Below are 98,373 nucleotides of genomic sequence, written 5' to 3' on the forward strand. Positions count from 1 at the left end.
GGTATTTCTTTAAATAAATTATTTACTTCTTCTACTTCAACTTGAATAGTAATATCATCCTCAAAAAAGAGCCCATATTCTTTGCCACTTTGCTGTGCTATTTCCCATGCTTTAAAATGAGAAAACAAACAACCAATACTGCCCTTTGTCAAAAATTTTTTAGACCTAGGGGAAATTAAGCTTTCTGAAAAATAATCATTATGCAAAGACTTGCCATGTACTGCATCAACAAATATAAAATTTACTTTATTCTGCAATATGTTTATGATTCTCCTCCTTCTGTCATTCCTAAAATTTAATGAGATAACATAACAAGGTAATTCATGTAACCTAATCTGGATACTTTCAACTTCTACGCCACTAACCTTCCTTTTAGTATTATAAAATCCATAAATTATTCTCAGCAAATTCTTTAAAGTATAATTGAGAGCTAACCCATTTAATATTCTCCTTTTAAATTTATACATTAGTCTCATTCATAATTTAATTTCATTATAATTATACACAAGCGGGACGCTCTCAAAAGCAAGAAAGACAATAAATATTAAAATATATAACAGAAAAGGAGTCTGGATTTAATATTCCAGGCTCCTTTTCAGTGAGAAGTAAAAATACTATTTTAAACTACTGCTGTTGGTGGCTGAGGTAGTTTCTTTTGCAATGGTCTGGATGGTACTCACCAGCCTATCTAAATCTTTTAAAGGGGTATACACGTGCGGGGTAACGCGAACGCCGGCAATATTTTCCCAAACCGTGGCCGAGGTATGAATGCGGGCTCTTTTAAATAATTCGGAGGCTAAATCGCCGGGGGCAATTCCTTTCAGGGCAAAGGTGGAAATGGCCCCGGATAATTCCGGTTTAAGCGAGGTAATGGCCTGTGTATAAGGCCAGTTACTTTAAAAAGAATTTGTTAAGAATAGTTCTTCTATCCATCTTGAGAAACTAAATTCGGAATTTCGCAAATTTATCCTTTCAATCTTAAATCCTCCCCCTACCCCCTCAAAAGGGGAACCTTTAAATAACTTTGCGAAAATCCTGTTTATATTAAACCTACTTAACCTGTACCCGCGCGGACTTGGTAAAAGCCTGACCTTTGTGGCTGCCCGAAAACTCTATGTTCACGGTATTACCTGCTTTTGGCGCGGCCAACCCTAATTCAGACCAGGTTTTGAAAAGAATTATTTTGCCCGCCTGGTCGGTGGTAAGGTCAGCTAAAGTGGTTGCGTTTAACTTTACCTTAATGGCTAAATTAGAAAGCGGAATAGAATCGATGCCTACTTCGTGGTTCAGGAGGCCGCTTTTATTTAATTCGTAAATAGTAGCGGATAAATTTACCGGTTCGGCAGCCGTAAAGGAAGAGCCTGCTACGGTTACCAGCACCGGCGATACCACCCTATCTACCACCATGGCGTCTTCTTTTTCACAACTCATCAGCAAAAAGGCTGACCCTACCAGGCTTAAAAATAATTTAGAGATATATTTTGATTTCATGTTGCTTACATATTTGGTTCTGAAAATTGAATTTTACTTTTCTATCCACCACATTTTGGTCTTCTTGTCGTCGGCGCCGCCCATAAGGGTAATGCCTTCTTCTAATTTTGCCTTGTTCAAAGAATATTCTGAAGAAGGATATTGCAAACGGGTTGGCAGCACGCCATCGTTCAGGAAAATAGCCCGGGCATCAGGGGTTGGCAGAATTGGGTACCCGGTCCGGCGATATTCGGTCCAGGACTCAATACCCTGGCCAAACAAAGCGATCCACTTCTGGGTTAGAATATTTTCTTTCGTAGCGGGTCCAGCATTCGTTAAATAATCAGCCGGCATGGTTAAACCGTACTGCCCGAAAGAAGCGGCAATCCCTTTCTCATAATATTCCTGCGCTTTAGTGGTGCCGCCTTCAATATCACCGTCCAGGGCGGCTTCGGCCAAAATAAAGAGCAATTCGGAATAAGTCATAACCACACTGGGGGTAGTAGGTGCGGTAAAGTAAGTACCAATTTTAGCGCTATTCGCCAGGTAGGTAGTGGCAATCGCATCCGGCAAACCGTTGGGCACGCCTTCGTATTTACCGTTTACCGCTTGTCCGAAAACCGTTAAGCGGGTATCATTCAACGATTGTAATTTATCTACCAGGGTTTTGCTCAGGTTCCAGTCGGTGCGGCCGCCCTGAATCATTACTTCGTGCCATTCGTTGTTGCTCGGCCTTACGGTAGAATGCGTCAGCACGGCATAATCGGTGTTGCTGGTAAAGATGGGGTACTTTGCGGCATCGCTTAATATTTCCTGCATAATGGCTTTGGATTCGGCGGGCTTTTTGGCCGCCTGCCGGTTGGCCAGTTTCAGGCGCAACGAATTGGCAAATTTTTTCCAGCGCAAAATATTGCCGTTAAACAAAATATCACCCGTTACGGCCGGACCACCTACTACCAGCTTTTCGTTAGCCAAGGCCAGATCGTTCAGCAAGCCGGCATAAACTTCTTCCTGCGAATCGTACTTAGGCGTGTAAATTGGCGCTGAGCCGGTTCCTTGCAAGGCTTCGGTATAAGGCACAGCCCCGTAAATATCGGTCAGCAGCGAGAATACCCACGAACGCATCACTAGCCCGATACCTTCGTAATTGGTGTTAGGTGCCGTTCCTTCCGGCCCAGATTGCACCACAATCCGCTGAAAATTCAGGAGGGCATCGTTGTAAAAACCTTTCCAGTTGTTGGTGTAGTAGGCCGGGCTCATGTTGTAGTTGTCACCTTCGTCGGAATAAATATTCCGGGCTAAATATTGCACCCACAACATACCGCCATCCAGGTTAATCCGCTCAAAACGTTCGCGGTGGCCCCAATAACGGTCAATGCTGGTTTCGATGCCGGTGGGCAAGAGCACCGCTGAACTTACCGCGGTGGGCTTGTTCGGACTGGTGTTCATTTCGGCGAAGTCTTTGGTACAGGCTGTAGCCAGCAAAACCCCGGTGGCTAAAAAAATGGATTGCTTTACTTTTATATTTGCTTTCATAAAGATAAATCTGATGTTAAAAATCTATAATCCTCTGGCTGAATCCGTTTAGAACTTAATATCTAAGCTCACGCCCATACTGCGGCTGTTTGGCAACTGGCCGTAGGTAAAGCCCTGGGCATTACCGCCCTGTGAGTCTACTTCGGGGTCGATGTGCGGATTATTTCGGAACAGGATAGCCAAGTTACGGCCAACTAACGATACCCTTGCCGATTGCGCCTTGATGCGGTTAGTCAGGAACGCTGGCAGTTGATAGCCTAAGCTTACTTCCCTCAGTTTCACGTAGCTGGCATCAATAATAGCGGCTTCGTGGTAAGTGCGCGGGTTGTTGTAGCTGTAAAATAATTTGGCATCGGCAATTACATCGTTTGGCACATATTCGGGCGCATCGGCGGTGCCAATATTTTTAACGCCTTTGCCAATTACCCCTTCTTCGCGGCCTACCGCGGTTTCTTCGTACTGGCCGGTCCAGCGGGCAGTTCCGGTTCCTTCGTCGTAAATATCACCGCCTTTGCGAATATCAATCAGAGCACTCAGCGTAATTCCTTTGTAGGTGAAGGAGTTGGAAAAACCGCCAATCCAGTCGGGTTGAATATTACCCAGAACGGCTTGACCAGGGGCTAAACTAGGCGTACCCAAAACTTTGTCGTAAATAATCTGGCCATCGGGTGAGCGCATGAAAGCATTGCCGTAGAATGTACCGTAAGCCTGACCTACGCGTGCTTCCGACGAAAGGCCGCGAGTGGTATATAAAGTGTAAGTAGTTAAACCTTCGGCCAATTCTACTACCATGCTGCGGTTGCGCGCGTAGTTCAACGATACTTCCCACTGGAAACCGTTAGGTAATTGTAAAGGTGTACCGCTCAGCATTAACTCTACCCCTTTGTTGGTTACTTCCCCGGCATTTAGGAACCGGCGGTTATAACCGGTGGCTTTCGATATTTCCACGCCCAGAATCTGATCTTTCGTGCTCTTAGTATAATAGGTAGCATCTAAACCAATCCGGCCACCCAGGAAACGCACATCCGCGCCAAACTCGGTACCGGTAGTTATTTCGGGTTTTAAAGCCGCGTTGTTGATATCGGTGCTTTCACCGAAGGCCGGCAAGGAGCCGTTCCAGGGCGTTTTGGATTCATACAACTGATACAACTGGTAAGGATCAGCATCGTTACCTACCTGCGCCCAGCTGGCTCTTAATTTCGCAAACGACAAGGTATTGCTGTTCATGCCCATTAAATCCGTTACCACCGCACTTAAGGAAACCGACGGGTAGAAGAATGAATTATTGTTAGCCGGCAGCGTACTGGACCAGTCGTTTCGGCCGGTTACATCCAAAAACAAGGCGTTGCGGAAACCAAACTGTGCTGCGCCAAACAAGCTTTGCACATTAAATTCTTCGATTGAACTTTCGTTGGTATTTGGCACGGCGTTATTGTTCAGGGTATAAAGCCCGTCAATTACCAATTGAGCTACCGAAGCATAATTGCGCTTGTAATAGTTGTTGCGGTAAATACCACCGGCCTGGCCGTTGATGGAGAAATTTTCACCAAAATCCTTTTTATAAGTCAGCATTAAATCGTGGTTGGTTTCCTGGTTCCGGAGCACCTCTTCGTTGTAAGCCCCAAACAAGCGGTTGCCGTTCGAAACCCGCTCCCAGTTAGTCACATTTATCCGGGTATCCGACCACATATCGGTTCCGCTCCGCAACATTAAACTAAAGTTGCTGTTAATCTCGTAGCTAAGCGACATATTACCCCGCAGCCGGTCTTTATCGTTGCTGTTAGGCAAATAATCCTGCTGGTAAAAAGGGTTGCTAAAAAAAGTATGTTGCCAGTTAGGTGGCAGGTTATCGCCGGGCCGCTGAATATGCACTCCGGTGTAATCGCGCCAATTTTTCAGTTGATCCCAGGAAACAGACCGGTGTGACCAGATAAACTGCTGGCCGGATTGGAAAGACCGGTTGTCGGAACCAGATTTAATATATTCGCCGCTGACGGTGGCTTTTAACTTGGGTGTCAGGTTATAAGCCGAGCTCAGGTTGATGTTATTCCGCCGGAAATCGTTGTTGTACATAATACCAGTTTGGTCGAGGCGACCTAAGGATAGGCGGAAGCTGCCTTTGTCGTTGCCACCTGTAAGGGCCACCGAGTTCACAAAAGTCTGGCCGGTTTCCCAATATTCTTCCCAGTTGTCGGGCTGCGGCGTTAAGGGTGCCACCCCGGTTCCGGTCCACCATTGGCGTACCAAACGGCCGTCCATTGGGGCACCCCAGCTTTCGTCGGTACCTTCCGTACCCGATAAAGGCGCATTTGGCCCGTAAGCGGCGCGGTATTGCTCAATTTCCAGCGGGTCGGTTATAGATCCGCTCCGGCCGTTGTTGTACCAGGTGCGGTAGCCGTTACCGCCGCCGTAAATATCCTGAAAATCAGGCTCTACCAAAGGCCGCTCGGCCGTTACACTCGAACTAATTTCGACCCCAATTCCTTTAGTGCCAGCACCGTTTTTAGTTGTAATTAATATTACTCCGTTGGCTGCCCGCGAACCGTATAAAGCTGCTGCATTTGGTCCTTTCAATACCGACATAGAGGCAATATTTTCGGGGTTTACTTCCGAAATACCGCCGCCATACCGGTTATTGTTTGATTGCTGAATCGGAACACCATCTATTACCACCAGCGGCTGGTTATTCCGGCTTACAGAGCCCATACCGCGGATTACAATATTAGAGCTGCTGCCCGGACCACCGTTGGAGCTTACCTGCACCCCGGCTACCCGGCCGGACAAGCTATTTACCACGTTGGAGGATTTTACCTGGGCTAATTTCTCGCCGCTCACTTCCTGGATGGTATAGCCCAGCGCTTTTTTCTCTCTTTCAATACCAAAGGCGGTAATTACCACTTCGCCGAGTTGTTTGGCATCCATGGCCATTTCCACGTTCAGGGTTGTTTTGTTACCTAATGCTACTTCCTGGGTAGCGTAGCCAATAAAAGAAAATACCAGGGTACTGTTGGCGGGAGCTTCTAAGGCAAAGGAACCTTCCAAATCGGAAGCGGTACCGGTATTGGTGCCTTTCACTAATACGGTTACCCCAGGCAAAGCACCGCCGCCGGCTTCGGTAACCTTGCCGGTAATTTTTGAATTTTGCGCCATTGCCTGCGATATGCATAACATGACAAGGAACAGGGATAGAATTCTTTTCATAAAGTCACTTTTTAGTCCTGAAACTGTTTAAAGATGATAAGGCGTAAGGGCAATAGATTTTACTACCCCACTAAATAATAGGTTTGTTTGCTTGTAAGAGGAACAGATTTTTTTTTGAAAATTTGTTAAATATATATCTACATAGTTAAATTATTTTAACTATAAAGGCAATACAATTTAAAAATTTACAATACAGTTAAATAGTAGAAAAATCTGTAAGGTCAGACTGACAGGGAGGCAGATATCCAGGAGCATATATTAAAATTTTTTAATGATATATATACCATCTGAATATTCATAATTTTTAAAACACCCTAAGATTTATATCGGATATTATAAAATATTGTAAACAAATGAATAATTAACCTTATGAATAAGGTCATTTAATTTAAAATACAGACGAAAAGTCATAACCCACCTGTATTTTCATACAACATCTAAATTCTATCAACCTACTCGAAACTATATTATTTTTTGATTGACATGTTTATACCTTAAAAACTTACTTAGTTTGTTTCGCCTTAACTGAAAAACAGAAAGGCCATTACTTCCGGGGCGGTGATTCCAAGGAAAGTAATGGCCTGCTAATATTTAAGGCGTTCTGTAAACGTGAGTCTTTTACAACTCGGAGGTGCTTACTGCAAGGGCAACTTTAGCGCGGGCGCACCTTTTAAATAATTTCTCAATTTCAACGGCAAAGAAAACAATACTGGAAACGGCAAGCACCAGACCTAATTCTTCTAAACTTAAAGGTTTGGTCCGGAAAATGGGATTTAAAACCGGCACGTAAATAGTAAGTAATTGCAGCACTACGGTGAGGAGCAGCGCCCCGAGTAAAGGTTTATTGCTGAATAAGCCTTGCCGGAAGAGAGATTGGTCATCGGAGCGAATGGCGAGCAAGTGGCCCATCTGGCTAAAACATAACACCGAAAAAACCATGGTTTGCCAGTTCTCCGGATCGTGTTTTATGGCCCATGCCTGCGTACCAATACATAGTAATCCGAGCAAAAGACCTACCCATAATATATGTATAGCCAAACCACCAGCAAATATATTTTTGGTAGGATTGCGGGGCGGCCGGTTCATAATATTGGTCTCGGCCGGCTCCGATGCCAATGCCAAACCAGGCAAGCCATCGGTTACCAGGTTAACCCACAAAATATGGATGGGCAGCAGCGGCACGGGCAAGCCAAAAAACGGTGCTAAAAAAATAGTCCAGATTTCGCCGGAGTTACCGGTTAAAACATATTTAATAAAGCGTAGAATATTATCGAATATCTTGCGTCCGCTCCGCACCGCCTTCACTATGGTGGTAAAATTATCGTCGAGCAATATCATGTGGGCGGCTTCTTTCGAAACTTCGGTTCCGTTGATGCCCATGGCAACGCCAATATCGGCATTCTTTAAAGCCGGGGCGTCGTTTACGCCGTCGCCGGTCATGGCTACAAACTGGTCTTTATCCTGTAGGCCTTTTATTATTTTTAATTTTTGTTCGGGACTTACCCGCGCATACACTTTTACTTTAAGCACTATTTTTTCAAAATCCTCCTGGCTCAGCGCAGCCAGTTCGGTGCCGGTTAAAATCAGGTCGTCTTCCGACTGAATAATGCCAATGGTGCGGGCAATGGCGCTGGCTGTAAGCGGATGGTCGCCGGTAATCATTACCGGAATAATGCCGGCATGGCGGCATTGGGCTACGGCATCTTTGGCTTCTTCGCGGGCCGGATCGATTAAGCCGGCAAAGCCCACAAAACGGATATCGTTTTCTACCTGACCGGCGGTGATTTTTTCCGGCAGGGTATCCATTAATTTAACACCGTACCCGAGCACCCGCAAGCCTTCGGAGGCCAACTTATCAGCCGCTTCCTGCCACACCCCAATTTTAGGCTCATCTTCGGGGGCCAGTTTATTAAAAAGTACATCGGTGGCGCCTTTGGTAATAACTAAATATCCGTTTTGAAAAGCATGCACCGTCGTCATCAGTTTCCGCTGCGAATCGAAAGGCAATTCGGTATAACGAGGCAGTTTTACTTCCCAATCGGGCCGCAGAAAGTTCTTGGCCGCCGCATATTCGTAAAGCGCCGTTTCGGTCGATTCGCCCAAAATATTACCTTCTTCGTTGCGGGTAACATCGTTGTTCAGGGCCATACAAATTAATAGCAGTTCTTCTTTGGCGTAAGGAACCTCCGGCAGGTTTACCGCTACGGCTACGGCAGCTTGCACCGTCATTTTATTAATCGTAAGCGTACCCGTTTTGTCGGAGCAGATATAAGTAACCGAACCCAGCGTTTCTACAGCCGGCAGTTTCCGGATGAGGGCATTTTGGATAACCATGCGTTTAGCGCCCAAAGCCAGCGAAATGGTTACCACTGCCGGCAAGGCCTCCGGAATAGCCGCTACCGCCAGCGAAATGGCCGTCATGAGCATAACCAGTACAGCTTCGCCCCGCAATACCCCCATCACAAAAACAATGATGCATATAAATATGATCACAATGGTCAGGCGCTTACCAAAGGCCGCCAGTCTTTTTTGCAGCGGCGTGGTGGTATCTTCGCCCTGAATCATTTTGGCAATATTGCCCAGTTCGGTGCCCATACCCGTACCCGTAACGTACCCTACACCGCGGCCGCTCGTAATATTAGTACCCTTATATGCCAGGTTTATCCGGTCGCCGAGTGGGTATTCGCCGGGCGGCAAAGCTTTAACATCTTTATCTATGTTATGCGATTCGCCGGTCAAAGCCGATTCGTCTACTTTTAACTGGTGCGTTATTATAAGCCGTAAATCAGCCGGCACAATATCACCTCCTTCGAGTAAAACTTTGTCGCCGGGTACCAATTCTGCCGAAGGAATGGTAACAGTCTGGCCGTTCCGGATTACTTTGGAAGCCGGCGAGGTCATTTTTTTCAGGGCTTCCATCGCTTTTTCGGCCCGGTATTCCTGCACAAAACCCATGATGGTATTCAGCAGAACTATAGCCAGAATAATAAAGGTATCGGTCCATTCGCCGAGTAAACCCGAAATAATAGAAGCTACAATCAGCACCAAAATCATAAAATCGGCCAACTGATCCAGCACCATGCGCCACCAGGGTTTCCGTTTTTGTTCCTCCATCTGGTTATAGCCATGTTGCTCCAGGCGGCGGGCAATTTCAGCGGTCGTTAAACCATTAGGGTTGGTTTTAAGAGCTGCAATGGTATCGTCGGGGGTTAACAGGTGCCAGTCTTTCATCCGGATTAAGGTTATGGTAAAACGATGATCGTAAAGAGAGTCTTTATTACGAATTATATACTTATAGGCTGATACCTGCTTCTAAGCCCGGGAAATAATGGTAATGAAGGATAATAATGCTTAGGGTTTATTTATTTGCTTTTAATCCGGATAAAGCCGCGGTCGTAAATTCGTTTGCCGCTAACCGCATCAAAAACATACCAGATATCTGCAACGTGGGTGGGAGTTGTATAGGAGGTTACAAATTCTTCGCTACCGTTTATAGTTTTATAATCCGTTACCATTTCGTAACCGTCGGCCAGAGCCTGTTGATGGGCTTCTTCCTCATCGTCAGATTGGTCGAGGTAATTGTTGTAAACCTGGTGGTAAGCGTCGGTTACTGTTTCGTATAAGCGCTGCAAAGCCGATGAGTCGAATTCCATAAAACCTTCCGCATCTCTCGTCCATTTACCTTGTGTTTCCATAGGTGGTAAAATAACAGAACAATTTTTGCATTTTCGGCTATTGCTACCATTAAGTTTTATTTCCGAAAAACATTTTGGCCACTTATTTGCTTTTGGCTTAGCTTTTATAACTATGTCAAAAACAACCGGCGGCTGCAATAAAATTTATTTCTCCCGTATAGGTTGTATTCCTCCGTAAAAGGCCCGAATAGCTTTGCCGGAAAGCGTATTTTGTAAATTCCGGTACCATCTCTGATAAAACTGGTCTGGGAGTGTTTAGGCTGGATTTTCAGGCAAAGGAAAGGATGAGATTAAACTTAAATTATAAATATTATTTACCTTTGGGCATATAAGTTTAGTGAATGGATAAGCTATTGCATAATATTTTGTTGGTAGATGATAACCTGACTACGATAAGTCTGAACAAGTTATTGATTGCCAAAGTTGAAAATGCGGTTGAATTGCATACTGCCCCCGATGGCAAAGCTGCCCTGGAGCTTTTACAGAAACTCGCCCAGGAAGGCACCCGGTTTCCGGATATTATTCTGGTTGATCTTAAAATGCCGGTGATGGATGGGATAGAATTTTACCGGCACTACAAGCAGGTTTTTACCCCGGAACAAGTTTCGAACACCAAAGTCGTGATGCTTACCACGTCTTTGGCTCCCTCCGATTTTAAACAGGCAAAAGACGAAGGCATTGAATATTTCCTAAACAAGCCGTTAACCACTACCAAACTGAAAGAAATTTTAGTTTAATATTTCGCTGCACTTAGGTGTACCCGGTTTTTAGCTGCCGGGCAAAACCCGTTATGAGCTAATTTATTTAACTAAGTACCAGCAGCCAACGTAAATCAGGCCCAGGTAATGGAGGCCGTTTTATTCATATTAAATTTCAGGAGTGTTGCTCTAATATTAAAGCGCAAATGAAAGTTAGGCAGCTAAATAATTTCGTTTACGGGCTAAACAAAATAACCGGTTCTTTATTTATAGTTTTCTGCCCCATTGCCCATGCGGCTAAACCTGTTTTAACCAGATGAGAAATCCGAACAGCAACCCAATAAATATTACCATAGAAAAAAATTACGATTCTGATTTTTGCGGTTCCATTCCGTTGCATTTGGTTAATTTAATTCAGCCGCACGGCCTGTTGCTGGTGCTCGACAAAACTGATTTGCGGGTTGTGCAAGCGAGCGAAAATGTAAGCCGGCAATTTGCCGTACCCATCGAAGACATTTTAGAGATACCTTTTGCGGCGTTTCTGCCGGCCGCACAGTTCGAGGATTTCCAGCTTAAAATTCATCGCCAAAGCAGCCAGGAGAAAATACCCTTTAGCCTTGACTTTACGGCAAACGGCCGGTCCACGGCCTTTACCGCCCTGGTGCACCCCAAAGAAGAATATATTTTAATTGAACTGGAGGAACACGCGCCTACTACCCCGGAAAATTCATTTATCGGACTTTACCAGCAAATTAAATATATTACCTCACTGCTGAAACAAACCACCGATACGGCCGAAACCGCTCACCTAACGGCCACCGAATTAAAACGCCTGACCAATTTCGACCGGGTTTTGGTTTACCAGTTCGATCCGCAGTGGAACGGCATTGTCATTGGCCAGGCCAAAGAACCGGATATGGACGATTACATGGATTTGCGTTTTCCGGCCTCCGACGTTCCCAAGCAGGCCCGCGATTTATATTTTCGCAACCCTTACCGGTTAATTCCCAGCCGGTCGTACCAACCTGTTGGCTTAATTCCGGTTATTAATCCGTTAACCATGCGGTTTACCGATTTATCGGATTGCAATTTACGCAGCGTAGCCACCGTTCATTTAGAGTACTTGCGCAACCTGAATGTAATGACTTCCATGTCTTTGCCCCTTATTATCGATGACAAGCTTTGGGGGTTAATTTCGTGTCATAACAAAACCCCGCTGAATCCGAGTTATGAATTAAGATCGGCACTGGAACTGCTGTCAGGTATTATTTCGGCGCAGCTGGCCGCCAAAGAAAAAGAAGCCGCCATGACGTTGCGGGTACACCTGCAGCGCATTTACGCCAATTTGCTGGAGCAAATGTATAACCAGCCAAGTTTTACCGAAGGGTTACTTTCCGGCGAAACCAGTCTGCTGGAGTTACTCCATTTATCGGGGGCAGCGGTTGTATACGATGGCGGCATTACGGTTATTGGCGACACACCCAACGAGCAGGAAATAAAAGAACTTACTTACTGGCTGCGCCGGCACGAGTCTAATAAATTATACATCACCAATACCTTGCCCTCGGTTTATGCCCGCAGCCAGGAATACAAAGCCATCGCCAGCGGTTTAATCGCTTTGTCTATCAACCCCGACCAGGGCGAATATATCCTGGGCTTCCGGCCCGAGGTGCTGCAAACCATTGCCTGGGGCGGCAACCCGAACCAGGCCATACAAATGGAGCCCGACGGCAAAGCTTACCACCCGCGTAATTCTTTTGCTACTTACCAGGAAATTGTAAAGGATACCTCTTTGCCCTGGATACCTCAGGAAGTAGAAGCCGCTGAAGCCTTGCGCAGTGCCGTGCTGGAGAAAATTATTAAAGAAAATTACTAAGAGCCCGCAGGTTTTTGAAATAAAAATGTCGTTACCCAGTAAAGATACAACATCCTCCTTGCCCGATTTTAAGCAGCCCAAAGCAAAAACCGACCATTATTTAATTGGGATTGGGGCTTCGGCCGGTGGCCTGGAAGCTATTCATAACCTTTTCGATCATTTTCCGAGCAACTCCAGCTTCTCTTTTGTGATTGTACAGCATTTATCGCCGGATCACAAAAGTTTAATGGCCGAGCTTTTATCGAAGCACACCCGCATGCAGGTACAGGAAGCAGAAGACGACATGCGCACCCGGCCCAACTGCATATATGTATTGCCCAGCGGCAAGCAACTTACTTTAAAAAAGGGCCGGTTACGGCTTACCGAAAAACTGCGCAGCCGCGAACCCAATTTTGCCATCGATGTATTTTTCGAATCGCTGGCCAAAGACCGGGGCCGTTACGCCATTGGCATTATTTTATCGGGCACGGGCACCGATGGCACCAAAGGCAGCCAGGCCATAAAAGCAGCCGGCGGCATGGTGGTGGTACAAGACCCCAGCACCGCCCGGTTCGATGGCATGCCCCGCAGCGCCATCGAAGCCGGCGCCGCTGATTACGTGCTGGGACCGGATTTAATGGCCCATGAAATTCTGGAATACGTCAGGCAGATTCCGTTGGTAAAAGCGTTGGTAGAAACCCCGGAAGAAGACAGAAGACACCAGTTGTTGCACGAAATACTGGATTTGATATGCAGCCATACCAAAACCGATTTTAAAGATTACAAAGAAGCTACCCTTTACCGCCGCATTACTAAACGCATGAACGAGGTAAAGGTAGACTCCCTGGAAGATTACCTGCATTACCTGCATAACCATCCGGCCGAAATTAAGCGTTTATGCCAGGAAATTTTAATTGGCGTAACCCGGTTTTTCCGCGACCCGGAGGCGTTTGAGCTGCTGAAACACGAGATTCTACCTAAAATAATAGCCGCCAAAACCAACGACGAAACCACCAAGGTTTGGGTAACGGCCTGCAGCACCGGCGAAGAAGCTTATTCTATCGCTATGCTGTTTCAGGAATGTTGCGCCGAAGCCAGCCACGAAGCCAAGGTTAAAATATTCGCCACCGACATCGACCAGCGGGCCCTGGACCGGGCCTCCAAAGGCATCTACCCGGCTTCTATTGCCAACGATGTATCAGCCGAGCGGCTGGAACGCTTTTTTTACACCAAAGGCAATAAATACATTATTAATGCCGAGGTCCGCAAAATGGTGGTTTTTGCGAAGCACGATCTGCAGAAAGACCCACCCTACAGTAAACTGGATATTATTTCGTGCCGGAACATGCTGATTTATTTAAATCCGGGCTTGCAGAAGAAAGTGATGGCCACTTTTCCGTACGCCCTGAATATGAACGGCTACTTGTTTTTAGGTCCCAGTGAACAACTCGGCGACATAAAGCCGTTTTTTAACGAAGAAAACCGCAAATGGAAAGTCTACCGGAAAATAAAAGAAAGTACCCGGCCACAATCCAGCTACGGTTTTAATCATTTGGTCCCGACTTTAGGCAGTAACAGCCATTTTCAGGTTAAAACCAGCCAGATTTCGCAATTTAACGAATCCTTTATGGATGCCGTAGGCGAAACCTTTAAAATAACGGCTTTGTACGTAGATGAAAATTACCAGTTGCTTCACGGCATTGGCGATATAAACCAATATTTAAAATTCCCGAACAAGCGCCTGCAGTTTAACCTGCTAAAGGTAGTCCCCAAAGAGCTGGCTGTAATCCTAAGTGTCGATATCCGGAAAGTGCTGCGACACAACCAGGAGCCGGAAACCCGTCAGGTAGTTTTAAAACTGGGTCAGAAAAACCAGTTAATGCAAATTAATGTCCGGGCCCTCGAACTAGATAAAAACCAGCCCCGGGTAATCCTGGTGTTGTTGCAGGAAATCGGGCAAAGCGATATTACCCAGAAGCCCATTGAAACCTTGCAAATACCCGAGTCGGATTTTTACCGGCAGCTAACGGCCCTGGAACTGGAATTAAAAGATGCCCACGAAAGCCTGCACCTGACCGTACAGGATTTAAGTACGGCCAACGAAGAACTGCAATCGTCTAACGAAGAGCTTATGTCTTCGAACGAGGAGTTGCAAAGCTCCAACGAAGAAATGCAATCGTTAAACGAAGAGCTGCACACCGTAAATTCCGAGCATCAGTTAAAAATAAAGGAGCTGCAAGAACTGAACGAAGACCTGGATAATTATATCCGGAGCTCCAATATTGCCCAGCTTTACCTCGATCACCAACTCGTCATCCGCCGTTTTACCCCCTCAGTAAAAACCCTGATTAACATTATCCAGAGCGATGTGGGACGGCCGATTCACCATTTGTCGCATAACCTGCGCAACAATACCCTTCTGGAAAATATTAAAGCGGTTAATAATTCATCGGGGGAAGTAGAACAGGAAGTAGAAACCACCACCGGCCAATATTTTTTGATGCGGATAATCCCGTACCTGAAACAAGACGGCAACAAAGACGGCGTGGTGCTGAGCTTTGTGGATGTTACCGCCCTTACCACTTTAAGCAACGTAGTGCAGGGCGTACTAAACAGCTCCTTTAATAATATTATGGCTTTTGGCGCCATCCGCGACGAACACCATAAAATTACCGACTTCAGCTGGAATTTATTAAACCGGAAAGCGGAAGAATTAATCCGTAAACCACAGGCCCAACTGCAGCATAGCAGCGTGCTCACTGAACTACCCATTTTAAAGAAAACCGGGCTTTTCCGGAAGTTTGCCGACGTAGTAGAAACCGGCAAACCCTTACATACCGAACACAACCTGGAAATAAACGGCCGGAAAGAATGGTACGAAATATCGGGGGCCAAGGTAGGCGATGGTTTAACCATTACCATGGCCGAAATAACTCAGAAAAAAGCCAGTGAAGAAAAAATATTACTAGCCTACGAAGAGCTGAAAAAAGCCGAGGGTGAATTAAAAAAATTAAACAACAAACTGGAAGAACGGGTAGCCGAGCGTACCCAGCAGCTAACCGCCAGCGAAGAACGCTTCCGGCTGGTGTCTATGGCTACCAACGATGTGGTGTGGGACTGGGATCTGGTATCGAATGAGATTTGGTGGAGCGAAACCATTGAAGCCATGCTGGGCTACCCGGCCGGCCACATGGAAAAAGGGGTAGACGGCTGGTTTAATAAAGTGCATCCGGAGGATAGGGCTAAAATTAAAAAAGGCATTAACCAGGCCATAAACCTGGGCCGCGACCAGTGGATGGACGAATACCGGATTGCCAAAGCCGACGGCTCGTACGTGTATGTGTTTAACCGGGCCTATATTTTACACAACGAATACAAAATTCCGTACCGCGTTTTAGGTTCTTTTATTGATTTAACCGATTTAAAACAGGCGCAGCAAAAGCTGCAAAACACCAACGAACACCTGGTCCGGGTTATCGAAGATCTCGATATGTTTGTGTACACAGCTTCGCACGATTTAAAAGCGCCGGTAGCCAACGTAGAGGGCCTGGTGTTGCTCCTGGAAGAAGAAATTAATTCCGATGATCTTACGCCCGAAAGCACACAGCCTATTTTCGCGATGATTAAGGAATCTATCAATAGTTTTAAAACGGTTATTCACGATTTAACCGATATTGCCAAGGTTCAGCGCGATGTGGACGGCGAGGCCGAACTGGTAGATTTATATGATATTCTGGGGCAGGTGCGGGCCAATATCCAGGATTTAATCTCCGAAGTTCCCGTACAATTTCACATTAATTTTGAGGTTACGCAGCTAAACTTTTCGCGTAAGAATTTGTACAGTATTTTCTATAATTTACTCAGCAATGCGGTTAAATACCGGTCCCCGGAACGTAATCCTGTAATTACCCTTATAACCCAGCGGCAGGATAATTATATAAAATTAGCAGTGGCCGACAACGGCCTGGGTTTGAGCCAGGAGAATGTCTCTAAATTATTTGTTTTGTTCCGGCGGTTCCACTCGCACGTAGGTGGTACGGGCATGGGCCTTTACATAGTAAAACGCATGATGGATAATGCCGGCGGCAAAATTGAAGTAGAAAGCGAAGAAGGCCAGGGCACCACCTTTAGCCTATTTTTTAGAGAAAATTAATTTTATCCGGGCAAGCAGCACCTGGACGTTTTTGAAAGTAGAAAATTAAATATGTTTATATCCTTAAGTTCTTTTACCGTGGCCAACGACATGGGCCAGGCCACCAAAGAAGCCTTTATTAACCGCCCGCACCTGGTAGATAAGGCTCCCGGGTTTATACGGATGGAAGTTTTTACAGCCCATGAAAATCCTAATGAATTCTGGCTGATGAGTTACTGGGAAAACGAAGAAAGCTTTAAAGTTTGGTACGACAGCCATCAATACCACGACTCGCACAGCGGCATTCCGAAAGGCGTAAAACTGGCACCCAAAAGCGTCTGGGTAAAATATTTCAACCACGTGGGTGATTAAGGAACCTCATCCCCCAACCCCTTCTCCTTTGGGCGAAGGGGAGCCGATCTGACAGTTATCTACTTACAACTCTTTTCACTTCGTCTTTTAAAAACTTTAATGTCTTTATTGGCCGTTTTGGTTTTTAGATTAGAATAAGCTGAACTCGTGAAACAATATTTATTTTGAAAGGCGATTTTTATGGCAAAGCCCTTTATTAATAATCATTCATCCTTTCAATATGCCGCAATAATTCTATAATCCAAAATAATGCCTTTAATAGTTCCACTTAAAGCTGTCAGCACTCATATTGCCTATATAGCACTAAACCCGATCGCTAGCTTTTTAAATAAAGCTTTACTAAGCATTAATTCTATTTTTAACCCCTGATAGAACTGGACAATTCTAAGGCAGCCCTTTGGGTATATCATAAACCTAGCTGGCTATTCGTTTAAATAGTGATATAAATCACGCAAGGCTTTGATTTTCCTCCTAACTAAACTAAATAATAGGAGTGAAATTTGCATATGCTTTAATCATGAAACGGATAAGTTGGCGCTTAATGCGCCTGCAACCGCTTACTATTTAAAAGAATAAAAGATGAACTTACCTAAAAAAGATATAGCCAGCGCCGCCGACATCCAGTTATTAGTAGATGCTTATTACCAAAAACTTAAATCTCAACCTTACCTGTTAGCGCTTTTCGAAGACCTCTCTTCCCGCGACTGGAACCAGCATTTATTCCAGATGAAAAGCTTCTGGCAATCGGTGGTACTGAAATCAGCGTCTTTTACCGGGCACCCTTTAATTTTACACGCTTTTCTGCCTGCCCACCAGGCCCAAGTTCGGGAATGGGTACATTTGTTTCACGAAGCGGTAGAGGAGCATTTTAAAGGGCCCACTGCCGCCGCCACCAAAAACTTTGCCGAGCAATTGGTACGCATATTTTCTTATAAACCTGCTAATACCTGAGGTTACCAAACCACTTGCTGGGACCGGCGTTTTACCTCCCGGATATATTTTCGGTCTAAACCGGTTTCATCGGCAATTTGCTTAACGGTTTTGCCTTGTTCCAGCTTTCTTTTAACCAGCTGCTCATTCGATAACCGGCTCCGTTTGGGTTTGGTCTTAGGTTTGGTTTTGGCCTTGGTGGTTACTTCGGTTTTACTTTTGGTAGCAGAAGCAACAGCCGGTTCGTCCCGGTTTTCAACTGGTTTCGGTTCCGGCTCCACCCGGTCCGGCGAATCGGGCTCTGCCGCTTCAGGTTCGCGGGAGGTATGAACGCTATGATGGAGCGACGCGGAATCCCGGCCGTAATTTTGGCTTTCTGCTTCGTAAGTTTCTTCGGGGGGAATATAGGTTGCTTCCGCAAAAGCCGGTTCGGGTTCGTATAACAGGTTAGATGGCCCGTATTGTACCGCGTAGATGGCCGCCGCAATAATTACAATTATCAGAATAGCTCCCAGGCCTCCCCCTCCTTTTTCCTCTCTGAGCCAACGTTTAAAATTCATGGTAATATTTTCTTTCGGTTAAAGCCCGGGGTAATTCTTGGCTTCTTCAGTTTCCAGTTTTTCCAGGAGCAATTGCCGGAATAATCCGGCTAAGCTAATGCCTTTTTTATCGGCCAGCGACTTTCCCTTTTCGAGTAAATTTTTTTCCAGTCTTATCTGAAACGAAGTTTTAGCTATTTTGTCAATTGTTCCGGCCATGAATCAGTACTCCTTAAAATCTATTTAAAATAATTGGTGGCAGTAAGTATTTGCCGATACGTAATTTCAGGAGCAGCGATACACATTTGTTACACAAATGTATTTATAATATTTGGCTAATTAAATAAAAGCCGCGATGCTCCTTACCAGGAAAACCGTGCCAGAATGCAGAATAGCTAATTTATAGGACGAAAAAAGAGCCTGCTGGCAGGGAGCAGGCTTGGTTAAGAGTTGGGAAAAGCAGAAGGCTTATTGCTTTTTATCTAATAACTGTTGCAAAGGCAGGCAATCTGGCCGGGCCTCGGCTTGCATAATCCGGCCGCTCCGGTCTAATTCGAGGTAGCAGCACTCCTGGAACAAAACCTTTAGTTTTTCGCGGCCCCGCTGAATTCTGGATTTAGTATTGGAAAGAGAAAGGTTTAATTGGGCGGCAATATCTTTATGTGATAAGCCTTGGATATCGCTCAGGTAGAGCGGCTGAGCGTATTTTTCGGGCAGCATCGAAATTAAAGGCGCTACCAGTTCCAGCACGTCTTGCGCAAAATTACCATCGTTTTCGGACAGTGTTTCTTCGGCCACTTCCAACGACAGGCCGGGTTTGTTCATGCGGAAATAATCCATTACGGCGTTGCGGGTAACCTGGTACAGCCAGGCTTTCGGATTCTTAATTTCCGGTAAACTTTCGCAATGCTGGTATATTTTCAGGAAAAGCCCCTGGGCAATATCGTGGGTGGCGTCCGTATCCCGGACCTGTTTCTGAATAAAGCCTTTTAACTTTTCTTCGTAAGCTAAAAAAAAGGGTGCCACCTGCCCGCAGAGCGCCGGTGCGGTTTGGCAGCAGTTATTTTCCGTTTGGTTATTCATTTGTATAATATTAAACGCCTACTACTTTACTCCGGCGTTCCAGCAGGCAAACGTCCCGCCATACTCCGTGTAACTGCCCTATTTTTTCGCGGATGCCGACTACCCGAAAACCACTATTTCGGTGCAAAGCCAGGCTGGCTGCATTCTCTTTAAATATTCCGGCTTGTAAGGTCCACAGGCTATTGGCTTCCGACTCCTGTATTAAAGCTTGCAGCAGGAATTTACCAACGCCCCAGCCCCGGTATTGGGCGCCCACATACACGCTTACTTCGGCCACGCCACGGTACACACAACGGCCCGATACGGGCGTTAAGGCTGCCCAACCGGCTACCTCCTCCTCTATGAAAGCAACCAGCCGGCAGTGCGGCAAGTGGCTATTATCCCAGGTGGGCCAATCCGGCGATTCGGTTTGCAGGGTAGCATTTCCGGTCGCAATGCCTTCGCGGTAAATCCGGGAAACGGCTTCGTAGTGGTTTGCCAGAAGGGGTTTTAAGGTTAGGTTCGCGGTGATTAGGGCAGCCATTAAACTTTCATTTTTGCTTTAAAGTAATAAATATTTATTTATGATAAATAGCCGAAAGCATCTGGTTTAACTGGTTTAAGTAACAGGCGCAGTTTAGAAAAGAAAATAATTTTTTCATACAGGATAAAGTAAGTTGTTGAAAGTTAATTTTTGCAGCAAGCGGGCCCGCAGCAAGCCGTGTTGGCTGGTGATTTTTCTGCTGCGTAAGTAACGGCGGAGCCAAAGGTATAAAAAGCTTCCCACTCAATGCCTTGGGGGTCGGTAATCCATGATTTTTGGGATTGCGCGTAACAACAGGTGGTCTGGCCTTCTTCCCGGATGGTTCCTTTGGCTTCTACTAACCGCCCGTAAACCTGGTTTAACTCCTCCGGGGTTTCGGCCTGAATACCTAAATGTTCGATGCCGGTTTTATCCGGGTGCAACGAAATGGCAAAATTCACACGCGGATCTTCCAGCATCCATTTGGCATAATCGGGTTTTAAAACAGTGGGGGCAGCGGCAAATAATGCATTGTAAAAAGCTACCGATTGGTTAAGGTCTTTTACGCGGACATGCACGTGTAATCTTTTCATGGCTCTTGGGTTTTAGCGGTATAAGTTTTGTTTATACCCCGAAGACGCCAAGCCTGCCCGAAAGACGCAAAGTTTTTAAAATATTTTCAAATATTTATAAACTAAACCATTTAGCCGCATCGTGGCCGCTAGCAATGGCGAGTTCCATCGGGGTTTTACCGCTTTCGGTCATAGCGTTTATGTCGGCCATGTGCTCGAGTAAATATTTAATCAGTTCTTCGTCGCCGTTCTGGGCGGCGGCATGTAAGGCAGTATAACCGCCGGCCTGGGTGGCATTTATATCGGCGCCGTGGTCTACTAAAAACTTAACCAGTTCGGTATTGCGGGCCGCTACCGCACTATGAATAGGACTTACCCGCAGCCCGTTTTGCGAGGGGGCATTCACATCGGCACCATTTTCTATTAAAAGCTTCGCCAGTTCGGGTTGATTAAAAAAGCAGGCCAGGCCCAGGGGCGTAAAACCATCGGCCGAAAGCGCGTTTACTGCGGTCTGGTCTTCCTGCAAGTGCTTTTCCACGGTTGCCAACTGGCCCGTGGCGGCCGCTTCGTGAATGGTTATATCCGGACTTTTGGCCAGCAGCACCTGGGTAATATCGGGCTGGCGGTGGTACACCGATAAAAGGATAAGCGATTCGCCGTTTATTCCTTTAGCTTCCTGCAACAAATGCGGTTGTGCTTCCAGCATATTTTTTACCTGAGCAATATCACCGGCTTTTACCGCATCAATTAAAATAGGCGCTTCTGACATAGATATAATTTCTTTAGCAGGTTTGGTTATGAAATAATCCCCGCATTTAAACATTAATATAGATTTACATTCTTTCGTTTATCGGGGCTTTTTAGTTACATCTATGCGCTGCATTTTATTTACTTTACCTGGCTAATTATTTGCCGGCGAAAACTTGCAGGAGAGGCATTGATTTTACCTGAATAAAACAACCAGGCAGCATCCTGATAACTTATTTATTTTTTACTGCCGTTAATTTAGCAGGCATACTTTATTTTTAAACTTGTGGCTGGCCTTGGGTGTTCAGCTAATGCTGGTATTTTTTAGTAAAGTAAAAGTTTGTTCTTTTACGTCCTATTTAAAATATACCGTACTTAATAAAAAGCGTATCACATGGAATTTTGGATTAGGTATAATAACCGAACAGAAGCCCGTAAAAATTAGAAAAGTGTCGACATTATTAGATCTTATAGGAAATACCCCTTTGGTAGAATTGCAAAATGTTATTCAAAAACCAAAAGTTAAATTATTAGCCAAGCTGGAAGGTAACAATCCGGGGGGCAGCGTAAAAGACCGGGCGGCTTATGGCATGATTAAAGGCGCCCTGGACCGCGGAGAGTTAAAACCCGGCATGAAACTGATAGAAGCCACCAGCGGCAACACCGGTATTGCCCTGGCTATGATTGCCCGTTTGTTTGGCGTAGAAATTGAGTTGGTGATGCCGGAAAACTCAACCGAAGAACGGGTGAAGACCATGGAAGCCTTCGGCGCGAAAGTAATATTAACTTCCGAAAAAGGGTCGATGGAAGAAGCCATTGATTACACGTTGGCCAAAGTAGCCGGGGGTGGTTATTTAATGCTGAACCAGTTTGGTAACCCCGATAATTTCTGGGCGCACTACCAAAGTACCGGTCCGGAAATATGGCGCGATACCGACGGGCAAATTACACATTTTGTTTCTTCGATGGGTACAACCGGTACCATTATGGGCGTTTCGCGGTACTTGAAAGAAATGAACCCGGCCGTGCAGATTGTGGGGGTACAACCATTGGAAGGCTCACAGATTCCTGGTATCCGCCGCTGGCCGGAGGCTTACCTGCCCAAAATTTTCGAGCGGGAACGCGTAGACAGGATTATAGACGTAACGCAGGCCGAAGCTACCGCCACTACCCGCCGCCTGGCCAGTGAAGAAGGGGTTTTTGCCGGCATGAGCAGCGGCGGCGCCATTGCGGCTGCCCTAAAACTGGCTGAAGAACTGGAAGAAGGCATTATTGTTTGTATTATCTGCGACCGCGGCGACCGCTATTTATCTTCTAATCTGTTTAAATAGGGCTGGCAGTAATTATTTCGATAAATATTTATTTCGGTAAATATTCTTGGGAATTAAAAGCTACTCTTTAGAAAAATTAGAAAAAAAACGCCGGCATTAGCTGCGTTGATTTCATACTTACCAGTAAAGCCGGCACCTGTCTGATAGAGGGTCTGCTTTACTGGTTTTTTGTTTATAAATATTGGCTAATCTGTCCTGAAGCGATCTAAAACCTACTTTGCATTATAGTCCTTAAAACAAAACCGGCCAAAAGCGGTTAAATGCAATATTATTGAACCAACCTTAATCTTACTACTATGAAAAAACGAAATACTTTGCTCTTAAGTGGCGCTGTGTTTTTGGCTATGGCTGGCTGCCAATCCAAAACAAGCGAAAACCAAAACGAAAAGGGTCAGCAGCATGAGACCAATACTACTGCTGCTGTTTCCGATTCGTTGCCTGCTCCATTTGCTACCGAACCAACTGCCAAAATAAGTAAGGTAATTGGCTGGCCTGCGGGCAAAACCCCTACTGCGCCGGCTGGCTTTGTGGTTTCCAAATTCGCCGCCGAACTGCAGAACCCGCGCTGGATTTATGTAACCCCCAACGGCGACATTCTGGTAGCGGAAGCGAATTCGGCGCCCCGCTTAAAAGAAAAAGTGAAAGCCCAGTTAAATGGCAAAGCTAAATCGCAGAACATGGGCGAAAGCGCCGACCGCATTACCTTGTTCCGCGATGCCGACAAAGACGGAAAACCCGAAGTGCGGGCAATATTTCTGGAAGACCTGAACCAGCCCTTGGGCATGTTAGCCTTAAATAATTATTTCTATGTAGCCAACACCGATGGGCTCTGGCGTTATCCGTACAATACCGGCCAAACCAAAATTTCCGGTAAAGGCGAAAAAATATTAGAATTGCCGGCTGGGGGTTATAACAACCACTGGACCCGCAATATTATCGCCAATGCCGATGGGTCTAAAATATATATCTCGGTGGGTTCGGGCAGCAACATTGGTGAAAACGGCATGGAGCACGAAGTTCGCCGGGCCAATATTCTGGAAGTGAACCCCGATGGAACCGGCGAACGCATTTTTGCCGGCGGCTTGCGCAACCCGGTTGGCATGGACTGGGCACCTAATTCCAACACCCTGTATACGGTTGTGAATGAGCGCGATAACCTGGGCGATGACTTGGTACCGGATTATTTAACCAGTGTGCAGGAAGGTGCCTTTTACGGCTGGCCTTACTCCTACTTTGGCCAACACGAAGACCCGCGCCTGAAAGGCCAACGCCCTGATTTAGTAAAAAAAGCCATTGCCCCGGATGTGCCGCTGGGCGCGCATACGGCCTCTTTAGGGTTGGCTTTCTACGACCAGAAAAATTTCCCGGCCAAATACCAGAACGGCGCCTTTATTGGGCAGCACGGGTCCTGGAACCGCTCCCAACTGGTAGGTTACAAAGTAGTATTTGTGCCTTTTAACAATGGTAAGCCCAGCGGCAAACCAGAAGATTTTTTAACCGGCTTTATGGCTGATTTAGAAAAAGGGGAAGTTTACGGCCGGCCGGTAGGAATAGCGGTTTCACCCAGCAATGGTTTGCTGGTTGCCGACGATGCCAGTAACACCATTTGGCTGGTACAGGCCCATTAAAATATTTTAAATCTAATTCCAGTATTTAACTTAAGAAAAGATAAAAAAACAACATCCGGTAAGGGTTATACCATAAATGCCTGCGGGTAATTTTGGGTAACCCTTACCAGATGAAATTGCTATCAGAAAAAATATTACACGTACTCTTCTAAAATGCCGGCGCCCTGGCGAATAATTTCGTACTGGTCGTTCTGGCAATCTACCACCGTCGACGGAATATTATGCCCGTAACCGCCGTCAATTACCACATCTACCAAACCTTTAAACTTTTCGAATATTAATTCCGGATCGGTTGAATATTCAATTACTTCGTCCTCGTCGCGGATAGAGGTACTGATAATTGGGTTGCCTAGTTCTTTTACCAGCGCCAGCGGAATCTGGTGATTGGGCACCCGGATGCCGACCGTCTTTTTCTTAGCACCGGCCAGCTTGGGCACCTTGCTGCTGGCTTCCAGAATAAAAGTAAACGGACCCGGCAAAGCTTTTTTCATTACTTTATAGGTTTGGGTTGAGATAGACCGGGCGTAATCCGAAATATGCGTTAAATCGCTGCAGATAAAAGATAAATTTGCTTTATCGGGTTTAATACCTTTTATCTGGCACAAGCGCTCCATGGCCCGCGCATTGTGCAGGTCGCAACCCATACCGTAAATGGTATCGGTGGGATAAATAATAATCCCGCCTTTCCGCAGAATATCAATCACCTGCAATATTTTATTTAAAGGCGGATTTTCCGGGTGAATTTTTAAATAAAGGGCGTTGCTCATAAAGTTAAAGGTAAATGCTTTAATGATACTCGCATTCGCAACGGAAGGTTATTCCGGCAGCTGCCCCACTTCCGGAATAATAGCCGGACTTAATTACACCCCGCAGCAAAATAAAACGCCCGATTGAATAGTTTAAATTAAAAAATTGTTAATCAGCCAAAACGCCGGCCAAAATAATTTTCCGGGGCGCTTACCGGAAGAGGCTTATTTATTAATTTTGTAGCATGACTACCTCTAAGAAAAAAAGTAAAAAACAACCCACGAGTAAATTCCGGATATTCCTGGCCATTTTTGCCGTATTATTTGTCAGCTTTTCTTATTACGCCTACCAGATTGTTTATACGCCCAACGTAGATACCAAAGGCGACCGGACCTACATCCGGATACCCGAAGGAGCCACGTTTGAACAGGTGATGGACTCCATAGATAAGAAAAATGTAATAATAGATAAGCTGTCGTTCCGGTTTATGGCCAAACTGATGGATTACCCGGAGCTGGTTAAAGCCGGTCATTACGAGCTGAAAGACAACTATACCAACCGCCAGTTAATATCCGATTTGCGGGCCGGCCGCCAATCGCCGGTAAAACTCACCTTTACCAATATTAGGGTTAAAAAAGATTTAACGAAGAAGCTGAGCGAAGATTTAACGGCTACCCAAACCGAGCTCGACTCGCTGTTAAGCGATGAAAAATATGTAAAAAGCCTGGGGTTTGATACAACCACGGTGCTTACCATGTTTATTCCGAATACCTACGAATTGTACTGGAATACCAATGCCCGCGATTTGCTGAAGCGGATGAAAAAGGAATACGATGCTTTCTGGACCACGCAGCGCGAAGACCGGGCCCGGGCATTGGGCTTAACCAAACCCGAAGTTTCTACCCTGGCTTCTATTGTGCAGGCCGAACAATCGCAGCACGCCGATGAGCGGCCCCGCATTGCGGGCGTGTACCTGAACCGCCTGGAAAAAGGAATGCCCCTGCAAGCCGACCCGACGGTGGTTTATGCGGTCGGCGATTTTACCATTCGCCGGGTGCTGAACGTGCATTTGCGTACCGATTCGCCGTATAATACCTACAAATATAAAGGTTTGCCCCCCGGCCCCATCAATCTGCCTTCCATTAGCTCGATTGATGCGGTGCTGAATCCGGAACACCACGACTATATTTATTTCTGCGCAAAAGAAGATTTTTCGGGCTACCACAGCTTTGCCCGCAACGAAACGGAGCACATCCGCAATGCGCGCCGCTACCAGGCCGCTCTAAACGAGCGTAATATTTTGCGGTAAGAATTCTTAATCAAAAATTAAAATATGGAAGGCGCTTGCAATATTTCTTTACTAAGCGTAAAGCCTCTCTTTTAATTTGATTTTTTAAATTCCTGCTGTAGATAAAATTTCTAATTCTATATTTATAATTTCTAATTCAAAAAAAGCGTGTTTCAATCTGAAGTACAAATACGGGTGCGGTATTCCGAAACCGACCAAATGGGGTATGTGTATTATGGCAATTTTGCCGCTTACTACGAAGTTGCCCGCACCGAGGCATTCCGGAGTTTAGGTATTTCGTACAAAGAAATGGAAAAAGAAGGCATTATTATGCCCGTACTGGAAATGCGCACCAAATATATCAAACCGGCCCGCTACGACGATTTACTAACGGTTAAAGTACAGGTTAAAAATAAACCCCACGGCACCCGCATCGTTTTTCATTATGATGTTCTGAACGAAGCCCAGGAATTATTAAATGTAGGCGAAACTACTTTGGTTTTCGTAGATGTAAAAACCGGGCGGCCTATTGCTTTGCCCCAGAGCATCCTTACGCAAATGGATAGGTACTACAATTAATGGGTATAACCGGAAAATACGTTAAAAAGCGGCGCTCCTACCGTAAATTTATCCTGTTTCTGAAACGGCTGACTTTTCAGAACGGGCAGGTTTCGGTTTACGATGTGCTGGATGTATTATTAAACGAACTAAAACTCGATTCCATTACCAAGCGGGCTTCCTACATGGCGTTTAACTTTACGCTGTCTATGTTCCCGACCATTATCTTCCTGTTTACGCTTATTCCTTATATTCCTATTCCGGATTTAAACGTGAGCATCCTCAACTTTATGGAAGATTTTATGCCGAAAGAGATGTACGAAGCTACGGCCGGCACTATCAACGATATTGTAAATATTCCTCGGGGGGGATTGTTATCCATCAACTTTCTGTTTGCTCTGGTGCTTTCTACCAACGGCATTATGTCGTTGATGGATGCTTTTGACAAAAAATACAAAACTTTTCGGAAGCGAACCTACCTGCGCAAACGCATTATTGCCACGCTGTTAACTTTTGCTTTGTCCTTTATTCTGATAACGGCTATTGCAGCAATATTCTTCGGCACGTATATTCTGGATGTGCTGGTGTTTTACGAGGTAGTAACGGAGCGTTTCACGTACTCGCTTATTGTTCTGCTTAAATACATTGCGGTAATCTTCCTGTTCCTGATTGCTACCTGCTCTATTTATTATTACGTGCCCGCCATTCACGACAAGTGGCCCTTCTTTTCGGCCGGGGCCGTGGTGGCTACCCTTTTAATATTTCTGGTTTCGTGGCTTTTTTCTTTATACATCAGCATTTTCGATACTTATAACCATTTTTACGGTTCTATCGGGGCTTTGGTGGGTTTAATGATTTGGTTAGACTTTGTGTCGATGATTTTAATTCTGGGATTCGAAATTAACGTGAGCATCGACTCGGTAACGAAACGATTTGAACGATAAGGAATTATGAATTCAGAGCGACCTCCCGTAATATTTACCCAAATGTTTAACTAAAAAACCTGATAATTTTTTTCCGTATCATTTTGAATATTTAAGTTAATCGTATACTTTTGTTCCCACTTAGAGAGATGGCAGAGTGGTCGATTGCGGCGGTCTTGAAAACCGTTGACTGTAACAGGTCCGGGGGTTCGAATCCCTCTCTCTCTGCTGAAAATTAAAAAGCCTGCAAATGAAAGTTTGCAGGCTTTTTTCATGTCTGGCTTTAGCGTCCCATCCTTTAAAGAAGATACCTCACCCATATGCCAATGAGATTGGGGCTACATTATTTAAGGTCTGCTTGTACAGGATATTCATCGAAGAAAAATTTTGTACCATCAATCAATTCTACTTCCCTTATTAATTCTGATATCCCTGAACCAAGACATTCGTTAAATTTAGTTTTATTATTAAATCCTAAAATCGTCTTTTGTCGAACTATAGGTAAAATAACCCCAGTAGCCGAAAACCTTAATTGGGGCTATTTTAAAACTGTTAAAAAAACAGTAGAGTTGTAAGCTTTGGGCAATGAAGGAAGCTAAGTGATAATCCTGTAACCAAAGCAACGCATAGGTATATAGTTTTGATAAGCACTTTATCCTTATTCATACTTTAACCAGGACGTTGCTTTACAATCCCTACTCGAACTGAATCGGACCCAGCGTGCCTGGAATGAATCAGGGAAAGTATAGTCGATGGATTTTCCGGCTGGTACAGTTATTTCCTTATAGGTCATCCAGGGCCCATGACCAATAGGCTCTACTTCCATCGTAAAAGTTACCGGCTCTTTCGCATCATGCGACAAGCTAAGTTTACGCTTATCGTAAAATCCAATCAGATAAGGGTCAGAGGCAATACCTTTCTTAACCTGGCTGTTTTTCCAGGGACCACCTTCGCCTTTGGGTTTACCCAACTTCCACAAATCGTCAATAGTACCGGCCCACACACTAGCTTTGCCGTCGGTAGAACGGATGATATGCTCCGCGTTCACTTTAGAATTTGCCTCCACCCCGGTCATGACTAATAAGCCCCTATAAGAGGCGTAATCATGAATAGCTAAATTATGCGATGAAACCGGTCTTATTTTGGCAAACCCATCCGCGTTTTCGGCCGGTAATTCATAGAAGGTACCGTGGGCATTTAGTAAATCGCGTTCGGTGGCTACTTCGCGGCAAACCCGGAGCAGGCTATTATTGGTTAAGTTGGTATAATTGGCGTTACCAAGAGGGAGGCGCCACCGGCGGCCCTGGTCATCTACCATCAGCACCGAGGATTCATCAACGGTCATGACTTTACCCGGAATTGCAAATTTTTCCCGGATAAATTGGGCGGTTTTGGAATCTTCTTTTTTTACGAGATTCATGTTTCCATCCAGTTCGTAGTAACCGCTCTCTTCAAACTTGCCATTAGTAATATTTCCAGCCAATAGGCCCAAGGCGCGGCGATCTTCGCCTAACCCAAACATTAAACCTCCGTTATAATTTGTCTTGCTTACAATGGCCAGGCCCTGAAATAAAGCGTTATCAGGGGTATTAAAGCGGCTTTCATCGGTGTAGGAGAAATGAACCGTAGCTTTCGTGCCTTTATCGCTGCTTACCCGTATCCACTCCCCTTTTTCGTTAGGTTCAAAAGGTAAGGCCACGGCTTTACCTGGTTCAGCTTTTATGGTTTTTAGGGTACTCCATTTTCCGTTGCCAGCACGGTCTACTTCAAATTTAAAAGCAGCAGCGGTATTGCCTTCGTTTAATACCCAAGCCATGCGGTTTTTCCAGCCCGCAAATAAAAATGGTTCAGAGGGCTTGTTCGCGGCGATTTGTTCCGATAACAACACGGCCCCTTCGGCGGTATTCGGACCTAATTTATCTGGCTGGTCAACCGAAGTAAACCAGAGGTTGGAATTAGACTGACCCGTACCTTCTATGTTGCCTTTGGCTTTCCGCTTATTTAAAAATTCCTTTTGTGCCGAATCATCACAACCAAATACCAATCCATCTTGCCAGCGGGTAAAATCGCCGATAACTTTTAAGTAAGCCGACCGGGGACGAATACCGGCCGTATTTTTAGAAGTAAAGGTGCCGGGAAACCGCCAAAACATGCCGTGCATCGTCATTAAATAGTCAGGTTGGGCAGTGGTGCCGATATCGCGGATGCGGGGCCACTCGGTGTTCCAGCCGTGAGCGCCGTCGTAGCTGTGGCTGGCTTTAGGTAAACGGTAAAAAGACCAACCACCATTATCCCGCACCCCTAACAGTACCGATTTGTGGTCCCAGCCGGTGGCCCAAATAGGATCAGTAGCTGGGTTAGCATTGCCGTAAATGCCACCGGGTCCGGTTACTTCCACAAACTGGTTGCGGCGTACTATTTTCCAGTCCTTCCCGTTCCATTCGGCCAATGAACCGGCTTTAATATCAAATTTCTTCAGTGCCTCCGGGGAATCTTCGCCATTGTTCGAATAAACCAAAACCCCTTGGCCCGAATAAGAACCTTTGCCGTGCGCACCCGGCAACAATGGACTAAATTGGCCGGCATCACTTTCTTTTCTAACTGTATTACCATCTACATACAGGGTTTTGGGTTTTAAAGTGTTTACGTCTATTTCGTAAAAACCTTCTTCCATGGTGGCGTTATAAACCATTTCTTTGGGATTGGTTAAATGCCTGGCGGTAGCCGTAATCCGGCCCGGAGCTGCTCCTTCGCCCTTGTAAGGAATTACCCTAACCTTGCGGTTGGCATCTATTACATAGGGTCCAATAAAAAGCTGGCTGCTTTCTCGGTGTATCAAGCGGTTGGCCGGGGTGCCCCCAATACTCTCCTGCCGGACAGCCTGCTGCAGATCGGTGGTTATTTCGTACAACTTATCAGAAGAACCAAAAGGTAAATGCGGGCCGTAGGTTATTACATATAATCGGCCTGCCCAGGGCACCACCGCGCCCGTACCGCACTCGCCCTCGTTGTTGTAATAAGCTAAATGGGGATAAATACCACTGTAAGAGGGCTCCTTTTGCTGGGCTAAAACCTGAATAGAACTACCAGCAATGATAAAGGCCACTATGCAGGAAAGCTTAGATAATTTCATGCGTTAATTACATTATTTAATTAATGGAAAAATCGATTTTAGGTACAAGCTTGGCAACCGGAAGTGCGATTCATAAAACGACACTTCCGGCGACACAGCCTTATTAAACTTATGCTGATTTGGCGTTTCTGTTTTCTGAAATATTGTTTTTAAATCAGCTTTGGTATTAGTTTGTTTAGCTTTTAATAACCAGTATTTTGTGTGAGATTGGTATTTACGCGTCTTTCGGTTGCCGGAATAGGCCATAAATATTGTTTTGTTTTATCGAAATTGCGTATGGCCAAAACTTTAACATCGGAGAGTAAAGCCGAATAATCTGGAATACCATCTTCGTCGATGGTTGGTACGCCCGGGAAAGGCCATTTGGTGCGGTCTTGTTTATTCGGGTCGGGTAAACCTACGACGGGTTTGGTTAAAGCTTTTTCAGCAATTCCCCAACGGATTAAATCCATGTACCGCAGCCCCTCTTTCGCAAATTCTACCCGGCGTTCCCGCTTGATGATGGTTCTTAACCCATTTTTATCGGTGGTGGTAACAGCGGGGTATTTGTCGGTTTGGTTTACATTTACACTGTAAGCCCGGGCTCTTACCTGGTTTAAGGCATTCAGGGCCGCTGCATCTATCTCGCCAAGTTCAATCTTAGCTTCGGCATAGGTAAGCAGCATTTCGGCATAGCGTAAAATAATCTGGTCATTATCTTCCACTAACCGGTCGGCCCAGGTCAGGTCAACGCCTTTTTTCCATAACAAGCCGGTATAACTGGCAAAGGTTGCTACCGCGCGGCTATCCAGGTTATTCACGAGCTGCCCGGTTTTATAATTTTTTACCCGCAGCGTATCCGGGTGTGGCTGGTACCGGAAGCCTAACCAGGTACTACCGATTTCTACAATGGAAGCAGCCAGTCGGGGGTCGCGGTTAGCGAAAGGCCGGCGGGGGTTATACAACGGCGATTCATCAATGGGCAAACCATCGGTCGCTTCGTAAGAATCCATTAATTCCCAGGTCGGAATCTGAGCGCCAAAACCGGTTGCATTCCGGGAAATCTGATCTTTAACAGCTGCCGTTTCGGTGAAAACACCTTGAGCCTGCGATCGCGGCACACTGATAATAATTTCTTTACTGGTTTCTGCGGCGGTTAAAAACAAATCGCGGTAGCTGGGGTGCAGGGCATATACGCCAGTGCCTGCTAAATCCATTACGGCTTTAGCGGCATCCCGCGCTTCGGCCCATTTGTCCATGTACAAGGCCGTACGGGCTTTAATGGCCAGCGCCGCTCCTTTAGAAAAACGCCGCAATTCGCCGGAGCCATAAGTGGCCGGTAAATTTTCGGCGGCCCAGTCCAGCTCACTAAAAATAAACTGCAAAATTTCGTCTTTGCTGGCGCGGTTAAGCTTATACGATTCTTCCAGGCTTACCTGGTCCTTTAAAAAGGGCACATCGCCGAAATGCGTAATTAAACGGCTATACTGGTAGGCGCGCACAAACCGGGCTTCGGCTTCCAGGCGGGTCATGATGTTGGCCGGCGTATTATTTTTAGCCCGGTCTTTATTCGCCAGAAAACTATTTACCCGGGCTATTTGCTTATAAGCATTGTTCCAGAAATTAAGCACGGCGCCATCATCGGCGTTAAGGGTTCCGTAGGTAACGGCATTCCCGCCCTGGGCCCGGTGCCAATAATTATCGGTGTATAGCTCATCGTCATTGCCAAAAAAGCCTGTCCGGTACAAATCGTTTACGGCTAATTCTAACTCCTTTTGGTTCGAATAAAAAGTACTGGTAGAACTTTCGGATAAGGGGTTCAGGTCCAAGTCGCTGCAACCGACCAAACCCGCCAGCATAACAACAGCTATAAATTTTATACATTTCATGGGATATGCGCTTTTAAAATTTAACAGATACTCCGCCCATCAGGGTAGTTACAATTGGGTAAGTAGAACCATCTACTTCGGGGTCCCAGCCCTTGGGGAATTTACTGAAGGACTTTAGATCGTTGGCCGCTACATAAACCCGCAAGCCTTGTAGCCGCAGGCGGCTGGTTAATACTTCGGGCAGGTTATAACCTAAAGTCAGGTTTTTAACGCGGAGGTAAGAGCCATCCATCAGCCAATAATCCGACATCTGGTAATTATTGCCTTCGGAGGCTTTGGAAAGCCGCGGATACTTAGCGCTTAAGTTTTGCTCGGGTGTATTGGTCAGGCTCCAGAAATTACCATCGATTTCGGCCGGTACATTGCCAAAGTTTTCGAGGAATGGTTGAATGACATTACTGCCCAACTGGCGTTTTACTTTACCGACCCCTTGCAACACCAGGGTAAAATCCAGACCTTTAAAATCTAACCGAATGTTGCCGCCATAAATGTACCGGGGCAAAGAGCCGCCCAAGAGTACTTTATCACCTTCGGGGGTAATTTTTCCGTCTTCGTTAATATCCACGTACCGGATGTCGCCGGGCTTGGTATTATTATTTAACACGGGCGAATCTTTTACTTCTTCGGCGGTCTGGAATAATCCAGCCGATTTGTAACCAAACCATTCGTTAAATTCACCGCCTTCTAACTGGGCCTGGTCGCCCCGCATTTGGGTACCCTTCAGGTCCACAATTTGGGTTTTCGCATCAGATAAGTTAAGGTTTACCGAGTAGCCTAAAACGCCAATTCTATCGCGCCAGCCGGTTGCCAGTTCCCAGCCCCGGGCGCTTACCATGCCGGCATTCTGATTAGGGTTATCGTAGCCCAGATACCGGGGAATATCCAGGGCAAGTAAAATATCGCGCGTTTTCTTATCGTATACATCGGCCGTCAAGGACAAACGGTTACCCAGGAATCCAGCGTCCAGGCCAAAATCAACCGATTGAGTAGTTTCCCAGGTAATATCTTCCACGGCGTATTTCACCTGCGCACCGGTGGTCTCGGTGGATATTTGGGTACCCCGGTAAAATAAAGCATTGTAGAACTGAATAGAGGACTGGTATGGATAATTGCCAATCCGCTCGTTGCCTACTACGCCCCAGGACCCACGTATTTTCAGAAAAGAAAGCGGGCGGACATTTTTCAGAAAACTTTCTTCCGAGAGGGTCCAGCCAGCCGAAAAAGATGGAAACAACGCCCAGCGGCGGTCCTGGTGGAACCGGGACGAACCATCGTAGCGTACATTACCCTGGACATAATATTTATCGCGGAAGCTATATTTTAAACGGCTGAAAACCGAACGCAACGCCGACTCAGCAGCGCCACCGCTATTATTACGGAGTTCCAGATTACCTACATCGAGAAAAGGGAAATTGTTAATGGTAAAGGAACCGCGCGAGGCGGATAAACCTTCGCTGTAATAGTAGTTTTCTTCGTAACCCAGCAAAGCATCCAGTTGATGGCTCTCTCTTATATTTTTAGAGTAGTTAGCCAAAAGTTGTCCGTTTATATAGCGAGACTCCGGCCGGCCTTCGGTTAACGTAGTATTGGCCTGGTTGGCATTTAATATTTTACCCGGATCGGCTACATCGGTAAACTGAATTACTTTCGAAAAAACTTTTGTTTTGTCAAAATTCAGGGTTGGCGAAACTATAGCGGTAAGTGAAAGGTCATTGATCGGCTTAAAGTTAAAAGCTAACCGGCCGCCCATTTGGTTGTAAAAAGCCTCGTTAAATCCGCCGTCGTAAATTTGAGCCAGGGGATTACGGCCATCCTTGCCGGGGGCCCAGCGGCCATCTTCGTACTTATCGTCGTAAAAGCCCGGCAACACCCGAGAAGCGTAAATTGGGTTTTCGCCGGGTACTTCCTGGTTGTGGGTACGCTTGTAGAACAGGTCTAAATTAGCATTCAGGCTTTTATTGATGTTCATGTCATTGTTTATCCGGACGGTATACCGGTAATAAGCCCGATTGTCGTACAAGCCGTCTACTTTTGCATAACTCAAAGAAGCTTTTGTTTTGATTTTTTCGGTACCAATTGTAAAAGACAAATCGTGCATTTGCCGTGGTGCATAGCTTTTCAGCACTGTTTGCTGCCAATCAGTAGCCGGAAACTTATCAGGATCCTGGCGGTTGTTTTCTCTATAATTTTCTATATGTTGCTGCGAATACAATGCCGCACCGCCATCGTTTGTCTGGTATTCGTTAAACAACTGCATGTACCGGACTACATCTACATACTCCGAAGTGGGTTGGGGTCTGTACGCCGTATTCGTAATTATATTCCAGGCTCGACTGACCGGCTTTGGCCCGTTTAGTGGTTACCAGAATTACGCCGGCTGCCGCTCTTGATCCGTAAATAGCCGCTGAAGCCGCATCTTTTAACACCGTAATACTTTCAATATCATTGGGGTTTACATTATTGATATTGTCGTTGGGTACCCCATCTATTATGATAAGTGGATTATTTTCGCCGATGGTGGTAATACCCCGTAACCGGATGGTAGAAGTGGCTCCCGGCGCTCCGGAGTTGCGTGTAACCGTTACCCCTGGTACACTTCCCTGCAGGGCTTCCGATACCTGCATGGCCCGGCGTTCCCCTACATCCTTGGCGTCGATGGTAGAAACCGCTCCCGTTATGTCTTTCTTTTGCTGGGTACCATAACCCACCACCACTACTTCCTCCAGCGATTTTACATCCGGGGCCATTGTTACATCAACTGTAGTTGCATTCTCAACGGCGACTTCCTTGGTTAAAAAACCAATGTAAGAGAAAACAATAGTGCCTCCATTATCCGGAACAGTCATAGAATACCTACCGGCAACATCAGTACTGGTTCCCATGGTGGTTCCTTTCAGCACAACTGTTACCCCTATTAAAGGCTCCCCGGCTTCAGAAATTACTTTCCCCGAAATAGTTAAATCTATCCTGGTATCTGAAATGAATTTTTGTCCTTCATTTTTACTTATTTCCTTGGGCTTGATGATGACTGTTTTATTTAAAATTTCATAGGTAAAAGGTTGCCCTTCAAAGCAATTTTTTAAAGCTTCGTCCAGGGTTACACCTTTTAATTGCAGGTTTACCGGCCTGGCTTTTTGCAGCAAATTAACCCGGTAAAAAAAAGAATAGCCGGTCTGCTTCCGCAAGGATTTAAATACCTTTTCCAAGGGTATATTATTCTCCGTTATGGTTATTTGTTGTGAAACTGCGCTCGCACTTACCTGAAGACAGATAACTGTAAGTAAAATAACAAGATTCATGATTAAAAATGGTTTGGGTGGATAAAAACAGAGGCGCCTTCCACTCTTGAAGAGTCGATTTAATTGCATAAATTTGTTTTTAAGGTGAGGTAATAGTATTCTTTCGCAAGGGTATTTAACCCGCAGCCTTTTGGTACCGGTGGTGTTGGCGCACTGCCGGTATTTTTATTTAAAGCGGCAAGGGTGTATTCATTATTTAGGTTCTACCATAATCCTCCTTCCTTCCAGCTTAAATTTAATGGAACCCGATAATTCTAACATGTGCAGCACCTGATTAAGACTGGTACTGCGCGGAATCGCACCGGCAAATTCCCAGGAGCTCATGGTAGCCGGATAGATAAATTCTACATCATACCACCTTTCGAGCTGGGTAGCTATAGAATTAAAATCTTCCTTATCAAACTGAAAATAGCCTTCTTTCCAGGCAATTACCTGATCCAGGTCAGCAGCTGTCAATTTTATTTTACCGGCTTCACCCGTTATTGCCTGAAAGCCAGGCTCTAATACTACGCCCGCGTTTTCTTTATTTACTTTAACTGAACCTTCTAACAGGGTAGTTTTGGTCCAGTTTTCCTCGGAATAAGCATTGATGTTAAAATGGGTGCCGAGTACTTCCACGGTAGTATGGTTGGCAACCACTCTAAAAGGCTTTTCCTTGTTTTTTGCCACCTCAAAATACCCTTCCCCAGTTAAGGTAACTTTGCGTTCGTAGTTTGAAAAAGCAACCGGGAACCGTAAGGTGGAGGCGGCATTCAGCCAAACCTGGGTGCCATCGGGAAGTGAAAGCTGATATTGCCCCCCTCTAGGGGTTGAAATAGTATGGAATTCTAGCGCTGTTACGGCCATCGGGTTACCCGTAAACTGGTAAACGACCCTTCCGTTTTGTTTATTTATTTTAACGTGGTCGTTAGCCTGCAATAACCCATTTTCAGATTCATCAAGAATTATTTCCGTTCCATCGGCCAAGGTAAGTTTGGCCTGGTCCTTACCGGGCTTAATTTCCGGCTGGTTAGAAGAGGGGGGTGAAGAGACAATTGTGGGCTCTTTATTATTATCGATATAAATCGTTAAAATAGTTAAAGCGAAAAGCAGGAAGACAGCCGCATATTTGACTATAGCCGGTTTATGCCAAAGCTTAATTACTTTGGGTTCTGTTTGTGCTTTGCCAACCAATTCCTGCCAGTTCTTTTTAGTATTGATGGCAGCATAAAAGTCCAGCTCCTGCTGCAGTTTCTCCTCATCCTGCACTTTTTGCAGAAACGCTTCATTTGCTTTATTCTGCTTCAACCATTTCTCAAATGCCTCCACTTCAGAAGAATTTAATTCCCCGCGCAGGTACTTTAATACAATATCAGCATTTTTGAAGGGGTCTAAATTATTTTCCATAAGTGTGCTTCTGAATATAGGACACACTCCCTTGCTCATCGGATGGAATAAACTGAAAGTATTTTTTTATTTATTAGAAAAGACTGATGAACCTGAGAGACTGTTTTAAAACCTATTTAAGCAGGAAAATAAATAAATTCAGGTTTAATAAGAACTGGCTTTACAGCTTTAAAATGGCTTTTTTATTTAATGTAAACTATCATAAAGACATGTTCAATAGGTTTTAAAACAGTTTCTGAATTTTGCCGGCAAATGCAGGCAGTTTTTAGGATTATAAAGCCTGGCTTATCCGGAAAAGGTAAGTATTAAATGCCGATAAGGCTCAACGATGTTTATTCTGAAAGTAAAATTAATAAGATAGCGCCGAATATTTCGGGGTTTAACCGGAGCCGGAGCAATTGCAGAGACCGTTGCTTCTGTGATTTAACCGTAGTAACAGAAATACCCAGCTCCTGGGCAATTTCCTGGTTTTTCTTTTCTTGGATAAAGCTTAAATACGAAATCTTTTTGCAGCCCTCGGGTAATGTTTCCAAGGCCGCATATAATTCAGCTATAACCTCCGCCCTCGTAATAGAGGCCATAATATAGTCTTCATCTACTTCCGAAACAGCCAATTGTTCTTTGTATTTTGATTCTACTTTCTGATGCCTTAAGAAATTAAGACTAGCATTTCTAACCGAACTATATAAATAGCTTATCAGGTCGTTAACTTCCGCATCAACCTCCTTCTTATTCCTGTAATATTTCAGAAATACTTCCTGCACAGTATCTTCTGCCGTTTCTTTATTAGCCACAATTTGATAGGAAAAATAAACCAACCTTTTAAAGTAGGTATTAAATAAACTTTCCAAATCCGTGTCAACCGAGCTAATTATCATTTCTTTTCTTTTAAGATTATTCTTCCCAAAGAATAATTACTTTAAATTCTTAACTGCTGCAGAATAGATTACTTCTTTTGTATAAAATTTATATTATTTAAAAAAATTTGAAACTTCAAGCTAATAAAATTAAAATTTCTACACAATATATATAACTTGAATTCTTCAGATTCAATTAGAGAGTAGCTTACGCCGGCTATTTTACTCACCGGCATTGTGTTCAATTATTACTTCTCCTATACCTTCTCCTTAAACCAGCAGTTAACCACTAACCGGCAAGCTACGTTTATCACTGCCGGCTAGGTATATGGGGAACCTCCCTCCTGCTCAAAGCAAAGTAAGCTGCTGTCACCTGAAGTGAGCAAAAAAGCGATCTTCTCCGCAATATCTAGCCGTTACTTACCGGACTGACCAAGCCTATAACTCTCATCACAGCTACGCGCCTGAACGTGTTTCCCTGTAAGCCAGCAGTAGTTGGCAGGTAAGCAATTATTTAGAATTTTATTTGTGGTAAATTATCAGGTTAATTAATTTCACCAATTCACGTACGTGTTTGTTATTTTAACTTTCGGGTTGTTGTTTTAAGCCTAAATAGCTCATTAGTACAAGCTCAAAAGAAACTTAACAACGTTTTAGGGTACAAAAATCCATTTTGGTAAAGGCAGGCTTTTTTCAATTACTTGCTAAAGTTAAATCATGAACTAAACACTAATAATACTACCTATGCGCAGCCTACTCTTTCTCATGCTATTAGTCCTGCTGGGATTCCCGAATTTTGCTCAAAAAGTAAAAAACACGAATAATTTACGGATAATGTCTTACAACATCCGCTACCTGAATAAAATAGATAGTATTAACGTTTGGGATAACCGCAAAGACAAAGTTGCCGCTTTAATGAAATACCACCAGGCCGATTTAATTGGAGTACAGGAAGCCGTAATCAGTCAGATAAAAGATTTGGAAGCCAGATTGCCGGATTTTGCCTGGTATGGAGTTGCACGGATGGACGGGAAAGAAGACGGTGAGTTCAGTGCTATTTATTACCGCAAGAGCCGTTTTAAATTATTAGATTCGGGTACGTTCTGGTATTCCGAAACCCCCAATATACCCGGCAGCAAGAGCTGGGATGCTTATTTTCCGAGAGTAGCGTCGTGGGTTAAGCTAAAAGATTTGCGGAGCGGCCGGACCTTGTTTCACTTTAATACCCACTACGACCACCGGGGCTCTTTTACCCGGGAAAAAAGTTCAGAAATATTGGTAAAGCAAGTGGCCAAAATAGCCGGGAACTTACCGGTACTGATTACCGGCGACTTTAATACCACCGAAACTTCTAAGCCTTACCAAATATTAGTAAACAATACGGGTTTGTTTGATGCCAAGAGTATTTCCAAAACGCCGCATTATGGCCCGGCCGGCTCTTCGAGCGGCTTTTGGGTAAAGAATCCGGTTAGGGCCAGAATAGATTATATTTTTGTAAATAAGCCCGTGCAAGTTTTACAACATGCTATTTTAACCGATCAGCAGGACGGCCGCTACTTCTCCGATCATCTGGCGGTTATCGCCGAAGTTGTCATTAATAAATAATATTTAACGGCTATTTGCTGTCAGGTACTAGCTTGCAGCTATCCTTTGAGCATCAGCATGGGTTATTAAAATCGGATTAGCTACTTGTACGGAACTACTGTAAGTTATGAAGATGTATAGTAAAGCAAGAAAATATCAGGGCTGTTTGTGCCACCAGGAACTGGTTGGGAGGTCCTGATTTAAAGTAATGGTTTCCCCGATTTGCGGTGTGGTAATGGGTACCTGTAAAGCATTGGCTTTGGCTTGCAATCTTTCGATGGGCTCGGTCCAGCTATGCATGGCTAAGGTAAAAGCCCCCCAGTGAATGGGCATGAGTACTTTTCCCTTCAGGTCGAGGTGGGCTTGTACGGTTTGTTCGGGCATCATGTGAATATTGGACCAAAGTTCGTTGTATTGGCCGCATTCCATTAAAGTTATAGCAAAAGGACCGTACTTGTCGCCGATCTGTTTAAAACCCGGGAAATAGCCCGAGTCGCCGCTGAAGAATATTTTATCCTGTTTTCCCTGAATTACCCAGGAAGTCCAAAGGGTTTTCATCCGGTCGGTCAGGCCCCGGCCGGAAAAATGCCGCGCCGGGGTAGACACTAATTTCAGCCCCTGAAATTCGGTTTCCTGCCACCACTCCAGCTCCGTTATTTTAGCAGCGGGTACACCCCAGGCTTCCAGATGCGCACCAATGCCTAAAGGCACGTAAAAATGGCCGGTTTTAGCTTTTAACTCCTGTATTGAACCATAATCCAGGTGATCGTAATGGTCGTGCGAAATCAGAACCGCATCGATGGCGGGCAAATCTGCGATGGCTATGGGCAGTGTTTTGCTAAACCGCTGCGTACCCAAAAACGAAATCGGCGACGGCGCATTTCCCAGCATTGGGTCGAGTAAAAGACGCTTGCCGTCTATCTCTATTAAAAAAGCCGAATGGCCAAACCAGGTAATTTTGGTAAGGGAATCGGTTTTAGCAGTAAACCGATGGGGATCTATCTTCTGCACCGGAATGGACCAATCAGGCTGCTGGTTTTTGTCTTTGTTAAAGGTTTTGGCGATAACTTTCAGGTAACCCGAGAAGCCTAAGTCCATATTGGTTTCTACCGGGTTCCGGAATTTGCCATCTTGGTAAAGCGGCGAATGCTGCATAGCTGCTAAACGGTCGCCGGTAGCTTTCCCGCCAAACTGCGGCGAAATATTCATAAACACGGCACCGCCCAGAAAGACTAAAAATATTAATCCGAGAAACGTTAACAAAATATATTTAAATAGCTTTTTCATAAAAAAGCACCCGCCTTGGCAGTTGGGTGCCGGAAAAACTTGTTATCAATTTCAATATTTTCAGGAATTACGCGCCTTGCTTCGATAGCTGCCCCGGCGGTATCTGCTGCCCACCAATGTCGGGCGAAAACAAGCGGAATTAGCATCTACCGCGTGGGAAGATGCATTAGGTGTAAATCCTGATTAATGAACGGCCAGCGGCGCGGCGGCACCCTCTCCCTTAATAAAAGAGACAAAATCATCTACCGAATTTAAGGGAACCTCGTCTGGTATGGTAACTTCAAATTTATGCTCTACGGCCAGAATAATATCAATTAAATCTACTAAATCGAAACCGAGCTGCTCGAAAGATTGGGTTAGAATACGGGAAGTCCGGATACCTTTTTGTTGTTGAATTAGCTGGGCAATATTTTGACGAAGCGAATTGGTTTTATGCGTGATCATTGGGATTGATAAAAATCTGTTTTAAAAATTTTTTCAAAAGTACGGCTAATTGTTGAACCGCTTTAAGTAAAAGGTCAATTTGGCTTAAAAAAATATTAATTACAGTGTTTTAACTGAACCTGGCTTAAAATTTTATAGCCTTCTTTAGAAACCAGGCCCAGCACAAAATGTTTTAAGTTCTGCTGGTAAGTTTCCTGCCGGTTGTATTCCGCCGGCGGGAATAAATCGGAATAATAAATAGATTGCAATTGCCCCACGTATAGCCGGGCCGTAACATCAGGATTTAAATCGGAACGGTACAACCCACTTTGGACACCGCGTAAAAAATTATCCTGAAAAAGCTGCACAATATGCTCCTGCTTATATTGCAGCCAGATTTGGTAAGCCGGCTGGTAATATTTTTTTAAATCATAAAAGAAGGCGGTATGCAAATGCAAAAGCCGCTGAATAGATAAATTTATAGCGCTGCAAAATTCTTCCACGGGATTATCGGCAGCGCCGGTGCAAATATTCTTTACTTCCTGCAGGTAGGCCGTAACGGTTTCTGCCACCAATTCGTCTTTATCGGAGAACCACTTATAAAGCGTTTTCTTGGAAATGCCTAAATCCACGGCTATATCGGCCATCGAAATGGTTTTAATGCCGTATTGCCGGAACAAGTCAAAAGCACGCGCTACTATTCTTTCCTTCACTTCTGTCCCTGCTTCCATTTACTTATAATGTGTTCTTTATTTAGCTTTTATTTTTAGCCGGATTAGTGCGACGGCCCTACAACCGCTACTTACTTATTGTAATTATTTATGTGTTTTGTGGCTTTGGAATAACTTGTTGGAAATAAGTTTTAACCCTTAAAAAACCCGGCTGCAGCACTAATACGATTGCCGCAACCGGGTTGCTTTAAACAGAGGCTACTGATTAAAAGCTATGCGCCATTTTCTTTTCTTCCAACAGGGCAGTTTCGTGCTCCAGTTCTTCCATGGTTTTCTCTTCCAGCTCAATTTTGGTGCTCTTATCTAAACCAAACTTCGCCAATACACGGTCGAAGAGGTAATAAATAATGGGCACTACAATCAGGGTTAAGAACATCGAACTGCTCAAGCCACCAATCAGGGCCCAGGCCAAACCGTTTTTAGAAGCCGCTACGGCACCACCGGCTAAGGCAATCGGCAACATACCTATCACCATCGCCAGCGTGGTCATCAGAATTGGGCGGAAACGGATGCGGATGGCTTCAACCAGCGCGTCTTTTACCGGCACGCCTTCAGACTTCAGTTTGTTCGTAAAGTCTACCACCATAATGGCGTTCTTCGCTACCAAGCCAATCATCATGATAATACCCAGGATAGAGAAAATACTCAGGGTTTCGGAAGACAAGGCCAGTGCTAGTAATGCTCCGATAATCGCCAGCGGAATTGAGAACAATACCACAAACGGATACACGTAGCTGTCGTACAAGCCCACCATAATCAGGTACATGAAAATAATAGAGGCTAATAAAGCAACTCCCAACGTACCAAAACCTTCGGATTGGTTTTTCAGGTTACCTTCGTAGGTAATACCTACGCCCTGTGGCATTTTAATAGCCGCTAAACGTTGCTGAATTTCGGCACCTACCGAACCAGACGGACGACCTACTACCTGCGAATTTACGTTAACTGAAGTTACCCGGTTGGTACGCTCCAGTTTAGAGGGGCCCGATGATTGTTTAATATCGGCAAACTGACCTAAACGAACGGTTTGTCCGGTATTATTCACGAATGATAAATTCGCAATATCGGTTACGTTGCGGCGGTCGAATTCATCTAACCGGATGTTGATATCGTAGTTGTTCGTGCCTTCGCGGTATTCGGCATCGGTATTGCCACTAAAGGCAATCTGCATACCGGCACCCACGCTTTCGAGGGTTAAGCCCAGGCTGGCCATTTTGTCGCGGTCTACCTGCACTTCAATTTCCGGGTTACCACCTTCAACTGATGTTTCTACATCGGAAGTACCCGGTACCTGCACTACTTCGTTCATTACGCGTTGGGAGAAAGAAAGTAAAGTATCCAGGTTCGGACCAGACAATACAATCTGGATAGGCGCTTGCGCGTTACCAACCATACCAACCGGAACCGGCGTAACTTTAACGCCAGGAATCAGACCTTCTACATCGGCTTTCACCACCCGGCTAAACTTCTCGGTGCTGAAACCACGTTTTTCTACCGGCACCAAAGCCACGAACACCTCCGATTCATAAGCCGTACCCTGGCCTTGCTGCGAGGCAGCAGTAGCACCTACCGTGGTAAATACCCGGGTTACTTCGGGATATTTTCCTAAGTATTTTTCAAATTGCATCGTGGCCTGGTTGGTTTGTTCTACCGTCGCATTTTTAGGTAATTCTAACTGGAAATTAACCTCACCGCGGTCACCGGCGCCAATAAATTCGCTACCAATAAATCCACCCGGAATCAGCATAACCGAGCCAATAAAAGCCGCAATGGTTAGGACGATTACAATAATTTTGTGGTTAAAAGACCACTTTAAGGTACTGGTAAAACCATCGATTACCCGGTCCAGGAAGCGTTCAAACGCCAGAATAAAGCGGCCAAATAAGTTTTTGTCTGAAACATGCTCTAACTTAGAGAAACGGCTGGCCAGTAACGGAATTAAGGTAAAGGCTACAAACAAACTGATTAAGGTTGCAACGGCTACCACTACGGCAAACTGCCGCAGAATATCCGAAACCAGACCCGTAGAAAGCGCCAGCGGCACAAACACCACCACAATTACCATGGTAATGGAAGTTACAGTAGCACTAATTTCCCGGATTCCATCGTAAGCAGCCTGCGCCGGCTTTTTACCCATTTCCATGTGCCGGTAAATATTCTCAATTACCACAATGGCATCATCCACCAGAATACCTACTACCAGCGAAATTGCCATTAACGACATCAGGTTAAGGGAGAAACCGAACAAATAAATGGCAATAAAAGTAGCTACCAACGAGGCGGGGATGGACACCATTACAATAATCGCGTTCCGTAAACTGTGCAAAAACAACAACATTACCACAGCTACTAATATTACCGCCAGGAATAAATCGTGCATTACCGAATCGGCAGCCTCCAGCGTAAAGATGGAGGTATCGTTGGCAATGTTAAATTTCAGGCCCACATTCGCATAGGTTTTTTCGAGCTGAGCCAGCGTGGCGCGGGTTTGCTCACTTACTTCCACCGCGTTGGCATCTGATTGCTTCTGAATGGTAATACCTACCGAAGGTTTCGAATTTACCCGGTTGAGTATATCAATATCTTTTTGTGAATCCTGTACTTCGGCTAAATCGCTTAAGCGCACAATACCCCGGTTATCCTGACGCACCACCAGGTTTTGCAACTGATTTAAAGACTGAAATTTACCGGCCAGACGAATCTGGGTTTGGCCATTCGCATCTTTTATTTCGCCGGTCGGGAAGTCTAAGTTAGATGTGCGAATAGCCTGCATAACCTGCAGCGCCGAGATGCCGTAGGCTTCCAGCTTATTGGCGTTCATGTTAACTTTAATCTCGCGTTCCTGACCACCTAATATTTTAATCTGCGCTACCCCCTGGGCCCGCGATAACTGCGGTTTAATCTGTTTATCAATTAAGTCGAAGAATTCGGTAGCGGGCATGTTGGCCGTAGCACCCAGGTTCATGATGGGTAAATCATCAAAGTCGAATTTACCCAGGGCAGGGGCATCCGCATCCTCGGGCAAACGGGCCAGCATGGCATTTACTTTCCGTTGGGCATCCTGTAAGCTTAAGTCTACGTTGGTACCTTGTTTTAACTGGATAACAATAATAGAGAAGCTTTCCTGGGACGTACTTTTAATATTTTCTACGTTTTCCAGGGAAGAAATTGCGTCTTCAATTTCCTTTGTAACCGAGTTCTCTACCTCAGAAGGCGAAGCACCCGGATAAAGGGTAGTAATGGTAAGCACCGGGGGGCTGAACTTAGGCAGCAACTCGTAGTTTAACGAGTTGTAAGACACTACCCCCAGTAAGGTTAGAACGGTAAACACTACCACCACCAGGGTAGACCGTTGTATAGATACTTTTGTAATATTCATCTTGTTTTATTTCTCTTGATATTGGGTTTAAAACCCAGCTTACAGAATGCTCACTTTTAAGCCATCGCGCAGGTTAATCTGGCCGCTTTGTACCACCTTTTCGCCGGCGGCTAAGCCTTCCAGCACTTCCACTTTATCCTGGGTAATTTTACCAATTTTAATTTTCTTCAGTTTGGCTACATTATTTTCCACCACATAAACCGCCGGGTCCTGTACGCTACCTACCAGTGCTTCCCGGGCCAATAAAAGCGCATCACGGGAATCGGCAATATCAAAGGCAGCCGTACCGTACATACCGGCCCGCAGGCTGTTGTTATCTGGGTTTTTCACTTCTATTTCCACGTCGTATTTCAGAGAGTTATCGGCTTGGGCGGCAATAGCAGTTACGGTACCTTGTACTTCGCCGGCGCCGGCATTGGCTTTCACGTTTACTTTATCGCCTTTTTTAACCAGCAATACCTGGGCTTCGTCTACTTTCACATTCAGCTTCAGGCGATCTACGTTTACAATGTCGTACAGCTTGGTAGCCATACCCAGGTAAGATCCTACTTCCACGTATATTTCGTTTATTTCACCGTTAATGGGCGAAGTGATACGGGTTTTGTTTACCCGCTGACGGGCTGCTACTAATTGGGCCTGCGTAATTTTTACATTTAAGCGGGCATCTTCTAACTGCCGTTTGGTAATGGCTTCACCGGCAGCTAAATTCTCGAAACGGCCTAAATCGCGTTGGGCTTTCTCGAAATTGGCCTGAGCGGTAGCTAAATCGGCGCTCATGGTATTGGCTTCTACCTGCAACAGCAAATCGCCTCTTCTTACGCGGTCGCCTTTGCGCTTCAGTACGCGTTGTACCTGGCCGGAAGTTTCTGACATTAAAGCCAGCGTTTGAATAGGCTCGAAATTACCCTGAGCCGTAAAAGAACGGTCGAGTTTGCTAACTTCGGGCTGGGTTATCTGCACCGAAATAGCTTCGCTTTTTATTTCGGCCACGGCAGCTTCGGCCGCCATTTCTTTTTTATTATTTACCAGCGTGTAAGCGCCAAATCCTACAATGGCTACAGCAATAATGATATAAATAATCTTTTTCATTTTGGGTTATGTACTACTTAATTAGGGTTCTTAAATTTCCTTTTGCTTGTAAATAGGTCAGCTGCGCCAGCTGGTATTTTAATCTTTCGTTGTTTAAATTCGTTTGGGCTTCGCGTAAGTTCACTTCGGTATCGAGTAACTCGGTCAGCGGCGATAAGCCTTCTTTATACAATTCGTTGGTATTGCGGTAAACCTCCTGGGCCAGGGCCACATTGCGTTCCTGGGCCTGAATAGAAGATAAACTGGTTTTCATTTGAGTATTGGCGTTCAGTAGCGCCATTTGGGTATTGCGGGTCAGCAACTGAATATCCTGGTCTACTTTGTCTACTTCTATCTGGGCCTGGCGCATCTGGTTGCGGCGCTGGAAGCCATCGAAAATAGGAATATTTAAACGTACGCCTAAAGTAACCGCTTTAAACCAGGGCTGGCTGTTATCAAAAAAGTTAAACTGGTTGCGTTGCGCGTTGGTGCTGAAAGAACCAAAACCCGAAAGAGACGGATAATAGCGGGCCTGAATATTCTTTACATTTAAGTTGTAAAGCGATTTCTGGGTAGTCAGCAATTTAAAGTCGATGCGGTCGGCCAGAATGGCATTGGCATCGTCTTGCACCGGCACGGCTTCATTTAAAACCGTAGCCGACTCGGAAATCTGAATATCCTGATCCATGGGTAAACCCATAAAAAACTTCAGGGCATTTTTTTGTTGTTCGAAAGCGGCATTAAGGGTCTGGCGCTGGTTTTCGAGATTGGTTTTGCTAACCGTTACCCGGTTTACCTGTACTTTGGTAGCTACATCGTTGCGGTACTGCAGGTTTAATATTTTTTCCAGTTGTTCCAGCCGGTTAAAGTTAGCATCAATGGTATTAAACTGCTCTTTCGTTTGCAGCAACTGTAAATACGCCGAGCCCACGTTGTAAATAATTTGTTCTTCACTCAACTGCTTGCGCAAAGCATACAATTCGCGGGTAGTATTGGCCGCTTCCAATCCTACAAAAAACGACTTACTGAAAATTAACTGCTGCAAGTCCAGGCCTCCGGATACGTTGTATTTGGTACCAAACTGCACCGGAATAAGGGTACCCGGCTGGCCGGCTAATTCGCCGGGCAATAATTGGGTAGCTAATGCCGGAAAAGTATTTAACTGACCGGTGCCATTTAATTGTGGCAAGCCGGAGCCTTTGGTTTCTTTTATTTTGTATTCGGCGCTTTGCTCATCCAAAGCCGCTTTTTTAATATTCTCGTTGTTAGCCAGGGCAAACTTAATAGCATCCTGCATCGAAAGCCGACCGGCTGGTAGCTGATTCTGTGAGAATGCCGGCCAAAAAGCAGTTAGCATCAAGGCCAGGGAAAAAATTTTCTTTTTCACGTTTGGTTTTAAAATAGTTTTGTTTATTATAAAAGGTTCAGAATTAAAAGAACTAGGAAAGCAAAAAAATTAGATCTTATTATTTTTTTCTTTATCCCACTGCTGCAATAGCAGGGGCAGTTGCTGGAAAACATAGTCTAGAAAATCCGCTAATTCTTTAATGCGTTCATTGTATTCAGGAGTCTCTTTGGTACGTATTGCCAGTACTTCCCGCATAAGCGAATTAAAACCGGCCATCACTTCAATTTTATGTTTGAATTCTTCCCGCCAGTTAGAAATCTTTAGCCGGAAATAGCGTCTTCTGTCACCAGAAAAGGTTATATATTCGATGCGCTGCATTTGCAGCAACAGGTTTATGCCATTGCTGGTAGCACTTTTGCTTATTTGTAATGCTTCGGTTATTTCGTCGAAAGTAAGATGCGGGTTATCTGCCACGTACAATAGACCCGAAATACGGGCTGCAACGGGCTGTAAACCTTCTTTTTCGTAGCTAATGCCTATCTTCTCAATTAAAGTTTTTTGCTTATCCGTCAGCACTATTTTGGATTTACAATTAAAAATCATTTTCCTTCTCCATGTATTTCCTTTATTAACGGCGCAAAGGTAGCATATAGTTCAGTCAGTTCATAATTTTATGAACTAAAAAAATAATAAATTTATTATTAGGAATTATCTATTGACAATCAAGTATATAAGTTAAAAATAGTCAGTTTTTAAATGTTAAGAAAAGTAAACTGCGGAATAAATAAAGAATTAAATAACCTAATAGGGCTATATTATCTTGTTAACAAGTCAGTAATAACTTGCCTTACATAATTATAACTAAATTTTCTGTCCTTAGCCGAAATTCCGTTCGATTAAACCAGCAATACCGGAGATACGCTAAACTTGCTCCCTTGTAATTTTTAAAAGAATTGCATAATTAGGTATTAAATATTTTAAGCCACTCACGGTATATTGGCTTTCCATCTTAAATTATTAAATCTCAGTTTAAACAGGTTACTCATGGTTAACCGGTATGTTAAAAGCTTATAAAAATATTACCTTCTGGTGCTCTGGGCTGATACATAAATTGTGGGCACTATTAAGATAACCCGAAAGTTTACCTTAATAGTGCCCACAGAAAAAGTAACCCTCTTAACCCAGAATACTTCAGGAACCGCTCAACCTCAAATATCCCAGGTTAACGTTTGCTTCTATTTTATCTTAAGGATGGCAGTTTTAATTCGGTTTACAGTCCAGCAATTAATTATTGCTCTTTATAAAAGTTAGGTTCTACATTGTTTTCGAAACTGTTCGAAGTAGCAGCATCGGCGTTAACAGACCCGCTTCTTTTAACGAATATACCGTAACCCGCACTGTTTTTAATAGTTGAATTCAGGATGGTTACCGTTCCGCGCACGCCCAGACTGGTTAAATCGCCGAAACCATTTAAGTTGCTGCTCCCGGCCCGGTTAATAACAACATAATTAAACCGGTTTTGGGCGCTGTTCGATTCAATACTGATACCTTTCCAGGGAGCGCCGGTTTTACTACTAAAAACCAATAAAGCAGCTTTGCTGCTGCCATGGGCATTCAGGTAACCATCGCCTTTCACGTATAACCCTTTATCAGCCGCAAAAGCAAATCCGGTCAGCACATTCCGGTGATTCCGGATGTTTACGCCTGATTCAAATATCAGATCATCAGTTACCTGATAGGCTGCGCCATCGTTAAAAATAGGCCAGGTTACCTCTTCTGCCTGATAAACCCTGCCAGCCGTTTCTACTCCGTTATAACCATTATTGTCGTTCAAGCGCGAAGCGGCATCTAGTTTATGCACCTGGTTGGCATGCACAAAAAGCGCTGAGCCCGCATTCTGGCCGAAGCTATTATTGGCAAAAGCATGTAAATAACCCGACGGGGAATCGACGTACATGCCATAACCACCGCTGTGGTTAAACGTGGAGTTGGCTACCTTCAAATAACCAGGTACACCGTTCCCCTGCTTGCCGTAAACCAACACATTTGTTTTTAAATTGCCAGACATATTGGTTAAATTACTACTACCCCCATAGGCTACATCCACGTAATCTAATTGATTTTCGTATTTAGATGCGGCAAAAGAAATGCCTTTCCAGTAGCCCTTATTCTTAACTAAACCCGTAAAGGTAATCCGCTGTGTAGGGGTACCTTTCGCCGACAGGTAGCCGCTGTTTCCCCTGACGTATAAACCTTTATCGGCCGTAAATTCAATGGTAACACCCGGCGAAATGGTTACTCCACCCTCAAACTCTAAGTCGCTTAAAGCTAAGTAATGGGTTCCATCGGCCGGGGCCGGCCAGGTAACTTCATAATTAAAAGGAATGGAGCCTCCGATGCCGATAGTTTTCCGGTTTTCACCGGTATTGTAAGAAGATGCGGCATCCAGTTTGTGTACTTGCGTAGCGGTAATGTAAAGCGGCAAAGAGGCATTATCGCGGAAAGTATTATGAGCGAATACCATTAAATTGCCGGACACATACATGCCGTAGCCGCCCCCACTTACAAACGACGAATTGGTGATTTTTGTAAGCGCCAGGCCACCTATACCTACGTTGGTTTTAATATTGGAATGAAATTGCTGCATCGGGCTACTGCCGGCATAAGCTACTTCTACGTAATCCAACTCATTTGTCTGGAATCCCGAGCCTATCAGCAGTCCTTTCCAGAAGCCTCTTTGTTTGATTTTGCCCGTAAATACAATTTTTTGGGTGGCGGTACCTTTGGCAATAATGGCGCCTTTCAGGTGTAACTCCGTATCTGCCTCAAATTCTACTACCACGCCGGGTTCAATGGTTAATTTCCCAAAAACTTCTACACTTTTTGGCACAAAATAATCAGCTTTGGTGGGGTCGGGCTCAATATTGGTAAGGGTGCGGTCGCCGGGAATATAGCTTTCCAGCACCAGCGGGGTACCGTTGTTGGTTACCGTTACCACCAGCTTATCTTTACTTTGCCCGTTTTCGCTGGAAACCGTAACTTCTAACTCGTACTCACCCACCACATCTACATTAAAAGTTGGATTTACCTGGTTTGGATTAGTTAAATAACTGGCATGGCTGTTTTGGGGTTGCCGGGTAACTGCCCAGGCAAAAGTAAGCGGTTTTTGCTGGCTGTCTTTAGAGGCGCTGGCATCCAGGTTTAACACCTGCTGGCTCAACGGAATAGTTACATCCGGTCCGGCCTGGGCCGTTACGGTTCCTTTTTCCGGGACTGGTTTTGGAATTTCAGTTTCCGGCTCTTCGCAACTAACTAAACTAATCAGAAATGCCAGTAGCACAAACCGCCATTGCCGGGTCAGGGAAAAGAATCGATCGCTAATTTTTAGAGCTTGAAATGGTATAATGGTAACGGGCTTGGCTGGAGAACCAGCCAGCGAAAAAGATTTTGGTGTTTTCATAGTTTTATTAGGTTAGGTTTTGGTGTTTAACTCGGATTTTAAATTTGAGGTCGTGGTGGTTGCAAAAGCTGCCGGATATGCCGCTGCGGCCGGCATTGTTTTACTACCGCGCCTTCGAGTATGCTGGTTTTTACAATCATGTTATCTGGTTTTAATATTCGTCTTTGCGGCTAAGACAAGCCGGATTACAGAAGGGTTGCCCGGCTGTAAAAATTTTTACAAATATTTAGGTAATTTCTCCCCAGGATTAGGAAAGGTGCTTGCAGAATATTGGCACTAGCAGAATAGACAGGAATGCACCTGATAGTATTAGGAGAAAGAGTAAGGAGGCTTTATTTAGAAGATGTAGAAAAAGTCTAAGCGGACGCTTGAACCAGAATAATTAATATCATTTTAAAATGAGTCGCTATTAGTAACCGCTGGCCTAGAATAATACCGCCTCACCAATTTTCGCGGACCGAAGTAAATACTAAAAGGGATTACATCAATATAAAAAAGACCAGTAACTAATGTCCAAAAGCTAAATCAACGCCAATGGGGCAGCCGGTGTTGGCAATCCGGAATAAAGATTAAGCGCAATGCATTACCAAGCTAAAAATAAAGCTTTATTTTTCCTCTTTTGGCCGGCAATTAAAATATAAAATAACCCTATTTAAAGAAAGGGCAGGAATTATTTCATCCTCCCTCCGGTCTCTGCTAGCTCTTTATCTTCCAAGGAAATTAAATCTTGTAACAGCGCCTGCGTAACGCGGCCGGGTTTGCCGTTCCCAATAATTTTATCGTCTATTTGCACAATGGGTAACACTCTTTTGGTGGTGCTGGTCAGGAAGGCTTCTTTGGCTTCATAAATATCTTTTAGAGTCACCGGTTCTTCTGCAAATTTAAACCGCGTTGCAGCAAGGGCTAACACATTCTTCCGGGTAACGCCCAAGAGTACGTTTTCGGCCGGCGTAACCACGGTATCATCCTGGCGCACAATAAAAAAATTACAGCGGGGAAATTCCGAAACTGCACCAGCTTGGTGGTATAAAACATCATCGGCGCCACTGTCTTTTATCTCTTGAATTAAGCGGATACCCATGGTGTAGTTAATGGTTTTGGCAGTCGGTAATTCCCGCACGTATTCATGGGTTATTATTTTAATGCCGGTCTGGTACTGCGCCTGGGTGGGCAGCGAAAAAGGCTGCTGGGTTATTATTAAGTTCGGAGTGCCAGGCTGGTAACCATCCGCCGAATAGCCACCGGTTAGCACCATTTTTACCCCGGATTCAGCTAAATTATTCTTAGTGGTTAATTCCCGAATAATAGTTTTCAGTACATCCTGTGCCACCGGAACCATTAAATTCATCTGGGTCGCCGAATGGTAAAATCGGTCTAAATAATCATTTATAAAATAAGGATGTGTCTGTTTTACCTTGAAGAAATCGAAAATGCCGTATCCCCGCTGAATAGCCAAATCGCTGATATGCAAATAAGCTTCGGTAGAAGGAATAATCTGGTTGTTTACAAAAACATACAATCCTGTATCGGTTGGTAACTGGATATTTGCGGACATAGCAAAACAATAATTTAGCTGATTTTAAAAGCAAATCAATATTTCAGATAGCACCAAGTTCCTGCGCCTGATAATTATGTTTTCAGGTTCAGGAGTCAAACCTGAAAAAGCTTTATACTGGTAATTTACCGGTGGGTTTAAAAGAAAAAGCCCGCAGTAAAATTACTGCGGGCTCCTGGTTATTTTTAATGTAAATTAAGAAACACCTTTAAAAGGCTCCTGCTCGATAAAAGGCTGGTTTCGCAACCGTTTTTTAGTGGCTTTAAAAATAGCGTTGGCTACCGCCGCACCGGTTGGCGGCAAAGCCGGTTCGCCTAAGCCAGTTGGGTCAATGCCGTTATCAACAAAATGCACCTCCACTTCCGGTACTTCGGTCAGCCGGATTAAACGGTAATTATGAAAGTTATTTTGCTGCGGTGCCCCTTCTTTAAAAGTGAGGTTGCCAAACATGGCGTGGCCGATACCGTCTACAATGCCGCCCATTACCTGCTGGCGGGCACCACTTAAGTTTACTACCTGCCCGCAATCGCCAGCGGCATAAACCTTCTTCAATACGGGTTTGCCTTTTACCAGAGCCACTTCGCCTACCTGTGCTACGTAAGAAGCATGCGAAAAATAAACACTAAAGCCCTGGTAAACGCCTTTCTTTTTACCCCAACCTGCCTTTTCGGCTGCTAAATTAATAACGCCTTTCATGCGGTCAATGTCGTATTTAATGTCTCCTACCGGAGCTTTTTTCGCCTTATCGAGTAGTTCTAACCGGAACTGCACGGGGTCTTTCCCGGCGGCCTGGGCTACTTCGTCCAGGAATGATTGCTCAGCAAAAGCTAAAAAGTTAGTAATTGGTGCCCGCCACGGTGCGGTGGAAATCGGCGATTTGTGTTCTACCGAATCAATCAAAAGGTTGTCAACGGCGCCGGATGGAAAGTTATTCTCACGGGTTGAGTTGCCGGTGTTCATGCCCACGCCCCGCAGTTTATAGCCGATTAAATTACCTTTGGTATCCAAAGCAGCCTCAAACCGGTAACGAACGGCCGGCCGGTAATAACCACCGGTCAGGTCATCTTCGCGGGTCCACATTAACTTTACGGGCGCTTTTACCAACTTAGATACCTCTACCGCTTCGGACACAAAATCGGCCATCAGCCGGCGGCCAAAAGCGCCACCCATCCGGGTTAATTCCAGGGTAATTTTTTCGGCGGGAATACCGGTTATTTTAGATGCCGCATTGCGCGCCTGGTCCGGGGTTTGCGTAGGGCCAATAAGTTCAACACTGTCTTCTTTTACGTGCGCAAAAAAATTCATGGGCTCCAGCGGGCTGTGCGGTAAAAACGGACACTGGTACTCGCTCTTAATCACCTTGGCAGCATTTTTAAAAGCCGCTTCCACGTCGCCGTCTTTCCGGCGCACGGTCGCATCCGGTTTGTTTAATAATTCCTGAAAAATCCGGTCGTGGTCCGAGGTACTTTCCAGGTTACCGTCTTTTTCGTACTCAATTTTTAATGCATCTTTGGCTTTTTTAACCTGCCAGGTAGATTTCCCCACCACCGCTACGTTGTTGTTAAACGTAACCACATCCACAATGCCCGGCATGGCTTTAACCGCAGCTGTATCTACTGATTTTAATTTCAGGCCGAAAGCTTTCGGGCGCTGGATCATGGCAATCAGCATTCCTTCGCGGTAAACGTCCAGACCGTAAAGCGGCTTACCGGTTAATATTTCTTTGTTATCTACGTTCCGAACGGCTTTACCAATCAGTTTAAAATCTTTGCGGTCTTTCAGCTTTACTTCGGCGGGTGCGGGTAATTTAGATGCGTCCACGGCTAAATCGCCGTAACTGATTTTTTTGCCGCTGGCGGCGTGAATAACCATACCTTTATCGGTGGTTAACGACGAGGCCGGTACTTTTAAACGATTGGCCGCCGCTTCTACAAGTAGATGACGTGCGGTGGCCCCGGCGTTGCGCAAACGTTTCCAGGAGTGGGGTACGGCCCCGCTCCCGCCGGTTAATTGCCTTTCAAATTTCTTGTTATCCAAAGCAGCCTGCACCACTTTTATTTTAGACCAGTCGGCATCCAGTTCCTCCGCCACAATCATCGGGAAAGAGGTTTTAATATTCTGGCCAATTTCGGGGTTCGGCGATAAAATGGTAATTACCCCATCGGCCGCAATCGATAAATAGCTGTTAAACTCAACGCCACCGGCAGCTACTGAGGTACCATTCAGTACTGCGGTTCCGGCGGCTTCGGCGGTGCTCCAGTTAAAGCCCAGCAGCAAACCGCCACCGGCAAATGCGCCAACTTTCAAAAAATTCCTTCTGCTGTTATTATTTATAGTCGAGGACATGGCTTAAGACATTTTAGTGGAGGCTAACTTAACGGCTTCGCGAATGCGGTGGTACGTACCGCAACGGCAAATATTTCCATTCATGGCTGCGTCTATTTCGGCGGCGCTTGGTTTCGGATTCTTTTTAAGTAAAGCCGCCGCCGTCATCATCTGGCCGGCCTGGCAATAACCGCACTGGGCCACATCCACTTCGTCCCAGGCCACCTGCACCGGGTGGGTTCCTTTCTCCGACAAGCCTTCAACCGTCGTTATTTTGGATGCCGCTACTGCCGATACTGGTAAAACACACGAACGGGTAGCTTCGCCGTTAATGTGCACGGTACAGGCACCACATTGGGCAATGCCGCAGCCGTATTTGGTACCAACCAAACCAAGGTTATCGCGCAATACCCACAAAAGCGGGGTATCCGGCTCTACATCGGCCTGGTAGGTCCGGCCGTTAATCTGCAACTTATACTGGGCCATAATAATGAGGTAGTTAAATTTTAGCTAAATTATAAAAATTTAAAAATAAAACGCGGTAAACAGATTAAAAATGAGTTTACAGGATGAAAGATGCTGCCAGATTAAAAATAATCTATTTTTGCTTATTGTCCAAATAACAGTAAACCAATATTTTAAATTCAGCCATAAGAAGATTTTTTCTTCCGTTTTTGCGCAGGAATTTATGCCCGATGAATTCAAACCAGTATTTTCCGGAACCAGCTAACTAACCAACTATTATTAATAATATATTGTTTACGGTACCAGACAGCGCAAAGTAAAATTATCGGTTATAATTTTTGACTATAAACAAAAGGCAAAAATTAAGCCCGTAACTTTTAATATTGGCAGATAAATTAACAACTTGTCGCGTTTTAAGAACAACCATTAAGTTTACTTCTGATATATTTCTCTATTATGCACCTCAAAAAATTAATACCAGCTTTAGGATTATCTGTAATTTTAAGCGGCATAGCCTGGCACCCGAGTAACGCGCAGGCAACCAAAGAGCCTAAAAAAGCAAAAACCGGAACCCAGAAAAACTATTCGGGCAATCCGGTATTTCCGGGCTGGTACGCCGATCCTGAAGGCGTAATTTTTGGTAAAAAATATTGGATCTATCCCACCTATTCTGCCCCTTATAACCAACAGGTTTTGATGGATGCGTTTTCGTCGCCGGATTTGGTAAACTGGACGAAGCACAGCCGGATTATTGATACAACGCAGGTAAAATGGGCCAAAAGAGCGCTATGGGCGCCGGCCGTTATAGAGAAAGACAAGAAATATTACCTGTTTTTCGGAGCAAACGATATTCAGAACGATCAGCAGTTAGGAGGCATTGGCGTAGCCGTAGCCGACAATCCGGCCGGGCCTTTTAAAGATTTGCTGGGTAAACCGCTCGTCGATAAATTTCACAACGGTGCCCAGCCCATCGATCAATTTGTGTTTAAAGACAAAGACGGACAATATTATTTAATTTACGGCGGCTGGCGGCACTGCAATATTGCGAAGCTGAAAAACGATTTTACCGGTTTCCTGCCCTTTGAAGACGGCAAAATATATAAAGAGATTACCCCGGCCAATTATGTAGAAGGCCCGATTATGTTTGTCCGCAATGGTAAATATTACTTTATGTGGTCGGAAGGCGGCTGGACCGGTCCTAACTATTCGGTGGCATACGCAGTGGCCGATTCACCGTTTGGCCCCTTTGAGCGGGTTGGGAAAGTTCTGCAGCAGGATCCGCAGATTGCTACCGGCGCCGGTCACCACTCGGTTATTCAAACGCCTGGTAAAGATGACTGGTACATGGTGTACCACCGGCGGCCACTCGGCGAAACCGACGCCAACCACCGCGTAACCTGCATCGATAAAATGTATTTTGATGAAAAGGGCCTGATTAAACCAATTAAAATTACCAACGAAGGCGTGGCCCGTAAACCGTTAAAATAAATTGGTTTAGAGTATACGTAATAAGTCGGGGTAAAAAGACCCGCGCTTTCATTTGAAAAAGCTGCAGCCGCTCCGGACAAGGAATTACAGGTTAACCCTAAATATTTCTGGTCTGGACCGGCTGCAGCTTTATAAAAAGCTAAACTGTTTATAAGCAATCACAGCACTGATTGGTCCGGTTAAAGGCATTTTAGTGATAGCGGATGATAACTTTAATTGGTAATAGCCTCTTTAAACAAAAATTATTTTAGTGAATATTATTTTGGGAAGTGATAATGGCTTCTTCGATGGTAATATTGGTCTAAAATGTACTATATAGGCACCCTGCCGAGCCTGGCGGATACATTGATAATAATTTTACTTACGCCAGCTTTTTTAGCGGCTTCGACTGCATTAATAGCCTGTTCTACCTCTATTGGTAATAGCTTTTTTTACCTACTTCCCTTTCTATACAATTGATTTTTCTATCATAACAGGGTTCTTTGTTTGTGTTATAATCCTAACCTTAGGTTGGGCTGTAATCAAAATTACCTTGCCTGATTATTTTTTTCAGGTAGTGAACTTGGCAACTGATATTTTTTGATTTTTGGCGTTTACCCGTAGGATTAGAGAAAATTGCAGTAGCTAAACAAACCCGCCTTTTAGCCACCAATAAACCAAACAAAATCTCGCCAGCAGGCTTAAACCTTTTCCTGCTAAATTCATCAAAGATTAAATTAATTCTTAAGCCAAAACTACTGCTATGAGAAACAGAATATTACCCTTGTTATTCCTATTAAACCTTTGGGTAGGGCTGAGTTTTGCCCAAACCGGCAGACGCGGCCACCACCGTTTAAATCAGGAAATGCATGCTGAGTTAAAAGCATACGTGCAGAAAAATATTACCCCGGTAATGCAGCAGCAACGCCAAAAACTGGAACAACAGCTTTCTTCCGGCGATAAAAAGCAAATTCGCGAATTAAGAACACAAGCGGCAGCCGCCCGCAAACAAGCCGCATTATACCGCGATAACTTTCGGGCGCAGCGGCCACCCGGTAACCGCAGCCTGACCGAAGAGCAGAAAACCCAATTGCAGAACTTACGGGCAGAATCCCAAAGGATAAGAACCGAAGCCCGCGCCTTAGCGCAGAAATACAACACCCAAATTCAGGCTTTGTATAAAGAAGTAGCTGCTCCGGCCGAAGCCTGGCGAAAAGAATTAGCGGCTATTACCCGGAAATACCACGAAAATAACCCGTCTAAACCAAATTCCAACCGGTTACATAAAGATGTGCCACACCCTTACCACAACCGGTTTTTAGAGGGATATTTCCGGCCAGTAACTTTCCTGCTTTGGGAGGTAAACCAACCTATTACTGATAATTTTAACGCTGCCACAAGTGAAAACCGGCTTTATCCGAACCCGGTTACTGCCAAAGCAACCCTGGAATATGTGGTTAAAGTGAAAGGGAAAGTAACCATTGATTTGCTGGATGAACAAGGGAGAACCATTCGTAATCTGCTGAACCTAAACCGCGAACCAGGCAGATACTTTCTAGAACTAAATTTGAGTGAACTGAAAAGCGGACTTTATTTCTATAAAATTACCAGTGGTTCCGGTAGTGCGACGGAGCGCTTCCTCAAAAAATAAGATTACTATTTACATTTTTAAGCGAAGCCGGTTATGTAAATTAACCGGCTTTTTTAATGGCGGCGGCCCAGAAACGAACCTATTAGTTTAGCGTTAAAGGATTACCAGTAAGTTATAGCCCGTTATCAACCAAATTCATATTTGATTTGCAATGTAGCGTGGTTGTGCAAAAAACTTGCTCCTTTTCGATAACTTATCACACCGTTGCCTGTTGTCTTGAAGACTTTTAAACCTGTATGAAAAACCCCGATGCCCGTTTACCTTTTAAAACTTTTCCATTTCGGACTTCTTTAAGTTTTGTGCCGCTCATCCGGTATTGGGAATCAAAAATAAACGACGACAACCGGGGTATCTCGCTTTTTGCCAGGGCCATTACCAAGCAACTCGAAAAATCACCGGAACTGCTGGAGCCTATTCTCAACCAATCTTTTCTGGCTGCCCACGAAGATATTATCGAAATTATGATGACGGCGATCTTCCCGCCGGCCACCTGGGAATCCGAAATCAGCGGTGCCCTTACGCCTTTCCTAAATACCAGCTTTTACCAAACACCAAAGTTCCGGGAAATATTTATCAGCGAGAACAATGAGTTAAAGCGACCGCTTAATATAGATAAGCAAAAAATGCTAAACCTGAATATCCGGCTGGCTTTTTTGTTTATTTTAAATAAATGCTACCACTTTCCCGTACCCGCCGAGGAACCCTTAATATTCACAGTGCCCGATTATGCGCTGGGCTTGTACCGGCATTACCGGGTATCATTAAATAATACTTTTCTGCAGGTAAAACATAACGGTGATCTCCCCAAGCTTTCCGATCCGGATATTCGCCTGTTGTTAAGCAACGTGGAAGATCTGGACTTGTGGCGGCAATTTATTCCGCCGGCTAATTTTGAGTTCGCAGGATTTTACGTGATGGAACTGGTTGACGTAACGGAGCAGGAAACTTTGTCGTCAATAAAACTGGATTTGCTCGAAAAAGACGTTTTAATAGCACCCGACCGCTTTGAACAACTGCAGGAAAAAATCAGAATATTTTTTAACCGGCCCCACTTGCAGTTAGGTTTAGCCGCTTTTCATAGCCGCAAAAATACTTTTGTAAATTTGGGCCGGAAAATCAACCACAGCTTTTTGATTCCGCAGACCGATGGGCCTACCAACTCGGTTACGTTTAAAGCGGTTTATGATAAACTCTTGGCCGAGGGTGATCCGTTGGTGGCAGAAGATATTGACAAGGCATCGCTGCCGGATGGCGTGGGCGCCGAAATTTCAAAAATTGGTATTCGCAGCATTATTCTGGCTTTGCTCCGTTACGAAAACCAGGTTTTCGGCATTATTGAATTAGGTTCGCCGTATGCCGGCGATTTAAACAGCTTTTCGCTGGCTAAAATGCAGCAATTTCTGCCCCACTTTGAAGCGGCAGTAAAACGCAACGCCGAGAACCTGGAAAGCCGCATTCAAAGCGTAATTAAAGAAAAGTTTACGGCCATTCACCCGGTAATGGAATGGCGGTTTAAAGAGGCGGCCCTTAATTTACTGGAACTCCAGGAAAGCGGCATCCAAACCGAAATTGAGCCGATTGTATTTCAGGATGTCTACCCCCTTTTTGCCGTATCGGATATCCGGAGTTCTTCTACAGAGCGCAATAAAGCCATACAGGGTGACTTAATAGAACACCTGCGCATGGTAGAAAAAGTGCTGAAAAAGGCCATTACTTTACAGCCGCTGCCTATTCTGGAAGAGTTAATATTTTACGTTTCAAAAAATCTGCGTAAGCTGCGTCGGAACGTCTTGTCCGAAGACGAAGCCGCCATCTTCGAAGTAATTCAAAAACATGTCGAGCCTATTTTCGAATATTTACAAAGCAATAATCCAACGTTGCGTCCAGCCATTCAGGCTTACCGCGCGGCCATGGATCCGCATTTAGGCGTGTTATACAAGCGACGGAAAGATTTTGAAACCAGCCTGACTCTTATTAACGAAACCATTTCGGATTACCTGGAGGCCGAAGAAGCCAAAGCCCAGCAGATGTACCCGCATTATTTCGAGAAATATAAAACCGATGGCGTAGAGTTTAATATTTATGTAGGTGCCTCCATTGCCGAAAACCGGCATTTCGATCTTGTATTTTTAAGAAATCTGCGCCTCTGGCAATTAATGACCGTATGCGGTATCGCCCGCAAAGCGGCAGAGTTAAAACCAAAGCTGCCCATGCCCCTGGAAACGACCCAGCTTATTCTGATTTACAGCCAACCATTAGCCATCCGGTTCCGGCGCGACGAACGTAAATTTGATGTGGATGGTGCCTATAATATCCGGTACGAGATTGTAAAAAAGCGGATAGATAAAGCCACCGTGGTGGGGACCCGCGAACGCCTGACGCAACCCGGCAGCATTGCCATTGTGTATTCCCAGGGCCGCGAAGCCAACGAATACAAAGACTATATTGATTACCTCCAGAATATTAACCTGCTAACCCGCGAAGTAGAATACCTGGACCTGGAAGAGATGCAAGGCGTCAGCGGCCTGAAAGCCATCCGGGTAAAAGTAAAGCTGTGATAGGGAGAAGTTAGTAGTTAGTCATTATGAGCTGGGTAGGACACAAGATAGTGAATACTATATTGCCGATAGGGCGTATTTTAAGTTTTTCCTCTTGGAAAGAACTGTTAGTTAAAAAGTCTTACCGGTAAATGAGCAATAGCTTCTTTTACTTACTCCCTTGCTAGTCAATAGATGCTTTCAGCAGGACAGATTAGGTTTATGGTTGGTGTCCTTATCGGAGCTTTCAGGAGGAATAATTATGGTGCTACTGGTTGCAGACCCGATAACTTGACAATATTTCATTTAAGCATTCTTACGCTTTCTGTTTTCGGGTGCATTTTCTTCCTGTATTACTTCGGTTGCTTTGCGGGCGTTAGTAGGTTCAAATTTCCGGAGAACCCGCAAGGAAATAATTAAAAAAACAAACCCCGCCGACCAGCCGGCCAGGATATCGCTGGCATAATGCACATTGAGGTAAACGCGACTATAGCCAATTAATACTATCCAAAGACATAACAGCAGCGTGAAAAACCACCGCCAGAAAAGTGACTTTATATTGGTCCAGACCAGGTAAATAAACAAGCCGTAAAAGGCGCCGCCAATCATGGCGTGGCCGCTTGGGAAACTAAAGCCGGATTGCTCGTAAAAAGCCGTTTCGGGCCGCGGTCGGTCGAACCAGAATTTCATGCCCTGGTTTAAAAGAGAACTACCGGCCGCTATTACAGGTATTTTTACAGCATACCAACGGTGCTTTTTAATAAAGAAGAAAATAAAAGCCAAGCTGAGCGACCCATAAATTAGAAAATCCTTGGAGGCAAAAAAAGTAACGAAGCGCATAAAAGCTGTAAAACCCGGGGTGGTATGTCGCTTAGCAAAGGCAAAAGCGGCCATATCCAGGGTTTGGTTCTGGTCCAGAAAAACCAATTTGGCCATTAATAAAAACAGGGAAACACAAATAAAGGCCACGCCACCCAGGATAACCAGTTCTGCCCCAATTAATGTAAAAAGCGCTAAAATCTTTTTTACCAGATTTGTCATCTCTTAAAAAAGTAATTCTAAAGCCTAATACTGTTTATAAACAGGTTTTGATTTAGGAATAAATAAGTTAAAGAAGAATATCCGGTGTTAGTGGTGGCACCATTAGCTTATCAAAAATACCGAGCTTCTTTTTTACGAAAAAATATTTGTGAATTTTCTCCCTCCGGTTAAGCTAATAAGCCCAATTCTATTCTTTAGAAGGCGCCGAATCTTGCTTTAAATGGGTTGGCAGGCTTTGTTTTTTCAGGTAATCTACCACGGCTTTCGTCAGGCATTTTAATTCGCATGCTTCTACCGTCCCCGGAATGGCTCCGGCCATTATTTCCAGCCTGGCTTCGGCTGTTTTGTACTCTTCTTCGGAATGAATGTTAAAATTATACATACCAACTACGGTCTTTGCTGCCTAACTATTTATGTTATAATTAAGTTATCGAAGATGAAGATTTAATGAAATTGGAGGGCAGCAATTAAAATTAAAGGCAGTTTTCAAAAAAATTATTAAACTGTTTCCGCTGATTTCTCAACTGGCATCTCCCTCGGGCCCAAATGCACGAAAGTAAGTTTCAGGAACAGCGCTATTACCGGAACAATTCGTTTAAGACCGAGTTAGATCAAAAAAACTTTTAAAGAAAGTTTTTAAAATGAGTGGAGTTTTCATTCAGTTCCAACATCCGTTTCCGCAACTGCTCCATACGCACTTTTATTAATTCTTTATCAATGGTTTCATCTTCTCTAAATTGCAAGTACCGGAAAATCAGCAGCAGTTCATAGCACTCATCAAAGGACATGTTTTCCAGTTCCTCTTCATCAAAGTTTTTTGCTTTATTATATAAGGGCATAGCGTGATTCTATTAATCTGGAACATTTACCCTAGCGCTGCCTCAGCCGATGCCGGGCCAGCTTGGATATCAAAAAGGAATGCCTTCATACAAAAGAATATAAGTTTCTATTTCAGCAGAACCTATATTACAACGTTAGCGCTAGACTAGTTATTAATTACGCTAAAACTTTGCGCCTGCTAAAATAGAAATTAAAAAGCAAGTGCCAAAAGTAAAATAGCCCCTCTACTAAGGCGTAGAGGGGCTATTTAGTTGGTTAAGTGCGCACGGGGAGACTCGAACTCCCACGGGACAACTCCCACAGGCTTCTGAGACCTGCACGTCTACCAGTTCCGCCACGTGCGCCTATTCTGGTAAAATCAAACCCGGCATATCGCGTCTGACAATCGGGACACAAATGTAGCAGAATTAGATTTAATATTGCAAACCCGTCCGGAATATTTTTTCAGGCCGGTTCTTCTACTATCGGGGCTATTTTGCGGCGGGAATACCGCTCTATTTTTCTGAGGGCATAAACGGCTATGATAACCCACAGCAAGCCGGCGGCAAATCCTGCTAAAACATCGCTGGCATAGTGCACGTGCAAATAAACCCGGCTAAAACCAATTAGCAAAATAAATAAAGCCAAGGCTATAACCAAGGCCCAGCGCCCTACCGGGTTTTTAACATTAACCCACACCAGGTAAATTAATAAACCATAGAAAGAAGCACTTATCATGGCGTGGCCGCTTGGGAAGCTTAAACCATAAGATTGCACCAGGTGCGGAATGAGGGGCCGTTCGCGATCGAACAGAAATTTAAGAATAAGGTTAAGTGAAATACTGCCTAAGGCGATAACCGGTACTTTTATGGAATACCACTTGTGCCGCCGGATAAACAAAAAATAAAAGATTAACATCAGCGAAGCACCGGTAATAAAATCGCGCGAGGCGAAGAAGGTAATATTTCGCATAAAGCTGTCGAAAACCGGCGTATGCAGGCCATCGGCAAAAGCAAAAGCCGCCTGGTCAAAGTTTAAGTCGCCGCCCTGCAAAATTTGGCGGGCCAGTAATAAAAACAAAACCAAACAACTGATAAAAACCACCCATATAAACAGCAGTTCAACCGTAAACAAGGCGAACAACGCCAGCGCTTTTTTGAATATCTTGGTCATACAGAAATACCTATACGCAAAATTGCTGTTTCCAGATATTCGGGCAACCGGCCTTGGGTTTTAAATCATTTTTACCTGGTCCGCGTTAGAGAAAAGCATCAAGAACAAACAGAACAAACCAGATGCGTTTATTTATTGCGGCTCCCTTACCGGCCAACGTACTGGCGGCTTTACAAACCCAACAGGCACAGTACCACCAGCAAGGCGTGCGTTTGGTTCCCGCTGCCAACCTGCACCTCACGTTGCATTTTCTGGGCGAAACACCCGAATCAGAATTAATGAATTTAACTCAACCATTAGAAAACATTGCCGCATACTTGCCGGCTTTTACCCTTACGTTTAAAGAAACGGCACCCGGCCCCAAGTTAAAATCACCACGGCTGGTTTGGGCTCGTTTTCACGATCATCCAGCCTTTACCCAACTGGCCCGTACCATTCAGGAAAAATTAAATTCCTCTTCTGATCACCCCGGCGAGTATATTCCGCATGTTACCATAGCCCGGCTAAAAAAAGATAAACTTAGTAACCTGGTTTTGCCGGTTAGCCAGGGCATCGCGTTTCCGGACTTCCCTGTTAATAGCTTTGGTATTTGGCAATCAGAATTAGGCAGTCCGCACCCGCGCTATCGCATTTTAAATGAGTTTAAACTTTTGCCGGCACTAGTTTAAGAGATAACCATACAGGCCGAACCCGAGTAAAAGCATTAAATTATTTAATCCTTTACTTACATGAACGAATCTGACTTATCGCGGCTGGCCTTTAAACTGAAAGATAAAAAAATGACCATTGCCTTTGCCGAGAGCATTACCGGCGGCATGTTAATTTCGGAATTTGTGAAAGCCAAAGGCACGAGCGATGTATTGCTGGGCAGCATTGTTACTTACGCCGAAGAAGTAAAGCAAAAAGTGCTGGGGGTAAAAAAACAGACGCTTAAATTATATACGGCCGAGTCGCAGCAGGTAACCAACGAAATGGTAATGGGCCTTCATAAATTATTGAAAGCCGATATTTGTGTAGCCGTAACCGGTTTGGGTGGTAGCGGAGCCTCCGAAAATAAAGAAAAACCGGTGGGCACGGTCTTCTTCTCTATTTTATGCCGGAACAAGGTAGAAGAGTACCGGGAGTTATTTGAAGGGAATGCCACAGATATCCGTAAAAAGGCGGCCGCTTTTATCTTCGAAAAAATCGAAAATACCCTCGACCGCCATTTTGAACACGAATAAATTATTAACTGGTCTGTTGCGCTTTCAGGAATAGGTAAAGTGCTTTGATTTCGGTATCGGTAAATTCTTTAGCCATGGGCCAGGGCATATATTTCGGATCCAATTTTTTACCTTCGGGTGTAACGCCGGTGCGTAAAGTTTGAATAAACTGGTCTTCGGTCCAATTACTTAACTTACCTTTACCAGTAATATTTGGCACCAGCGGTGAACCCGGAATTATTGGGGCGCCCCCTTGGTAGTTACTGCCATGGCAGCCCTGACAAGAAACCGCCATGTATTTGCCGTAAGCCACCGTTACGGTCGGATGTACTTCTTCTTCCAACGGCGCCGAATGGTTTACTTTCTCGGCTACTATTAGCGGCAATTTGTCGAAATTGGCTAATACATAACCTACCGGGCCCATGGCTATTGCCGGCATTTCTTTATCTACGGCGGGTCGGCTCTTTAAATAAGCTATGAGCGCTGCTAAATCTTTTTTACATAAAGGCTGATACTCGTAAGATGGCATTAACTTCAGGGATTTGCCTTCTTTGTCCAGGCCGTGCCGAATGGCACGCACGTAATCCTGGTCGGTAAAGGTACCGTGGCGCGAGCTTAAACCGCCTTTACCCATGGTAATATTGGGCGCGGTCACCAACCCCAGGGCCGGGTCGTCGATTACCACATTGCCCCCAAAATCTTGGCCGTGGCAATCGCCGCAGCCCTTGATTGCCGCAATGTGTTCTCCCAGGGCAATTGTAGCAGCATCGGTAGGAATGGTAATCGGCTGTTCAGCCACTTCGTACTTCTTGTTAAAACGGCTCTCTACACTAAAATAAATGAAAGCATAACCGATGAGCAGCAGTACAATAACAGAACCCAGGACAATACCTGTCCATTTAAAGAATTTTTTCATAGAGATAAATGGTGTGTAGTTGAAACATAAACCCTTTTTAACCAAATGGTTACCGTTAAAAATAAAAAATTAAATCAGATAATACATATAATTACTTAAATATATTTTGGTAAAAAGTCTAAATTAATAAAGGAAAAATATTATCTTTTTTTTACTTAAGCCAGTTTATTTCGCTCTTCTTCTAAAGTCAAGTGTCTTTGCATTATAACTTTTTGAAGTTCTACCAATATTTCTTGCGAAGCACAATAAACGAAATAGTTAAGCCGGCAAACTTTTCAGATAAAGGAAAATGGCTTTTAATTCGTCATCGGTCATGTCTTTGGTCATGTTCCAGGGCATAAACTTGGTTTCGAGCCTTTTACCTTCCGGAGTGACACCGGTGCGCAATACCTTTTTAAATTCTTCTTCGGACCACTTACCTAAATTGCCGCCCGGCGTAATATTGGCAATGCGGGGAGCACCTTCGCCGTGCGGTTCGCCGCCCTTAAAATTGGCGCCGTGGCAACCGGAACAGGTGGTAGTCAGGTATTTACCGTACTCAGCCGAAACACTGGGCAGCACTACCTCCTGGATAGGCGCCTGATGATCGATTCTTTCGTAAGGCAGTAACGGGATTACATTAAAGGTAAGCAGCGTGCGGGCCAGCGGTTTTAAATTAGATTCGGGTAAATTGCTGTTCACCTTCGGCAAGGCTTTCAGGTAGGCAATCATGTTTCCTAAATCCTGGTTAGAGATAGCATAAAATACCTCCGACGGCATAATTTTCAAAGGTTTACCTTCTTTGTTCAGGCCGTGCCGGATGGCGCGTACCCAGTCCTGGTCGTTGTAGTTGGCAGTGGGGCTTCCCTGGCCGCCCGTTAAGTTAGGGGCTATTACCCGCCCTAAAGCCGGATCTTCGATAAATACCTTGCCTTCAAAGTGTTCGTTGTGGCAGCCCGTACAATCCCGCATTTTAGCCACCCTTTCGCCGGCCGCCACCGCCTCTGGCCCACTGGGCACTTTAACCGGCTTTACCGCTAAAGGGTAAGTTTTATTCAGCCGGTTCTCCGACATAAAATAAATAATGATGTAAGCTATTAAGAGCACTACAACCAGCGAACCCAGCACCCAGCCGGTCCATTTTAAAAATTTTTTCATAGTTTTGGTGTTTTTACAGGGCGGTATATCATCACTTATTAGCACAAAAATATACCTTAGTCCTATAAAATCAATATATTATACAATTAACTATATTGAATGCCCAATTTTGAGGGTTGAATGACTTATACAGATGATTAAATCCGGCTTTGACCTGGTAGCGCCTTATTATGATTTTTTAGCCGGGCTGGTTTTTGGTCGGGCTATTAAAAAAGCGCAGCTAACGCATCTGGAAAATATTCCGCACAATGCCCGGATTTTAATTATTGGCGGCGGTACCGGCTGGCTTTTACCCGAACTTTTTGCCCGCACTACTCCTTCCCGGATTGTGTATTTAGAAGCCTCCGCTAGCATGTTGCACCTGGCTAAAGGAAAAATTAATAATTTGACCCCGGCCATTCCGGTAGAATTCCGGTTAGGAACCGAAGAAAATATTCATCCGGCCGAAGAATTTGAGGTAGTTATCAGTTTTTTCTTTTTAGACTTGTTTCGGCCATCGGAACTGGAAATTATCACCAGCATTCTTTACAGCAGTTTGCGGCCCAACGGTTACTGGCTAATTGCCGATTTTGTAGAAACGCCCGGTTCGGGCCTCCGGCAAATTTGGACGAAACTATTAACCCGCACGATGTACCGGTTTTTCCGGGTGGTAAGCAGTATTAGTGCCACCACCCTGCCCGATTGGCAAAAAATCCTGGGTCGCTATCACCTGGTTCCGCAAAAATCAGCTTATTTTTACCTTAACCTGATTAAAGCTGTTCTTTATCAGAAAAAGTAAATAAATGCTGTTACCCAACGCCAAATAACCCGGTTTAAATTCCTGATGACTTTAGCTCGTTCCTTTCTGGTATTAATTTTTTCTATTTTTCAACTGGCCGCAGCGGCCCAGAAACCTATTAGTTATGCTTTATCTTTTCCGAGCGCGGTACACCACGAAGCCGAGATAAAAGTAATTTTTGCGGATCTACCGGCCGGCTCCGTTTCTTTCCGGATGGCCCGTTCTTCGCCAGGGCGTTACGCCCTGCACGAATTTGCCAAGAACGTGTACCAGGTGCGGGCTTATAACGGACAGGGGCAGGAAATAACCTTATCCCGGCCCAATCCGCACCAGTGGGATGTAGCCAACCACGACGGCACCGTTATCATTACCTATACTTTGTTCGGCGACCGGGCCGATGGTACGTACAACGGCATCAGCGAGGAGCACGTGCATTTAAATATGCCGGCCACCTTAATGTATGGTGTAGGTTTAGACGAGCGGCCGCGCCTGGTGCAGTTTAATTTACCCACGGGTAAAAACTGGCAAATAGCCACCCAGCTTAAAAAAGAAACGGCCTCCAATACCTACTCGGCCCCGCACCTGCAATATTTAATGGATAGCCCCGTAGAAATAAGCAGTTTGCAATTTTCGGAATGGCAGTTGCCGGGGCAGAGTAAAACTATCCAGATTGCCCTGTACGGCCCCGACGGCGATAATGCCTTTGCCGACTACACCGCCAAAGCCAAAAAGATTGTTGCCGAAGCCGGCGCGGTTTTCGGGCAGTTCCCGGATTATGATTTTGGCACTTACACTTTCCTGGCTTGTTACGGCCTACAAGCTACCGGCGATGGCATGGAACACCGGAATTCCACTTTTATTACCAGCAGCCAGCCCTTAGAAAGCAACGTAAACAACCACCTTAGCACCTTATCGCACGAATATTTTCATTCCTGGAACGTAGAGCGCCTCCGGCCTAAATCGCTGGAGCCCTTTAATTTTGCCGAAGCCAATATGTCCGGGGAGTTGTGGTTTGCCGAAGGTTTCACCAGTTATTACGGCGATTTAATATTGTGCCGGAGCGGGGTAAATACCGCAGCGGAATATGCGCAGAATATTTCGGCCGAATTAAACCACGTGCTTAACTCGCCGGGACACCGTTATTTCTCCCCGGTACAAATGAGTTATCAGGCGCCTTTCGTGGATGCGGCGCAGTCAATCGATCCGGTAAACCGCATCAATACCTACATCTCGTACTACCCTTTCGGCAGCGTTATTGGCCTGGCCCTCGACCTGACCTTACGTTCTAAATTCAAAAATATTACCCTCGACCATTACATGCAGGCTTTGTGGCAAAAGCACGGCCAGCCCGAAATACCTTATACGTTAACCGATTTGGAAAATACGTTGGGTGCCCTTACCCGCGACCCAAAATTTGCCGCCGCATTTTTCCGGCAGCACATTTACGGTCAAGCGTTAGCCGATTACCAGACCTTGCTGGCGCAAGCTGGTTTTTTATTGCGTAAAACCAATGCCAGCAAAGCCAGTCTGGGTTTAACGCCGCTTATTTTCCGGAACAACGCCGCCGTCATCGGAACCAACACTTTCGCAGGAAGCCCGTTGTACCAGGCCGGCCTGAACCGCGAAGATATCATTCAAACGCTGGACGGTAAAAAAATAAGTGCTTCCGGAGATTTATCCAAAGCCTTAGCCGCTCATAAACCCGGCGACCAAGTAGAAATTACGTTTATTACCCGGATAGGCAAACCCAAAGAAGCCATGATAAAACTAGCGGAAGACCCGCAACTGGAAGTAATACCTTATGAAGCAGCGGGTTTAAAACTAAGCAAACAAGCTAAGGCTTTCCGGCACAATTGGCTAACTTCCCAGGTGAATACCGGCCGAAAATAGAATAGAAAGCCTTGCTTTTATCCCCGGCTAAATACTATTTCAGTAAATTTAGAGTTTAATATTTAGTTACAATCAACCTTATTTTGTAAATTTAAACGGCTACCCAATGGCCTGGTATCATTTTAGCTTTAAACACCTTATGATTAAACATATAATATCAGCAGCATTTTTGCTTTTAATCTGTTTAAATACCCGGGCTCAAACGCCAGGCGAAGGCAAAGCCGAAATAAACAGCGCGCCGCCGGCACTAGCGCCACCGGCAGAAAAAATCAACCCAGCGGGAACTACAAAAAGCCCGGTTGCTATTCCGCCCCGGAAAATAAGCTATGGTTTATCGGCTGGTACACAATTTAGCCGCTTATATGGAACCACTACCTTTTTAGAGCCTAGTGTGCTGTTTCCGGTCACTAAACGGTTCAGCGGTTTTGCCAGCCTTAACCTGGTAACGTCTTTTGGCGCTAATGCCAACTTGTACGGGAACGATGCTTTTGCTGCGAACTACACACCCGGCTACAACCAGCGCTTTATATTAAATGCCGGTGGTAATTACCTGGTTAACGACCGCCTAAACCTGACTGGTACCGTGTGGCGCGACTTCTCGAAAAACCCGATGCCGGCTTTGTTAAATTTATATATACCGGGCGGCCGCAATGGCCTGTCTTTACGGGCCAACTACAAAGTAACCGAGAATTTTTCGGTATCGGGTGGTGTCCGATATTCCAATGGCAACGCTTACAACCAAATGTGGTACAATCCGGCATCGCCCTGGAGTTATTAATTCAGAAATAGCGAATGCCTTTGAGCAAAACAAAGGGCCCGGTTGCTTTAGTAGCCGGGCCCTTGTGTTTTACATTTAAATATTTCAACAGCTAAAATCAATTTAACAGGAGCAAATTATTCTCGTATGAAGCACCAAAAAGCTACTCACGTGCAAACAGCCTACCTCCAAAACTCAGAACTCCAGACTTTAAAAGAAAACTGGCCCGGCAACAAGCTTATAGACGGTATGTTTGCCAACGGGGATGAATTGTACCAGCCTGCTTTTGTGAATGTGCTTAAATGGAAACTGGCCGAAAATCCGCAGAAAAAAGAAAAGGCAGCCGACGACTATACACCACCGGTTAAGCCAGACCCGGACTTTTTTAGTTCGGCAGAAGATGCTCTCGTGTGGCTGGGTCACGCCAGTTTCCTCCTCCGGTTAAATAATTTTACCTTTATCATTGACCCGGTTTTCTTCGATTTGCCGATGCTCAAAAGAAGAACGCCCCTGCCCTTCCCGACCAGCCAGCTGCAAAATTTAAATTACCTGCTTTTATCGCACGGCCACCGCGATCACTTCGACGAAAAATCAATTAAAGTTTTGTTCCGGCAGAATCCTGGTTTAAAAGCCCTGATTCCGCTGCGTTTAGGCAAATTATTACAGAAAATGGCGCCGGGAATGGCGTACCAGGAAGCCGGTTGGTACCAGCAATACAACTTGCCCGCCGACACCGGCATCGAAATTATTTATTTACCCGCTTCGCACTGGCACCGGCGTGGCCTGACCGATATGAACCAGGTTTTGTGGGGTAGTTTCCTCATCCGGACGCCGCAAAAAAGCATTTACTTTGCCGGCGACTCGGGCTACAAAGATCATTTTACCGAAATAAAGCGGTTTTTTGGGGAGCCGGATTTTTGCCTGATGCCAATTGGTGCCTATAAACCCGCCTTTATCATGGAAAAAAGCCACCTGAACCCGGGCGAGGCGGTGCAGGCTTTTAACGATTTAGGCGGACGGTTCTTTATTCCGATGCATTTTGGTACGTTCGATTTATCGGACGAGCCTGCCGGTGAGCCTATCCGGTTAATGCAGCAATACGCCGCAGCCGGCAAAATGAATGGTCAGTTGTTACAACCGGCTATCGGCGAAGCCCTGCCTATCTAACCGGTTTTCGGGTTACAGGAGCAACGCTTGGCCAGCCAAAACAACGCCGACGCTAACTAGGCTACCATTATCTCTTTGTTGTATTTGTAGCGGTATTCCACCGGCGAGAGGCCGGTAATTTTTTTAAAGGTCGAACGAAAAGCTTTGGTATCGGAATAGCCCACCGAATACATTACCTCATTAATATTTTCCATAGAAGTTTCGAGGCTCATTTTAGCCGCTTCTATTTTTACCCGCTGAATATATTCTACCACGGTATTGGAGGTTGCTTTTTTAAACCGGCGCTCCAGGTTGCGGCGGCCCAGCGCAAACATGGCCGCCAGTTGGTCTACCGATATTTTTTCCTGGAAATTCTGCTCGATAAATTCCTGGGCTTTTTTAACAGGTTCATCCTCGTGTTCTTTCTGCCCCTTAAATATCATAAACGGCGATTGACTGCTGCGCTGAATATCAATCTGAAAGGCTTTTGACATAAAAACGGCTACGTCGCGGCCCACGTATTTTTCGATGAGGTATAAAATCAGGTTAAGGTAAGAGAAAGCGCCGCCACTGGAATAAATACCCAGCTCATCGGTAATAATTTTATCTTCTACCAGGTTTACCTCCGGAAACATTCGCCGGAAATCGTTGGCTGCCATCCAGTGGGTGGCACACTTGCGGCCGGATATTAACCCGGTAGAAGCCAGCAAAAAAGCCCCCACACAAAGGCTGCCTACTTCGGCTCCGGCTTTATACTGCGCGACAATCCAGGGCACAAAGTCGCGGTTCATTTCCAGGTTTCGCAGCATATCGCCGTCCAGTGCCGGAATTATAATCAGGTCGGTTTTTACAATATCATTCACTACCGCATCGGTATAAACGGTGTAAATTCCACCCGCCGCCGGCACTTCGCCGGCCAGGCCCACCAACTGCACTTTAAACAAAGCCGGCTTGCCCATATTCTTTAATAACTTATTAACCTCGGTAAAAACCTGGCGGGGGCCTTCGATGCTGCCCAGAATGGCTCCGCGGGGTACCAGAATAGAGATGTGTTTCATAAAAACAAACTTTCTTATATTAGTATTAAGGCTTAAGCCCACACCTGTTGCTAAAATCGTTGGTTATTTTCGTCCATAAATCTGGTTTACCAGCCGGTGGGTTAATTTATTGCCAATATAATTAGAAAAATTGTCGCAACCAACCCTTTTTTTGCCGGATTCACCCCCGCTCTTTTCTGCTAATTTGCTTTATGTTTGTACTATAACTTATAACTAAATCAAAGCCAAAGCAACCCAATATTTTAGAGTGGCCGACACCCGCTAAATACAGACTACACTACTGGTAAAATGATTATTAACCTTAAAATTTATAAAAATGAACGCTGCAACACAAGTAATCAAAAAAAACATCGGGATAAACGCCCCGAAAGAAAAAGTTTGGGAAATATTAACCCGCGATGCTTATACCCGGCAATGGTACGCCGCTTTCTCCGAAGGCGCGCACGCCGAAACCGATTGGCAACTCGGCAGCAAGGCGGTATTTAAAGACAATTCCGGCGAGGGCATTGTAGCAAAAGTAATCCGGCACGAGCCCCAGGAAGTGCTGGCAGTAGAATACGAAGGCCTTTTAAGCGGCGGAAAAGAAGTATACGACACCCCGGAAGCGCAGGCTGTAAAAGGAGGCCGCGAATCTTATTATTTAACCGGGCAAGGCGGCCACACGCAGCTACACGTGGAAGCTGATATGGGCGAGGAATATTTAGAAATGATGGCGGGCGCGTGGGATACGGCTCTGCTAAAAATAAAGGACCTGGCCGAACAGAATGGTTAGTCAGCGAATGTTTAATAAAATAAAGACGATGAAAATGCTGTTAAATATTTTAATTGGGGTAGCCGGCTTTATCGCCTTGCTACTGATATTGGCGCTGTTCGTTAAAAAAGAATATACCGTTGCGCGCCAGATAATTATTAACAAACCGCAGGGCGAAGTATTTGCCTATATCCGGCACCTGAAAAACCAGGAGCACTACAGCAAATGGGTAATGGCAGATCCGGACATGAAAAAAACTTACCGCGGCACCGATGGCACCCCCGGTTTTGTGTATGCCTGGAACGGCAACGATAAAGCCGGTCAGGGCGAACAGGAAATTAAACACATTACCGAAAACGAAAAACTGGAAATTGAAATACGGTTTATCCGCCCTTTTGCGGGTGTAGCCCAAGTCCCGATGACCACCGAAACGGTTTCGCCGACCCAAACCAAAGTGACCTGGGGCATGACCGGCGGCAATCCTTACCCGCTCAACCTGATGCATTTATTTACCGATAATCTGCTGGGCAAAGATTTGGAAATCAGCCTGGCTACGTTAAAACAGGTGGTAGAAAAAAATTGAAGAAAATATAATTAAATTGTTTTCCGAACAACATTTTTGGTTCAGCTAAACCCGGTGGAACTTTTATAACCGCCGGGATTAGCTGAACCAATAGGCCATTCATCAGGCAGGCTAAATAAATTTAGATGGTCCAGGCGGAAGATTGGCTTTCCTGTAAAGTGAAGAAGGCCATTGCCGCGGACGCTACCCTGACGGATTTTTTTGGATTGGCTTATTTTAAATATTGTTATGCCAGAAAATATTCAGGCGCAGTAAAAGATACAGGTAGCCGGCTTTTCAGAAACCAATTCCCAGGCTTTGGCAAATCCAAAGGGGCAAATCTGGCCGGAAATTTGTTTACGCACGGGCAGTTAGATTACGCATATAGTCATGGAAGAGGTCCTTATCAGTCTGAAAACAAAAAGAAGCACCGACTTCCAGCTTCCCGCCGACTCGGCGTATTATCAAATATTGCTTTTTAAGGGGGCGGGTTCTTTTCAGATCGATTTCACCCCTTATCATTTTTCTGACCATACCATTTTATTCCTTTCACCTTACCAGCACCTTCAGTGGCTCAGCCCCGAAGACCTGGAAATTAATGTTCTGGAATTCCACGGCGATTTTTATTGCATTGAGTACCATAAAAAAGAAGTAGCCTGCAATGGTTTACTCTTCAACAACATCTATTTATTCCCCCATATCACGGTTCCGGAAAACGATTTTCACGAAATATTAGCGCTGTTCCGGAAAATCGGCCAGGAAAAAGATGCCTGTGACTGGTGTTCTACGGCCGTATTAAAAGCTTATCTGCAGCTTATTCTGGCCTTGTGCAGCAAAGAGAAAAACAACCAACTCCAAAATATTACCCCCGACGAGCCAAGTCTGGAAGATATTGCTAAGTTCCAGGATTTGTTAGAACAACATTTCTTACAAGAGAAAGGAATTGCTTTTTACGCCGCGGCTTTATCTTTATCTACGAATGCTTTCAGCAAAAAAATCAGGAAGCAATTTGGCAAAACCCCTACCCAGCTCCTGCAGGACCGGGTGGTGCTGGAAGCGAAGAAATTACTGCACCTCACGAATAAAACTATAAAAGAGATAGCAGTAGCCCTTAATTTTGAGGACGAGTTTTATTTCAGCCGGTATTTCAAAAACAAGGTAGGCGTGTCGCCGGCGCACTACCGCAAGGCAGTTGGTATTTCTATTGTGGCCAAATAATCTATGCTTTAGCCTTATTTATCCATTCTCCCACCAAGCCAGAGGTCTTAATTTTGTGTTTAATTTTTTATTAAACATGGATAACCTCATAAATAAATTAGCCGACAGCCAGAAACAGTTTTTAAACCTGGCCAGAATCTCAATATTTATAGTAATGGCCTGGATTGGCGGCCTGAAAGCCTTCCCTTACGAAGCTGAAGGCATTGTGGCTTTTGTGGCCAATAGCCCGGTGATGTCTTTTTTTTACACCCAGGAAGCCCCCGCCTACCAGGAGTATAAAAACCCCGAAGGTAAAACCGTGCAGAAAAACATCGACTGGCACCACCAAAACGGCACTTACCTGTATTCTTATGCCCTGGGTACGGTCATCATTCTCATTGGTCTGCTCACTTTATCGGGTATCTGGTCGGCCAAAGCGGGCCTGCTCGGGGGTTTGCTCACCTTCGGCATGTCGCTGGTAACCTTGTCTTTCCTGATTACTACCCCCGAAGTGTATGTACCCAACCTGGGCGGCGACTTTCCTACCCCGCACCACGGGTTTCCTTACCTCTCGGGCGCGGGCCGGCTGGTGTTAAAAGATGTGATTATGCTGGCGGCGGGGTTAATTTGTGCGGCGGATTGTGCCGGCAGAATAAAAAGAGCCAGAAGCGCAGCAGTAATTAAAAACAGAGATGCCCGTACTTATATTGAAGTGCACAACTAAGCGCCAGGTAATTCTTTCATTAATTTACCGATGTCAGGTAAAAGCATCCAGAATGTTTTTACCTGACATTGGTTATTCCACGAGTAAATCAAGAGCAAAAGAGATCAGAAAGAGCCTTAAAATTCCCTTTTAAGTCAGCAGGCAGAAATTAAAAACTCCTAAGTTTAAACCATAACCTGCCGGTTATTTTATGCACACATATAATCCATCATCAGTATTTTAAGGTAGTTAATCCTCTTAATTTTTTCTATAGCTTTTTATTTAAATTACCTTGTAACGCCACATCCTAATTATAATTTTTTTAATACAAAATATGGATATAAATAAAAGACTACAATATCAATAATAGTTTATACCTTTTTCCTTATATTTAAGAATTCCATATTACATAGCACTTCATTAAATTGTATGCGGGAAACAGAAGATAGCTTATTGCTCCTTCAGGTAAGGGAAGGAAATAGACAGGCCTTTGATGCTTTGTACCGGAAACACTGGCGTTATGTATATGCAGCTGCTTACAAACGGCTGCAAAATTCTGACCAGGCCAAAGATATTGCGCAAGATGTATTTACCCAACTTTGGGTACTTTTGGCTGTCAACAATTCTCCCAGTTTGATTGAGAATTTAACCGGCTACTTTTACATTGCCGTTCGGAACAACGTATTAAAATGGCTGGAAAAAGAAAGAAAATATACCCCCATTCCCGAGCTTCTTTCTAATTTAAGTAAAATTAAAGACAATGCCGATGCTGAAATTATCTATCAGGAGCTGCAACAATCGTATACTAAAGTGGTAGCAAATATGCCTGCGCAGCAACAGCAAATATTTAAAATGCGCTACGAAGAAGATATTTCCAGTGCCAATATTGCTTCCCAACTTAATATTACTTCCAAAACTGTCCGCAATCAGCTAGGACGGGCATTAACCAAGCTTAAAGCTACCTTAATTTTTGTTAGCCTGGTCTTTCTTAACAGCTAGTAAACTTTCTAAGCAGTTTCGCAAATCTTCCTTCTCTCCTTTAAACCCTCACAGCCTTAACTCTTTTAAACTAAGCCGCTTTTCCTGCCTTTATAAAAATTATTAAAAATATTTTTTAACTGCGTGGGCTAAATTCCTTTTTAGCGGTCTTATAAATAACAAAACCTTATAGCGGTAAATAAACCAAGCCCTAAAGAACCTGCAATTATTTTAATCAGACTTCCTTTTTGCTTTTCGGGCCAAAAGGATAGCCGTAATTTTTTATTGCCCCTGTAGCCTGCTTGGTTTAGAACGGTATTAGCTTATTCTGTTAAGAGGTATCAGCAAAGAGGCTAATAATTAGGCCCAGATTATTGTATTCTATGAAAGAAATAAACAAAGAACAATTTCTTGCCATTTTAGAAAGATACCGCCTGGGAAATGCTTCGGCCGACGAAACAGAATTAATTCAGTCCTATTATAAAGCATTTGAATTTGAGCCGGATGTACTCGAAACAATACCAGAATTAGAAGAAAACAAACTGGAAGCCGAGATTAAAGCCCACCTTGATGCACAAATAACCTACCTGCCACCAGCCGTTTTCCGGAAAGAAAGTAGAAAAATGTGGCCCAAATTGGCAGTGGCTGCATCGGTGGTGTTTATGGCTTTTGCTTCTTTTTTTATTATTAAAAATAAATATGCTGCTGAGCCAAATGGTTTAACTACGGTAAAACAAGCAGCTGTTATGCCTAATAAATTGGTTCAGTTGCCAGATGGCAGCACTGTCATATTATCAGCTCATAGTAAAATCGATTACCCCACTACTTTTGATGGCCATCTTAAAAGAGAAGTATACCTGGTAGGTCAGGCTTATTTTGATATAAAACATAATCCGGCTAAACCATTTATTGTACACGCCGGCGAAGTAAAAACTACGGTTTTAGGAACAGCCTTTAATATTACGGCCTGGCCGCAGGAAAAAAGCATTTCGGTAACAGTAACCCGGGGAAAGGTAAGCGTTGGCAATCAGAAACGCACGCTGGCAACCCTGATACCTAATCAGCAATTAACTTATAATCAACAGAATAAAAAGGCCAGCAGAACACAAGTTAATGCCAATAAAGTTGTTGCCTGGAAAGCCGAAGACTTATTTTTTGATGATGTTACCCTTGCCAACGCTGCCCAATTGCTAGAAGAAAGATATAGTATAAATATTCTGATTTCTGACGAGCAGTTAAAACACAGGCGCTTTACCTCTACCCTAGGGGCAACCGAAAGCCTGGAAAGTTTCCTGAAAGGAGTTGCCGAATTTAACAACGCCACCTACACCTATAGCCTTGATCGCAAACAAGTTACCTTTTCTCCTAAATAAATTATTGCCTAATGAAAAGAAGCCCGCCTGAAAACCGCTAAAAAGTACCTACGTCTCAAGTAAACCTTTATAAGTAGCGCACATTCTCAACTTATGTTCTTTTGCAGAGCCATTATTAATAAAATAATAAAATGAAGAAACTATTACAAAAAAATAACAGGCAGATTTTAGCCAGTAGGCATTATTATAAAATCAGATTAAGGAAAGTTTTGAGTTTTGTCGTAAGCTTCGTTTTAATTTTTGCAGGCAGCAGCCAAACACTTCACGCCACTTCCATAAATCAGAATATTGGCGCGGTTGAGGTTAAAATATCTTTGAAAAACGAAACCCTGGTAGATGCTTTTCAAAAGATAGAAAAACTAACGCCCTTCCGGTTTATGTATCGGAAAGAAGATGTACAATACATTAGAAATTTAAACCTGGCGCAAACCCGCACCACTGTAGCAGATTTGCTAAATAATTTACTCACGCCCAACGGGTTTACCTATAAACAAATTGATACCAGAATATTGGTTAATGCCCGGCAAAATAAAACAGTTACCGAGCCGGCCGAAGCCTCCAGTACATCAGCCACAAATCTGGCCCAGCTAATTAAAGGTAAAGTTACCGATGAAAACGGCGACCCGCTACCCGGAGTAGTAATTGTAGTAAAGGGCACTTCACTGGGCACCTCGACCGATGCCGGGGGAAATTACCAGATAGAGGTACCCGGCGAATCGGCGGTTTTAATATTTAGCTTTATTGGTTTTAAAAGCCAGGAAGTGGTTGCGGGGGCAAATGCTACCCAGAATATTACCTTAGTTTCAGACAGTAAAGCCCTGAGTGAAGTAGTGGTGGTGGGTTATGGTGTGCAGAAGAAAGTAAACCTGACCGGTTCGGTTGCTACTATCGATGCCAAAGCCATCGAAAACCGGCCGGTAACCAATGTGTCGTCGGCGTTAGCGGGTTTAAGCCCCGGCGTTTCGGTGCAGCAAAGTTCCGGCCGGCCGGGTTCCGATGGCGCTACCATCCGCATCCGCGGCACAGGTACCTTAAATAATAACGATGCTTTGGTAATTATTGATGGCATTCAGGGCAGAATGGATGCCGTAAACCCGAACGATATTGAAAGCATTTCTATTTTAAAAGATGCCGCTTCGGCTTCTATTTACGGTTCGCTGGCGGCCAATGGGGTAATCTTAATTACAACCAAAAAAGGCAAAAAAGGAACGAAACCCACCTTGAGTTACAACGGCATTCTGTCGCAAACCAGGCCTTTAAATATGCCCAAAATGGTTTCGGATTATATAACGCACATGCAGCTGGTAAACGAAGGGTTCCGGAACCTCGGCCTGAACGAAGGCTATAACCAAAGCACCATCGATGCCTGGACAAACGCCAAACAAAACCCAAATGGCACGAACGACTTAGGCGTACCCAATTATATTGCTTACCCCAATACCGACTGGGCCGATGTTATTTTTCAAAACAAAACCCTGCAAAACCACAATATTTCTTTAAATGGCGGCAGCGAAAATATTTCTTTTTTGTTATCGGGTGGCTATTTAAATAATCCCGGCACTATGGAAAATTCGGAAAATATCAGGTACCAGTTCCGGGCCAACTTACAAGCTAAGGTGAGTAAATTTTTAAGCATCGGCACCAACACCTTTGCCTCTACCGAAACCTTTGGCATGGGCGGGGGCAGTACTTTTGATATTTTATACGCTTCGGTTCCGGGACAATATCCTTATTTAGATGGCAAATATGGCTATGCGCAAACGCCCGAAGAAGTATTAACGAATAATCCGCTGCAAACTTTACGCAATACCGGCGGCAAGAACCGGGCCTCCAATTTTAATACAACCTTCTTTGCCAATGCAGATATTTACAAAGGCTTAAAATTTGAAACCCGCGTAAATTACCAGACCCGGTTTACCGAATTAAACACCCATTCCATCCCGACTGAGCGCTGGGACTTTGGGGCCAATATATTAAGAACCCCGCAAGCAGCCCCCGCTAACTTAACTACCAATTATGCATTCGGGAAAAACTACAATTTAATATTCGATAATATTTTACACTATAATACCACTCTGGCCGAAAAACATGAAATTGGCGTTTTGGCCGGTTATAACCAGAACTATTTTAATAATTATAATTTTAATGCGGGTGCCCGGGGTCTGATAGATGCTACTATTACCACCTTAGGTTCAGCTACCACCCCGCTGGCTCCCGGCGGCGAAGAAAACGATTGGGCCATCCGGTCTTGGTTTGGCCGTTTAAATTACGCTTTTAACGAACGGTACTTGTTGGAAGGCGTGTTCCGCTACGATGGTTCTTCCCGCTTTGACCGGGAAACCCGCTGGGGTTTCTTTCCGGCTATGTCGGCGGGCTGGCGAATTTCGGAAGAAAGCTTTATGCAAGGCATTAATAACTACGTTAGCAATTTAAAACTACGTGCTTCTTACGGTAAAACCGGTAACAATGCTTCCGGTAATTACGAGTACCAGTCTACCTATACGAGTCAGAATTACTCGTTTAACAATATTGCCGTTACCGCTTTAGCCAAAAACAGAATTGCCAACCGTAACTTAAGATGGGAAACCACTACTTTAACCGATATTGGTTTAGAAGGCGGCTTGCTAGGCGGCGCCATAAATTTCGAACTCGATTGGTACAATAAAGTTACCGATGGTATTTTATTCCGGCCCGATATTCCGATTACCGTGGGCACAGCCAGTGCGCCTACCCGCAATATTGCTGAAGTTGTAAACCGGGGTATTGAAGTTTCTTTAGGTTACCAGGGCCAGGCCGGTCAGTTTAAATATGCTGCTACCGGTAATTTCGCTTATAATTATAATAACGTGACCAAGTACAAAGGTAAATTCACCGAAGGCTATACCACCGATGAAGCAGGTAACCGGGTGTATACGAATAACCTGGGCGATGTAACGACTGGTGGCAACCAACGCATTGCCGAAGGGCATCTGATTAATGAATATTACCTCTACAACCTGTATCAGGGCAACGGCACCTACAAAAATACCGATGGCACTGTTGCGATAAATGGCGGCCCGCGCGATGGCATGATCAGAACTCCCGCAGATTTAGAATGGGTAAACGCGATGCTGGCGGCCGGCTATAAATTTTTACCAGCCAATACCCTTGGCAAAGGCAATATTTATTACGGTGATTTTATTTATGCCGACGCAAACGGCGATGGCTCTTACGGTAATACCTACGACCTGCAGTTTACCGGCGCATCGGCTACTCCCCGCTATAATTTCGGGTTACAAAGCAACCTGAGCTGGAAAGGCCTGGATATGTTTATGCTCTGGACCGGTAGTGCCGGTATGAAATATTTCTGGAACGGCCGGTACAATAACTCAATTGTAGAACTCGGCGACGGGGTTTTAAAACACATTGCCGATGACCATTATTATTACGACGAAACCAACCCCGCTAATCCCAGCAATAATATTAACGGCAAATATCCCCGGTTAAAAGCCGTTACCGATGCCCAAAATACTTTGCCCAGCACATTTAACCTGTACAATGCGTCGTATGTAAAGCTGAAGAGTTTACAAATTGGCTATACCTTGCCGGACAACATTGTACAAAAAGCGCTGCTAAGCCGGGCCCGCATCTATTTTGCCGGCGAAAACCTGTTAACCATCACCAAATATCCCGGCCTTGATCCGGAAATTGCGCCGGCAACCTCCGGTCCCACCGTAGGCTACCCTACCATGAAGCAATATTCATTGGGCGTTAATGTTACCTTCTAAATTAAATAGAGATTATATGAAAAAGATATATAGTTTACTCATAGCGGCCGTTTTCTTTACCGGTTGCGAAAAAGATTTACTCGATACCTCGCCTTACGATTCTATTGCGTCTTCTAACATGTGGACCACCGACAATCTGACTGATTTAGGCGTAAACGGGGTATATGCCGCGTTAAACGAATCTACGGTAGCCGGGCGCGAAGTTTACATGATGGATGTTTACAGTTTTGTAGGGCAGCACCGGAATGCAGAACCCTTGTTGATGGCCACCATTACGCCCTCGCACGCCATGTTCCGCGACAACTGGCAGGGTTTGTACGAAGGCATTCAACGGGCCAACGATGCTATCCTGAATATTCCAAAATCACCTTCTTCCGCCGAAAAGAAAGGCCGGTATATGGCCGAAAGTAAATTTTTACGCGCCTACTTTTATTCCCGGTTAAACCAGCTATGGAAAGGCGTGCCCATTTATTTAGAACCTTTCAGCGATGCCGAAGCTACCAAGCCCGGCTCTACCGAAGCCGAAGTTTGGAGTGCTATTATTTCTGACCTGACCGATGCCATAAACGAACCAAATTTACCCCTGAAATATGCAAAAGGCAATGCCAATTACGGCCACGTTACCAAAGGAGCGGCTTACGCGCTAAGAGGCAAAGCTTATATTTATACCCAGCAATGGGCTTTGGCTGCTGCCGATTTTAGTAAAGTAAAAGATGCCGGTTATACCCTATTTAACGATTACCGGGCTTTGTTTAAAGAAGCCAATGAGCAAGCCGACGAAATGATTTTTTCTATTCAGAATATGTCGTTGGCGGGTTACGGCAGTTCTTCGCAATGGTATGCCGGCTCCCGTTCTTCTTTCGGTTCTGGCTTTGCCCGTTATCTCATATCGCCTAATCTGGTTAATTTATACGAAAACGTGGATGGCTCACCTTTCAACTGGGATGCAATAATTCCGGGTTATACCGCCATGGCTCCGGCAAAAAGGGAAGTTTTCTTTTTACGGAATAACATAACTACCGCCGAACGGAATGCAGCTGTTAACCGGGGCCTGGATATAAGCCTTTATTTACCCACTGGCAACGAACAACGAATCAGACAAGCGTACACCAACCGCGACCCGCGTTTGGCGCATAATGTAATTACGCCTTATTCCACCTACAACGGTGTTTTTGGTTCGGTTAACTCCACCGTAACTTCGCGCTGGCCTTACCGCAGCGATGCGTTAAATGTACAAGACCTGAATGCGGAACCCGTAAACCGGTTTAATTACCTGCACCGTAAATTTGTGTACGAAGGCAACTCCGAATTACTTACCCGCGATGCCTCCCCGACCGATATGCCTATTATAAGATATGCCGATGTTTTATTAATGTGGGCCGAGGCCATTAACGAGCAAGGTTTTAGCCAGGATGCCGTGAACCTGGTTAACCAGGTACGGGCCCGCGCCGGGGTAGCCCCTTTGCAAACCACCAATGCCGCCCTGCCCACTTATGTAAATACCCAGGTTAATATGCGCGAGCGCATCCGTAATGAACGCCGGCGAGAATTCCCGAACGAAGGCATTAATTTCTTTGATGAAATGCGCTGGAAAACCCTAAAAGAAAAAGTGTTTGCTACGGGCAATGGTGCCCGCATGGTGTGGGAAACCAATGTGCATACCTACTCTTACCTCGGCGACCACCTATATAACTGGGCTATACCGCAGGTAGAAATCGAAAGAAATCCGAACCTGAAACAAAATCCGGGTTGGCCAAACTAATATTAAATAAAGCCAGGTAAGTAGCTATGGCTTAAATAGGCCATTTAACTTTCAATTCAGCAATTTAAATCTGTTTGCCCGAAGAATATTACTGGTGATTAACCGATGAGATTTTTCCGGCAGACAAGTTATAAAAGGGATTAATTTGCTATCCTTTAGCCAGTCGAAAATTGTTACTTTTACTAGAGCCGGGAAATAATAATATATACCAGCAAAACAGCCCCGGTATTATCAGCCGGTTTCCGAAATAATAAAATGAAAAAAACAATTAAAGTACCCCAACAATTATTGCTGCTCGTGGCATTACTGGCGGCCCTAAATACGTTTGCCCAAAACAAGAAGCCCAATATTATTATTGTAATTGCCGACGATTTGGGCTGGAACGATGTTGGATTCCATAACCCCGAAATGATTACGCCCAACTTAGATAAATTTGCTGCCAGGGGCGTTGAACTGCAACGGTTTTATGTGGCTCCTATTTGCAGCCCAACCCGCATTGGTTTACTTACCGGCAAATACCCCGACCGGTTTGGGCTACGCGAACAGGTAATCAGGCCCCACCATGTTGGCGGGTTACCAACAGCAGAAAAAACGCTGGCCGATGTGCTAGCTACGGCCGGTTATAAACACCGCGCCATCTTTGGCAAATGGCACTTAGGCCAGTCCGATAAAAAATATCACCCTTTAAACCGGGGCTTTACTTCTTTTTACGGCCATTACACGGGTTCTATCGATTATTTTACCCATTACCGGTACGGCGCCCACGATTGGCACCGCAACTTTACGCCGGTTACCGAAACCGGCTATTCGGTAGAACTGGTGGGCAAAGAAGCCGCTAAATTTATCCGGGAATCATCAGCTGCCGAGCCTTTTTTTGCTTATGTCGCTTTTAACGGACCGCACTCGCCTATGCAAGCCCGGCAACAGGATTTATTAAAAAACGGGTACGATGCCAGCAAGCCGCACGACAAAATGCCCGGCGACGAAGGGGAGAAAAATAAAGTAAATGGCGAAAATAAAATACAAGAAGGCCAGGGAAATACCTTGCGGCAAACCTATGCGGCCATGGTAACCGGTGTGGACGATGCTTTCGGCGAAATTCTGAAAGCCGTAGAAGCTAAAGGCATTGCCGATAATACTATTATTTGGTTTTTAAGCGATAATGGCGGCTCTACCACTTTTGGCGGCAGCAATTTACCTTTAAAAGGCATGAAGGGCAGCGAATGGGAAGGCGGCGTCAGAGCCGTGTCGGTGGTATATTGGCAAGGCCAGCTACAAGGCGGCAAAAAAGCAACCGAATTAATGGGCTACGTGGATATTTTACCCACTTTAAGTAAACTAGCCGGAGCAAAAAATATTACGGCAACCGATGGTACCGATGTGCTGAACGGCTTAAAAGGGAAAAAGCTACCCGAGCGCTATTTATTTTTGGGCAAGCAGGGCGTTGTATCGCAACGCTGGAAACTGAACGCAGGCCAATTATTCGATTTAAGCAAAGACCCTTCCGAGACAACTGATGTTGCCAAAGCATTTCCGCAGGAATATTCAAAAATGAAAAATGCCTTGGCCGGGTTTCAGAAGCTGGTTATTCCTAATCCTCTCATTAGCCAACCAAAAGGATGGCAACCACCGGTAAACTGGGATATAAACCAAATTTCTTCCCAAAAATAGTTTGGCAGAAAATTTACAAAAGCTGTGGCTAAATTATAACGGTAGCAGCAACCTGGCCTGCGAATAAAAACTGTAATTATATTTTAATCAGGCAGATAGTTAATATTTATTTCCCCAGAACAGGCCGCATTTGTAACTATAAATCATCAATCGTCATCATAATAAAATTAAAATGAAATTTTCTGCTTTTATTAAAGTATGTCTTGCCTTAACCGTTTTGCTAAATATTAGTTTCCAGGTTTTGGCCCGCGACAAGCCCAATATTATCCTGATTATGGCCGACGATTTAGGCTACGAAACTTTGGGCTGTTATGGCAACGACGATAAATTAACGCCTAACTTAGATAAACTGGCGGCTACCGGCATGTTATTCGAGAACTGCTATTCAACGCCGCTTTGTACGCCTTCGCGGGTGCAACTCATGACCGGAAAATATAACAACCGCAACTACATCGGCTTCGGGTTGCTAGACCCCGCCGAAACTACATTTGCCCAGCAACTCCAAAAACAAGGCTACCAAACCGCTATTACGGGCAAATGGCAGCTTTACGGCTACGAGAAACAGTGGGAACTGGCGGGCGGGCGCAAAGGCTCGCGTCCCGAAAATACCGGTTTCAATGCCTTTCAGGTGTGGCAGGTAGATAAAGTGGGCTCCCGGTACAAAGACCCCTTGTTATATTCTGATAACCGTACTAATAAAACCCATACCGGTAAATACGGCGAAGATGTGTTTGTGGAATATATTGAAAATTTCATGGAAGAGAATAAGGAAAAACCGTTTATGGTTTATTACCCCATGTGCTTAACCCACGACCCTTTCACTCCTACCCCTTTCTCCGACGATTACCAGAACTTCGACCCGAAAGCAAAAAAAGACGACCCGAAATATTTTAAGGATATGGTTAAATACATGGACCACACGGTTGGAAGACTAACGGCCAAATTAGATAAGTTAGGATTACGTGAAGAAACCATTATTATTTTTACCGGCGATAACGGTACCAGTCCGAAAATAAAATCCCGGTTTCGGGGCGGGACTTACCAGGGCAATAAAGGCCAGACAACCGAACGCGGAACGCACGTACCCTTAATTGTAAATTGGCCAGGCGTAATAAAACCGGGCAGCCAGAACAAAGCCTTAGTCGATTTTACCGATTTTTTCCCGACTTTAACCGAAATAGCCGGAAATACTACCGCCGCCAAAACGCTGCAACTAGATGGCATCAGTTTTTATCCGCAGCTTCTTGGCAAACCGGCTAAAGAGCGGGAATGGGTTTTCTGCGATTATAACCCCAAATGGGGCACGTTTAAACACCAAACCTACGTGCACAACAAAGACTTTAAATTATACGCCGATGGCCGGATTTATAACCTGCAAAAAGACCTGGACGAACTACAGCCGCTTAGCAAAAACAGCTTAAAACCGCAAGAGCTAAAACTAATCAACAATTTCGAAAAAGTTATTGCAGCTAAAATGGATGCTAAAAAATAAATGTTCTTCATCCATCAAAAAAAATATCATACATACTTAAACCGGTATATCTGCCCGGGCACCGGTTATTAATGGGGTAAGCGCCTTTGCCATTCACGAAAAAAGGTGCGTTTACTTTAAAAGAAAACTATGATTTATAAGTCTATAAAGACCCGGCAAAGCCTAACTATGTGCTGCAGTCCGGTATGGGCGTACCATTCGGGAGTACTTCCTTAGCCAACGCTGTAAGATGCAGCGTGGGGGAAGGTAAGAGCCGCAAAGCAAACCTGAATGCTGGTGAAATCATTAAATTTCTACCCTCCCGGGTTTAAATAGGTGTAGAAATGTTTAAGACGTTTTGCTATCCTTCATGATAGAACGAATCTCTAGAATCAAACAATAATGATTAAACTTTTCTGGTGGTACTGCTCCAGTACAGAAGAAACCCGAAAATAGCGCTACCTGAGAAAAACCAGGAACGCCTCATCATTACCAAGAATGGGAGTCATTACAGCGCAACCGTTCCCTTGGGCAGCATTGATAGCTTGCCTGCAAAGCGTTCTACGCGCGCCATACTCCGTCATTCTGAAAGAATCTTCTGCCTGGTCTAAACAGAAGATTCTTTCAGAATAATGGAGTTAGATTCGTTAAATATTTATTCTGATGTTTCTTGACCTTTTATGGAAGCATCTTTAAGTGATTTGGTATAAGCACTTTTCATAAAGGTAAAAAGCAGCAAAATCATTTCCTATCTTGCTAAACTTAGCCATTGGCGGCACCAAAGTCAGCCCCCTGCGGCGCTTATATTTTCCTACCGGTTCAAGGTCTGAGATTATATTGAGGTTTAACAGCCGAAGCAGCTTAAATTTTATTTTCCTGAGAAGTTGTTTTTATTTAATTTGGAAAGTAGGAACTTACCCTAATAAACTGAAAAAGCAAAAATTAACGAGCTAAATACATTAGATAATTAAGAAATGCTGCTTTTAAGGTTGCCCGGGTAAACGCCTGACATGATACCAAAACAGTCTCTTATAAATGAGGCATTATGTATACCAACCCGGAAGTGCCGGTTCCTGACATAATCCGGGATGAATAATTTTTAACCCTTAAACCACCACCACGCCTATGTTCACCACAGCCAACCACCCAACTGTTACGGAAAGAGATTTATCGAAACTACACCAACTGGTATCTGATTTGTTTCGGTACCCCACCACCCCTGCCGAATGGGAAACCTATAAATTAACGGATGCGCAGATTACTTTTTTTAAACAGGAGGGCTATTTAAGTAATATTAAATTAATGGAGGAATGGCAGGTAACGGCTTTAAACGAAGAACTGGCTGCCATCCTCGATCCGCACCATCCGGATAACGATTTATTTTACGAATTTCATTCGAATGAATCTACCGACCCCAATGCCGTACTGTTTCATGCGCTGGGGGCGTGGCGGCTGACACCCGGTTTTCACGATGTGCTCTGGAACCCGGCTTTTGTAATGGCCGCCAGCCAGCTATTGGGTAACCAGCCGGTGCGTTTCTGGCACGACCAGCTTTTTTATAAACCCGCCAAACACGGCGGTGTGGTAGCCTGGCACCAGGATTATTCTTACTGGACCCGCACCATTCCCATGCAGCACCTCACCTGCTGGACCGGCCTCGACGATGCCACCGTAGACAATGGCTGCATGTATTACGTACCGCGCAGCCACCAGTGGGGATTGTTAGACAAACCCGAACTGGCCGGCGACATGGAAGGCTTAATGGCCTATTTAACGCCGGAACAAAAAGAAGAATTTAAGCCCGTTCCTATCGAAATGAAGAAAGGATATGGCGCGTTTCACCATCCTTTACTCGTACACGGCTCCTACGAAAATAGATCGGAGCGGCCCCGCCGGGCTTTTGTGCTGAATGTTTTTGCCGATGGCACCACCTCCAACACCGATAGTACACTTTTAGAGGGCGTACCCGTTATAACCAAAGGTCATAAAATGGAAGGGCAATTTTTTCCTTTATTAACACCGCCTAACTGGAACTGGTAATTCATTTAAGCTATCTCCCCGCTGTTGCAAGCTTGTAGCTCGTATCCGGATAAATTGAATAATGTAAGCGCGAGTAATATGCTTGCAACAGCGGGGAAAGTTCCGAGGTATTGATAACCGCCATCACCTTTGTACGGTCCAGGTTATAATAAAGCTTAAATAGTGGCAGGCAGCAGTTAACTTTTAAGCGGTTAAGACGGTGGCTGTACATATTGCTTCGATAACTGCATAATTACATTTTCCGGATCTTTCTTCTGTCCGGACAAAACCTCCTTCGCCAATAATTGCTGAAACTGGAATTCGGTGAGGAGGCTCAGATTAGTCATTACCAATCCATCCAGGCTTATTCCAAAATACCGCGCTATTTCCAATAACTTTTCCAATCCGGGTTCGCCCACCCCATTTTCGTAGCCACTGTACGTCGATCGTTTCAATGCCAGCGCAAAAGCTACCTCTTCCTGCGTCCGTTTCTTCCGTTTGCGCAGCCACTTCAGATTTGATTTCAGAAACATCTCCCCAACTAATTTAGTAATTGCTAAAATAATTAGCCAAATATAGACTGTTTATATATTAATTTCCGTACATTTTGCTATAAATATTTGCTTAAAAACTAATCATTTTGCTAAAAAGCATTTATGTAAGCTGTTTAAATCGCTCGTGCCTATGCTGTTGACCGAAAACCGTACCATTGCCCATCTGGATTTAGACACGTTTTTTGTTTCCGTAGAGCGCCTGCGCAATTCCCAGCTTCAGGGTAAACCCATTATTATTGGTGGCAGCTCCGATAGAGGCGTAGTAGCCAGTTGCAGTTACGAAACCCGCTTTTACGGCGTACACGCCGGCATGCCTATGAAAATGGCCCGCCAGTTGTGCAGCGAAGCCCTGGTAATGCGCGGCGACATGGAGGCTTACAGCAAATATTCGCGGGACGTAACGGAAGTAATTGCGGCCCACGCGCCGGTTTACGAAAAAGCCTCCATTGATGAGCATTACCTGGATGTGAGCGGGATGGATAAATTCTTCGGTACCTGGCAATGGACGAAAGAACTGCGCCAAAACATCATTAAAGAAACCGGCTTGCCCGTATCATTTGGCTTATCCGTGAACAAAACGGTTTCTAAAATTGCGACCGGGCAAGCCAAACCCAACGGCGAAATACAGGTGTGTCAGGCCGAAGTAAAGCCCTTTCTGGCGCCTTTATCTATCCGGAAAATACCGGGCGTGGGACAGAAAAATTACCAGCTTTTGCGCAACATGGGCATCCCAACCATTGAGGTGTTAACCATGATTCCGGTGGAAATGATGCAGAAAGTACTGGGCAAAGAAGGCGTGCACATCTGGGAAAAAGCCAACGGCATCGACAGTGCCCCCGTTATTCCCTACGCCGAGCAGAAATCCATCAGCACCGAGCAAACCTTTCACGCCGATACCACCGACCTAGTAAAACTAAACAACCTGCTCGTATCCATGACCGAAGGCCTGGCGTTTGAGCTGCGCAAACAAGGCAAACTTACGGGCTGCATTACGGTAAAAATACGGTACGCCAACTTCGATACGCACACCCAGCAACTCTCTATTCCGTACAACGCCGCCGACCATATTTTAATCCGGAAAGCAAAAGAGCTGTTCGGGAAATTATACAACCGCCGCATGCTTATCCGGATGCTGGGCGTACGCCTGAGTAATCTGGTGCAAGGCTTTCAGCAGATAGATTTATTTGAAGACACCGCCGAAATGGCCAACCTCTACCAGGCCATGGACAAAATCCGGCACCGTTATGGCGACGATGCCGTGAAAAGAGCCGTGGGTTTAAAGTCGGGCTTAGCTTAAAAATATGCTGGCCTTCGGACACTCGTATTATAGTTTGCGGTTTGGGACGCTCTCGGTAGAAGATTTGGCGGCGGAAGCAGTGGCGCAAGGTTACAAAGCCCTGGCCTTAACCGATATTAATAACACGTCCGGGGTATTTCCTTTTATGAAGGCGTGTTTGGAGCAAAATATTCAACCGCTGGTAGGTATCCAGTTCCGGCGCGACAACCAATTGCTGTATACCGGCCTGGCCCAAAACCAAAAGGGTTTCCAGGAACTGAACAGTTTTTTAAGCGATCATTTATTAATCCATAAACCTTTACCCGATGCGCCGCCGGCTTTTGCGTACGCGCTAATTATTTACCCGTTTGCCGCCGGCCATATTTTAAAGCTACGCGAAAACGAATTTATTGGCGTTGCCCCCACCGACCTAAATAAATTATTGTTTTCGGATTTGCGGCAGCAGGGCGAGAAGCTTTTGATGCACCCGCTGTTTACCTGTAAAAACGCAGAAGGCTATGCCCTGCACCGGCACTTACGCGCCATCGATAATAATATTTTGCTCAGCCAGCTAACCCCCGCCCACGGCCTCACCGAAAGTGCTTGTTTTATACCCGCGGCGCAACTGCTGGCGCAATACGCCCGCTTTCCGGAACTCATCCGCAACAGCGAAAAATTAGTAACGCAAGCCGCTTTTACTTTTGATTTTAATACCCGTAAAAACAAAATCAACTTTACCAACACCGCTTACGACGATAAATTATTACTCGAAAAATTAGCCCGCGATGGCTTACAAAAACGCTACGGCCTGCCCAACAAAGTAGCCCAACAACGGGTAGAAAAAGAATTAGCCATTATCGATAAATTAGGTTTTGCCTCGTATTTTCTAATTACCGAAGACGTAATCAGTTACGCCCGCAAACGCAATTTTTACCACGTGGGGCGGGGTAGCGGCGCCAACAGCGTGGTGGCCTATTGCCTGGGCTTAACCGATGTAGATCCGATTGAGCTGGATTTGTATTTCGAGCGGTTCCTAAACCCCAAACGCACCAGTCCGCCCGATTTTGACATTGACTTTAGCTGGGACGAGCGCGACGAGGTGTTGGATTATATTTTTAAACGCTACGGCAGAAATTATACCGCCCTGCTGGGCGCCATGAGCACTTTTCAGCAAAACTCTATTTTGCGCGAACTGGGCAAAGTGTACGGCTTGCCCAAAACCGAATTGGATGCCCTGGTTACCAACCCGCATACCGCCAGCCACGCCGACCACCTCACCAAACAAATATTACACTACAGCCAGATGCTGACGGATTTTCCGAACGTGCGCTCCATCCACGCCGGCGGGGTATTAATTTCGGAAGAACCCATTACCAACTACACCGCCCTGGATATGCCGCCCAAAGGTTTCCCAACGAGCCAATGGGACATGTACACCGCCGAAAATATTGGTTTCGAAAAGCTGGATATTTTGAGCCAGCGCGGCATTGGGCACATCAAAGAAACGGTGCACCTGGTATGGCATAACCAGAAAATAAAAGTAGATGCCCACGAGGTAGAGCGGTTTAAGAAAGACGAAAAAGTAAAAGCACAACTCAAATCCGGCGATACCATTGGCTGTTTTTACATCGAGAGTCCGGCCATGCGGGGTTTGCTCAAAAAGCTGCATTGCGATAATTATTTGAGCCTGGTGGCGGCCAGCTCTATTATCCGGCCGGGCGTGGCGCAGTCGGGCATGATGCGGGCCTATATTCAGCGGTTTCACGCGCCCGATAAAATAGAATACCTGCACCCGGTTATGGAAGAGCAGCTAAAAGAAACCTACGGCGTAATGGTGTACCAGGAAGACGTAATTAAAGTATGCCACCACTTTGCCGGGCTGGATTTATCGGATGCCGATGTGCTTCGCCGGGCCATGAGCGGCAAGTACCGCTCAAAAAAAGAATTTCAGAAGCTAGTAGATAAGTTTTTCGAGAACTGCCGCGCCAAAGGCTATCCCGAAACCCTCACGCAAGAAGTCTGGCGGCAAGTAGAATCTTTTGGGGGTTACTCTTTCTCTAAAGCCCATTCGGCTTCGTTTGCCGTAGAAAGTTACCAGAGTTTGTACCTCAAAACCTACTATCCACTGGAGTTTATGGTAGCCGTTATCAACAACTTCGGTGGCTTTTACAAAACCTGGATTTACGTGCAGCAGGCGCAAAAAGCGGGGGGCGTTATTCATTTGCCCTGCCTCAACCACAGCCGGCTGACTACTACCATTATCGGCCGGGATATTTACCTGGGCTTTATTCACGTGCAAAACCTGGAGCAGAAGCTAGCCCATAGTATTGTAACGGAGCGCGAACAAAACGGCCTTTACATCAGCCTCGAAGATTTTATTCAGCGGACGGGGCTCACCTTAGAACCGCTTTTAATTTTAATCCGGGTGCAGGCGCTGCGCTTTACCGGCCACGACAAAAAAAAGCTGCTCTGGGAAGCCCATTTTTTGCTGGGCCACAAAGTAAATACCCACGGGGCACCGGCCTTGTTCCGGGAACCGGCCAAACAATTTACCTTGCCCACCCTGTGCCACACCGCCGTAGAAGATGCCTACGACGAAATGGAACTGCTAGGCTTCCCGGTTACCCATTCTTACTTCGATTTACTTATTACCACTGCCCGCGGCGACGTGAAAACTAAAGAAATGGGCCGGTACCTGGGCCAGAAAGTACGCATGATGGGCGTGCTGGTAACCACCAAATACGTGCGCACGGTTAAAGGCGAAATTATGCAGTTTGGTACCTTCCTGGATGTAGCCGGCGATTTTTTCGATACGGTGCATTTTCCGCAATCGTTAAAATACTGGCCCTTTAAAGGCAACGGCGTGTATTTGCTCTACGGCAAAATTGTAGAAGAATTCGGCTTCCCGAGCATGGAAGTGGAGAAACTGGCCAAGCTGCCTTTTAGGAAAGACCCAAGGTATTAAAATCTGACATAGACTAAATTTCTATGCTGGATAAAAGCAGTATTTAAAGGCTATAATTTTTGTTCTCACTTGGGCATGCGTTACACTTCGATGAACGCGCGCCAGGTAGGATATTATACTTAATATTTCAAATACAATATTTAATGTATATATTAGTGTTAGTTGTTTTGTTAAATTTTTTATTAGATTTATCCTGAACTAAAAACTAAATATATGGAGGTAGCTTTATTCTTCTTGATGATAGGTATAATATATTTTGTACCTACTATTCTTGGGTGGCACAAGCGAAACATCGTGGCTATTTTCGCTCTTAATCTATTTTTAGGATGGTCAATAATTGGGTGGGTAGTTGCTTTAGTTTGGGCTTTAACAAACGATTATACCCCTGCCGCTCCCATTAAACCCACAAAAGACCTGAGCGACGATGAAGCATATTACCGCTGGAGGTATGAACAGGAAAAGAAAAACAATTTATAAGATGGGAATATTAGGCCAGTAAAATACCTGCTTCTATACCTATTTTTAGGTATTTTTTTATAGGTTTTAACCTTCGTCCATTTCTTTAACCTGTCAATCAATAAAAGTCTCTATATTTAAGGCTGGCGATATAACTCTAAAACTTATTCCCTGCCCGCTTTATTCATGAATCAAAATCCGGAACAAAAAGCCCGCGACGAAATAGATAAATTACTTACTGCTTCCGGCTGGATTATACAGGATAAAAAGAAGGTAAATTTAAGCGCCGGCACGGGCATTGCCATCCGGGAATATCAAACCGATGTGGGTCCGGCAGATTACGTGTTGTTCTTGGATAAGAAGCCGGTTGGCATTATTGAAGCCAAACGCGAGGAAGAAGGTGTTAAGCTGACGGTACACGAAGACCAATCCGTAGATTATGCCACGGCGAAGCTCAAATACATCAACAATGGTCCTTTGCGGTTCGTGTACGAAAGTACTGGTGAAGTAACCCGCTTTACCGATTACCGCGACCCCAAGCCGCGTTCCCGGCCGGTGTTTACTTTCCATCGTCCTGAAACTTTTCAGAAATGGGTGAAGGAAGCAAAAACCTTACGCGGCCGGTTCAATGATATTTTGGAATTGCCTACCGAAGGTTTACGCGACTGCCAAATACAAGCTATTACTAACCTGGAGAAATCTTTCCGGGAAAACCGGCCCAAGGCGCTCATTCAAATGGCCACGGGTTCCGGTAAAACGTTTACGGCCATTACCTTTATTTACCGGCTGCTTAAATTTGCTAAAGCCAAGCGCATTTTATTCCTGGTCGATACCAAAAACTTAGGCGAACAGGCCGAGCAGGAATTTAAACGCTACGAACCACAGGACGATAACCGGCTCTTCCCGGAACTCTATGGCGTTACCCGCCTGAACAGTGCCTTTGTGCCCACCGACAGCGAAGTATACATCAGCACCATCCAACGCCTGTATTCTATTTTAAAAGGCACACCGCTCGATGAACGCGACGAAGAAGAAAACCCGAACGAAGGGAAGTGGCAACCAAAAGAACCGTTGCCGGTGGTGTACAATGAAAAAATACCCATGGAGTTTTTCGACTTCGTGGTGATTGACGAATGCCACCGCAGCATTTACAACCTCTGGAAACAGGTGCTCGATTATTTCGATGCCTTCCAGATTGGCTTAACCGCTACGCCCGATAACCGCACCTTCGGCTATTTTAACCAGAACCTGGTTTGCGATTACGGCTACCAGAAAGCGGTGGAAGACGGCGTACTGGTGCCTTACAACGTGTTCGAGATTGTCACTAAAATAACCTTACAGGGCGCCAAAATAGATTTAGGCGAATACGTGGGTACCCGCGAAAAACTCACCCGCAAACAATTCTGGAATACTCTGGACGAAGAAGTAGAATACCGGGCCCAGCAGCTCGACGAGAAAGTAGTAAATCCGAACCAAATCCGGCTCATTGCTAAAGCCGTGAAAGATAATTTACCGGCAATGTTCCCCGACCGGCTTGGACCTGACGGCAAGTTTGAAGTACCCAAAATGCTCATCTTTGCCAAAAGCGACAGCCATGCCGACGACATTATCAATATTGTGCGGGAAGAATTTGCCGAAGAAAACAAGTTCTGCAAGAAGATAACTTACCGGACCGAAGACCCCAAAGGCGTGTTACAACAGTTCCGCAACAGCTATTACCCGCGCGTGGCCGTTACCGTGGATATGATTGCCACCGGCACCGACATAAGGCCGCTGGAAGTATTGCTGTTTATGCGCGACGTAAAAAGCCGCAGCTATTACGAGCAAATGAAAGGCCGCGGCACCCGCACCTGTAGTTTAGAAGAACTCAAAGCCACCGGTACCCCGGCCGCCAAGTTCACCAAAGACCATTTTGTGATTATTGATGCCATTGGCGTAGAGAAAAGCCGGAAAACCGACAGTCGTCCGCTGGAGAAAAAACCGGGCCTCTCGCTGAAAGAAGTACTCGAAGGCATTGCCATGGGCAACAAAGACGAAGACATGCTCACCACGCTGGCCAACCGTCTCATTCGGCTCAATAAGCAGATAAACGAAAAAGAGAAAATAGCTTTTGCCGAAAAAGCCGGCGGCCTCACCATTAACCAGGTGGTAAAGCAATTGCTGCACGCCTACGACCCGGACACGCTGGAAAACACCAAGCTACAGGTTCAGGGGCAAAACCCCGGTGCAGCCCCCGATGTTATAGAAGCCCAGGTAAAGGAACAACACGAGCAAATTATTGAGCAGGCCACGGCCATATTTAACGATTACGACCTCCGGAATTATGTGATTGATATCCGCAAAAAGTACGACCAGGTAATCGACCACATAAACCCTGATGAGCTGGTAAATATTGGCTGGGTAAAAGACAACAAAGCCGAGGCTGAAAACCTGGTGCAGGATTTCCGGAGCTGGATAGAAACGCACCAAACCGAAATTACGGCTTTGCAGCTATTTTACGGGCAGCCTTACGGCCGCCGGGAACTCACTTACAAAATGATGAAGGATTTGGTGGAAACCATTAAAGCCGCCCGACCTAACTTAGCCCCTTTAAACATCTGGCGGGCTTACGAGCAACTGGAAAAAGTAAACGGCCAGCCCAAAAACGAACTCATGGCCCTGGTGGCGCTCATCCGGAAAGTAAGTGGCCTCGACGAAACCCTGACTGCCTACGACAAAACCGTGGACCGCAATTTCCAGGAGTGGGTATTTAAAAAGCAAGCCGGTACGCTCAAGTTTACCGAAACCCAGATGCAATGGCTCCGGATGATAAAAGACTACGTAGCTAACAGCTTCCGGCTGGAACGCGACGATTTTGATTTAAGCCCTTTTAATGCCCACGGTGGTTTGGGTAAAATGTGGCAGTTGTTCGGCGATAAGACCGATGAAATTATAAATGAATTAAACGAGGAGTTAGCGGCGTAGAATGATTGATAAGAATAGCATTCCAGAGCATTGGGAAGTGAAAAAGCTAAAGGAAATAGCAGAAGTTACTTCAAGTAAACGAATCTTCCAAAATGACTATGTAAATGCAGGCATTCCATTTTATAGAACTAAGGAAGTTAAAGAATTAAGTGAAGGAAAGGAGTTATCAATCGAACTATTTATCTCACATGATAAATATGAAGATATTAAAAGCAGATTTGAAATTCCTAAGAAAGGAGATATTCTTATCTCAGCTGTTGGTACAATTGGAGTTTCGTATATTATCAAGGATGACCAACCATTTTACTTTAAAGATGGAAATTTACTTTGGGTAAAAAACTTCAAAGGAGTTTGTCT

At 45.0% G+C, this 98,373-nt stretch carries 75 protein-coding genes and 2 tRNA genes; 38 read left to right on the forward strand and 39 right to left on the reverse strand.

The window, feature by feature from the left end; genetic code table 11:
* The 6 genes from AAE02nite_RS26755 to AAE02nite_RS19630 all read right to left on the reverse strand — a co-directional run.
* A partial coding sequence (locus tag AAE02nite_RS26755) for a glycosyltransferase family 25 protein (protein WP_246151191.1) occupies positions 1-257 on the reverse strand: 257 nt, incomplete at its 3' end.
* A 793-nt stretch (positions 258-1,050) separates the two neighbouring features.
* On the reverse strand, positions 1,051-1,491 hold the full coding sequence (locus tag AAE02nite_RS19610; RefSeq protein WP_146901844.1) for a hypothetical protein: 441 nt from the start codon (positions 1,489-1,491) through the stop codon (positions 1,051-1,053).
* A 33-nt stretch (positions 1,492-1,524) separates the two neighbouring features.
* Positions 1,525-3,006 carry a SusD/RagB family nutrient-binding outer membrane lipoprotein gene (locus AAE02nite_RS19615; RefSeq protein ID WP_146901847.1) on the reverse strand — a complete coding sequence of 494 codons (1,482 nt, stop codon included), beginning with the start codon at positions 3,004-3,006 and terminating at the stop codon, positions 1,525-1,527.
* A gap of 48 nt (positions 3,007-3,054) precedes the next feature.
* A complete protein-coding gene (locus AAE02nite_RS19620; protein WP_146901850.1) occupies positions 3,055-6,207 on the reverse strand; it encodes a SusC/RagA family TonB-linked outer membrane protein in 3,153 nt (1,050 codons plus the stop codon).
* Between the two features lie 618 nt (positions 6,208-6,825).
* Entirely contained in the window at positions 6,826-9,438 is a 2,613-nt protein-coding gene (locus AAE02nite_RS19625) for a cation-translocating P-type ATPase (protein ID WP_146901853.1), read from the reverse strand.
* Between the two features lie 131 nt (positions 9,439-9,569).
* On the reverse strand, positions 9,570-9,902 hold the full coding sequence (locus AAE02nite_RS19630; protein ID WP_146901856.1) for a hypothetical protein: 333 nt from the start codon (positions 9,900-9,902) through the stop codon (positions 9,570-9,572).
* Positions 9,903-10,243: 341 nt separating this feature from the next.
* On the opposite strand from AAE02nite_RS19630, the gene AAE02nite_RS19635 reads away from it, so the two are divergent.
* From AAE02nite_RS19635 to AAE02nite_RS19655, 5 genes are all read left to right on the forward strand, one after another.
* A complete protein-coding gene (locus tag AAE02nite_RS19635) occupies positions 10,244-10,639 on the forward strand; it encodes a response regulator (RefSeq protein ID WP_146901859.1) in 396 nt (131 codons plus the stop codon).
* 277 nt (positions 10,640-10,916) lie between these two features.
* On the forward strand, positions 10,917-12,476 hold the full coding sequence (locus AAE02nite_RS19640) for a GAF domain-containing protein (RefSeq protein WP_146901861.1): 1,560 nt from the start codon (positions 10,917-10,919) through the stop codon (positions 12,474-12,476).
* 25 nt (positions 12,477-12,501) lie between these two features.
* The gene (locus tag AAE02nite_RS19645; protein WP_146901864.1) at positions 12,502-16,608 is read left to right on the forward strand and encodes a chemotaxis protein CheB; all 4,107 of its coding nucleotides are present in this window, start codon (positions 12,502-12,504) and stop codon (positions 16,606-16,608) included.
* 51 nt (positions 16,609-16,659) lie between these two features.
* Positions 16,660-16,959, forward strand: a complete 300-nt coding sequence (locus tag AAE02nite_RS19650) for an antibiotic biosynthesis monooxygenase family protein (protein ID WP_146901867.1) — start codon at positions 16,660-16,662, stop codon at positions 16,957-16,959.
* Positions 16,960-17,538: 579 nt separating this feature from the next.
* Complete coding sequence (locus AAE02nite_RS19655) at positions 17,539-17,910, forward strand: group III truncated hemoglobin (RefSeq protein WP_146901870.1); 372 nt, start codon at positions 17,539-17,541, stop codon at positions 17,908-17,910.
* Positions 17,911-17,912: 2 nt separating this feature from the next.
* Here the strand turns inward: AAE02nite_RS19655 and AAE02nite_RS19660 are convergent, their stop codons facing one another.
* The 6 genes from AAE02nite_RS19660 to AAE02nite_RS19685 form a co-directional block, all read right to left on the reverse strand.
* The gene (locus AAE02nite_RS19660) at positions 17,913-18,449 is read right to left on the reverse strand and encodes a hypothetical protein (protein WP_146901874.1); all 537 of its coding nucleotides are present in this window, start codon (positions 18,447-18,449) and stop codon (positions 17,913-17,915) included.
* Positions 18,450-18,467: 18 nt separating this feature from the next.
* Positions 18,468-18,647: a hypothetical protein gene (locus tag AAE02nite_RS19665; RefSeq protein ID WP_146901877.1), complete on the reverse strand. Its 180-nt coding sequence runs from the start codon at positions 18,645-18,647 to the stop codon at positions 18,468-18,470.
* 249 nt (positions 18,648-18,896) lie between these two features.
* Positions 18,897-19,511 (reverse strand): sigma-70 family RNA polymerase sigma factor, encoded by a 615-nt coding sequence (locus AAE02nite_RS19670; RefSeq protein WP_146901880.1) that lies wholly within the window; start codon positions 19,509-19,511, stop codon positions 18,897-18,899.
* A gap of 10 nt (positions 19,512-19,521) precedes the next feature.
* Complete coding sequence (locus AAE02nite_RS19675; protein WP_146901883.1) at positions 19,522-20,034, reverse strand: GNAT family N-acetyltransferase; 513 nt, start codon at positions 20,032-20,034, stop codon at positions 19,522-19,524.
* Positions 20,035-20,177: 143 nt separating this feature from the next.
* The gene (locus AAE02nite_RS19680) at positions 20,178-20,606 is read right to left on the reverse strand and encodes an ArsI/CadI family heavy metal resistance metalloenzyme (protein ID WP_146901886.1); all 429 of its coding nucleotides are present in this window, start codon (positions 20,604-20,606) and stop codon (positions 20,178-20,180) included.
* A gap of 94 nt (positions 20,607-20,700) precedes the next feature.
* A complete protein-coding gene (locus AAE02nite_RS19685) occupies positions 20,701-21,354 on the reverse strand; it encodes an ankyrin repeat domain-containing protein (protein ID WP_170252650.1) in 654 nt (217 codons plus the stop codon).
* 427 nt (positions 21,355-21,781) lie between these two features.
* Between AAE02nite_RS19685 and cysM the strand changes: the two genes are divergently transcribed.
* Together cysM and AAE02nite_RS19695 are read left to right on the forward strand one after the other, a co-directional pair.
* Entirely contained in the window at positions 21,782-22,663 is an 882-nt protein-coding gene (gene cysM, locus AAE02nite_RS19690; protein ID WP_146901892.1) for a cysteine synthase CysM, read from the forward strand.
* 296 nt (positions 22,664-22,959) lie between these two features.
* Positions 22,960-24,291 (forward strand): PQQ-dependent sugar dehydrogenase, encoded by a 1,332-nt coding sequence (locus AAE02nite_RS19695; protein WP_146901895.1) that lies wholly within the window; start codon positions 22,960-22,962, stop codon positions 24,289-24,291.
* Positions 24,292-24,425: 134 nt separating this feature from the next.
* Here the strand turns inward: AAE02nite_RS19695 and AAE02nite_RS19700 are convergent, their stop codons facing one another.
* Positions 24,426-25,058 carry an L-threonylcarbamoyladenylate synthase gene (locus AAE02nite_RS19700; RefSeq protein ID WP_146901898.1) on the reverse strand — a complete coding sequence of 211 codons (633 nt, stop codon included), beginning with the start codon at positions 25,056-25,058 and terminating at the stop codon, positions 24,426-24,428.
* Positions 25,059-25,282: 224 nt separating this feature from the next.
* Here AAE02nite_RS19700 and mltG point away from each other — a divergent pair, with 224 nt between their 5' ends.
* The 4 genes from mltG (at position 25,283) to AAE02nite_RS19720 (ending at position 28,035) form a co-directional block, all read left to right on the forward strand.
* Positions 25,283-26,347 carry an endolytic transglycosylase MltG gene (gene mltG, locus AAE02nite_RS19705; RefSeq protein WP_146901901.1) on the forward strand — a complete coding sequence of 355 codons (1,065 nt, stop codon included), beginning with the start codon at positions 25,283-25,285 and terminating at the stop codon, positions 26,345-26,347.
* Between the two features lie 147 nt (positions 26,348-26,494).
* Positions 26,495-26,905: an acyl-CoA thioesterase gene (locus AAE02nite_RS19710; protein WP_146901904.1), complete on the forward strand. Its 411-nt coding sequence runs from the start codon at positions 26,495-26,497 to the stop codon at positions 26,903-26,905.
* Positions 26,905-27,828, forward strand: coding sequence for a YihY/virulence factor BrkB family protein (locus AAE02nite_RS19715; RefSeq protein ID WP_146901907.1), 924 nt, complete (start codon positions 26,905-26,907; stop codon positions 27,826-27,828). The genes AAE02nite_RS19710 and AAE02nite_RS19715 overlap by 1 nt, the downstream gene beginning before the upstream one ends.
* 122 nt (positions 27,829-27,950) lie before the next feature.
* Positions 27,951-28,035, forward strand: a tRNA-Ser gene (locus AAE02nite_RS19720).
* 430 nt (positions 28,036-28,465) lie between these two features.
* On the opposite strand, the gene AAE02nite_RS19725 is transcribed toward AAE02nite_RS19720, so the two are convergent.
* The 6 genes from AAE02nite_RS19725 to AAE02nite_RS19750 form a co-directional block, all read right to left on the reverse strand.
* Positions 28,466-30,940, reverse strand: coding sequence for a hypothetical protein (locus AAE02nite_RS19725; protein ID WP_146901910.1), 2,475 nt, complete (start codon positions 30,938-30,940; stop codon positions 28,466-28,468).
* Between the two features lie 182 nt (positions 30,941-31,122).
* Positions 31,123-32,808, reverse strand: a complete 1,686-nt coding sequence (locus AAE02nite_RS19730; RefSeq protein ID WP_146901913.1) for a RagB/SusD family nutrient uptake outer membrane protein — start codon at positions 32,806-32,808, stop codon at positions 31,123-31,125.
* Between the two features lie 13 nt (positions 32,809-32,821).
* Positions 32,822-35,065 carry a SusC/RagA family TonB-linked outer membrane protein gene (locus tag AAE02nite_RS19735; protein WP_146901916.1) on the reverse strand — a complete coding sequence of 748 codons (2,244 nt, stop codon included), beginning with the start codon at positions 35,063-35,065 and terminating at the stop codon, positions 32,822-32,824.
* Positions 35,052-36,014, reverse strand: a complete 963-nt coding sequence (locus AAE02nite_RS19740; RefSeq protein WP_170252651.1) for a SusC/RagA family TonB-linked outer membrane protein — start codon at positions 36,012-36,014, stop codon at positions 35,052-35,054. The genes AAE02nite_RS19735 and AAE02nite_RS19740 overlap by 14 nt, the downstream gene beginning before the upstream one ends.
* Positions 36,015-36,299: 285 nt before the next feature.
* Positions 36,300-37,493 (reverse strand): FecR family protein, encoded by a 1,194-nt coding sequence (locus tag AAE02nite_RS19745; protein WP_170252652.1) that lies wholly within the window; start codon positions 37,491-37,493, stop codon positions 36,300-36,302.
* 332 nt (positions 37,494-37,825) lie between these two features.
* Positions 37,826-38,371 (reverse strand): RNA polymerase sigma-70 factor, encoded by a 546-nt coding sequence (locus tag AAE02nite_RS19750; RefSeq protein WP_146901926.1) that lies wholly within the window; start codon positions 38,369-38,371, stop codon positions 37,826-37,828.
* A gap of 723 nt (positions 38,372-39,094) precedes the next feature.
* Between AAE02nite_RS19750 and AAE02nite_RS19755 the strand changes: the two genes are divergently transcribed.
* Positions 39,095-39,955, forward strand: a complete 861-nt coding sequence (locus AAE02nite_RS19755; RefSeq protein WP_146901929.1) for an endonuclease/exonuclease/phosphatase family protein — start codon at positions 39,095-39,097, stop codon at positions 39,953-39,955.
* 135 nt (positions 39,956-40,090) lie between these two features.
* Here AAE02nite_RS19755 and AAE02nite_RS19760 read toward each other — a convergent pair whose 3' ends face one another.
* From AAE02nite_RS19760 to AAE02nite_RS19810, 11 genes are all read right to left on the reverse strand, one after another.
* A complete protein-coding gene (locus tag AAE02nite_RS19760) occupies positions 40,091-41,221 on the reverse strand; it encodes an MBL fold metallo-hydrolase (protein WP_146901932.1) in 1,131 nt (376 codons plus the stop codon).
* Between the two features lie 183 nt (positions 41,222-41,404).
* Entirely contained in the window at positions 41,405-41,665 is a 261-nt protein-coding gene (locus AAE02nite_RS19765) for a phosphopantetheine-binding protein (protein WP_146901935.1), read from the reverse strand.
* Positions 41,666-41,760: 95 nt separating this feature from the next.
* The gene (locus AAE02nite_RS19770; RefSeq protein WP_146901938.1) at positions 41,761-42,375 is read right to left on the reverse strand and encodes a TetR/AcrR family transcriptional regulator; all 615 of its coding nucleotides are present in this window, start codon (positions 42,373-42,375) and stop codon (positions 41,761-41,763) included.
* A gap of 205 nt (positions 42,376-42,580) precedes the next feature.
* Positions 42,581-45,754, reverse strand: coding sequence for an efflux RND transporter permease subunit (locus tag AAE02nite_RS19775; protein ID WP_146901941.1), 3,174 nt, complete (start codon positions 45,752-45,754; stop codon positions 42,581-42,583).
* A 39-nt stretch (positions 45,755-45,793) separates the two neighbouring features.
* Positions 45,794-46,843: an efflux RND transporter periplasmic adaptor subunit gene (locus tag AAE02nite_RS19780; protein ID WP_146901944.1), complete on the reverse strand. Its 1,050-nt coding sequence runs from the start codon at positions 46,841-46,843 to the stop codon at positions 45,794-45,796.
* Between the two features lie 13 nt (positions 46,844-46,856).
* A complete protein-coding gene (locus tag AAE02nite_RS19785; protein ID WP_246151192.1) occupies positions 46,857-48,209 on the reverse strand; it encodes a TolC family protein in 1,353 nt (450 codons plus the stop codon).
* 69 nt (positions 48,210-48,278) lie between these two features.
* Positions 48,279-48,746, reverse strand: a complete 468-nt coding sequence (locus tag AAE02nite_RS19790) for a GbsR/MarR family transcriptional regulator (RefSeq protein ID WP_246151193.1) — start codon at positions 48,744-48,746, stop codon at positions 48,279-48,281.
* Between the two features lie 712 nt (positions 48,747-49,458).
* Positions 49,459-51,630 (reverse strand): PKD domain-containing protein, encoded by a 2,172-nt coding sequence (locus AAE02nite_RS19795; RefSeq protein WP_146901947.1) that lies wholly within the window; start codon positions 51,628-51,630, stop codon positions 49,459-49,461.
* Between the two features lie 670 nt (positions 51,631-52,300).
* Positions 52,301-53,185, reverse strand: a complete 885-nt coding sequence (locus AAE02nite_RS19800) for an aminotransferase class IV (protein ID WP_146901950.1) — start codon at positions 53,183-53,185, stop codon at positions 52,301-52,303.
* Between the two features lie 195 nt (positions 53,186-53,380).
* Positions 53,381-55,531 (reverse strand): xanthine dehydrogenase family protein molybdopterin-binding subunit, encoded by a 2,151-nt coding sequence (locus tag AAE02nite_RS19805; RefSeq protein ID WP_146901953.1) that lies wholly within the window; start codon positions 55,529-55,531, stop codon positions 53,381-53,383.
* A 3-nt stretch (positions 55,532-55,534) separates the two neighbouring features.
* Entirely contained in the window at positions 55,535-55,996 is a 462-nt protein-coding gene (locus tag AAE02nite_RS19810; RefSeq protein WP_146901956.1) for a (2Fe-2S)-binding protein, read from the reverse strand.
* 435 nt (positions 55,997-56,431) lie between these two features.
* Between AAE02nite_RS19810 and AAE02nite_RS19815 the strand changes: the two genes are divergently transcribed.
* The 3 genes from AAE02nite_RS19815 (at position 56,432) to AAE02nite_RS19825 (ending at position 61,651) form a co-directional block, all read left to right on the forward strand.
* Positions 56,432-57,463 carry a glycoside hydrolase family 43 protein gene (locus tag AAE02nite_RS19815; protein WP_146901959.1) on the forward strand — a complete coding sequence of 344 codons (1,032 nt, stop codon included), beginning with the start codon at positions 56,432-56,434 and terminating at the stop codon, positions 57,461-57,463.
* Between the two features lie 742 nt (positions 57,464-58,205).
* Positions 58,206-59,093 (forward strand): T9SS type A sorting domain-containing protein, encoded by an 888-nt coding sequence (locus tag AAE02nite_RS19820; protein ID WP_146901962.1) that lies wholly within the window; start codon positions 58,206-58,208, stop codon positions 59,091-59,093.
* A 236-nt stretch (positions 59,094-59,329) separates the two neighbouring features.
* Complete coding sequence (locus AAE02nite_RS19825) at positions 59,330-61,651, forward strand: GAF domain-containing protein (protein ID WP_146901965.1); 2,322 nt, start codon at positions 59,330-59,332, stop codon at positions 61,649-61,651.
* 285 nt (positions 61,652-61,936) lie between these two features.
* Here the strand turns inward: AAE02nite_RS19825 and AAE02nite_RS19830 are convergent, their stop codons facing one another.
* The 5 genes from AAE02nite_RS19830 to AAE02nite_RS19850 form a co-directional block, all read right to left on the reverse strand.
* The gene (locus tag AAE02nite_RS19830) at positions 61,937-62,671 is read right to left on the reverse strand and encodes a phosphatase PAP2 family protein (protein WP_146901969.1); all 735 of its coding nucleotides are present in this window, start codon (positions 62,669-62,671) and stop codon (positions 61,937-61,939) included.
* A gap of 187 nt (positions 62,672-62,858) precedes the next feature.
* Positions 62,859-63,053, reverse strand: coding sequence for a hypothetical protein (locus AAE02nite_RS19835; protein ID WP_146901972.1), 195 nt, complete (start codon positions 63,051-63,053; stop codon positions 62,859-62,861).
* 241 nt (positions 63,054-63,294) lie between these two features.
* Positions 63,295-63,510: a hypothetical protein gene (locus tag AAE02nite_RS19840; protein ID WP_146901975.1), complete on the reverse strand. Its 216-nt coding sequence runs from the start codon at positions 63,508-63,510 to the stop codon at positions 63,295-63,297.
* A gap of 261 nt (positions 63,511-63,771) precedes the next feature.
* Positions 63,772-63,855, reverse strand: a tRNA-Leu gene (locus AAE02nite_RS19845).
* 100 nt (positions 63,856-63,955) lie between these two features.
* Complete coding sequence (locus AAE02nite_RS19850; protein WP_146901978.1) at positions 63,956-64,663, reverse strand: phosphatase PAP2 family protein; 708 nt, start codon at positions 64,661-64,663, stop codon at positions 63,956-63,958.
* Between the two features lie 122 nt (positions 64,664-64,785).
* Here AAE02nite_RS19850 and thpR point away from each other — a divergent pair, with 122 nt between their 5' ends.
* Together thpR and AAE02nite_RS19860 are read left to right on the forward strand one after the other, a co-directional pair.
* Positions 64,786-65,331 (forward strand): RNA 2',3'-cyclic phosphodiesterase, encoded by a 546-nt coding sequence (gene thpR / locus AAE02nite_RS19855; RefSeq protein ID WP_146901981.1) that lies wholly within the window; start codon positions 64,786-64,788, stop codon positions 65,329-65,331.
* Between the two features lie 60 nt (positions 65,332-65,391).
* Positions 65,392-65,886 carry a CinA family protein gene (locus tag AAE02nite_RS19860; protein WP_146901984.1) on the forward strand — a complete coding sequence of 165 codons (495 nt, stop codon included), beginning with the start codon at positions 65,392-65,394 and terminating at the stop codon, positions 65,884-65,886.
* Positions 65,887-65,890: 4 nt separating this feature from the next.
* Here the strand turns inward: AAE02nite_RS19860 and AAE02nite_RS19865 are convergent, their stop codons facing one another.
* Both AAE02nite_RS19865 and AAE02nite_RS19870 read right to left on the reverse strand, forming a co-directional pair.
* Entirely contained in the window at positions 65,891-66,781 is an 891-nt protein-coding gene (locus AAE02nite_RS19865) for a c-type cytochrome (protein ID WP_146901987.1), read from the reverse strand.
* A 258-nt stretch (positions 66,782-67,039) separates the two neighbouring features.
* Positions 67,040-67,918, reverse strand: a complete 879-nt coding sequence (locus AAE02nite_RS19870) for a c-type cytochrome (RefSeq protein WP_146901990.1) — start codon at positions 67,916-67,918, stop codon at positions 67,040-67,042.
* Positions 67,919-68,051: 133 nt separating this feature from the next.
* Between AAE02nite_RS19870 and AAE02nite_RS19875 the strand changes: the two genes are divergently transcribed.
* The 4 genes from AAE02nite_RS19875 (at position 68,052) to AAE02nite_RS19890 (ending at position 72,510) form a co-directional block, all read left to right on the forward strand.
* Complete coding sequence (locus tag AAE02nite_RS19875) at positions 68,052-68,696, forward strand: class I SAM-dependent methyltransferase (RefSeq protein ID WP_146901992.1); 645 nt, start codon at positions 68,052-68,054, stop codon at positions 68,694-68,696.
* Between the two features lie 45 nt (positions 68,697-68,741).
* Positions 68,742-70,586, forward strand: coding sequence for a M61 family metallopeptidase (locus tag AAE02nite_RS19880; RefSeq protein ID WP_246151194.1), 1,845 nt, complete (start codon positions 68,742-68,744; stop codon positions 70,584-70,586).
* Positions 70,587-70,725: 139 nt separating this feature from the next.
* Complete coding sequence (locus tag AAE02nite_RS19885; protein ID WP_146901994.1) at positions 70,726-71,364, forward strand: hypothetical protein; 639 nt, start codon at positions 70,726-70,728, stop codon at positions 71,362-71,364.
* Between the two features lie 126 nt (positions 71,365-71,490).
* A complete protein-coding gene (locus AAE02nite_RS19890; RefSeq protein WP_146901996.1) occupies positions 71,491-72,510 on the forward strand; it encodes an MBL fold metallo-hydrolase in 1,020 nt (339 codons plus the stop codon).
* A 56-nt stretch (positions 72,511-72,566) separates the two neighbouring features.
* Here the strand turns inward: AAE02nite_RS19890 and AAE02nite_RS19895 are convergent, their stop codons facing one another.
* Entirely contained in the window at positions 72,567-73,547 is a 981-nt protein-coding gene (locus AAE02nite_RS19895; protein ID WP_146901999.1) for a GlxA family transcriptional regulator, read from the reverse strand.
* Between the two features lie 316 nt (positions 73,548-73,863).
* Between AAE02nite_RS19895 and AAE02nite_RS19900 the strand changes: the two genes are divergently transcribed.
* The 12 genes from AAE02nite_RS19900 (at position 73,864) to AAE02nite_RS19955 (ending at position 89,822) form a co-directional block, all read left to right on the forward strand.
* Positions 73,864-74,319 carry an SRPBCC domain-containing protein gene (locus tag AAE02nite_RS19900; RefSeq protein WP_146902003.1) on the forward strand — a complete coding sequence of 152 codons (456 nt, stop codon included), beginning with the start codon at positions 73,864-73,866 and terminating at the stop codon, positions 74,317-74,319.
* Positions 74,320-74,347: 28 nt separating this feature from the next.
* A complete protein-coding gene (locus AAE02nite_RS19905) occupies positions 74,348-74,881 on the forward strand; it encodes an SRPBCC family protein (RefSeq protein ID WP_146902006.1) in 534 nt (177 codons plus the stop codon).
* Positions 74,882-75,006: 125 nt separating this feature from the next.
* The gene (locus AAE02nite_RS19910; RefSeq protein WP_146902009.1) at positions 75,007-75,342 is read left to right on the forward strand and encodes a hypothetical protein; all 336 of its coding nucleotides are present in this window, start codon (positions 75,007-75,009) and stop codon (positions 75,340-75,342) included.
* Positions 75,251-76,078: a helix-turn-helix domain-containing protein gene (locus tag AAE02nite_RS19915; protein WP_146902013.1), complete on the forward strand. Its 828-nt coding sequence runs from the start codon at positions 75,251-75,253 to the stop codon at positions 76,076-76,078. Before AAE02nite_RS19910 ends, AAE02nite_RS19915 begins: the two co-directional genes overlap by 92 nt.
* Before the next feature lie 76 nt (positions 76,079-76,154).
* Complete coding sequence (locus AAE02nite_RS19920; RefSeq protein ID WP_146902016.1) at positions 76,155-76,781, forward strand: DUF417 family protein; 627 nt, start codon at positions 76,155-76,157, stop codon at positions 76,779-76,781.
* Between the two features lie 408 nt (positions 76,782-77,189).
* Positions 77,190-77,759 carry an RNA polymerase sigma factor gene (locus tag AAE02nite_RS19925; RefSeq protein ID WP_146902019.1) on the forward strand — a complete coding sequence of 190 codons (570 nt, stop codon included), beginning with the start codon at positions 77,190-77,192 and terminating at the stop codon, positions 77,757-77,759.
* 362 nt (positions 77,760-78,121) lie between these two features.
* On the forward strand, positions 78,122-79,111 hold the full coding sequence (locus tag AAE02nite_RS19930; RefSeq protein WP_146902022.1) for a FecR family protein: 990 nt from the start codon (positions 78,122-78,124) through the stop codon (positions 79,109-79,111).
* Positions 79,112-79,425: 314 nt separating this feature from the next.
* Complete coding sequence (locus tag AAE02nite_RS19935) at positions 79,426-82,878, forward strand: SusC/RagA family TonB-linked outer membrane protein (RefSeq protein WP_170252653.1); 3,453 nt, start codon at positions 79,426-79,428, stop codon at positions 82,876-82,878.
* A gap of 16 nt (positions 82,879-82,894) precedes the next feature.
* Positions 82,895-84,640, forward strand: coding sequence for a RagB/SusD family nutrient uptake outer membrane protein (locus AAE02nite_RS19940; RefSeq protein WP_146902028.1), 1,746 nt, complete (start codon positions 82,895-82,897; stop codon positions 84,638-84,640).
* Positions 84,641-84,895: 255 nt separating this feature from the next.
* Positions 84,896-86,311 carry an arylsulfatase B gene (locus AAE02nite_RS19945; protein ID WP_146902031.1) on the forward strand — a complete coding sequence of 472 codons (1,416 nt, stop codon included), beginning with the start codon at positions 84,896-84,898 and terminating at the stop codon, positions 86,309-86,311.
* 172 nt (positions 86,312-86,483) lie between these two features.
* Entirely contained in the window at positions 86,484-87,803 is a 1,320-nt protein-coding gene (locus tag AAE02nite_RS19950) for a sulfatase family protein (RefSeq protein ID WP_246151195.1), read from the forward strand.
* 1,104 nt (positions 87,804-88,907) lie between these two features.
* Positions 88,908-89,822: a phytanoyl-CoA dioxygenase family protein gene (locus AAE02nite_RS19955; protein ID WP_146902034.1), complete on the forward strand. Its 915-nt coding sequence runs from the start codon at positions 88,908-88,910 to the stop codon at positions 89,820-89,822.
* A 191-nt stretch (positions 89,823-90,013) separates the two neighbouring features.
* On the opposite strand, the gene AAE02nite_RS19960 is transcribed toward AAE02nite_RS19955, so the two are convergent.
* Positions 90,014-90,334, reverse strand: a complete 321-nt coding sequence (locus AAE02nite_RS19960) for a helix-turn-helix domain-containing protein (RefSeq protein WP_146902037.1) — start codon at positions 90,332-90,334, stop codon at positions 90,014-90,016.
* Positions 90,335-90,485: 151 nt separating this feature from the next.
* Here AAE02nite_RS19960 and dinB point away from each other — a divergent pair, with 151 nt between their 5' ends.
* The 5 genes from dinB to AAE02nite_RS19985 form a co-directional block, all read left to right on the forward strand.
* Positions 90,486-91,652, forward strand: coding sequence for a DNA polymerase IV (gene dinB / locus AAE02nite_RS19965; RefSeq protein ID WP_174761978.1), 1,167 nt, complete (start codon positions 90,486-90,488; stop codon positions 91,650-91,652).
* Between the two features lie 4 nt (positions 91,653-91,656).
* On the forward strand, positions 91,657-94,596 hold the full coding sequence (locus tag AAE02nite_RS19970) for a DNA polymerase III subunit alpha (RefSeq protein WP_146902040.1): 2,940 nt from the start codon (positions 91,657-91,659) through the stop codon (positions 94,594-94,596).
* A gap of 213 nt (positions 94,597-94,809) precedes the next feature.
* On the forward strand, positions 94,810-95,073 hold the full coding sequence (locus AAE02nite_RS19975) for a superinfection immunity protein (RefSeq protein ID WP_146902043.1): 264 nt from the start codon (positions 94,810-94,812) through the stop codon (positions 95,071-95,073).
* A gap of 165 nt (positions 95,074-95,238) precedes the next feature.
* Positions 95,239-98,016, forward strand: a complete 2,778-nt coding sequence (locus tag AAE02nite_RS19980) for a type I restriction endonuclease subunit R (RefSeq protein ID WP_146902046.1) — start codon at positions 95,239-95,241, stop codon at positions 98,014-98,016.
* 1 nt (position 98,017) lies between these two features.
* Positions 98,018-98,373: restriction endonuclease subunit S (locus tag AAE02nite_RS19985; protein WP_174761980.1), on the forward strand; the 356-nt coding region annotated here is incomplete at its 3' end.

Source organism: Adhaeribacter aerolatus, assembly GCF_007991635.1.
Taxonomy (GTDB): Bacteria; Bacteroidota; Bacteroidia; order Cytophagales; family Hymenobacteraceae; genus Adhaeribacter; species Adhaeribacter aerolatus.

Coding starts and splice junctions, on each gene's coding strand:
- AAE02nite_RS19610 (WP_146901844.1), bottom strand. CDS start 1,491: ATGAAATCAAAATATATCTCTAAATTATTTTTAAGCCTGGTAGGGTCA.
- AAE02nite_RS19615 (WP_146901847.1), bottom strand. CDS start 3,006: ATGAAAGCAAATATAAAAGTAAAGCAATCCATTTTTTTAGCCACCGGG.
- AAE02nite_RS19620 (WP_146901850.1), bottom strand. CDS start 6,207: ATGAAAAGAATTCTATCCCTGTTCCTTGTCATGTTATGCATATCGCAG.
- AAE02nite_RS19625 (WP_146901853.1), bottom strand. CDS start 9,438: ATGAAAGACTGGCACCTGTTAACCCCCGACGATACCATTGCAGCTCTT.
- AAE02nite_RS19630 (WP_146901856.1), bottom strand. CDS start 9,902: ATGGAAACACAAGGTAAATGGACGAGAGATGCGGAAGGTTTTATGGAA.
- AAE02nite_RS19635 (WP_146901859.1), top strand. CDS start 10,244: ATGGATAAGCTATTGCATAATATTTTGTTGGTAGATGATAACCTGACT.
- AAE02nite_RS19640 (WP_146901861.1), top strand. CDS start 10,917: ATGAGAAATCCGAACAGCAACCCAATAAATATTACCATAGAAAAAAAT.
- AAE02nite_RS19645 (WP_146901864.1), top strand. CDS start 12,502: ATGTCGTTACCCAGTAAAGATACAACATCCTCCTTGCCCGATTTTAAG.
- AAE02nite_RS19650 (WP_146901867.1), top strand. CDS start 16,660: ATGTTTATATCCTTAAGTTCTTTTACCGTGGCCAACGACATGGGCCAG.
- AAE02nite_RS19655 (WP_146901870.1), top strand. CDS start 17,539: ATGAACTTACCTAAAAAAGATATAGCCAGCGCCGCCGACATCCAGTTA.
- AAE02nite_RS19660 (WP_146901874.1), bottom strand. CDS start 18,449: ATGAATTTTAAACGTTGGCTCAGAGAGGAAAAAGGAGGGGGAGGCCTG.
- AAE02nite_RS19665 (WP_146901877.1), bottom strand. CDS start 18,647: ATGGCCGGAACAATTGACAAAATAGCTAAAACTTCGTTTCAGATAAGA.
- AAE02nite_RS19670 (WP_146901880.1), bottom strand. CDS start 19,511: ATGAATAACCAAACGGAAAATAACTGCTGCCAAACCGCACCGGCGCTC.
- AAE02nite_RS19675 (WP_146901883.1), bottom strand. CDS start 20,034: ATGGCTGCCCTAATCACCGCGAACCTAACCTTAAAACCCCTTCTGGCA.
- AAE02nite_RS19680 (WP_146901886.1), bottom strand. CDS start 20,606: ATGAAAAGATTACACGTGCATGTCCGCGTAAAAGACCTTAACCAATCG.
- AAE02nite_RS19685 (WP_170252650.1), bottom strand. CDS start 21,354: ATGTCAGAAGCGCCTATTTTAATTGATGCGGTAAAAGCCGGTGATATT.
- AAE02nite_RS19695 (WP_146901895.1), top strand. CDS start 22,960: ATGAAAAAACGAAATACTTTGCTCTTAAGTGGCGCTGTGTTTTTGGCT.
- AAE02nite_RS19700 (WP_146901898.1), bottom strand. CDS start 25,058: ATGAGCAACGCCCTTTATTTAAAAATTCACCCGGAAAATCCGCCTTTA.
- mltG (WP_146901901.1), top strand. CDS start 25,283: ATGACTACCTCTAAGAAAAAAAGTAAAAAACAACCCACGAGTAAATTC.
- AAE02nite_RS19715 (WP_146901907.1), top strand. CDS start 26,905: ATGGGTATAACCGGAAAATACGTTAAAAAGCGGCGCTCCTACCGTAAA.
- AAE02nite_RS19725 (WP_146901910.1), bottom strand. CDS start 30,940: ATGAAATTATCTAAGCTTTCCTGCATAGTGGCCTTTATCATTGCTGGT.
- AAE02nite_RS19730 (WP_146901913.1), bottom strand. CDS start 32,808: ATGAAATGTATAAAATTTATAGCTGTTGTTATGCTGGCGGGTTTGGTC.
- AAE02nite_RS19735 (WP_146901916.1), bottom strand. CDS start 35,065: ATGCAGTTGTTTAACGAATACCAGACAAACGATGGCGGTGCGGCATTG.
- AAE02nite_RS19745 (WP_170252652.1), bottom strand. CDS start 37,493: ATGGAAAATAATTTAGACCCCTTCAAAAATGCTGATATTGTATTAAAG.
- AAE02nite_RS19750 (WP_146901926.1), bottom strand. CDS start 38,371: ATGATAATTAGCTCGGTTGACACGGATTTGGAAAGTTTATTTAATACC.
- AAE02nite_RS19755 (WP_146901929.1), top strand. CDS start 39,095: ATGCGCAGCCTACTCTTTCTCATGCTATTAGTCCTGCTGGGATTCCCG.
- AAE02nite_RS19760 (WP_146901932.1), bottom strand. CDS start 41,221: ATGAAAAAGCTATTTAAATATATTTTGTTAACGTTTCTCGGATTAATA.
- AAE02nite_RS19765 (WP_146901935.1), bottom strand. CDS start 41,665: ATGATCACGCATAAAACCAATTCGCTTCGTCAAAATATTGCCCAGCTA.
- AAE02nite_RS19770 (WP_146901938.1), bottom strand. CDS start 42,375: ATGGAAGCAGGGACAGAAGTGAAGGAAAGAATAGTAGCGCGTGCTTTT.
- AAE02nite_RS19775 (WP_146901941.1), bottom strand. CDS start 45,754: ATGAATATTACAAAAGTATCTATACAACGGTCTACCCTGGTGGTGGTA.
- AAE02nite_RS19780 (WP_146901944.1), bottom strand. CDS start 46,843: ATGAAAAAGATTATTTATATCATTATTGCTGTAGCCATTGTAGGATTT.
- AAE02nite_RS19795 (WP_146901947.1), bottom strand. CDS start 51,630: ATGAAAACACCAAAATCTTTTTCGCTGGCTGGTTCTCCAGCCAAGCCC.
- AAE02nite_RS19800 (WP_146901950.1), bottom strand. CDS start 53,185: ATGTCCGCAAATATCCAGTTACCAACCGATACAGGATTGTATGTTTTT.
- AAE02nite_RS19805 (WP_146901953.1), bottom strand. CDS start 55,531: ATGTCCTCGACTATAAATAATAACAGCAGAAGGAATTTTTTGAAAGTT.
- AAE02nite_RS19810 (WP_146901956.1), bottom strand. CDS start 55,996: ATGGCCCAGTATAAGTTGCAGATTAACGGCCGGACCTACCAGGCCGAT.
- AAE02nite_RS19815 (WP_146901959.1), top strand. CDS start 56,432: ATGCACCTCAAAAAATTAATACCAGCTTTAGGATTATCTGTAATTTTA.
- AAE02nite_RS19820 (WP_146901962.1), top strand. CDS start 58,206: ATGAGAAACAGAATATTACCCTTGTTATTCCTATTAAACCTTTGGGTA.
- AAE02nite_RS19825 (WP_146901965.1), top strand. CDS start 59,330: ATGAAAAACCCCGATGCCCGTTTACCTTTTAAAACTTTTCCATTTCGG.
- AAE02nite_RS19830 (WP_146901969.1), bottom strand. CDS start 62,671: ATGACAAATCTGGTAAAAAAGATTTTAGCGCTTTTTACATTAATTGGG.
- AAE02nite_RS19835 (WP_146901972.1), bottom strand. CDS start 63,053: ATGTATAATTTTAACATTCATTCCGAAGAAGAGTACAAAACAGCCGAA.
- AAE02nite_RS19840 (WP_146901975.1), bottom strand. CDS start 63,510: ATGCCCTTATATAATAAAGCAAAAAACTTTGATGAAGAGGAACTGGAA.
- AAE02nite_RS19850 (WP_146901978.1), bottom strand. CDS start 64,663: ATGACCAAGATATTCAAAAAAGCGCTGGCGTTGTTCGCCTTGTTTACG.
- thpR (WP_146901981.1), top strand. CDS start 64,786: ATGCGTTTATTTATTGCGGCTCCCTTACCGGCCAACGTACTGGCGGCT.
- AAE02nite_RS19860 (WP_146901984.1), top strand. CDS start 65,392: ATGAACGAATCTGACTTATCGCGGCTGGCCTTTAAACTGAAAGATAAA.
- AAE02nite_RS19865 (WP_146901987.1), bottom strand. CDS start 66,781: ATGAAAAAATTCTTTAAATGGACAGGTATTGTCCTGGGTTCTGTTATT.
- AAE02nite_RS19870 (WP_146901990.1), bottom strand. CDS start 67,918: ATGAAAAAATTTTTAAAATGGACCGGCTGGGTGCTGGGTTCGCTGGTT.
- AAE02nite_RS19875 (WP_146901992.1), top strand. CDS start 68,052: ATGATTAAATCCGGCTTTGACCTGGTAGCGCCTTATTATGATTTTTTA.
- AAE02nite_RS19880 (WP_246151194.1), top strand. CDS start 68,742: ATGACTTTAGCTCGTTCCTTTCTGGTATTAATTTTTTCTATTTTTCAA.
- AAE02nite_RS19885 (WP_146901994.1), top strand. CDS start 70,726: ATGATTAAACATATAATATCAGCAGCATTTTTGCTTTTAATCTGTTTA.
- AAE02nite_RS19890 (WP_146901996.1), top strand. CDS start 71,491: ATGAAGCACCAAAAAGCTACTCACGTGCAAACAGCCTACCTCCAAAAC.
- AAE02nite_RS19895 (WP_146901999.1), bottom strand. CDS start 73,547: ATGAAACACATCTCTATTCTGGTACCCCGCGGAGCCATTCTGGGCAGC.
- AAE02nite_RS19900 (WP_146902003.1), top strand. CDS start 73,864: ATGAACGCTGCAACACAAGTAATCAAAAAAAACATCGGGATAAACGCC.
- AAE02nite_RS19905 (WP_146902006.1), top strand. CDS start 74,348: ATGAAAATGCTGTTAAATATTTTAATTGGGGTAGCCGGCTTTATCGCC.
- AAE02nite_RS19910 (WP_146902009.1), top strand. CDS start 75,007: ATGGTCCAGGCGGAAGATTGGCTTTCCTGTAAAGTGAAGAAGGCCATT.
- AAE02nite_RS19915 (WP_146902013.1), top strand. CDS start 75,251: ATGGAAGAGGTCCTTATCAGTCTGAAAACAAAAAGAAGCACCGACTTC.
- AAE02nite_RS19920 (WP_146902016.1), top strand. CDS start 76,155: ATGGATAACCTCATAAATAAATTAGCCGACAGCCAGAAACAGTTTTTA.
- AAE02nite_RS19925 (WP_146902019.1), top strand. CDS start 77,190: ATGCGGGAAACAGAAGATAGCTTATTGCTCCTTCAGGTAAGGGAAGGA.
- AAE02nite_RS19930 (WP_146902022.1), top strand. CDS start 78,122: ATGAAAGAAATAAACAAAGAACAATTTCTTGCCATTTTAGAAAGATAC.
- AAE02nite_RS19940 (WP_146902028.1), top strand. CDS start 82,895: ATGAAAAAGATATATAGTTTACTCATAGCGGCCGTTTTCTTTACCGGT.
- AAE02nite_RS19945 (WP_146902031.1), top strand. CDS start 84,896: ATGAAAAAAACAATTAAAGTACCCCAACAATTATTGCTGCTCGTGGCA.
- AAE02nite_RS19950 (WP_246151195.1), top strand. CDS start 86,484: ATGAAATTTTCTGCTTTTATTAAAGTATGTCTTGCCTTAACCGTTTTG.
- AAE02nite_RS19955 (WP_146902034.1), top strand. CDS start 88,908: ATGTTCACCACAGCCAACCACCCAACTGTTACGGAAAGAGATTTATCG.
- AAE02nite_RS19960 (WP_146902037.1), bottom strand. CDS start 90,334: ATGTTTCTGAAATCAAATCTGAAGTGGCTGCGCAAACGGAAGAAACGG.
- dinB (WP_174761978.1), top strand. CDS start 90,486: ATGCTGTTGACCGAAAACCGTACCATTGCCCATCTGGATTTAGACACG.
- AAE02nite_RS19970 (WP_146902040.1), top strand. CDS start 91,657: ATGCTGGCCTTCGGACACTCGTATTATAGTTTGCGGTTTGGGACGCTC.
- AAE02nite_RS19975 (WP_146902043.1), top strand. CDS start 94,810: ATGGAGGTAGCTTTATTCTTCTTGATGATAGGTATAATATATTTTGTA.
- AAE02nite_RS19980 (WP_146902046.1), top strand. CDS start 95,239: ATGAATCAAAATCCGGAACAAAAAGCCCGCGACGAAATAGATAAATTA.